Below are 98028 nucleotides of genomic sequence, written 5' to 3' on the forward strand. Positions count from 1 at the left end.
TAAAGATAAAAATAAGTTAACGCCTAAACACTCGATAACTCATCAACAAGTCATTTGTTAACGCTATGAATTTTAATTAAATTTAGTTAACATGACTTATGATATTCTGGCTTGCCTTTTTTAAACTAAATAAAAGTTGGCCAAGTAAAACATCTTTACTACTCAATGTTACGATTACCATAGGATGCTTATCGGCTGGTACTGAAGTTAGAATTGCTTTTCCATTTTCAGCATCCAAAGTGATGCTCTGACAGCCTGTCAGCTGAATTTCTTTAAGAAAGGCACCGACCATTGCCAAAATAGAACTGCTAACTGCAGCTAATTTACTGGCATTATAATGATTTTTTTTTGTAATCGTTGCTAGCTCAAAACCATCCGTTGAACAAAGCATAATAAAATCTATTCCACGAACATTATTAATAATATCCTGAACTTCATTCTTTGCGTGTTGAATAAGCTCAGGAGATGCAATTCTTCGCTGTTCTTTTAAAGCAAACATGGCGGCTACCTCAAAATTAATTTTAGGATGTCAGGTTGTAATTTACTTCCAATGCTGTAATAAGTGATTCAATCATAAGTAAGATATGGTCAGGTTGACGCGCATCAATAAAAAATAACGGATATGAATATTGATTTTCCTTTAGCCAGTCCCGATAGATCGAAAGGGATTTTTCTTTATTTTGATCAATGTGAGTGATTCCTATCGCTATATTATGACTGTGTGCCTTAAATGTTTTTAAATAAGTATCCAGTTCTTGCAGGGGTGTCTCGATAGAGTGATCAATCAGTAAAATAATTCCTATAGCACCCTCACAAATAACTGACCAGATAAAATCAAAGCGAGTTTGTCCAGGAGTACCATATAATCCGATCTTTACGCCATCTTCTAGCGTAATTTCACCATAATCAATCCCTACAGTTGTCTGAAGCTTTTCATGGGCTTCTTGGTCTGTATTAAACGCTTCCGTAGCTAGCACAGGGATTTCGGACAGTGATTTTATTGCTTCAGTTTTACCAGCTCCCATGCTTCCAGCAAACACAATTTTATATTGTTGTAGAATCATATGCTTATCCTATAATCCAAAACGGCGACGTAGCTTACCGAAAAATTTATTTAAAAAGCCTTGGTTTTCATCATTTTGAATATCTGAGTTGTGTGAAAATTTACTTTGAGCAGCCAGAATTTCCTCACCATTACCAGCTGCAATACAGGCCGCTATAAATTGTTTAACTATCTGTGTTGGTAGATTTAGTTGTTTCGCTATTTGGCTAAGTTGGGCGCCTTGTATAAAGCATGCGCTCAGTTGCAAGACGGTTTTACGATTTTGAGTACTAAATGGTTGTGGCCAATATTTGGTTTGATAAAACTGGATATCATCTGCAAGGGTATTTAGTTCAGGAGAATTCCAAACAAGATTCCAAAGCCAGTCTTGAAGTTGATATTCGGCTTTACGCGAGACTTTGACAAAATCAGCAGTCATTGCAAAATCATATTGAAAACTATGGTTTGTTCGGGTCTTGATTCGAGTAGGTTCTAACCATGCAATTTTACTGCGTGTATCAATGATCGCTAGAGTTCCATGATCATCAAACAAATGTAAACGTGCATTTTCAGGATTAAGCATTTTCCTAAAAATGGTAGGATCTAATGGAGACGGTGCTTGATTATTTAAATTTGTTTTATATTCTTCATAATGGGATAAATAGTTTAGTAATTTTAAATTTACCCATTGTTTTAAAGGTTCAATTTTATTATTAAAAGGTAAGTATAGGGTATTATTATTTATACTTCCTGATAAATCATGATCTTTCACTATTTTTAAAAATGGGAAATTTTTATTTTCTAAAATCTTTTGAATGCTTTGGGTTTCAAAAAAAGACTCATTGATTATAAGTAAATCAATATTGGGGTCAGCAACATTTATCCAGTTAATACCATATTGGTCTGGAATAGCATTTCTTAACTCCATTTTTAATTCATCTGAACTTTTTAATCCTAAGCCAGAAATTGCAATATTAATGCAGTGCCCATTCATATTATCTTTTGTATCTCAACAGTGGACAGTACAAGAGAAACAGCCCTTTATAAATTTAGTTCATAAAGGGCAATTTTGGCTTAAGCAAAATCAAGTTCTTTTTCAAAAGTCTTAAGCTCATGACGTGCCATCGCTAAATTAGATTTTGCGCGGTCAAGAACCAAGTACAAAAAGATATTGCTATTGCTCTCTAATGGGCGAATAAGGTGGTATTGCTTGCCCAATGTGATCAGGATATCTTCAATTTCATCATTGAGCTTGAGTGAGTTGGCAACGCGACGTTTAGCACGTATAACTTCTGTATTTCCTGCTGCTGCAAGTTCTAAATCAATATTTCCCCCACCTTGAGTGGCAAGCGCTAATCCGCTTTCTGAGTCGACTAGAGCCGCTGCATTGAAACCATCAATACCCGTTAATCCATCAAGTGATAATTTAGCCATGTGTATACCTATTTATTAAGCCATGATTATTTATACTTTCTACTATTCTTTGATTTATATCTGGAATGAAATAGTAGGTGTTTTTTTATTATTAGAAAATGGCTGAATTAAAGCAATAGTTTATAAAATATAAAAAATGAATATGAATTATTGATTTGATTATACTGGTCATATTAAATTCAAAAAAATGTATTTTTTAATGCATATCGATAATTCTAATGTGATATTAATCTCATTAAAATTGATCAAAAAAGTCAGAATTACAAATGTAACAAAATATTTTTCAATAATTTTATTGTTAAATTTAAATATAATAAACGTTATTATGTGACATTATTTGTTAGTTTTTATTTTGTAAATAAAATAAGAGAGCAAGTCCTCTCTTATTTTAAATAATGTTTTTAATTTAACTTAATGAGTTAAGCCGGTATATTGGCAATAAAGAAAAATTAAAATTACGAACGCGATCACTGGCGCAATGATTTTAGACCAACCGGGAATATGGGGTTCGGGTACTTCAATAGACGAGTGATGATCTGTATCAATGTGAGGGTGGGCTGTATTTACCATTAGATTAAACTCCTTCATTGTTTCATCTAATGATATCTCTTCTGTTCGCTGAGGTTTAGACCCTACCAGCTCAGTAAGCTGATTTGTTGACCAAACCCAATCATCCGCTTGCCCTGATAAATGCTCTACTTGCCCAGTCAATAGTTCTCTAAGCCCATTTTGACCAAAATTTCCCGTGTCATCGAGTTGTTTAATCTCGGTAAATTGAAGTGCCAAAATTTCCATTAAAGCAGTTTCTAGTTCTTTGGCTGGTAATTCTGATTGATTATTTGAAGAGGTAACCAGATGGCGGGCAATACCTTGTAAATATAAGGGATCAATTTTATGAATTTCTTGGTAAAGTTTACTTTCATCTTCACGCCAGAGCTGAATAATTTTTCCCAAAGCTAATACATTAAGTTCAAAAATATAATGGTTACGCTTTTCACGGGGATGGGATGAAAATAGCTGAGGCTTTTGAATTGCAGTCTGCTCAGCAAAATAATGTACTAAATCAAAAGCCATCGGATACTCCGTAAATCTAATCTAATAATCGTAAACTTGGTTTTTTCTTAGGTGTTTCTGATTCAACTTTGTCTTGAGTATTTGATTTTAAAGTATCTTCTGTAGTTTGCGCATTGGCATATTCGTCAGGATCGAAGAATAATCCTTGTCCATTTTCACGAGCATAAATACCCATTAAGGCTGAAATAGGGACATAAATATCACGAGCCAGGCCACCAAAGCGAGCTGAAAAACTAATCGCATCGTTGCTCATTTGAAATTGATGAACCGCATGAGGCGCAATATTTAGAACAATTTGTCCATCTTTCACGAACTGTTCTGGAACAGAAGTATAAGGTTGTGTGGCATCAACCATTAAATAAGGCGTAAGCTGGTTATCACAGATCCATTCATAAATTGCACGTGCCATATAGGGGCGGGTAGGACTTACATCTATTTCATGATTTGACATGATGGACTCACTTAACGATTTACTAAAGTACTATAACGCGTTTTTTCCTGTTGTGTCATGGATTTAACAAAAGCAGGACGACTAAATACACGATTACAATAGAGTAACAAAGGGCGGGATTGTTGGGTTGATAGTTCAATTCCCATAGTTTGTAATCTGAGAAACATGGGGGCAATCATACAATCAAGAATCCCAAAATTTTCTGCCATAAAATAGGGAAAATGTTGAAATAAGGGAGTAAGGGAAATTAAAGTATCTCGGAATTGTTTTTGTGTTCTAATTTTTTGTTCGACATTCAGTGTATCTGCATGTTTTAGCATGATATCCGCTTGTTTAAACCAGTCTTGTTCAAATCGCCAGATATATTGGCGTTGTTCAGCACGTGTACTAGGTGCATCCGCATATAGCTTATTTTGTCGATATCGATCATCGATATACTCTGAAATAATCGCGGTTGAAAATAGTTTTAAATCATTTTCCAGTAACATGGGAAGCTGATTATAGGGATTTAAACTGGCAAGGTCTTCGTCTTCATGATCCACTAGAATCAAATGATATTTTATTTGTTTTTCCGCCAGCAAAAATCGAATCCAGTGTGAGCGAAAATCATCTGCATGACTATAAAGCGTAATTCCTTGAAGCGATGCATTTTCGACAGACATATCTCAAAAAACTAAAAAACTGAATGTAGTAGGATACTAAAATTACATCTAAAAAGATAATACCCTGTTTAATAAGTTTGGGGTGCTTTGCATTTATAAATTTTAAGTATAGGGGCCGTCTCTTTATTCAAAAAAAGCTTAAAGCTATATCTGTATTATGAAATATAAAATAAATTTTTTAAAAGAAAACCCCGGAAAATCCGGGGTTTTGTCCAATCCGAAAACGTATTAACGTTTAGAGAACTGAGGACGTTTACGTGCTTTACGTAAACCAAGTTTTTTACGTTCAACTTCACGAGCATCACGAGTTACGAAGCCAGCTTGACGAAGAACTGGTTTTAAAGTCTCGTCAGATGCGATCAAGGCACGAGTAATACCGTGACGGATAGCACCAGCTTGACCACCAATACCACCACCTTTAACAGTGATGTAAAGGTCGTATTTTCCAGTTGCTTCTAACAACTCAAGCGGTTGACGAACAACCATTTGAGCAGTTTCACGTCCGAAATATTGCTCTAAAGTACGGTTGTTGATAACGAGTTTACCAGTACCTGCTGATAAGAAAACACGTGCAGTTGCGGTCTTACGGCGACCTGTACCATAATTAGTTGCCATGTGCTTTATCCCTTAGATGTCCAAAACTTGTGGCTGTTGAGCAGTATGAGGATGCTCGCTACCAGCATACACTTTCATCTTCTTGATCATTGCATAACCAAGAGGACCTTTTGGCAACATGCCTTTAACAGCGCGTTGGAAGATTTCTTCAGGTTTGTGAGCAACTAATTTTTCGAAATTAGTTTCTTTTAAACCGCCTGGGTATTCAGTGTGGCGATAGTATTTTTTATCAAGCGCTTTGTTACCAGTCACTTGAACTTGTTCAGCATTGATCACAACGATGTAGTCACCAGTGTCAACGTGAGGAGTATAAGAAGTCTTGTGCTTACCGCGTAAACGACGAGCGATTTCAGTCGCGAGACGACCTAAAGTTTTGCCAGAAGCATCAACAACGTACCAGTCGTGTTGTACTTCAGCAGGCTTAGCGCTGAGAGTTTTCATTACTACTACCTATTATAGTTGGTTTGAACGGTGGAATCTGTCCAAACAAAAGGAGACGAGATTCTAAACGAATCTATCCAGTTTCACAAGAAATAATCACTTCTAATCAGGATTATTTTAACCGCTCCAGTCTTAAAATTGCATATACTGCATAAGATGGAAACTAATACGAGTGGGATTCGATGGCACTTCCTTTATATATCACCAGCGGTGAGCCTGCGGGAATTGGCCCGGACATTTGTTTAACTTTAGCTGCGCGTGTGGATGAACGTCCAGTTGTTGTTCTGGTTGATAAAGATTTATTGCTGCAACGTGCCCGACAATTGGGAATAGACGTTGAATTGATCGAATATAAGGGACAGCCTGTTTCCAGTGAAAAAGGTCAGCTTTATATCGAACATGTTCCTTTACATGTAGAGGTGATTGCAGGTGAATTAAATCCCAAAAATTCAGCGTATGTCATCGAACAGCTTAGGCGTTCTGCTGAATATGCCATGACTGCTAAAAGTGTGGGTGTAGCAACTGCCCCAGTACAAAAGTCTGTGATTAATGATGCAGGGATTGTTTTTAGTGGACATACAGAGTTTTATCAGGACTTCGCAGGTGTTGCTCGTGTGGTCATGATGTTAGCAACGAAAACGTTACGGGTGGCTTTGGTCACTACACATTTGCCATTACGCGCTGTTGCTGATGCGATTACACCTGAGCGGCTACGTCAAGTGATTGATATTTTACTGCATGATTTACAAACCAAATTTAAAATTGAACAGCCACGGGTTTTAGTTTGTGGATTGAACCCTCATGCTGGGGAAGATGGTTATTTAGGTCGTGAAGAAATCGAGGTCATTAATCCTGTCCTTGAAAGTTACCGTCAACACGGTGTAAAAATGAGTTTAAGTCTACCTGCAGATACTTTATTTACCCCTGAACATTTAAAAGATGCTGATGCGGTTTTGGCGATGTATCACGATCAGGGTTTACCTGTGTTAAAATCACAGGGCTTTGGTGAAGCCATTAATATTACGCTGGGTTTACCTTTTATTCGTACCTCGGTCGATCATGGTACTGCACTATCGTTAGCAGGTACTGGTATGGCTAAAAGTTCAAGTTTGCATGTTGCGGTTGATCTGGCGCTGGATCTGGCGCGTCAATAATTGATTTATGTTGGAACGTTTTTATGTATCAAATTAATGCCCTAAACCCTAAAGAAGAAGGGCATAAAGCTCGTAAACGTTTTGGTCAAAACTTTTTGCATGATCAGCGCGTGATTGCCAAAATTGTACGATCAGTTAATCCGCGTCCCGGTGAAAATATTGTGGAAATTGGGCCGGGTCTAGCGGCATTAACTTCACCACTGATTGGTGAGTGTGATGCACTTACTGTCGTAGAGCTGGATCGTGATTTGGCAGCGGGTTTGCCTGAGCGTGTGCCTTATCCAGAACGATTAACCATTGTAGAAGCAGATGCATTAAAATACGATTTTAGCCAATTAACACAAGAAGGGCGTCCACTACGTGTTGTGGGTAATTTACCTTATAATATTTCGACTCCCTTACTTTTTCATCTTTTGGAATTTGGCGATAAAGTCAAAGACATGCACTTTATGCTACAAAAAGAAGTAGTAGAACGGATTACGGCAGCCCCTAATACCAAAGAGTATGGGCGTTTGTCGGTGATGATTCAGTATTATTGTCAGCCTACTTTTTTATTTGAAGTCCCTGCAGGTGCATTTAATCCGCCGCCAAAAGTCACGAGTGCTGTATTCCGTTTAGTCCCGTATATCGAGAAACCGATTGTGGCTAAAGATGAAAAAGCGTTATCTCGTCTGGTTTCCCATGTGTTTACTCAACGTCGAAAAACCTTGAGAAATAGTTTAAAGGGTATGCTCGGTGAAGATGGTTTTGTAAAGGCGGGCGTAGATCCAATGGCTCGTCCTGAAACCTTAACATTGACACAATTTGTCGCGTTGTCTGATTATATGGTCGGGTAGATGCTATGGCGAAACGTTATAATTATGTGATTGGGGATGTACAAGGCTGTTTTGAAGCTTTAAAAGCATTACTCAAGGAAATTCGTTTTGATCCAGATCAGGACGTAATCTGGTTTGCAGGCGATTTAGTGGCCCGAGGTGAAAACTCTGTAGGAACATTACGTTTTGTCAAAAAACTAGCAGAGCGCGGTGCGGCCCATACCGTTTTGGGCAATCATGACCTGACTTTAATTGCGGGTGCGCGTGGGTTGAAAAAAATTAAACCCAAAGACAATACTCAGCAAGTCATTGATGCCATTGATGGTGATGAATTAATCGATTGGTTGCGTCGTCAGCCTTTGTCGCTATTTCCAAATGAAGTTACAGTGTTGACTCATGCTGGCATTCCTTGCATCTGGAGTGCTGAAAAAACGGATCAATTGGCAAAAGAAGTTCAGGCTCAGATTGGAAGCGAAGATTTAAATCAATTGGATGCATTTTTGGCAGTTATGTACGGTGAAGAACCAAGCTTATGGTCAGATGAATTAACTGGAATGGAGCGTTTACGCAGCATTACCAATTATTTAACACGTATGCGCCTGACCAATGCAGAGGGGCGTCTTGAGTTCAGTTTTAAAGATGAACTGACGGCTCCTATGCCTGAAGGCTTTCGTCCATGGTTTGAATTTGAGAGTTTAACCGCACAGACACATCAAATCGTGTTTGGTCATTGGGCTGCTTTACAAGGTCGGACGATTAGCCCACATATTCAAAATGTCGATGGGGGAGCGGTGTGGGGCAATCAGCTCATTGCTTATCGCTTGGAAGATCAACAACTTTTTCAGGTTGATAATCCATTAATTTAAAAATGCAAAAAGTCACCGTTTGGTGACTTTTTATGATTGTGAATACGTTATTGTTATTCCTGACGGATCCAGATTTGGGTACGACCTAACGCTGAAACGCCAACATACCCCCGTAGTTGTAGACGTTTGCCATTTGGACTTAACTTGGCTTTCATGCTGTAAATCTTGCCACTTAAAGGATCAATAATTCTGCCGCCTTTGTAGTCAAAATTTTCATCATGCTGTAGCCCTGTTAAAACATCCATTCCTAAGATAGGTTTGTTGGTGTAAGGAGCGGGGCAATTTACGCACGTTTCTTTAGGCGTATAGCCTGGACGTGGCGTAACTTTAATAATTTTACCTGTATATGAACCGTTTGATTCTTTACGAATCTCAATAATTGCTTTGGATGAACCTGTTTTATCATCAATATTTTGCCAGATACCTGAAATGTCTTGTGCAAAAATCAGACTACTAAATCCAGACAATAATACCGCTGCTGCTAATTTTAGCTTTCGCATTGTTTAAATTCCTTTTTCTGCGTAACCAGATAGCTTTTTATGCCATAAAATGACAACTACTCCAATCTTAGGTGTAATTCTATCTGTATTCAATGCCTATTTTTGATTAATAAGTCACGGATTATTGGAGTGAAAGTATAAAAGTTGGCAGCCAGATTGCAGTGAATACGCCATTAATGGCCATGCCAAAGGCGGCATAACGACCAGCAACGGCACCTCGTTGCCATGCCTGAGCGGTGCCAATCGCATGTGCTGCTAGACCCAAAGCCAGACCAGATGCACGTTCATCATTAATATGTCGCAATATTAATGGAGAGAATGCAGCTCCAATCACGCCAGATAATATGACGATTAAAGTCACTAAGGTTAATGGTGCATGTAATAAAGTTGCGATATTTAATGCAATTGGTGTGGTAACAGCGCGTGTGGCAAAAGCCAGAATCGTGGGTTCTGACATATGTAATAAATAAGCAAGTCCCATAGGTAGTGCAACCGCACTGGTACTGGCAAAAACAAGAATTCCAATCATCGATTTGAGGGGCAAATCGTCATAACGCATAGCCGCTAAAGGAATAGCAAGTGCGACCGTGACATAACCGAGTAAATGACTGAATAAATTATTTACAGCAGCCATATATTGTTCATATGGCATACCGACTATGGCCAAGATAGCCACCACGATGCACATACCAAATACCAATAAAGGTACTTGCGGTAGACGTTTATTCAAAGGTTTAGCACAAAGATAGGCTACGAGAGTGATCAAAAAACCATAAAGAACTGTTAACATTTTTTGGTCATCCTAAAGCCAGTGTTTTGCCATTTTTGCGTAAATCCAGAGTGGAATCAGGGTGCTGATCACCAATACCAATAAAAATAAGGGAATTTCCTTCCCCATATGTACCAGCATCATCAGTGAACCCGCACAGATGGGTAAAAATGCAAACCCACTTTCTTTCATGATTTTATTATTGGTGTCGACGAGACGATTTGGAACTTTTTTAAATTTACGCCAGACAAATAGTACAATCAGAAGACTAATTAATCCTACCAAATTACCCAATTCAGGATGGTTAAATGCTCCCATAATCAGCACAGAACCTTCTCGAAATACAATAATCAGCGCAATGGTTGCGACCCATGCCAACCAGTCAATCTGTTTTAACCTGTCCATGCTGCTCATCTATTTATCATTTGAATAATCACGTTTTAACCGATCTAGGACTTGATTTCAAATTCTTCGAGTGGTCGTTTAAATTGGCTAGCGCGTTCACCCAGAATTTCGTCAAGCGGTAAATGCGCTTGACGAATCAGTTGTTCAAGTTTCTGTGGTGCGATGCAAATATTTAAATGGAGATGGCCTTCGTCATCATAATGTTCACTTTGAATGACATTCAATGCATAAAGTTGGGTACGTAATTTGCCATAAGCAGGTTTCAGACGAAGATCAAACTCTTGTAATTGACCCATTAAACATTCTTGTACTGCTTGTTTAAGTAATTCAAGTCCTTGTCCAGAATGCGCAGATACATAAACCCGATCGGGTAAATGCGGTTCAGCATAAATAATTTTTGGCTCATCACCACTTAGATCAATTTTGTTATATACCCTTAAAACGGGTGCATCTGCTCCAATTTCTTTTAGTACGCCTTCGACAGCTTCGATTTGTTCATGCATGTCGGGACTATGACCATCAATGACATGAAGTAAAAGCGTAGCTTCAAGGGTTTCTTCCAAGGTCGCTTTAAATGATTCGACCAAGTCATGTTGCAAGTCACGAACAAAACCTACCGTATCTGCGAGCACAACCGCACCAATTCCATCCCAGTCTAGACGACGTAATGTAGGATCCAGTGTCGCAAACAATTGGTCAGCAGCGTAAACATCACTATTGGCCAAGATATTAAACAAAGTGGATTTGCCGGCATTGGTATATCCGACCAAAGAAACTGTTGGAATCGCAGCCTTTTGCCGTGCTGCCCGGCCTTGTATACGAGTTTGTTGTACTTTGATCAGTTTATCTTTCAACTGAGTAATACGTACTTTAATTAAACGTCGATCGGTTTCAAGCTGAGTTTCACCTGGTCCTTTGAGTCCAATGCCACCTTTTTGTTGCTCAAAACCCGCTGCCCAACCGCGAATTAGGCGTGTAGATAAGTATTTGAGCTGTGCCAATTCAACTTGTAATTTGCCTTCATGAGTACGAGCCCGTTGCGCAAAAATATCCAGAATCAATCCTGTGCGATCAATAACGCGACATTTCATGATTTTTTCGAGATTGCGTTCTTGCGCAGGTGATAATGAGTGATCAAAAATTACGAGTTCAGCATCTAAATCTTGGACGTGCTGCGCAATTTCTTCGGCTTTACCTGAGCCAATAAAAAACTTGGGATCAGGTTTATTGCGTTGAACCGTTAAGTGTTCGAGTAAAGTTGCTCCTGCAGATTGGGCAAGTAGGCGAAACTCTTCAACATCCAGATCATCGAGCATGTTGACTGCTACACTGACCAAAATGACACGTTCCCTTTGTTGTACTTGACCCGAATGTTCCACAGATGACCAAACTCGTTTAACTAAAATATCATGCTAAGATAACCCGAGCAGTCATTTGAATCTAGTTTTTATAGCCAAAATGACTAGATTAAACTGCTAAATGCCTGAGCAGTCAGAATCATGGCGCCCGTATATAAAATTGACCAGCCGATGATTTGACGTAAAATTGTTGCAATCGAACTGTTGGAATATTGATGATGTTTCACTGGAGTGGCGTTCATGACATGGCTCCTTTGATCTTTAATTTCGATAATTAAATAATAATCAATCGTAATAATAAATAGAAATTGAATTTTTAAATGTTCTTGTTCGGTTTTTATCATCAATGCAAGCAAATCCAGTTCAGTATAAAATGGGACGAAATTGCTATTTTAACAACAATGATATTTTTATGACTCAATCTAATTCTGTATCTCAAACGCCCTTAAGTCCTGTAGAAAAAGTTTTTCTATATAGTAAGAAACTGGCGACTGGTCTGGGCGTGATTGGGGAGGGCTTTTATCTGGTCTATCGCCATGGTCTCTATAAAAATCCTAATAATCCACGCAATACCCGTTATGTGCAATATTTTTGTCGCCAATTATGCAAAGTTTTTAATATTGATGTTGAGGTACACGGTACTATTCCGCGCAACCCTGCATTATGGGTAAGTAATCATATTTCATGGCTTGATGTCGCAGTGTTAGGTTCTGGTGCGCGAGTTTTCTTTTTGGCTAAAGCTGAAATTGAAAATTGGCCTGTGTTGGGTAAATTGGCGAAAGGCGGTGGTACGTTATTTATTAAACGCGGTTCAGGCGATTCAGTGCGGATTCGTGAGCAAATTGCAGATTTTTTAAGAAAGGATATCCCGGTTTTATTTTTTCCCGAGGCCACAACGACGGATGGAAAAACCATTAAAAGGGTGCATGGACGTATTTTAGGGGCTGCGATAGAAGCACAACGTCCTGTACAAGTTTGTTTGATTTGCTATGTCAATCAACAGGGTGAATTAGATACTATTGCGCCATTTATTGGTGAAACTACTTTTGCAGAACATGTGCAGCAGGTATTGGAAATGCCTAAAGTTACAGCACATTTGCTGACTTTACCTGAAATTGAGGTACAGGGACATACGGTGACGAGTTTAACGGCCGAAGTTCAACAGAAAATGGAGCAAGGTTTAAAAGAGTTGCATGCGAGAGTACTGACTCTTAAATCATAAATAAATTGCTTACTTATTGAAGGATTTACAGGATTCTTTGAATTACATAAATCCTTCGATTGGTAACCATGACAGCATTTTGACTCCAGCACGTTGCCACCATTTCATGCGTGGTTCTTTTTTATAAATTTTAGTGCTGTTGGGAGTCTGGCGATACCAATTGATATTATGGTTAGCATCTAGCACGAGCTTATAGGCGTAATGAGTGAGTTGTTGATCCATTGTTTGGTGAATGTTTTTTGCTAAAGTCGGGCTGTTTAAAATAACTCCAATCTCAGTGTTCAAATAGGCTGAGCGCGGATCAAAATTAAAAGAACCAATAAATACCTGCTTTTGATCTAGGGTCATCATTTTTGCATGTAGGCTTGAATTACTTAGACCTTTAAGACTAATTTTAGCTTCTTTTGCTAATTCTCGGGTATTTTTAGTTAGATCCTCTTCATCAAGAGAAGGGAGAAACTCATAAAGCTGTACGCCATTTTCCAATAATTCTTTGCGATATTTACCATAAAAGGCATGAACAATCGACACATCATTGGCTTTAAACGAGTTGGTTAAAACCCGAACTTGTACACCATTTTGTGCTAATTCACTTAAGTGCTTAGCACCTTGTTTTTCAGGTACGAAATAAGCAGAGATCAGGTCAATATTCTCCTCAGGTTTCTGCAAATTTTTAATCAGCTGGAAATTAAGATGTTGTTCTTTTTTTGCTTTTGCGCGAATTTTATCAGGTGAGTCCTTGACCACTTTCGCTTCTACCCAATCGAATTGAATATTATTATTGAACCATTGGTCAAAAGCATGTGAACGTGCCGCTAAGTTAAGATAGTTTTGTACATTCGCCAATTCGTAATGTGCGTCTAGCTGACGTTTTAGCTCTGGATAACGTAAATAATGGGTTTTGGCATTAACGATATTAATCACAGAGTAGGCATATTTATCATTCCAGTAATCGTCAAAGGAATGCACAATGTCATCGACAGCTGAACCAACAAGCATCACATCGACATCTGAAAATTGATAATTATCACTGCTGTTATAATATTGATTGGTCATGTTACGACCACCAATTAAGGCAATCTGATCATCAGCAATAAAGCTTTTATTATGCATGCGGCGATTGATACGCTTTAAATCCAGTACCATATCAATTCCACGAAATTTGCGAAAACGATAAGGATTAAACAGCTTTACTTCAATATTTTGATGTTGTGACAATGCCAATAAAACGCCTTCCATTTGTTTGGCATTGTTGTCATCAATCAACAAACGAACTTTTACTCCACGATCCGCTGCACGAATAATAGCATGCAAAGCTAAAGCACCTACTCGGTCGTTGTCCCAGATATAATATTGCAGATCCAGACTTTTTTCGGCTTTATCAATCAGTTTAAGTCGTGCGGTAAGAGCTTCAAGTGGATCATAGAGCAAATGATAGCCCGTAAGTCCTGGATTCTGCTGACGCAGAGGCTTTACGACTTTGGCAAGCGTAGTTTGTGAGGTATCTACTTGGCTTGCTAGCTGAATAACTTCAGGTCCAGGTTTTGGTAGCGTATTGCATCCGCTTAAATTCAAGACCACCATACAACTGATGCCAAGCAAAAAGTGCCTGCTCATTTGCTTTTTTGCAGTAAAATTAGGGTATTGTGTAGATAAGCGGAATGTTTTTGCCATAATGCATGCATACAATAATGTGGCCTAGAGTATAATTCTTGACTAGCCAAAGATAAATAACTGAAACAAAATCACCATCCTGATGATTCTTTCAGTGTTTAAGATGCTATTTAGGATCATTTGAGAATAGCTATGTGGGATTTTAATTCGATTATTTTTTATTTCTATCTGATTTTTGTTGTTCTTGCAATCTGGGCCATTTCTCAAGCTTGGCGTAGTCAGTCACGTACGGAAACGATTCATCCTTTTAAGGCTTTCGTACATCTCTTGGCCTTTTATTTATCTTATTTACTTTTTCCTTTAATTATTTTTAGTCTTTATGCGGGATGGTCTGGTTATTTTTCTTTGCATCAATCGATTTTTGTTTTTCTATTGAGCGTATTCTTAATTTATGCTCGATTTATCGAACCGCATCTAGTTCATGTACGTCAGCATCAATATCGTTTAAATCCCGATCAGCCGTTTGTTAAACCCATTAAAGTGGCTTTGATTGCCGATTTACATATTGGTTTGTTTTCAGGACATGAGCGTCAATTACGTATTATTGTCGAAAAGCTTAATCAGGCCCAGCCCGATATTGTAGTTGTCGCAGGCGACTGGACCTATGAACCTGAAAATAAATTGGCTGAAGAACTAGACGTTTTGCGTCAGATAGAGGCGCCTGTCTACTCTGTGCCAGGGAATCATGATGAACAATATCCTGGCCCGCCAATTCAGGAATTGCTGAAACATGCATTAAATGTAAATGATGTGATCGATATAGAAGGAAAAATCGTTGAGTTTGATGAATTTCGTCTCATTGGAATTGGGGATTTATGGGCAGGCAAGACGGATATGCGTTTTATGCCTGAGTTACCTCAGGATAAGCCTTGGCTAATTTTATCGCACAATCCTGATACTGTAGATATGGTGCCTAAGCTTCCTTTACGTCCTTTAATGCTTTCTGGACATACACATGGTGGGCAAGTTGAATTGCCATGGATTACTAATTACATTATGAAAAAAGTTTCAATTTTGGGTCATAAAAAAGGCTTTTATGAACATGAGCATGCGGATGTATTTGTAACTGTTGGAACGGGAATGGTGGGAATTCCATTTCGTTTTCGAGTGCCACCTACGATTGATATTATTGAACTGATTTAAACTTTTAGGGTGTTTAAATTAAATGAGCCAATAAAAAACCAGCCTATGCTGGTTTTTTATTTTCTTAGCTTTAAATTTGATTATTTACATCTTCATTTTTAGTTTCACGGATCAGTAGGAATGCAATCAATGATAAAATTGAAGCTGCTGTTAAATAATATCCTACAGCTTGTAAGCCGTAAGTTTCAGCTAACTTAGTGGCGATCAGCGGCGCAAAAGAGGCCCCTAAAATACCCGCAAGGTTGAATGTTAAAGCTGAACCGGTGTAGCGGACGGATGTTGGAAATAGTTCTGAAAGTACGGTTCCAATTGGGCCATAAGTAAGTCCCATAATAGACAAACCAATACACAGGAACAGGAACACTACCAACGTATTGCCAGATGCCAGAAGATCAGAGAAAAACAAACCAAAAATTGCAGCAGCAATACAAACCCCAATAGAGGTCGCTTTACGGCCAAATTTTTCAGCAAAAATAGCTGAAAGGGGAATAAAAGCAGCAAAACATAAAGTTGCAAATAATTGCATCTCAAGGAACTGTCCACGAGCATAGCCCAAATGAGTGGTCCCCCAATTTAAGGCAAAAACAGTCGTCAAATAAAACACGACAAAGGTACATACAGCGCCAATCGTTCCAAGTACCAATTGTTTAGTGTGTTTTGTCACCACTTCGGTAAATGGAATGTTAACTTCTTTTTGCTTATCCAGTACTTTCTGGAAAGCTGGTGTTTCGTGGAGTTTTAAGCGGATATATAAACCCACCAGTACCAAAATTGCACTCGCAATAAATGGAATACGCCATCCCCATTGCATAAATGCCTCATCTGACATAAATGCGCCAAGCGTTAAAAATGAACCTGCGGCTAAAATAAATCCAATCGGTGCGCCAAGTTGGGGAAACATGCCATACCATGCACGTTTACCTTCTGGTGCATTTTCAGTTGCGAGCAGTACAGCGCCACTCCATTCACCACCTAATCCCAAGCCTTGGCCTAAACGACATAGCGCTAACAATAATGGCGCGACAATTCCAATTTGAGCATAAGTAGGCAATAGGCCGATACAAACTGTAGAAATTCCCATAGTGAGCAAGGCTGCGACTAAGGTTGCTTTACGTCCAATACGATCCCCTAAATGCCCAAATAATGCAGCACCAATCGGGCGCGCGATAAAGGCAATCGCGAAAGTTGCAAGGGACTGTAGCATGGCAGCACTGCCACTGCTTGCTGGGAAAAATAGATGTGGAAAAATAAGTACTGCAGCGGTGGCATAAATATAAAAATCAAAAAACTCGATCGTTGTTCCAACGAGACTCGCAGTTAAGACACGGAATTTTGAGTTACTGGCAACAGCAGGTGCTGTGGTTGCAGAGGTAGAGGATGACGCCATAAAGGAACCTTACACTTCGTAAAAATAAAAAAATTTGTTTTTAAAAGCGTAATCTTTTTAAAAAAGGCGTAATTTCTTAAAAAAATAACGAGAGTAGTCCTGATATTCAATACTGATCAGGGTCGCTGACAATAGTATTAAAAATAGACTAGATCACGTACCAATAGATCGCGAGGAATTGTAATCCTGCGCCCATCAATACAAAAACATGCCAGATTGCATGGGTATATCTTACCTTTTTTAGCGCATAAAACAATGCTCCAATCGTATAAGCTAATCCGCCACCCACTAAAAAAATGAGAGCATCTTTGCTCAAATACCTTTGCATATCATCAATAAGCAACACAGCAGTCCACCCCATCAGCAAATAGGCAATGAGTGAGATTTTTTGAAATCGATGAATGAAAATTAATTTGAAAAGTGTACCAATAAAAGCAATCACCCAAAGTGCAATCAATAAATAATGGGCTTTGGTTGTCGGAATGGCGATACTTAAAAAAGGCGTGTATGTTCCTGCAATAAGATAATAAATCGCCGTATGATCCAGTTTTTTATACCAGTGGCGTTTTTCTTTGGTTTTTGCAAAATGGTAGAGCGCGGAGCTACTAAATACTAAAATCAGACTTAAGCAATAAGCCCATAAACCAATCCATTGACCACCTGATAAATCATGGCCTTTTATCAATAAAAAAATAGCAGCAATGACCGCAAGAACCGCACCAGCTGCATGACTCCAAGCATTCAGTTGTTCTTCAACAGGATCATAATCAAGGACAGGTAGATGTGACATTATTAGGTCATTTTATTAAAAGTACAAGTGTATAGTAATTCAATTTTATTTTTAAAGTAAGACGTTTTAAACTATAGCTGCAAATAAATAAGGTTTTTACTATGTCCGCTTTGGCAATCGATTCTTCTCAGGAACATCAATTTATTGAATTGATTCAACAAACCATTCAAACTCAGCAGTTTGAACGGCTGATCCTGAGCCAATATAAAGGTACTGAAGCGGAACTTGAAAAAATCACGTTTCGATTGGTTGAGTTACAGCAGCAAACAAAATTAAGTGTTTTGTACCATTATAAAACCAAAGATGTGACTAAAAATTATGATTTAAATGAATCATTTGAAATTATTGAAGAATTTGTACTTTTATGCAAACAAGCCAATCTATTTGCGTTAAATGTTGAAGCTCAGCTCAAAAAGAATAAGAAAAAAGCTGTGTTGAATATTCAACCATTAAATAAACTGGAATCGAATCATTTAAAGCCTGCCCATCAGCAACATGATCGCGAAAAAGAGCGTTATATTGATCAGGGAAGTCCATTTTTACACTATCTAGGTATTACCGAAAGCGGTGGTAATATTATTCCTGCTATGGCGAGAAAATGGAAACAAATCAATAAATTTATTGAAATTTTTTCACATGCCTATGAACAAATTGAGATAAAAAAAGATCAGATCAATATCGTTGATTTTGGTTCAGGTAAAGGTTATCTCACTTTTGCACTTTACGATTATTTGCAGCAGCAAACCATGACTCAACCTGTCATCACAGGGGTTGAGCTGCGTTCCAATCTGGTTGAGTTTTGTGAGGATGTCGCTAAACGGTCTGGTTTTGATCATCTCAATTTTTTTGAAGGAGATGTCAGAACTTATCATACGGATCAGCTAGATGTGATGATCGCTTTACATGCCTGTGATATTGCTACGGACTTTGCAATTCATACAGGAATTCGCCTAAATGCCTCAATGATTATGTGCGCACCATGTTGTCATAAAGAATTACGACCACAGTTACAAAGTCCAGCGGTACTAAAACCGATGTTGCAATTTGGCGTTCATGCGGGGCAACAAGCTGAAATGCTCACGGATTCGTTACGCGCTTTATTTCTTAAAGCGTATGGTTATGAAGTCAAAGTATTTGAATTTGTATCACTCGAACACACCAGTAAAAATAAAATGATTCTGGCCACTAAACGTAAAAATATGCAACAGCCAGATGCCCAAATTTTGCAACAGATTCAAGCATTAAAACAGATGTATGGGATTGAAAAACAAACACTTGAGTTACTATTAAGCGATCAATTGATGATCGATAATGTTGGATGTAAATGTTAAATGATGAAGAATCCGATCATTGATATTCAAAAAGGGGCATGGAAGACTCTGCAACAAGATGCCATGTTTGTCCGTAAACGTGTGTTTATTGAGGAACAACAAATTCCAGAAGCAGAAGAGTGGGATGCTCAGGATGAGCGCTCTATTCATTTTGTTATGTATCATGATACTCAACCGATTGCCACGGCACGATTATTAGAAAATCGTAGTGTGGGTCGAGTTGCGGTTTTAAAGCCTTATCGGGGATTAAACATTGGAAATAAACTCATGCAAGCCATTGTTGATTATGCCAAACAACAAAATCTACCCGATTTAAAACTGTCTGCTCAGGTGTATGCAACGGGTTTTTATGAGCGTTTAGGCTTCCGTCAACACGGTGAAATTTATGATGATTGTGGAATTCCGCATATAGAAATGTTTTTAAACTTCGACTAATTTAAGCTCTACTAAAAAAAGATATGGAAGCAAATACCATGAATCAAAACCAAAATATTATTCCAGTCTTGCGTATTTTTGATGTGGAAAAAGCCAAAGCTTTTTATCTAGATTTTTTGGGTTTTCAGTTGGATTGGACGCATCAATTTGAAGAAAACTTTCCGTTATATCTGCAGGTTTCAAAAGATCAGTATTGCTTGCACTTAACTGAACATCATGGTGATTGTAGTCCTGGTGCATTAGTGCGTTTGCATTTGGCAGATTTAGAACAATTTGCTCAACACCTTGCGGATAAGAATGCCCGATTTGCCAAGCCTCAGATTGAAACAGTGCCGTGGGGAAATCTCGAACTGTCAATAAGCGATCCATTTTCTAATCGTTTGGTGTTTTGGAAAGATCAGGTACACATTACCTGATCGTTTACCTGCTTAGGGCAAGGTTTTCCATTGTTCAATAGCAGCAAATCCTGTTTCCAAGCCGACTTGATAGGTGTATTGCAATTTATTGCGGTCTTTACACAAACGGTTTGCAAGTCCTTTTTTATCTGGTACACAAACTTCCAGAATGTGCTGGTGATTAGGTTGGCGTAAAAAACTGACTGAATCATTATAACGATTACAGCGTTCTTTTAGACTCAACGCGAAGCCTCGATTATTGCTCACGATATATTTCGCCAAAAATTGATCACCTTTACTGCTGGCTTTAAAGTAGTGTTGAGGGCGCGTGCGAATGACCATAAGTTTGGTCACATCTGCTTGTTGAGCTGCCCATTGTACAGGCAATGCATCTGCAACACCGCCGTCAAAATATGGTTCACCCATAATCTGAACAGGGTGACGAGTCAATACAGGAATAGTGCTGGATGCGCGTAGAGCATCCAGCAGATTATCAGGACCTGCTCGTAAATACTCAGCCCGCCCGCTTTGTGCATGGGTCAGCACCATATAAAAATCAGGATTTTCTGAGAATAATTTTCCTTGATCGAGTGGATGTTCTGTTTCGCCCACTTGCCACATCCACTCTAAATCAAGTAAATCACCACCCTTAAAAAAGCGTTTATAGCTAATAAATTCTGGGCGTAAGGAATGATCGATATAAAAATTTAGAGTACGACCCTTTTGAGCTGCTAGATAATTAGCAAGATTGGTTGAGCCAGAAGATACTCCAACATATAAATCAAAAGGGTTAAATTGCTGATCCAAAAAAGCATCGAGTACACCGGCAGTAAAAGCACCACGCATACCACCGCCTTCAACGATAAGCGCCTGACGTTGCATTGCTGACATGATATTTTCCAGAATTATGGTTTAGCTTGATGTTGCGAATCTTGATCCGCATGTTCTGAGTGCTGAAGCATTGCTTCATGATCTTGCTGAGTTTCAGGAGCTTGTTTTGGTGTCGCTTTGAGCTGGTAGTGACCTTTTTTAGCGTCCTGATTAGGCATATAGTCAGGTTCACTGGACATGGCTAAATATAAAAAAGTAAAAAAAATCGTAGTGATGCCAGCCACAATGATAATAAATTTCCAGCCCAAGGCTGTTGATTCAGAATCATTGCCAGAAGATGATTTACTCATAAATGAGTCCAACCGTCAAAATAAAATAAAAAAAATAAGCGCTTGTTATAGCATAAAATTGAAAAAGAAAGAGGTTTTTAGTTTAAAATTCAATAAATACAATTGGATAAAAGCACACCCTATTTCTAAGTATAGGATGTGCCAGAGAAATGCAGCGACTGCTTAGTGAATGCTTTCACGCTTTTGCGCTTTGTCTTTCAGTAACTGCGGCGGATTAAAACGTTCACCATATTTTGCAGCTAATTGTTCAGCACGTTGTAGCGATTTCTCAATGCCGTTTTGATTGAGGAATTGAATTGCACCCCCTGTCCACGGGGCAAAACCGATTCCAAAAATTGAACCCACATTGGCATCAATCACGGACTCTAAAACACCTTCTTCATAGCAGCGTAAAGTATCTAATGCTTGAACGAATAGGAAGCGATCAATCATGTCTTGTTCAGAAATATCATTGTCTTTTGCCCAACGGCTGAGACCATCCCATAAATGTTTTTTACCGTTTTCGGGATATTCATAAAAACCTGCGCCCGCAGCTTTACCTTTACGATGAAGCTCGTGAATCATGGTGTGTACCACTTCATCCACTGGGGTTTTGGCAAGGTCTTTACCTTCGGCTTGTAGTGCTTTACGAGTTTCACTTGCGACGTGTTCAGTTAAGCTTAGAGACACTTCATCCTGAATCGCTAATGGGCCAACGGGCATGCCTGCTTTCAGTGCTGCCATTTCAATTTTGGCTGGATGTACTCCTTCAGCCAGCAAACTCATACCTTCTTGAATGAATGTGCCAAACACACGGCTTGTAAAAAAGCCACGACTGTCATTGACCACAATAGGGGTTTTCGCAATTTGCTGAACAAAATCGTAAGCTTTTGCCAATGTTTCAGCAGAGGTTTGTTTGCCTTTGATGATTTCGACCAATTGCATTTTATCTACTGGGCTAAAGAAGTGCAGGCCAATGAAGTTTTTAGCATCTTTACTTGCCGTTGCTAAGCCAGTGATGGGTAAGGTCGAAGTATTTGATGCAAAGATTCCACCTTCAGCCAAATACTGTTCAGCTTCTTGTGTGACTTTGGCTTTGAGTTCCTGATTTTCAAATACAGCTTCAATAATTAGGTCACAACCTTTTAAATCTGCAGCATCTGCTGTTGCCGTAATCAGCGCTAAAACCTGATTCCGCTTCTCTGCGGTCATACGACCTTGTGAAACACGTTTATCGAGTAACTTTTGCGAATAGGCTTTACCTTTTTCAGCATTTTCAGCAGACACGTCCTTAAGCACAACGGGGATGCCTTTGATTGCGGTTGAATAGGCAATACCAGCGCCCATCATCCCTGCACCTAGAACTCCTACTTTGCTCGCTTGCCATTTTGCAATATTTGCAGGACGGCTTGCACCTGATTTAATTGCATTCAGACCATGCCAAAATGTGCCGATCATATTTTTGGAAATCTGACCAACTGTCAGTTGAGCGAAATAGCGTGATTCGATACGCAAAGCAGTATCTACATCTACTTGTGCGCCTTCAACAGCCGCAGCCATGATTGCCTCAGGAGCAGGGTAGCAACCTTTAGTCTTGTCACGCAGCATTGCAGGGGCTATTGCTAACACTTGAGCCACTGCAGGAGTTTTGGGATCGCCTCCCGGAATTTTGTAGCCTTTAACATCAAAAGGTTGCTGGCTTTTTGGATTAGCTTTCACCCATGTAATGGCTTTGTCTAAAAGTTCTTGCTCATTTTCGGCGGTATCATGTACTAAACCTAGCGATCTTGCTTTATCGACACCAAACTGTTTGCCTTCCATCAGAAATGGAAATGCATTTTGTAAGCCCAGCAGACGAACCATGCGCACGATACCGCCACCACCAGGGAGTAGGCCTAACGTGACTTCTGGCAGACCAAACTTGGTTTTTGGATCATTGATTGCAATACGGTAATGACAACCTAAAGCAATTTCCCAGCCACCGCCTAATGCCGTACCATTCAAAGCTGCCACAACAGGGACACCTAATGTTTCGATAGTGCGTAAATCACCTTTGAGCTTTTCAATCATTTTGAAAAATTCTGTGGCATTTTCAGGCTGAACTTGAATGAGTTCATCCAAGTCACCGCCTGCAAAAAAGGTTTTCTTGGCTGAACGGAAAATAACCCCTTTAAGATCAGTTTCAGTTTTCAACTTTTGGCTAACTTCATCCAGAGAATCACGGAATTCTGCATTCATGGTATTGGCAGATTGACCCGATGAATCAAGGGTAAGAATTACAATATTGTCAGCGTTTTTTTCGTAGTTAATAGCGCTCATACATCATCGTCCAATATTTTATGAGCTTAATCATCAGTGATCTGCATAAGTAAAAATAAGCATTGCACAGTCTTGTTAAGCTCTCATCTAATTTTAGGATAAACCTTCGGTTCGACCTACCTTGCAAAATAGTATTTCTGATTTCACAAAAGTAGGTAAAATTATTGCCATTCGCAAAACTGAGGTACCCGCAAAGATTAATACGCTTTGCCTTACTGCAAGGCGAAAGCTATGTCTGGGCATGAACCAAGCACTTTATTTGTCTTGTGTTGTTCCTATGCTTTGGCTTGCTCAAGTTACAAATGACATTTCCGAATCTCATATTTCAGGGAAGTGTCGTGTGTTTTACACCAACTCGATAATCGTCGCGATGCCCATACCACCACCGACACATAGTGTTGCTAAACCACGTTTTTTGCCCTGACGCTCTAACTCATCAAGTAACGTACTTAAAATCATGGCGCCTGTTGCACCCAATGGATGTCCCATTGCAATCGCGCCACCATTAACATTGACTTTATCGCTTGGGACTTTAAGTTCATTGATAAAACGCATCACTACGGCAGCAAATGCTTCATTGACTTCAAACAAGTCGATGTCATCAATGGTTAACCCCGCTTTTTCCAATGCTTTACGTGCAGCAGGAGCAGGGCCTGTCAGCATGATGGTGGGATCTGTTCCGACCAATGCCGTTGCCAATACTTTGGCACGAGGTTTTAAACCTTGTTCTTTAACTGCTTTTTCAGAAGCCAATAACACTACAGCAGCGCCATCAACGATGCCTGATGAGTTTCCTGCATGATGTACATGGTTAATTTTTTGGGCTTCGGGATATTTTTGTAAAGCCACCGCATCGAAACCCATTTGTCCCATCATTTCAAAGCTTGCGTTGAGTTTTGCCAAGCCTTCAACTGTGGTTGAACCTCTAATGAATTCATCTTTTTCTAAAATCATCACACCTGAATGATCTTTTACAGGAACGACTGATTTGTCAAAATAGCCATTTGCCTGAGCTGCTGCCGCTTTTTGTTGTGAGCCAACAGCAAAGGTATCGACATCTGCACGCGTATAGCCATCTAGAGTCGCAATCAGATCAGCCCCCACGCCTTGTGGGACAAAAGAGGATTTTAAATTGGTTTCAGGATCAAGTGCCCAAGGACCTCCGTCAGATCCCATTGGGATACGTGACATGGATTCAACGCCACCAGCAACGACTAAATCCTCCCAACCTGAACGCACTTTTTGAGCTGCCAAGTTTACAGCTTCTAGCCCAGATGCACAGAAACGATTAATCTGAACCCCAGCAACATCATCATTCCAACCCGCCGCAATGGCAGCAGTTTTAGCAATATCACCGCCTTGATCGCCAATAGGTGTGACACAGCCTAGAACAATATCATCGACTTTCGAGGTGTCGAATTGGTGACGTTGTTGTAGCTCATTGAGTAATGTGGTGACTAATGTAATTGGTTTGACTTCATAAAGTGAACCATCCTTTTTCCCTTTCCCGCGTGGAGTACGGATGGCATCGATGATATAAGCCTCGCTCATCATTATTCCTTTTATGACCTTAAAATATTTTTATGGATTGAGTGTAATGGATTTTAGACCCAACACAATGACGATAAGGTCATCTGGTAAATGATAATTTTTGCCAATGCAGTGTCCCCAATAGAAACTTGATCAATATTTGCTTCATTAGTAGAATATTCGGCCATAAAAAATAATCTATTTCTATGAAATTCATCAATATTGTTGGAAACATGGCTTCTGGTAAAACGACATTTTCTCGTCAACTCGCACAAACATTAAAATTAACACGTATTGAAATGGATGATTTATTTTGGCTGGATAATTGGCAGGAAACACCAGATGATGAATTTGTCCTGAAACTACAGCATAAGATGGATACCGCCAAAGAAGGTTGGGTATTAGATGGAAATTATTCGAGGACATTAGATCTGAAGTTAGCCAAATTAGATACGATGATTTGGCTAGATTATTCATTTAGCCTGAATTTTTATCGATCTGTTAAGCGGGCAATAAGTCGAGCGATCAGCCAAGAAGCATTATGGAAAAGCTCAAATAATCGAGAAAGTTTTCGTAGAAGTTTCTTATCCCAAGAATCTATTATTTTATGGATGATCAAGCATCATTCTAAAAATAGGAAAAAATATTTAAATATGATGCAAAACCCTGCGTATCAACATATTCAATTTATTCGACTGACTTCGCCTAAGCAGACAGTAGATTTTTTAAAGAAGGTAGGGGGTATGTAATGAATTCTATTAAAGCAAAAGCCTTTTGTATTTTTCGATCTGAGAATAAATTTTTGTTATCTCATGGATATGATTCGAGCAAAAATGAGCATTATCTAAGACCGATTAGAGGGAGTATTGAATTTGGAGAAACCTCCTTACAAGCAATAGAAAGAGAAGTGTTTGAGGAAATTAATCAACAAATTATTCATACAAAATTTCTAGGTGTACTGGAAAATTTATTTAGTTTTAACCGTCAGCAAGGACATGAAATTGTATTTTTGTATGAAGCCGATTTTTTGGATCAAAAAATATACAATCAGGGCGAAATAAAGGGTCATGAAACGGATGGGTCAACTTATATTGCTCAATGGATAACTTTAGAGCAGCTTGCTTCAGGATACCCTGTTTATCCAAAGGGGATAGAGCATTGGCTTGCAGCTGATAGACAGCCTGCTTTTTAGACTGTCTATTTATTCGAAAATTAAACTTTAATGATATCCATGTAACTGACGATATAACCCTGGTGTGACGCCAGTCCATTTTTTAAATGCGCGGTGGAACGTACTGGTTTCACTAAAGCCGACTTGTTGCGCGACGTCTTCAAGTGTCAAATCAGGATTAAGTAGCAAGTGAATTGCAGCATCGCGACGTAATGCATCTTTCACACCTTGATAACTTTTACCTTCTGCTGCAAGACGACGACGCAGGGTTTGCGGTGAAAGATAAAGCATAGAGGCAACATCATTCAGGGTTGGCATTTCTTCACCAATTTGACTTTTGAGCACATCACGAATACGTGAAGTCAGTGAATTGGTATTTTTAAATTTCACTAAAAGCTGCGCTGGTGCTGCTTTTAAGAACTCCTCCAGAGTGTTTTCGTTTTGACGAATAGGTAAATCGAGATAATCCGCAGCAAAAGTGATTTCAGTCCGTGGCATATCAAATTGCATGACAGGTGCAAAAAATAAAGCATCGTATTCGTCAGCATGTGCAGGTCGAGGATAACCAAAATGAACACGTTCAAGCGGCAGACGACGTTCGATTAACCATGAAGCCAAACCATGCCAAATCATGAGCATACTTTCGGTAATAAAATGATCGGGATCCAGACTTTTAGGAATCATGGGAACCAAACGCGCTTCATGTTTATCACGCTCTAAAGTCACTGACCACTCATCACCAAAAAGCTTATAAAATTGAGAAGATAAATCTAGAGCTTCGCCCAGTGTCTTTGCATGAATAATCAACTGACACATAATGGCAAAAGTGCCTAAACGGCGCGGTTGAACATCAAATCCTACATGTTCATCCTGAGTAACCATCCAGAGCATTTTAATGAAACGTGTATATTGTTCTGGTGAAATTCGCGCCTTGGGTTGACGTAACAATTCTGCTTCAATCCCAACGTGCGAAAGCAGGGTTTCGACATCCATGCCTAGGCGTTTAACACCAGTCAAAGCCGCATTCACGAAATGGATACTAATGGTATCGCGACTCATGTTAAATCCTTCAGTCTCTTTTATGTTCACTTTTGATTGACCTAAATGACCTTAAAAAACGTTCAATTGGCGATTTACAACAATCATAAATCACTTTTTACATGTTAAATTGCCGAAATGATCAAGGTAAATGGCTGAACATGACATTGTTTTGATTCTTTTATATCCCTAAGATTGCTAAAAATACAATAGTTTTAGGATGAAAATAAGTATGACAACGGCATTAAACGGACTGAAAATACTGGATTTTTCAACATTATTACCTGGGCCATTTGCTACGATGTATCTGGCAGATATGGGCGCAGAAGTCGTTCATATTGAATCACCAACCCGTCCTGATCTGGTTCGGATTATGCCCCCTTATGCCAATGGCCAAGCTACATCGCATAGCTATCTTAATCGTAATAAACAGTCTATTGCATTGGATTTAAAAGATCCTGCCAATATTGAGCTGATTAAATCGCGCATTTCAGAGTTTGATATTGTGGTTGAACAGTTTCGTCCTGGTGTGATGCAACGTCTTGGTCTGGATTATGCCACTCTGTCTGCAATTAATCCCCGCCTAATCTATTGCTCCATTACAGGTTATGGACAAACGGGCAGTTATAAAGATCGGGCTGGCCATGACATTAACTATTTAGCCTTGTCAGGCATTATGGGACATAGTGGGCGTGAGCAGAGTGGACCACCGCCGTTAGGCATTCAGATTGCAGATGTTGCAGGTGGCTCATTACATGCTGTAATTGGTATTTTGGCTGCCGTGGTGGAGCGAAATCAAAGTGGCGAAGGGCAGTATATTGATATCTCCATGACCGATTGTGTGGTGGGACTCAATAGTATGGCCGCTTCGGCAAGTCTGGCAGCAGATGTTGCACAATATCCTGAACAGAGCACATTAAATGGCGGCAGTTTTTATGACTATTATCAAACCAAAGATGGCCGCTATATTTCGGTAGGCAGTCTTGAACCACAATTTATGACAGGCTTAGCCACCGCGCTGGAGTTACCAATTTTATTAGAAAAAGGGGCTTCTTTTCACCCAGAGGATCGACAGCTTGTAAAGCAGGCATTGACCGATCAATTTAAGACTCAAGATTATACATACTGGCATCATGTATTTGCGGCGCTAGACGTATGCGTCGAACCTGTCTTAAGTTTGGAGGAGGCATTACATACCCCACTTGCTGGTGAGCGTGGGTGGGTCGTCGATGTACCATTGTCCGAGCGGGCTGAACAAACTGAACCTCAACTGGGCTGTCCAATTAAATTTTCAAGATCAAAACTTCGTTATGATTTTATCGGACAGGGTCTCGGCCAAGGAATATGGTGAGGAAATAACCAGCAATATTCTTTATAAATGTGATTTTAATCAATAAATTAACATTTTGAATAAATTCTTCTGATTTAATTTAGCGTAACCTTTCAAGTACAAATATATAAAAAGGTTACGTAAACATGACAATTAATTCATCTTTAGTTGTTTCTTGTTTATCTGTCTTAACATTGAGTCTTTTCCAAACCTCTCATGCCGCTTCCGCATTTGATTCTTCAAGTCCGTGGATGTTTGGTGATTGGAATGGAAAACGTACTGAGTTACAGCAACAAGGATATGACTTTAGTTTTGGTTATACGGGCGAACTTGCAAATGTATTAGATTCAAAGAAAACCTCGAATCATGGTACAGAATATGCCGATCAATTTGCACTGGGTGCACATCTGGATCTGAGTAAAATTGCAGGTTGGGATGATACCGAAGCACAAATCACAATTACTCAACGTAATGGACATTCACTTTCTCAAACCTCACCTGCTTTAGATGGTCATCTGAGTTCTGCACAAGAGGTTTGGGGGCGTGGACAAACTTGGCGTCTCACTGATCTATGGATTAAGAAAAAATTTTTAGATCAAGCGCTTGATATTAAAGTGGGCCGTTTTGGCGAAGGTGAAGACTTTAATAGCTTTGATTGTGATTTTCAAAACTTGGCTTTATGTGGTTCGCAAGTGGGTAACTGGGTTGGCGATCAATGGTATAACTGGCCCGTAAGTCAGTGGGCATTACGTGTTAAATATAACTGGCAGCCCGATTTATATACCCAGATCGGGGTATATGAATATAATCCTGAAAATCTGGAACGTGGTAAAGGTTTTAACCTGAGTACCGATGGTTCAAAAGGTGCGATAATTCCTGCAGAAGTCGTTTGGTCTCCTAAATTAGGCGGACAAGCACTCAATGGAGAATACCGTCTAGGTTATTATTACAGCACCGCAGATGCCGCAGAAATTAAAAATCCTCAACAAACTTCGCACAAGCAAGGTGGCTGGCTGGTGGTTAAACAGCAGCTTACTCGAGTGAATGATCAATCAGATCGCGGCCTTAGCGGCTTTATTAACCTAACGCTGCATGATTCGGATACCAATACAGTTAAAAATATGCAAAATATCGGCCTCGTTTATAAAGGGCCATTTGACCAGCGTCCCCAAGACGATGTGGCTATTGGTTTTGCACGTATTGAAGTAAATGGTGATTTAGAGACCAATCAGGATGAAGAATACAATACTGAGCTGTACTACGGTATTCATGCCAATAATTGGTTAACGATTCGTCCAAATATTCAGTACGTACGCCATGTGGGCGCCTATAAAAATGGCGATAACACATGGGTGGGTGGCATTAAATTGCAAACAGCTTTCTAATTTCTATATAAAAACACAAATGAATAGAGGTGGTACTATGACTCAACCATCTTCACACTCAGGGCTAAGAACATTTACCGTTATTATTGCAATGGTATTTGGGCTTGTCCTGCTCGCTGGAGGTTTATGGCTTACCTTTTTAGGTGGGTCTTTCTATTATGTGGTGACAGGACTATTGTTCATTGCCTTTGCGATTTTGCTTGGCAAACGTTCTGTCTCGGCAATCTGGTTATATGCAGCGCTCATGCTGGGTACAACCATCTGGGGTGTTTGGGAGGCCGGAACAGATTTCTGGGCACTCGCACCACGTCTGGATATTTTAGGGCTATTTGGTCTATGGTTGCTTATTCCTGCCATTACTCGCGGTATGGTAAATGTTGCGCCTAGCAAAATTGTATTGTCCTCAACATTGGTGATTGCTATTGCCGTGATGGTGTATTCGATTTTTAATGATCCTCAGGAAATTAATGGTGTCATTCAAAATCAACAACCTGCAACCGCGCAAAAAGTTGATGGTGTGGCTGAACAAGACTGGCCAGCTTATGGACGCACTCAAGCAGGTGTACGTTATTCACCACTCACTCAAATTAATGAGCAAAATGTCAAAGACCTAAAAGTTGCTTGGACATTCCGTACAGGTGATTTGAAAAGTGGAAATGACTCTGGTGAAACTACCAATCAGGTTACTCCAATCAAAATCGGCAACGACATGTATATGTGTACTACGCATCAATGGTTGATTGCGTTGGATCCTGCGACAGGTAAAGAAAAATGGCGATTTGATCCGAAACTTAAAGCGGATAAAACCTATCAGCATTTAACTTGCCGTGGCGTTTCTTATTTTGATGCGGCGAATACAGACGGTTTTGCGACCAGTTTGCAAAATAAAACTTCGAGTTCAACGGAATGTCCACGCAAGATCATTTTACCCGTCAATGACGGACGTTTAGTTGCGGTCAATGCAGACACAGGTAAAGCTTGCTCTGACTTTGGTCATAATGGTCAGGTCGATCTACAAAAAGATATGCCTTATGCCTATCCAGGTGGTTATAACCCAACTTCACCACCAGTGGTTACTGGAACGACGATTGTCATTGCCGGTTCTGTGACTGATAACTATTCATCCAAAGAGCCGTCGGGTGTTATTCGCGGTTATGACGTTAATACAGGCAAATTGCTTTGGGTATTTGACACAGGTGCAGAAGATCCAAATGCCATTCCAGCACCGGGTCAAACTTTTGTACATAACTCACCGAATGCATGGGCTCCGCTTGCTTATGATGCCAAAGCGGATGTGGTATTTGTACCTACTGGTGTCGGTACTCCAGATATCTGGGGCGGTGACCGTACTCCGCTGAAAGAGCGTTATGCCAATTCTGTACTGGCGATTAACGCTTCGACAGGGAAATTAATCTGGCATTTCCAAACGACCCATCACGATTTGTGGGATATGGATGTACCATCACAACCGACATTGGCAGATGTGAAAGACAAATCGGGACAAATGGTACCTGCTGTATATGTGACTACGAAAACGGGTAATGTTTTTGTACTGGATAGACGTGATGGTAAAGCAATTGTACCAATCACTGAACGTCCTGTACCACAAACGGTGAAACGTGGTCCTCAAACCAAAGGTGAACATTATTCAGCTACCCAGCCGTTCTCTGATCTGGATCTGGCACCACAAAACAAACTCACAGATAAAGATATGTGGGGTGGTACGATGTTTGATCAACTGGTGTGCCGTATTCAATTTAAACGTTTGAATTATGATGGTATTTATACGCCACCATCTGAGAATGGTACGTTAGTATTTCCGGGTAACCTAGGTGTGTTTGAATGGGGCGGTATTTCAGTAAATCCTGATCGTCAGGTCGCCGTAATGAATCCAATTGGCTTGCCTTTTGTAAGTCGTTTGATTCCAGAAAACCCAAACCGTGCGGAAACAGCAAAAGGAGCGGGAACTGAGCAAGGTGTTCAGCCGATGTATGGAGTTCCATATGGCGTTGAAATCAGTGCATTCCTTTCTCCAATTGGTTTGCCATGTAAACAACCTGCATGGGGCTATGTGGCGGGTGTGGATTTAAACACTCATCAAGTGGTATGGAAAAAACGTATCGGAACGATTCGTGATAGCCTACCAAATCTATTCCAGTTGCCACCCGTGAAAATCGGTGTGCCGGGTCTAGGTGGCTCTATTTCCACAGCAGGAAATGTCATGTTCGTAGGTGCAACTCAGGATAACTATTTACGCGCATTTAATGTGAGTAATGGTAAACAACTTTGGGAAGCACGTTTGCCAGCAGGTGGACAGGCGACCCCAATGACTTATGAGATCAATGGCAAGCAATATGTGGTGATTATGGCAGGTGGTCATGGTTCATTTGGCACTAAGATGGGGGACTATCTGGTGGCTTATGCATTACCCGATTCCAAATAAACATCAAGACAGTTAAATAAATGGAAAAGCTCAGATTAATTCTGGGCTTTTTTCTAAAAATCGACTTATAAAATGTCTTATCAATAAAATCGTTATTAAATATCCAAAAAAAGCATTTTGTTGATGAATCAAAGCTCGTTATGCTATCCGCCTTTACAATGAATCTACTAGCCATACGCCATGTATTTATATACTGATTTCGATCAACAACTGGTCAATGAACGTGTTGCTCAGTTCCGCGATCAAACAGAACGCTATCTTGCTGGAAAGCTTACCGAAGATGAATATCGTCCATTGCGTCTGCAAAACGGTCTTTATGTACAACGTTACGCACCAATGCTTCGTATTGCCGTGCCGTATGGCTTAATGAACTCTACGCAACTGCGTAAAATTGCAGAAATTTCTACAGAATATGACCGTGGCTATGCACACGTATCTACACGTCAGAATATTCAGTTGAACTGGCCTGCATTGGAAGATGTACCCGATATTCTCGCTGAATTGGCAACGGTACAAATGCATGCCATTCAAACTAGTGGTAACTGTATCCGTAATACCACCACTGACCAATATGCAGGTGTAGTGGCGGGTGAAATTGCAGATCCGCGTCCGACTTGCGAATTGATTCGTCAATGGAGTACCTTCCATCCTGAGTTTGCATTTTTACCACGTAAATTCAAGATTGCAGTGTCAGCTCTTGAGGAAAAGGATCGTGCTGCGACCTCTTTTCATGATATTGGCGTATATATCGTCAAAAATGATGTGGGTGAAATCGGCTATAAAATCAAAGTCGGTGGTGGTTTAGGTCGTACTCCAGTTATCGGTAGCTTTATTCGTGAGTTCTTGCCACGTGAAGATTTAATTGCATATTTGGAAGCGGTATTACGTGTATATAATTTGCATGGTCGTCGTGATAACAAATATAAAGCGCGAATCAAAATTTTGGTGAAAGCCTTAACACCTCAAGTATTTGCTGAAAAAGTAGAAGCAGAATTTGCTCATACGCGTGAAACCTTAAAAATCCAGCCTGAAATTCTGGAAAAACTGGATCACGTATTCACGCCTTTTGATTATCAAACCCTAGAGGATCAGGATTTAAGTACATTATTTGCTGAACATCCGAAATTTAAGCAATGGTTCAACGTTAATACATATGCACATAAGGTGAAAGGCTATCGTATTGTTACCATTAGCTTGAAACGTGCTGGTGTTGCACCAGGCGATATGACGACTGAAGAGATGAATTTGATTGCTGATTTGGCAGACAAATATACATTTGGTGAACTGCGTACCACGCATGAACAAAATATTTCTTTGGCAGATGTACCACAAAAAGATTTGTTTGAATTGTGGCAAACGCTTGAACAGCACAATATGTCACGTGCACATATTGGCTTTCTAACCGATATTATCTGTTGTCCAGGCGGGGATTTCTGTTCATTGGCCAATGCGAAATCGATTCCGATTTCAGAAGCGATTACTCGCCGTTTTGAAGATTTGGATACTATTTATAATTTGGGACAACTAGATTTAAATATCTCTGGTTGTATGAATGCCTGTGGTCATCACCATGTGGGTAATATCGGGATCTTGGGCGTCGATAAAAAAGGTGCTGAGTTTTATCAAATCACACTCGGTGGTAACTCAGATCATGATGCCTCGATTGGAGATATTTTAGGGCCATCATTTGCTGCTGAAGCAGTACCTGATGTGATTGAAGAAATTCTAAATACCTATCTTGATTTACGTACGGATAACGAACGCTTTATTGATACGTATCGTCGTGTTGGTATTCAACCATTTAAGGAGCGTGCATATGCTTAATCCAGCCTTACAGGTGCTGTTTAAAGATGGCACGATCGCAGATAATACTTACCAATTGATCGCTGAGGATGAAGTGTTTCCTCAGGGTGATGTTGTTTTGAACACTGCACAACTTGATCAATTAGCGAATATTCAGGGTAAAAAAGCGCTTTATATCACCGTTGATGATTCTCCTGAAACCCATGAATTTCCACTTCATGATTTAGATGCAATTTTTATTGAATTTGCAGGATTCAATGATGGTCGTGGTTATTCATTTGCTGCACTTTTACGCCGTCAAGGTTATCAGGGCGAGTTACGTGCGGTTGGAGATATTTTTAAAGATGTCCTGAACTATTTAAAACGCTCTGGTTTTGATAGTTTTGTGGTAAAAGAAGGCAAGGATATTCATGAGGCTGCGGCAGGTTTAAATGATTTTAAACATCCGTATCAGGCTTCAACTGCGGTGGTACAAGCGGAATATCAGACAGGATCGTAATTAGATTTTTAATGATATGGTAAAAGCTGAACTTAGGTTTGGCTTTTTTATTCTCATTTTAGAAAATTAAAAACCGTATTCTTAAAAGAATACGGTTTATTTTTTTAATGAAGATTAAGCTTTTAATTTTGCTAGTAATTCTTCTTTAGTTAAGTTAACGGATTCAGCATCAGTACGACCTTTATATTCAAAAGTACCTGCATCCAGCCCTTTTTCACCGATAACAATACGATGTGGAATACCTGTCAATTCAAGATCCGAAAATTTAACTCCAGGACGTTCATTGCGATCATCAAGCAGTACATCATAGCCTTGAGCTTGTAACTCCGTATAAAGTGCTTCTGCTGCTTCGAGCGTTTTTGGTGATTTATGCGCATTCATTGGTACGATTGCGATTTCAAACGGTGCGATAGCAGAAGGCCAGATAATGCCTTTATCATCGTAGTTTTGTTCTATTGCCGAGGCTACAACACGTGTTACGCCAATTCCATAACACCCCATCGTCACAGTGAGTGGCTTACCGTCATCACCCAAAACGGTACAGTTAAGTGCTTCAGAATATTTTTGACCTAACTGGAAAATATGACCAACTTCGATGCCTCGTTTGATTTGGAGCACACCTTTTCCATCTGGAGATGGATCGCCATCAACCACATTCCGTAAGTCATAGACTTCGCTAAATTGTGCATCACGTTGCCAGTTTACACCTGTAGCATGTTTGTCAGCTTCATTTGCACCCGCAATAAAATCAGATAACACTGAAGCAGCACGATCAACAATAACAGTTACACCTTTTTCAACTAAGCCTTGTGGGCCCACATAGCCAGCAGTTAAACTGAGTTCTTGCAATTGAACTTCAGTGGCAAAAGTTAAAGGTGCTGCAATGCGTGGATGATGTTCCGCTTTAATTTCATTTAACTCATGATCGCCACGCAAAAATAGCGCAATCACAGGCACTTTGCCATTTTCATCGGTATTGCCTTGTACTAACAAGGCTTTTACCGAATGCTTAGGATCTGCTTTTAAAAACCCACAAACATCTGCAATAGTTTTTTGATTCGGTGTGTACACAATTGTCAATGCTTGTGTTGGAGCAGCACGTTCTCCAACGAGCACAGCTTCGGCTTTTTCTACATTTGCTGCGTAATCCGATTCAGTTGAAAATACGATATCATCTTCGCCACTATCGGCCAGTACATGAAACTCATGCGAACCTGAGCCACCAATTGAACCTGTATCGGCTTGTACAGGACGGAAATTTAGCCCTAATCGTGTGAAAATACGGCAATAAGTGTCATACATATTGTCATAGGTTTCTTGCAAAGAAGTCTGATCAACATGAAACGAATAAGCATCTTTCATGATGAATTCACGCGAACGCATCACGCCGAAACGTGGACGAATTTCATCACGGAACTTGGTTTGGATCTGATAGAAATTAACAGGTAACTGCTTATAACTTTTAAGTTCATTACGCGCGAGATCAGTAATTACTTCTTCATGTGTTGGGCCAAGCACAAAAGGATTGTCATGACGATCTTTAAAGCGTAAAAGTTCGGGACCATATTGGACATAACGACCTGATTCTTCCCATAGACTCGCAGGTTGAGTCACGGGCATAAACACTTCAAGTGCGCCTGAACGGTTCATTTCTTCACGTACAATCGCTTCAACTTTATTTAACACACGTACACCCATCGGCAGCCAAGTGTATAAACCTGAAGCCAATTTACGAATCATCCCGGCTCGAAGCATGAGCTGATGCGAGATTACTTCTGCATCATTTGGGGTTTCTCTTAACGTTGCAAATAAAAAGCGGCTTGCGCGCATGGAAACTGTCCTAAAAATGGGCTCTTTAACAGAGCACGATAAAAATACAAGATTATACGATAAAAAATGAGATGAATATTTCACCTCATTGAACAAAGATCAGATTATGACATTAATTTGCGGGTTTGGCGCAACAAGAAATTTTTCAAATCATCTAAATAAGTAAAAATTACAGGCACGACTACAAGAGTAAGTAGCGTAGAGGTAATCACTCCACCAATTACCGCATGTGCCATTGGGGCACTTTGCTCTCCGCCTTCACCCAGTCCCAACGCCAGAGGAATCATCCCCATGACCATGGCGCTGGTCGTCATTAAGATAGGGCGCAAACGGGTTTTACCTGCCTGGATAATGGCATCATAACGGCTTTCACCGCGCTCCATTGCTTTTTTAATAAAGTCAATCAAGAGAATGGCATTTTTAGTGACCAGTCCCATTAACATGATTATTCCAATAATGGAAAACAGATTCATAGTGCTTTGAAATAAAAACAATGCCAGAAATACCCCAATCAACGATAAAGGCAAAGATGCCATAATCGCGGCAGGGTGGATAAAGCTGTTAAATTGTGAACCTAGAACAATATAGATGAACACAATTGATAGTGTAATCGCGGTCAATGCATAACCGGCTGATTCAGCCATGTCTGCATTGGCTCCTTGGGTATCAAAACTATATCCAGCTGGAAGCTTAAAGTTTTTTTGTAACTGATCAATGTCTTTACCAATATCACCTGCTGGACGACCAGAAGTATTGGCTTGAACCAGCACTTCACGTGCAAGATCTCGTCGATTGATTTGTGATGCACCCAAAGTTTGCTCAAATTTCGCGACGCTGGCAAAAGGCACTAAAATTGGTTGTCCATTCGCATCCGTTTTTGAGGACGTCAGATAGAGATTTTCCAGATCGCTGGGTAAGGCACGATTATGTTCGGCCAGTCGTAAATTGACATCATAAGTTTCACCGCGTTCATCTTGCCATGTCGTTACATCATCACCCGCGATCAACGGACGAATAATATTGGCGATTTGATTGACAGAAAGGCCGAGGTCACTTGCTAAAACACGATTAATTTGAATCGACAAGGTCGGTTTAGGTTCTTTCAATGAGCTTTCAAGATCAACCACGCCTTTGATTTTTTCCATTTCTGCCATAAAACGATCAGAAATATGTTGGAGTTCATCCAAATCTGGGCCTTTTATGGAAATCATAATCGGCTTTTGTCCCCCAGATACTGTTTCATCAGCTGAGGAAACAGAAGTAACACTGATACCAGCCACTCGTTTTAAGCGTTCACGAAATTCATTATTTAATTCGGTTAGACTTTGAGTACGTTCATTTCTAGGCGTAACGGTTACCCTTAAACTGGCATGATTTTTACCGCGGTCAGTAATGCCATTGACGACACCATAGGTAGATTTAACCTGCGGGTGCTGACGAATAATATGATTAACCTGATCCAGTTTAGCTTGAGTATAGGGTAAGGAAGCATCAACAGCTGTTTCAAACTTAATGCGGATTTCACCTTTATCTGGTGTAGGCACAAATTCAGTACCGATTAGCTTTGATAATCCTAGGGCTCCGATTAAAGAGGCAATCGCAATTAAAAGCGTAAGAAAACGAAATCTTAAAGCAAGTTTGAGCAAGTGTTCATAGACATGACTTAAGTTGTCTAACTTTTGAGAAATCCAATTAAAAAAGCGTTTGATCCGACTCGGTGGTTTGTTGGTTTTTTTCTCCTGCCAATGCGCTGATAGCATTGGATCTAGAGTAAAACTGACAAACATGGAAATGAGCACTGCGGTACTTACCGTTACCCCAAACTGATAGAAAAAGCGGCCAATAATTCCACCCATAAAGGCGACAGGTAAAAACACGGCAACAATAGTTAGTGTGGTTGCCAAAACCGCCAATCCAATTTCTTTGGTTCCGTCTAAAGCAGCGGTTACATGGTCTTTGCCCATTTCACTATGACGAACAATATTCTCCCGTACTACAATCGCATCATCAATGAGTAAACCAATACAAAGCGATAATGCCAACAGTGTCATCATGTTGATGCTAAAACCAAAAGCCCAGATAAAAGTAAGGGTTCCGAGTAAAGCAATAGGTAAGGTCAACCCTGTAATGACAGTTGAACGGAAAGAGCCTAAAAATAGTAAAACAATTAAAACAGCCAGTAACGCGCCTTCAATAATGGTACGCGCTACATCTTTAATCGAAGCGCGAATCCCTTTTGAACTATCGACCACCACATTTAAACTTGCGCCCTGAGGGAGCTGGGACTTAATTTTATCTAACACTTTATATGTGTTATCTACCACCTGAATGACGTTAGCATCAGAGCTTCGCAAAATATCAACAGCCACGGCTGGCTTTCCATTCAGATAAGCACCTGTTTCTAACTCGGCCTGACTGTCTTCTACTTTTGCAATCTGTTTAAGATAAATCGGCGATCCATTTTTATTGGCCACCACTAAATCACCAAATCCGTGTGGATAAATCACTTTGGATTGAATTTCGATAACCAGTTCAGAGTCAGGTTGTTTAAGTGATCCGCCGGGAATTTCCACATTTTCATTTTTTAAGGTATTAATCACCTGATCAATACCAATACCATAGCTTTGTAATTGTTGCGGATTAATTTCAATACGAATTTGACGTTTGGCATCACCCAGTAAATTAACGGTTCCAACGCCCGGCACCGTTCTGAGTTGAGGTAAAATCCGTTGATCCAGATAAGAGCTAAAATCACGCAATGACATAGAACCTGATTCAAATACCACTGACATAATCGCATTACTGGCAGGGTCATAGCGTTCCACAACGGGATCTTCTATTTCATCACGAAAATCTGACTTGACTACTGCAATTTTATCGCGAACATCCTGTGCTGCTACGCTAGAGGGAACATCCAAATTAAATTCAGCAATAATCATCGACAATCCTTCACTGGATTGCGAAGTAATTTGTTTTAGTCCAGATATCGTATTGATCTGATCTTCGAGTTTTTTTGTAATTTCAGATTCGACTGCTTCAGGCGACGCGCCAGGATAATTGGTGTACACCACAACAAAAGGAAAATCGACATCAGGAAATTCTTCTACCCCCATACGTTGCCATGATGCCAAACCCAAAACCATCAGACAAATCATCATCATGATGGTAAAGACGGGGTATTTGACACTAATTCGGGTAAACCACATATCTATTTAATCCTGAAAATCATTCTTTTATTTATCTTTGGCAAATGCGTTTTGATCTGAATTTGAAAAGATCACGGATTTATTTTCATCGGCATTATCAAATTTAATCCGACTAATTGCATCATTATTTTGTAGACCTGAAACGATTGCTTTATTCTCAGCAAAGCGTTTTTCTAATACTTGAATATTGATTTTACGGAGTTTTTGCTGGCGAACCACCCAGACATAAGGGGCATGGTCGATACTTTGAACGCTATCCAATGGAATGATTTGTCCCTGAATCTGATCTTGATTCAAGATAAAACCTTCTATAAAAGCACCGATACTGAGTGAATTAATAGCTTCACTCGGTTTGGCAAAAAATTCTATTTGCCGACTGACTTGATCCGCTACGGGTGAAACACGAGTTAAAACCGCATTGTGAGGAGTTTGATTCCCCTGAATGGTGTATTGAATCTTTTGGCCGATTCGTAATGCAGATTGTTGCTCTAGAGGCAGTTTGGCCTGAATTTCTAATTGTTCAGGATTGACGATTTCAAATAATGTTTGGCCTGCTGAAACTGTTTGACCAGGTTCTACCTCACGTTTAGTAATGATTCCATCAAGAGGGCTACGAATAATGCCATCCTGATCGGCTTTCTGGGCAATATTTAAATTTGCCTTTTGTGCATTTACTGTTTCGAGCTGGGCTTTGTAATCCACCTGACTTTGTTCATATTCAACACGTGAAATAAACCCCTGATCTAAAAGTCTTTTTTTACGTTGCATCAGATTACGTGATAGTTCAGCTTGAGCCTGAGCAGATGCCAGATTGGCTTGTGCTTGTGCTAAACGCGCAGCATTATCCTGATTGTTTAAGCGCACTAAAACTTGGTTTTTTTTGACCCGCTGTCCTACATCGGCATTGACTTGAGTTGCTGTGGCGGAAACCTGTGCCTGAATCGAGCTTTGCTGGGTAGCACGAATAGTGCCTGTAAATGCTGTTTTACGTTCAAGCATGCCAGTCGAGACTTCAACTAGATCTTGTTGAATAACATCAATCGTCTCAGGGGAGTGGGGCTGTGCGGTTTCTGAGGTAGATGTAGAGCGATTACAAGCTGTTAAAACAAAGCTAAAGCTAATTAAACATAGTACAGGAATATAAAACGTAGTGCGTGACACTTTGCGCATGCCTACCCATCCTTAAATTAATGACATTCGTTGTTTTATTTGGTGTCAGGATTATAACGATTATTCCAGTGCTTTTAAGCGCTCAATAATGTTGGAATAATGTTCCTGTGTTGTACGATAGCTAGTTTGCAGACTTGAGATATTCTTTTTGATATTACTCATATTCTGTTCATTCTGATCAAGCTGATCTTTTAGACGCTGTGGAAGACTACTCTCACCTTTGCGTAAATATTCCATTTCTTGACGTTTAAACATAATCCGGTCACTTTGCAATTGTTTCAACTGATCTTGCTGTGACATGATTTGTTTTTTTATGGCTAACAATGCCTGATTTTGCTTTTCAGTTGCGATTGCTACATTTCCATAGGCACGTTTGAGTTTTAAATCTTGCTCTCTTTGACGAGCTTGGGCTTCTCGTTGGCTCGACTGGCGTAAATCTGCTTCGGCATTGTAGGGCTTATTTCTGCGAATTACCTGCATATTACTGTCTAAAGCTTCATAGCCATAACGGATATGGGCAGGTGTTACAGAACTGCTGATATTGGCGATACCTTTTTGATCGTAGTAGCGATACCAAACGGCGCGAGGTTGTGCATTGGCCGCGTAAACAAAAGACATCCACAGAAGTAGTCCGAATGCAATAATGGAACGACGAGTCATCTGTTTGGATCGTTCCAGCAGCTTTCGAGATCTCATTCGACTGTTCATGCCCTTCCCCAAATTAAAGTCGACTAAATTACTTATTTTTAAATAATAATATCGTTATATTAGTTGTAAATTATCCAATTAAAAATAGGAATAACTCAAAAAAAAATCATAAGTCGTTTTAAAGTGTGATTGGTTTGGAGATATTCGTGGAAAGTGTGTTTGAACATCAAAAAACCTTCATTGAAAACGCAAGTAATTATATGTTAAAAAAGGTCATAATCTGTAAAAACAATGAAAGCCCCTATGATCGGCTATAATCATTTTCAGTTATTGTCTGCATTGAATAAATGGGGAAAGGGTCACTAAATGGAAGAAAAATTTCAAAACCTTAAAGTCATGGTAATTGATGATTCAAAAACCATTCGTCGCACGGCCGAAACTTTACTGCAACGTGAAGGATGTGAGGTCATTACTGCGGTTGATGGCTTTGAAGCATTATCAAAAATTGCTGAGGCAAATCCTGATATTGTCTTTGTCGATATCATGATGCCGCGCCTAGATGGTTATCAAACCTGTGCCTTAATTAAGAATTCACAGAACTATCAGAATATCCCTGTAATTATGCTGTCGAGTAAGGATGGTTTATTCGATCAAGCTAAAGGTCGTATTGTGGGTTCCGATGAATATTTAACCAAACCTTTTAGTAAAGATGAATTATTAAACGCTATTCGAAATCACGTAAACACATAAATTAAAGAAAACGTTGGGGAATAAAATGGCACGTATTTTAATTGTAGATGACTCGCCAACTGAAACATTTCGATTTAGAGAAATATTAACAAAACACGGTTTTGAGGTTATTGAAGCATCCAACGGTGCAGATGGTGTGACCATGGCACAGGCAGAGCAGCCTGATCTGGTTCTTATGGATGTCGTAATGCCTGGGGTAAATGGTTTTCAAGCGACTCGCGAAATTAGCCGTGGTGATAATACCAAACATATTCCAGTGGTGATTGTAAGTACTAAAGATCAGGCAACCGATCGTGTATGGGGAAAACGTCAGGGTGCTAGAGACTATCTGACCAAGCCGATTGATGAAAGTAAATTGATAGAAGTGATTCAGCAAAATCTCAATCTAGGATAGTCACTATGGCAGCAAATGGATTTATCGAATTGCTTCGATTGGCAAAACGTGGCAATCGAAGCTACGCCTCCAATCAAAACGAAGTAAACCGATGGTCAGGTATTGCCTTTGAGATGATGGGACAATATTTTGTTGCGCCTTTGGGAGAAGTCACAGAAGTGATTTATCCCCCTAAATATACACCAGTACCCAACGCACAAGTCTGGGTGAGGGGGTTGGCTAATATTCGGGGGAGACTGCTCTCAGTTTCTGATTTAACACATTTTGTGTCTGGACAACGTTCTCAGTTTTCGCCTACTCAAAAAGTGTTATGTATCAGTCACAATGACCATTATGTCGGTTTGGTTGTGGATCAGGTTCTTGGGATTCAGCACTTTAACAAGCGCAGTTTTTTTTCTAAAAGTGATGAGCTGGATCAAAAATTAAAAGATTACTGTCAAGGTTATTTTTATCAGCATAACCAGCGTTGGCATGTCTTTTTGTTTAGTCAGCTGCTGAAAAATCCACAGTATATGAATGCTTCAGCAAGATTTATAAATTAAATTCCTACGCAATCAAGTCAAAACGCGTATTCAGGAGAGAAGCTGCATGGGCTTTAAACTAAAAAAGAAAAACACAGCTGAAAGTGCGGTTAAGAAAAACGGTTCTGCATTTTTTGCGAAAATACAGGCTCAGATTGATCAATTTTCACGACTATTTGGGGAAAGTGAAAAATCTAAACCAATCATTTATGCTGCCATTATCTTTTTATTTCTGGCAATCCTTACGCTGATTTACTTGTTTTATAGCGTACCGCGTAACAATGAATTGACACGTAGTCTGGGGCAATTACGTTTATTGTCACAAACTATTCCACGTCAGGCAACAGATGCAACTGCTTCTGGCTCACCTGATATGATTGCTAATCTGAAAAAATCGCAAGAACAATTCGCGCAAAATCTGGAAAATGTCCAAGATATTTACGGAACATCTTCAGAGGAATATAAAAAGGTTGATCAACTCTGGAAAAATGTATCCACCAATGTAGAGTTGATTACCTCGCAACAAAAACTTATCAATCAACTATACGACACCAATATTGCAATTGGTGAGTCAATTCCAGGGATTCAGGCTGAATACAACCTGATGGTTGACCAAATGGCACGTCTAAATATGCCAAGTAGTCAGGTAGTAATTGCTAAAAACCAAGTATTCATTGCAGAACGTATTCTTCGTTCGATTGGTTCTGTATTGGTTGGCACTGAAAATGCCCGTGCATCAGCCGACGATTTCAGTGCGGATATTGAAACCTTTGGTGCTTATCTTAACGCGCAGTTAAATGGCAGCACAGATTTAGGTGTAGAGCGTATTGGTGATGCAACCTTACGTGAATCAGTCGAAAGCATTAAATCTGAATATGATGAAGTATTAAAAACTGCTGCATCTACAGTATTTAAAAATGCCAACCAGATTGTTAAAGTCCGTCAAGCCTCTTCACAAATTTTCTCTCAATCAGATGAGATGCTAAAATCCTTGAATAACCTTTCAGACAAGGCAGATTCTGGCTGGTCAAGTATTATTCCAGCAGTTTTATTACTGTTATTCCTAGGCGGTTTTACTTATACCATTCTGAAACTCTTGTCTTTGCGTAGTGCAATGGATAAAACCCGTGTAACGCGTTTACAGGATGAGTATGACCGTAACCAGAATGCGATTTTACGTTTATTGGATGAAATTGCAGATTTGGCGGATGGTGACTTACGTTCGTATGCAACAGTATCTGAAGACTTTACTGGAGCAATTGCTGACTCGATCAACTTTGCGATTGATCAGTTACGCGATCTGGTTTCGCGTATTACCGATACTTCTCAGGAAGTGGCACGCTATACACAGGATACTCAAACCATTACCAATCAGTTGGCTGAGGCATCTGAACATCAGGCACAGGAAATTGCAGGTGCTTCTGCCGCGATTAACGAAATGGCGGTGTCGATCGATCAGGTATCTGCCAACGCGGCTGAGTCTGCTGAGGTTGCTGAGCGTTCGGTACAAATTGCATCCAATGGTGCCGATGTTGTAAACCGTTCTATTGTCGGGATGGATACCATTCGTGAACAGATTCAGGAAACGTCTAAACGGATTAAACGTTTGGGTGAGTCGTCTCAGGAAATTGGAAATATTGTCTCACTAATTAACGATATTGCCGACCAAACTAACATTCTGGCATTGAATGCTGCGATTCAAGCATCGATGGCGGGCGAAGCTGGTCGTGGTTTTGCCGTGGTCGCCGATGAAGTACAGCGTCTAGCAGAACGTTCGGCTTCTGCAACCAAGCAGATTGAAGGTCTGGTTAAAACCATTCAGACAGATACCAATGAAGCAGTTATTTCAATGGAGCAAACGACATCTGAGGTTGTGCGTGGAGCTAACTTGGCGAAAGATGCGGGCGTGGCGCTGGACGAGATTCAAAGCGTATCCAGCAACTTGGCAAAACTGATTGCAAACATTTCCAATGCTGCAAAACTTCAGTCTGCATCTGCGAGCCATATTGCTAATACCATGAATGTTGTACAGGAAATTACTTCGCAAACAACGACAGCAACCTTTGATACAGCGCGTTCAGTTTCTGAACTAGCCAATATGGCAGAGTCATTACGTGAGTCTGTATCAGACTTTAAACTGCCGGACTAAGCTTTAAATAACATTTTAGGGCAGACTTTGGACTGCCCTAAATTAAAAAATGCATCGTCAAGATGGCTTCTTGAGAAGGAAGTCACTTGCGTGATGGTGGTAGATCAAGTTTCACCATCAAGGGTGGATAAACGAAAGAAGCCTTCGTTATGAAAGAAATATTAAAACATTTTGTTGAAACAATAAGCTTGCCTGAAGATAGTTATCTTGATCAGGATGCCGAAATTCTTGAAATTTTTATTGAAGAACTAGAAGAAATTTTTCAAGAATTGGACCAACTTATTCCACAGTGGCTGGTTCAGCCCAATGAACACAAACTTTTAGTAGAAGTTCGCCGTCATTTTCATACCCTTAAAGGGTCTGGACGTATGGTGGGAGCAAAGTCATCTAGTGAGTTGGCGTGGACAGTAGAAGAAACGCTGAATCGAATTATTGCGACAACATTACTATTAAACTCAGATTTACAGCGCTATGTTCAAACAGCGTTTAATCTCTATCGCTTTAAATTTTATGATGATTTTAAAAATGTACAGGCGCATGCACTAGATATTCGTCCTTTGATTCTATTGGGGCAGCAGTTACAACAGCAACAGGGTGTTGAACCTGCTTTGGAAGAATTGCTCATTTTAGCTGAACAGTTGAATACTTCAACTGTTACGACAGGACTGGAAATTCAGGAAGAACAGGCGACAGACGCTGAGAGTTCAGTTGAGTTCGTGCCTGCGATTGATGCAGATCAAAATACTGAAATTGTTGCTACTGATGACGGTTTGATTAAAGAAACCTTGGCGATTTTCCTTGAAGAAGCAGAAGAACATTTACAAACAGTGGATGCTTTTTTGCAGCAGGATGCGCCAACTGATCAAAGCTATAATCAGTTGATTCGCGCCTTGCATACTTTGCGAGGCAGTTCATCAATGGCCCATATTCAGCAAGTATTTGACGCGAGTAGTAAAGTTGAAACCCTGTTTAAAACACTTATGCAGGATGAGCTCGAATCTACTTCTAATGAAACGGCCTTACTTACGCATTATGCTGAGTTCGTTCGTGATTATTTACATACGTTACATCAGCAAGGTTCTCAGCAACAGCTTGATAAAATTGATCAGAAATTTAATCAGGCGTGGGAGAATTATGGCTTTAATATCGAAGAAATTGCCCATGAAGCACAGCATCCGCAAGGTGTAGTGACCTCGTTATTGCAACTAGAGATTGAGAATTTACTCAATGCAGATTATGAGTTTGAAAAACGTGCCAAACATGAATTCCCAGCTTATATTCAACAATTGCTTCATGAAGCAGTGTCTTTAATTGAACATACTCCTAATCGTGCTTCGCAGGGTGTACATGACTATTTATTGCAATTGAGACCCGCGTATGAGGCGCTATTGCAAAAACCAGCTTTACTGCATATTGATTTCGCCTTTGATATTTTTGGACAAGCACATCAGCAGGTCATTCATTTATTTGATATCTTGGCAGCAGGGCAACGTGTCAGTCTGGGACAAGAGCAACAAAGCATTCTTAATGAATTGCAGGATTTTGTTCAACAAGACATAGAAACTACTCTTGCTGAAATTGAAGAAGAGGCTGTTTCAAATCCTGAACAGCAAATTGAACCAGTTGAGCAAATACCAGCCTCAGAGCCAGCTACTTCACCATTTGATTTGTCTCAAATTTCTGCGCGTATTCGACAGGATCATCAGTACATCGATGCCGAACAGGCCAATCGTAATTTTGATGCAGACCTTCTGGATATCTTTCTTGAAGAAGCAGATGAATTGTTAGTAGGTATTGATGCGGACTTAAATACTTGGTCTCAGCAACAAAGTAATACTTCGGCGCTAAATAATCTGATGCGTTATTTGCATACCTTAAAAGGTGGGGCAAATATGGTTCAGGCGACGCATATGGGTTTAATTGCGCATGAATTAGAAACGATTTATGAGCGATTGATTAATGGGCAAATACATTCATCTGCCAATTTAATCCAGATTATCCGTCTGGTACAGGACGATATCGCCGATCGTATTCAAACTTTACGTGATCAAGCTGTCGATTACCCTGCAACTGAAGTGCTTGGGTTACTTCAGAACATTGAACAAGTTTTACAAGGTGTGCCACAGCAATCGGAGCCTGCTGCAATCACTGAGATTGAAACAGATGAAATTGCGTTTGAAGATCAAATTTTAGAGACACAAAATAAAGTTTTTGTTGAGGAATCAGCCACTGATGTAATTGAGTCCACATTTATTGCGGAATCTGCGCTGGTGGATGAGTCTGAATCTGTAGTGCTTGATGAACAAGTATTGGATTCTGTTTCAATTGTATCGAACGATGAAAATAATGAGCAGCAACATAGTTCAAATTCTGATGCAGATGTAGAAGAGATTGTTGCATACCCTCAAGATTCTGATCTGGATGATGTTCAGTCTTTGGTCGAAGCGACATTCTATGAAGAAGCCGAAGAATTACTTGAAACTGCGCATCAATTACTGCAACGCTGGTTTGATGACCGTGCTAATCGTAGCGTTTTGCTCCAGTTACAGCGTACCGTACATAGCCTGAAGGGCGGTGCACGTATGGCAGAATTAGAACCAGTGGCTGTCATTGCTTCGCATCTGGAAAATGCATTTGAGCAATTTGGTGTTAAAAACTTTAGTTCAAATGCTTATGACCATTTGTTATTGACTGCATTTACCTGGTTGAAACAAGCCATTTTTGAACGTTCTTACAATAATTACGATGGTTTAAAACATACGCTGGAACGCCTTGAGTTCGTTGATACCAATGCGCAAATTCCAAGCAAGCTGGCTCGAGCGGATTTATTCTCGCAAGAACAGGTTATGGAATTTGTACAGGGTGATGGCACAGAACCGCCATCCATGCTAGGTGAGTGGGACAATACTGTTCAGGTTGATGACTCAAATGAAATGATCCGTGTTTCTGCGGATCTGATTGAAAAAATGATTAACCTCTCTGGTGAAAATGCCATTAACCGTTCCCGTATTGAAATGGATCTGGGGCAGTTGGGCAATACATTGGTGGAAATGGAACTTGCTATTCAGCGTCTAGCAGATCAGCTACGTCGAATGGAAGGTGAGTTGGAAAGTCAGATCATTGCCAAGCATGGTACAGAAAACTCGCGTTATACCGACTTTGATCCTTTAGAAATGGATCAATATTCATCTCTGAATCAATTGTCGAAGTCGCTTGCCGAATCTGCATCGGATCTGGTGGATTTTAAAACCACGTTATCCGACAAAATTCGTGATACCGAAGGCCTGTTGTTACAACAGTCACGTATTCAGGCTGAAATTCAGGAAAGCCTAATGCGTACCCGACTGGTACCTTTCTCTCGGTTATTACCGCGATTACAGCGTATTGTCCGTCAGACTGCAACGACTCTAAATCGTCCTGCTGAATTAGTTGTGCAAAATACGGAAGGCGAATTGGATCGCACTATTTTAGAGCGTTTGGTGACACCACTTGAGCATATGCTGCGTAACGCAGTCGATCATGGTCTGGAAGATCGTGACGAACGTTTGAAGCTGGGTAAACCAGAAACTGGTCGAATTGAACTAAATATTAGCCGTCAAGGAACCGACGTTCTGGTTAGTTTTAGCGATGATGGTAAAGGAATTGAAGTTGAGAAAATCAAAGCCAAAGCTTTACAAAATGGCTTGATGACCGCAGATCAAAAACTCGATGCACAGGAAATTTTGCAATATATTTTCCACCCAGGTTTTAGTACAGCCACTGCAGTCACTCAGATTTCAGGTCGTGGTGTTGGGCTAGATGTGGTGCAAAGTGGGATTAAAGCCTTAGGTGGCCATGTCAGTGTTGAGTCAAAACTTGGTTCAGGAACTACCTTTACCATTCGCGTTCCAACCACTGTAGCGGTGAGTGATGCCTTAATGGTGAAAGTCGGCGATCAACAATTTGCCTTGCCTTTGGCTCAGATTGATCGAATTGTCAGGATTGCACCTTCAACTTTAGAGCAGTATTTTAATGGACAGGATGACTATTTTAATATTGATAACACACCATATCGCTTACGCTATCTGGCTGAGTTCGTAGCTAACCAACCTGTTCCAAAGCTTTCAGGTGTTGCACATTCACTACCCGTATTATTGGTCAAAGGTGCGCATGGGCAGACCATCGCTTTACTGGTCGATCAATTAGTTGGTTCACGGGCGCAAATTGTGGTGAAACCGATAGGTCAGCAATTTGCAAGTATTGGAACTGTGGCAGGCGCGACGATTCTAGGTGACGGTCATGTCTGTCTGATTCTAGATGGGCAAAATATTGCGCGGCAGATTCAGGCGACACAGCGTAATAAACAGCTTATTGATGGTAGAGAAAAATCACGGCATACCGATGAGCGTCGTCTAGTCATGATAGTTGATGACTCTGTAACGGTACGTAAAGTTACCTCGCGCTTATTGGAACGTCAGGGCTTTGATGTGGTCACTGCTAAAGATGGTGTTGATGCCATGGAGCAGCTTGAAAATGTCAAACCAGATTTGATGTTGCTGGATATTGAAATGCCGCGTATGGATGGTTTTGAGGTCACAAATCTTGTACGTCATCATGAATTACATCAAGACATGCCAATTATCATGATTACATCTCGTACAGGTGAAAAACATCGTGAGCGCGCCTTGTCATTGGGAGTGAGTCATTACATGGGTAAACCTTTTCAGGAAGCTGAGTTACTGGCCAATATTGAAGATTTACTCGAAACACGTTCAGGGAGTTACTGATGAGCTCAGATAAAACTGTAGTGACACAGATTGATCAACAGGAACTTCAGCATTTAATTACAGTTTCAACTGGATTTATTGATGCGTATATTATTGAGTGTCATGATCGGGTGCCAATGCTATTACCGCAAAATATTGTACTCTCTGCTCTGGATACCAAAGCAGATGCGCAGTCAATTGAATGGCATGATTTAAAACTACCTGTTTATGCTGTTACTCATCCGACAGCAACAGAGGGTGTGGCATTGGTAATTGAAGGTGATGATGTGGCGCAACGGTTTGCCTTGATGTGTAATAACATGCCGCAATCCATTCGCTTGCGTATCTCAGAAGTGGTCGATGAGGAAAATGTTGAATCCAATCCAATGGTATTTAAGCAGGTAAAAATTGCAGATCAACACTTTCATGTGCCTAATTTGGAAAATATTCAAAAAAGTTTAGGGATTTTATAATCTAACTTGCTCTAAAGAACAAACCCCAGTTCAAATAACTGGGGTTTGTTTTATGTGTGAGGATTAAGGCCAAATAATGAGATCTGATGATGGTTTTTTTCATGATGTGCTCCTAAGAATCAATTGATATAAATTTATTTATCCCAAGTTGTCGACTTTAATATCTGCTTGGTTTGTTGCCGTTCACGTCGATGTTGTGCTTTCGGTTTTTCCGTTTCGTGCATCCCACCTTTATGCATTAATGGTGATAAAGCAACCTGATTTCTGATTTTTACGTTAGGTAACTTAGCGAGTTTCATTTATGACCTCTGGGTTAAATTATCCTTTAATACAAAGGACTTGTTTAAGCGTATGTACCACTTCAACCAAATCAGTCTGATTAGCCATGACTTGGTCAATGTTCTTATACGCTGCTGGAATTTCATCAATAACGCCTGCGTCTTTACGGCATTCAATCCCTTGAGTTTGTTCAATCAGGTCTTGTTGATTAAACAAATGTTTGGCTTTATTACGGCTCATTTTACGTCCAGCGCCATGTGAGCAGGAGCAAAAGGATTCCGGATTTCCTTTGCCGCGAACGATATAAGAGCAAGCCCCCATAGAACCTGGAATGATTCCAAGTTCACCTTCACCCGCACGAATAGCACCTTTGCGGGTAATGAATAAGTTTTCGCCATCATGTTGTTCATAACTAACATAATTATGGTGGCAATTAATGGCTTCTTTGGTCAGTTGAAATGGTGGTAATAAGGGGCGAATTGCTTCTAAAATTAAACGCATCATCTCGCGACGGTTTTCATAAGCATAAGCCTGTGCCCATTCCACGGCTTCCACATAATCATCAAAGCTGGTCGACCCTTCTGCAAAGTAACTTAAGTCTTTATCTGGAACATGGCCAAAACGATGTTGTGCTTCTTTTTTGGCTAGCTCAATAAAATAAGTCCCAATAACATTCCCCAGACCACGACTGCCTGAATGCAACATGATCCAGATATCCTGATTTTCATCCAGACAGAGTTCAATAAAGTGGTTACCACCGCCCAAAGTTCCTAATTGCTTTTGCCAAGTCATATCAAACTTTCGTAACATTCGAACTAAACCAGAATGTTTGGTAATAATAGGTTTTAGCCCTTTGTCGAGAGGCGTTAGGGTAGACGCTTTGGCTTTCACCTGCTTATGTACATCAAAGCCCACAGGTACTTTGCGTTCAATAGCATTGCGTAAAGCTGAAAGGTTGTCCGGAAGTTGACTACTTTTTAGATTTAAGCGAATTGCGTTCATCCCGCAACCGATATCTACGCCTACAGCAGCAGGAATAATCGCATTTTTGGTTGGAATGACACTACCAACGGTTGCCCCTTTCCCAACATGCACATCTGGCATGACTGCGATGTGGGAATGAATAAACTGCAATTGCGCCATTTTATGAAGTTGTTCAATACTGTCATTATCTATATCTTGGGTAAAGATTTTGACTGGCACCCCATAAGCTGCATCTGCATTTAAAATTTTTTGTATGCTCATACAATCTGTCCGTTTCATTGTTTAAATCTGTCCGAACAGGCATAAAAAAACCTAGCGAATGCTAGGTTTATGTGCATTCGGACAAGTCATCATTGATACTTGTCCGTGAGCTGACAACGTGCCAATGATTAGTAGTAGTTATCCTGTAAAGCTGGCATGTTGTTACTCCTATAAAATGGCAGTTTCAATTAAAACTGCGTCAATGGTTGAATCTTGATCATCATCATAATCCTTTCTTTTTAAAAGTCAAGCTACTCAAAATCAAGGAATTGAATAATGGCCTACACAGTGAAAAAATTAATCCTGATCTGGTTTGAGATTCATTTCATGATAGGGCACCAGTTTGGTTTTATGTTTCCATTTATAGCTTAGCCAAATCACCACAAAAAGAGGAATACTGATATAAGTGGAAAGTAAACCCACCCAGTCAATTTTACCACCTAAAACAGCTTGGTAGTTTTGTCCCAAAATAATGATCGAACATAAAATAAAAGCAAACCATGGCGCAAAAGGAAAGAATTTGGCTCGATATGCCAGATCTTCAAGTCTATGACCTTGAGCCAGATAACCTTTGCGGAAACGATAGTGCGAAATGGCAATGCCAAGCCAGACAATAAACCCACACATGCCCGACATATTTAACAGCCAGTTAAATACTGCCTGCTCTCCAATAAATGTGGTCAGGAAGCATAACGCCGCAATGGCTGTTGTGGCATAAAGCGCATTCATAGGTACACCGCGTGGATCCAGTTTTGAGAACCATTTTGGTGCGCGACCTTCACGAGCCATGTCAAACAGCATTCGGGTTGAAGAATACATGCCTGAATTACCTGCCGATAAAATAGCAGTTAAAATCACGGCATTCATCAGACTTGCGGCAAAGGCAAAACCCACCTTTTCATAGAGCAAGGTAAAAGGAGAAAGGGCAATATCACTACTAGACGCTGCTTGTAACAGACGTGGATCATCATAGGTAATTAATGTACCAATGATAAAAATACATACGATATAAAACAGTAAAATCCGCCAGAAAATCTGTTTAATGGCAAGTGGAATAGTGCGTTTCGGGTCTTTAGATTCACCTGCTGCAACGCCAACCATTTCAGTGCCTTGAAAAGAGAATCCTGCAATCATGGCAACGCCAATCATGGCCTGTAATCCGCCAACAAAAGGTGCATCTTTATATGTCCAATTACCAAAAGTAGCCATGCCAGGCGTCATCATAATTTTGATGATCATGGAAAAACCAATAATGATAAAGGCAATGATGGCAACGACTTTGACCATGGAAAACCAGAACTCACTTTCTCCAAAGCCCTTCACCGTCATAGCATTGATTGCAAAAATCACAACCAGAAAAATGGCACTCCAATAAAAACCCGGTAAGTCTGGAAACCAGAATTTCATAATGAGCTGGACCGCAACCAATTCAAAGGCAACAGTAATAGCCCAGTTGTACCAATAGTTCCAGCCTAATGCAAAACCAAAACCATCTTCGACGTAACGGCTACCGTAGGTAAAAAATGCACCCGAAGTTGGATTATGGGTTGCCAACTCGCCCAAGCTGGTCATTAGGAAGTAAATCATTACGCCAATCAGTGCATAGGCAAGCAGAGCTCCGCCTGGCCCAGCATTGGCAATAGTTGAACCTGAAGCAAGAAATAAGCCGGTACCGATGGAACCGCCAATAGCGATCATATTTAAATGACGAGCACCCAGCTTTCGCTGAAGCTTTTCAGGTTGAATCGTTTCACTCATGAAAATTCCTTAGTCATTGGGATGCTTGGGCATAGAGCACTTTGAATCCTTGTTGATCTGCAAGGATGTTGCAGCGACCAAATTGTTGTTCTATCAAAAGGGCATAATTTAAAAAACGGTTTGCCACAATCCACAATTCACCATTTATGGTCAAATGCTGTTTGGCTTGCTTGCATAGACCTTCACTGGCGGCATAGTCAGTATGAATTCCCTGATGAAAAGGAGGGTTGCTGACGATTGCATCTAGTTGAGGGGGTGCATCATGAATCCCCGTGACTGCCTGAATATGAAGCTGTTCTAAATTAAGTCCATTTCGATGAAATGTCATTTCAGTGGAGCATAGTGCAAAGGCATCAACATCTAGCGCATAAATTTCATTTTTGCTATTTAATTTTGCCAAATACGCGCTAATTACACCTGCACCGCAACCAAAGTCGGCAAGTTTACCCGATTTTATATTATTTAGATAAGGTAAAAGAATGGCGGTTCCAACATCTAAATGATTTTGACTGAACACGCCGGGTAGAGAGCAGATCTGAAGTTCAGTCTGGTTTACTTGTACGGTATAGGTTTTTACCCAGTTTTGCAGTGGCTTCAGCGTTTCAGTTTTTTGCAAAATACATTGCCATAGCTGACAGTGTCGAGCGCTATCAAGTTTTAGGGTTTTACCTAAAGCTTGTAGCTGTTTAGCTGCACGTTCCACACCACCTTTTTTCTCACCGACTAAAAAAATGGATTGTCCTTTATTTAGGTGGCTCGTCACAACATGCAAAATATAGCTTAGTAATTCTTTCGATTTCGGCACAAAAATAACGACTTGATCGATTGAAGTCTTTGGAAACTCTACTGAGAAATGCGTATCAAATTGCTGCTGTTGAAAATATTGATGATCAGCAAAGTTCCATGTCCAGATAGAAACATCTAATTCTTTAGTGAGTTCCTGACTCAGACGATCAGCAGGCGCATTAATCAGTAATACCCGACCAGATAAAAATTGTTGTTGGCGTAACACCACTTCACTACGTGGGTCCATGTTCATCTCTCATGAATAAGAAAGCCCAGTCAAACTGGGCAAATTCATTTTAATTGCCCAATTTAATGTTTATGTTCAGGCAAAACAATATTTAAAATTAAGGCCGCAATACCACCCGTTGCCACACCAGAACTAAAGATATTTTTAAATAGTTCAGGTAAATGTTCAAGAATTTGTGGTACCTGAGCAACGCCCAACCCTAGAGCCAGAGAAATGGCAATAATTAATAATGCACGACGATCCAGATGAATACCGGATAAAATGTTAATTCCTGAGGCAGCAACAGCTCCAAACATAACCATGACTGCACCACCTAATACTGCTTGGGGTACGGCTTGAATCACGCCAGAAACCATAGGGAATAGACCAAGTACGATCAATAAAATTGCAATCCAAATGCCGACATAACGACTTGCAACACCTGTCAATTGGATAACGCCGTTATTTTGTGCAAAAACCGAGCTAGGAAAAGTGTTAAATAAACCCGCGAGTAGAGAATTTGCACCATTGACCAATACGCCGCCTTTAATACGCGCCATCCATTTTGAACCATTTACGGGTTCATTGGATAGTTTACTGGTCGCTGTAATATCGCCAATCGCTTCTAAAGATGTCACTAGATAAATGAATGCCATTGGAATAAATAAGCTCCATGAAAAGCTTAAACCAAAGTGCATTGGTGTTGGAATTTGTACGAATGGAGTTTCATGTAATCCTGAAAAATCCAGATGCCCCATGAAGCCTGCTAGCACGTAACCTACAATGAGTGCAATTAAAATTGCGGAACTTTTAACCCAGATAATCCGAATACGATTGAGTAGAATAATAATCGCAAGTACTGTACATGACATAATCAGGTTATCTGTACTGGCAAAGGTTTGGTTTTGCATCGCCTGATAACCGCCGCCCATACTGATCAAACCTTCTTTAATTAAGGTCAAACCAATCATTAGTACCACGATACCTGTGACCAACGGCGTGATCAGTTTTTTCACCCACGGTAGAATTCGGGATACACCCATTTCAATAAATGAGCCCGCAATCACTACACCAAAAATAGCCGCCATAACCTGATTCACTGGCGTTCCTGCGGCTACCATCGCGCTACCGATTCCGATAATCGGACCAATAAAGTTAAAACTGGTGCCTTGTACAATGAGTAAGCCTGCGCCAAATGGCCCAACTTTTTTACATTGTAAAAATGTTGCGATGCCGGAAATAACCAAAGACATGGATAAAATCATGTTGGTTTCTTCGCGAGAAACACCGAGCGCCAGACAAATTAGCAGTCCTGGTGTAACAATAGGGACAATAATTGCTAAAAGATGTTGCAGGGCAGCAAGAAAAGAGACAAAAGGAGCAGGACGGTCATTCAGGCCATAAATCAAATCAAGTTTTTCACCTGACTTTGGCGCAGAGTCTTGTAAATCAGACATGGGAGGAAAAAATCACTAACTGCAAGTTGGCGCTATTCTAATCGAGATCCTGACCTTTACCAAAGAAAAAACGACAAACACATGAAAAAAACAAGTGCATGTCAATAAACTGTCACTACTTTTATGTAGGATTTTTCTGTATAATTTGCCCTCAAGTTTTAGGCTTATCGAATTTTCATGTCAGATATCAAAAATCTCCGCAATATTGCAATTATTGCACACGTCGACCATGGTAAAACCACGCTTGTCGATAAACTTCTTCAACAATCAGGTGCTTTGGGTGATCGTGCAGGCGAGATTGAGCGTGTCATGGACTCGAATGCGCTTGAAAGCGAACGTGGTATTACCATTTTGGCAAAAAACACTGCCATTACTTGGTTAGACAAGCGTACTGATACGACTTACCGTATTAATATCGTCGACACCCCGGGACACGCCGACTTTGGTGGTGAAGTAGAACGTGTACTGTCGATGGTTGACTGTGTACTTCTTCTGGTTGATGCTCAAGAAGGCCCAATGCCACAAACACGTTTTGTGACACAAAAAGCCTTTGCACGTGGTTTGAAGCCTATCGTGATCATTAACAAAGTAGATAAACCAAGTGCACGTCCAGACTGGGTTATCGATCAAGTATTTGACTTGTTTGATAACTTGGGTGCAACTGACGAACAGTTAGACTTCCCAATCGTTTATGCGTCAGGTTTACGTGGTGTGGCAGGTCCTTCGCCAGAAGAATTGGCTGATGATATGACACCATTGTTTGAAACGGTTGTAGATATTGTTGAACCACCTGCAGTAGATGCGGAGGGTCCGTTCCAAATGCAAATTTCATCACTTGACTATAATAGTTTTGTGGGCGTAATTGGTGTTGGTCGTATTCAACGTGGTTCTGTGAAGTTAAATACTCCAGTAACTGTTATTGATAAAGAAGGTAAGACTCGTAACGGTCGTATCTTAAAAATCATGGGTTATCACGGTTTAGAGCGTATCGATGTAGAAGAAGCTTCTGCAGGTGATATCGTATGTATTACTGGTATTGATGCACTCAACATTTCAGATACAGTATGTGATCCGAAAAATGTTGAAGCATTACCGCCATTGTCTGTAGATGAACCTACAGTATCGATGACATTCCAGGTGAACAACTCACCGTTTGCAGGTAAAGAAGGCAAATTCGTGACTTCACGTAATATTCGTGAACGTCTAGATCGTGAATTGATTCATAATGTTGCACTTCGTGTCGAAGACACAGATAGTCCAGACCGTTTTAAAGTATCTGGTCGTGGTGAACTTCATCTTTCTGTATTGATCGAAAACATGCGCCGTGAAGGCTTTGAGATGGGTGTATCTCGTCCGCAAGTGATCATCAAAGAAGTTGATGGTGAAAAACAAGAGCCATATGAAAACGTGACGTTTGATGTTGAAGAACAACATCAAGGTGCGGTGATGGAGCAAATGGGCCACCGTAAAGGTGAAATGACCAATATGGAAGTAGACGGGAAAGGCCGTATCCGTATTGAAGCGACTGTTCCGTCACGTGGCTTGATTGGTTTCCGTTCAGAATTCTTAACCATGACATCTGGTACAGGGATTATGACATCAAGCTTCTCGCATTATGGACCTGTTAAACAAGGTACTGTTGCGAAACGTCAAAACGGCGTATTGATTTCAATGGTTCAAGGCACTTGCTTGGGTTATGCATTGTTCAGTTTGCAAGACCGTGGTCGTTTGTTTGCCAAACCACAGTTAGAAGTTTACGAAGGTATGATCGTCGGCATTAACTCGCGCTCTGATGATATGGTAGTAAACCCAACTAAAGCAAAACAGCTGACTAACGTTCGTGCATCAGGTACTGATGATGCCTTAACTTTAACACCTGCAATTGAATACACCCTTGAACAAGCGCTTGAATTCATTGAAGATGATGAATTAGTTGAAGTAACCCCTAAATCAATTCGTATTCGTAAGCGTTATTTGACTGAAAACGAACGTAAACGTAATCGTGATAAATAATTTATTTTTGATTTAAGTCCAAAAACCGCTAAATTCGTTTAGCGGTTTTTTATTGGCAATCAAATATTTTGTTGACTATGCTTAAGTTCATATTTTCATTCAAATAAAAATGTTGTTAAAGTGTGAAATAACTTTCTTTTTTTTGGAAAAATATTAAATTAACAAGCATTAGCACATAATCCATTAACACTAATGTTAAGCCGTGATTAGAACAAAAAACAAGGGAATAGCGGTTCCCGACTGGAGAAAATAGAGATGAGTATTATTCAAGAATTCAAAGAATTCGCTGTTAAGGGCAATATGATTGATCTGGCTGTCGGTGTCATCATCGGTGGTGCATTTGGTAAAATCGTCGACTCATTGGTAAAAGATATTATTATGCCGTTAATCACTGTAATTACAGGTGGCGGTGTGGATTTCACCCAGAAGTTCGTTGTTTTGGGTGCCAATCCCAATAACTTACAATCCTTGGATGCTCTGCAAAAAGCAGGGGTTAATGTATTGACTTATGGTAATTTCCTTACCATTTTAATTAACTTCCTGATCTTGGCTTGGGTAGTGTTTCTTATGGTTAAGTTGATTAATCGTATGCGCCGTAATCAGGCAGAACCTGCACCTGCGGCAACCCCAGAAGATATTGAACTTCTTCGTGAAATTCGTGATGAATTGAAAAATCGTCCAAACGTTTAATTTGGATGAAGTTTAAAACGGCATAATTTATGCCGTTTTTTTATGCATTAAAATATCTTTTAGTTGCGTTGGCTACTTGAGGTTTTTGTCGAAGGCCTTAAAATATGGCCACTGAAATATCAGCCAACGACAGGAAATGCTCAGAGATGAATCGACTTTTTGCTTATGGAACTTTATGTCCAGATCGTGAAAATGCACATATTCTGGGAAATATTGGCGGGCAATGGCAGAAGGCTTTTGTCACTGGCGTGGTTCATACTTTAGACTGGGGACCAGACCAAGGTCTACCTGCCTTAGTCCTAGATGAAAATGCACCTAAAGTATCGGGGTTGGTATTTAGCACCCATAAACTGGCTGAACATTGGCCAATGTTGGATGAGTTTGAGGGCTTTCAATATCAGCGTGTCAAAGTCATGGTTGAACTAGAAACTGGTGAAATGATTGAAAGCTGGACCTATCAGATGAACCCTCAAGCAAAGAGTTTGCAGCCATAACAGGATTTAAATTTTAATTCCCTTTAGAAATAGGCTAAGCAAATTCAGTTCTAAATTTAACTTCAAGTAAATGAAAACCAAATTGGCTTTTGATGGGACCCTGCAAGATTCGTTCTGCGGCAGTAAACACGATCTTGTCAATTACAGGAACCAGTTGTCCCTTTTTTACTTCTCCTAGTTCTCCACCGCGTTTGGCAGAGTTACAGGTAGAATACTGTTTGGCGATTTTGGCAAAATCGGCACCAGATAAAATTTTCTTTTTTAGCTGTTCTGCAAGATCTTTGTCTTTAACCAGAATATGTCGAACAATTGCAGTTTGCATGGGCATGTCTCCTAAGTCTGTTGAGGACAAATTTTAAACTTTAACGCGTTTTAGGGGCTGGCATTGTGGACAAAATACACTAGCACGTTGCCCAAGTTTTAGGTTTTCCAAGGGTGTTTCACAGTTTACGCACATTTCACCAGCTCGACCATATGCCAATAACGTCTGCTGAAAATAGCCATTTTCACCCACTGCATTGGTAAAGTCACGCAAGGTTGAACCTCCTAGCTCAATAGCAGATTTTAAGATGCGCTTGATTTCCACCACCAATTGAAAGACCTGCTTTTTTGTCAAACTATGGGCAGGTTGCGCTGGATGAATACCTAAATTAAACAGGCTTTCAGTGGCATAAATATTTCCAACACCCACCACCACGTGATTATCCATAATTGCAATTTTTATGCCGACTTGCTTGCTTTTGAGCTTTTGATAAAGATAATCCGCATTAAACTCATCACTTAAAGGCTCAGGGCCAAGTGGATTGAGTAGTTTAGTTTGGGATTCATCGTTCAGCCATAAAATACAGCCAAACCGACGCGGATCGTGGTAGCGTAACTGTGTACCGTCTTCAAAACTGATAATCAAATGATCATGTTTGCGTAATTCATCTTGTGCGGTGGCAAGCCGAAAACTACCAGACATACCCAAATGCCACAACATGTGATCCTGTTCGAACTCAGCCAGAATATATTTAGAACGTCTTTTTAAACCTGATAAACGTTGCCCTTGTAAGCGGATAATATTGTCTGGAATAGGCCAGCGTAAACGAGATTCACGGACTTGAACGATTTGCACACGTTGTTCTAACAAGGGCAATAAGCTAGTTTTTGTGGTTTCAACTTCAGGTAATTCTGGCATTTACGGCTCGATGAAATAATTCGGTGTTAATATGGGGGTGATTACATCAATTGCAAAATTGAGCTGTAAGTTGATGATTAGAGAGATCATCATTTTCCCACTCACTCATGGTAGCGTGATGTCAGAAATTTTACCATTAACATGGTTTCAGCGTGATACTTCAACTGTGGCAGAGCAATTGATCGGCTGTCAGCTTTGTGTACGTCAGAACAATGGTGAAATTCTACGGTGTACCATTAGCGAAACAGAAGCATATTTGGGCGTTCGCGATAAAGCTAGTCATAACTATGGCGGACGACGTACTCCACGAACCGAAATAATGTATAGCTCTGGTGGGCATATTTATGTCTATCTCATCTATGGGATGTATCACATGCTCAATCTGATTACGCAGACTGAACAAGAACCAGAAGGTGTGATGCTCAGAGCCGCTTTTTTTGCAGACTCTGTTTCTAAAACAGATTTTAAACGTTTATCTGGGCCAGGAAAACTTACTAAACAGTTGGATATTAGTGAAAAGTTTAAAGCCAAGACATTAGGTGTTGAAACTGGTTTATGGGTGGAAAATAAGATTGTCCAGCCAGATGTGGTTCGCGAAAAACGAGTTGGAATCGACTATGCAGAAGAAGCGAAAGACTGGCTAGAACGTTATTGTTGGAAAGATCATCCAAGTTTAAGCCGTTAAAATTTTGAACTATTAATCAAAATAACCAAACTGATATATTGAAAGTTGGCATGATTCGTTAAAATCGTTTTTTGTCGATATGTTAAACTTCATATACAAAATTATATAACAAATTCTTTTTGGGCTAATCGTTGATATTAAAGGATGACTGAATGCGCTTTATGCAATTCAATACATTATATTCTTCCATGTTTTTATTTACTGGGCTTAGTAGTTGCGCTGTATGGGCAGAAGTGCCAGAAGCTGTTGCATTACCGACTATTAAGGTAGAAGCAACGCGTACCGACACGACTTATTTGCAAACTCCAGCATCCGTTTTTCGAATTGATGCACCCAAGCAGGATGAAAGCTCTCAAGTTAATTTGACTGAAGTGGTTAAGGGCATTCCAAGTTTACAACTGCATAACCGTGAAAACTATGCACAAGATTTACAACTTTCCATGCGTGGTTTTGGTGCACGTTCAACCTTTGGAGTGCGTGGGATTCGATTATATGTCGATGGCATTCCTGCGACTATGCCAGATGGTCAGGGACAAACTTCTAATATTGATTTGAGCAGTCTGGATCATATTGAAGTATTAACAGGACCTTTTTCGTCACTCTATGGTAATTCATCAGGTGGTACTCTGCTGACCACAACCAAAGAAGGTGAGGGCAAAGACTCAGTTGAATTGAGTTATTCGGGTGGCAGTCATGATAAAAACCGCGTAGGAATGGTGTTGCAGGGAGGCGCAAGCCAAGCCAACCAACCCAGTTATGTGATTAGTTCATCTTATTTCGATACTGATGGTTATCGAGATCATAGCGCTGCCAATAAAGTCCTGAATAATGCCAAATTGACCTGGAATCTTGAAGATGGTTCCAAAATTAACTGGATTACCAATTATTTAAAGATTAATGCCGATGATCCACAAGGATTGACGCGTGATCAATGGAACGCTAATCCAAAACAAGTGAATGATGCCCATAACAACTATGATGTTCGCAAAGAAATTGAACAGACACAAACTGGATTGACATGGTTAAAGCCATTAAATGATAAAAATGAACTATATGCGATGGCTTACTTTGGCCAGCGACAGGTCACTCAATATCAGTCCATTCCTCAATCTGCTCAGACTAATCCTCGTCATGCAGGTGGTGTAATTGAGTTTGATCGTAATTATTATGGAGCCGATCTACGTTGGACTGGCAAAGAGCTTCTTCCGAATGTAACCGTGAGTGCAGGTGTCGCACTGGATGCAATGGATGAAGATCGTCAAGGTTATGAAAATTTTACTTTAATGAACAATCAGCCGAGTTATGGGGTTAAAGGTAATTTACGCCGTGATGAAAACAATACGTTGTGGAATATTGATCCCTATTTACAGGCTTCATGGCAGTTTTTACCCACATGGCGTTTAGATACAGGCGTACGTTATAGCAACGTCCATTATAAATCGGATGACGATTATATTAGCGCCACCAATCCAGATGATAGTGGTAAGACGGATTATTCTAAAGTCTTGCCTTCAGCGGCTTTAAGCTGGCAAATTATTCCTGAGCTTTTGGCGTATGTAAGCTATGCCAAAGGTTTTGAGACACCCACCTTCACTGAAATGGCTTACAACACAGACGCGAGTATTTCAGGGTTTAATTTTAATCTAAAGCCCTCCAACAGTGATACCTACGAAGCGGGTTTGAAGTCACAAAATCCGCTAGGTGATTTTACTTTGGCAATTTTTCAAACTAAAACCAAAGATGATATTGTTTCAGCGGGAAGTGTGGATGGGCGGTCAACTTTCCGTAATGCAGATCAAACCTTGCGTGAAGGTGTAGAACTCTCATGGAATAAACAACTTTGGCGCGATCTGATCGCTACGGCAAGTTATGCTTATCTGGATGCAAAATTTGATAGCAATACCGCAGCAATTTATGACCAGAATGGCAAAGTCGTTGCCAAAGCCATTGATAAAGATGCTTATATTCCCGGAATTGCCAAAAATCAGGCGTATCTTGCATTGTCATGGAAACCACAAACAGGTTTTTATGGTGGGGTCGATGCTCAATATAACGATAAAATTTACGTCGATGATCAAAATACAGACGCAGCACCAAGTTATACCGTTGTAGCCGCTTATGCAGGCTATGCATGGCAGTTACAAGACTGGAAAGTGAATGTTTTTAGCCGTGTGGATAACTTATTAGATAAAGACTATGTCGGATCAATTATCGTCAATGATGGTAATTCACGTTTTTTTGAACCTGCTGATGGACGTAACTGGAGTGCGGGTTTGAGAGTAAGTAAACAATTTTAATGAAAATTAATGTGCAGAGGTGACAGGTGGCAAAATTATTTGAAAGTATACAATTTGGTTCATTGGGCCTTAGCAATAAAATCGTGATTGCACCGATGTGTCAATATTCTGCAACAGATGACGGTGAAATCACGTATTGGCATGAACAGCAATGGGCCAATTATGCCCTTTCAGGAGCAGGTTTATGCATTATTGAGGCGTCTGCGGTACAACCACAAGGACGGATTAGTTATGCCGATGTGGGGCTTTGGAATGATACTCAACGAGACAAAATCAAAGTATTATTGGAGAAAATTCAACAACTTTCCCCAATTCCATTTGGTATACAACTAGCACATGCAGGCCGTAAAGCTTCTACAGATAAACCATGGCTAGGCAAGGGGCAAATTGCGCCAGATCAACCCCATGGCTGGCAAACTTTGGCACCCAGTGAAATCGCTTTTGGTTCTCATGACTTGGCACCACATGCGCTTACTATTGATGAGATAAAACAAATTCAGGCAGATTTTGCGGCTGCGGCAGTTCGAGCCATGGAAGCTGGTTTTAAGCTTATCGAAATTCATGCGGCACATGGCTATTTATTGCATCAGTTTTTATCCCCTTTGTCGAATCAGCGTACCGACGAATATGGCGGGTCATTTGAGAATCGTATTCGCATGACGCTTGAAGTTCTTCAGGCAATTAAAACGGCTTTACCAAAGGATTTCCCGGTCGGTATTCGTATTTCTGCGACAGACTGGATGGAGCCTGCACATGGTTGGGATATTGAATCCAGTATTGGTTTATCTTTGGCATTGCAACAGTTGGGTGCTGTCTACATCCATGTTTCCAGTGGCGGTTTACACGAACTTCAAGACATTAAAATTGGTGCGAATTATCAGGTACCTTTTGCTGAACAGATTAAATCCAAAGTTTCTGTTCCTGTCATTGCCGTAGGTTTAATTACAGAGCCCGAACAAGCTGAAGCTATTTTACAGAATGATCAAGCGGATGCGATTGCATTGGCCAGAGCGATTCAATACGATCCACGCTGGCCTTGGCATGCTGCTGCTGCTCTGGGGGCGGAAATTGAAATCTCACCACAATATCTGCGTTGTCAACCTCATGGTTTGAAACAGCTTTTTAAACCCTTTAGTGGTTAATCAAAACCAAGAAAGACTCAATCGAATTTGAGTCTTTCTTTTATTGAAAAAGGATGTCGATGTGGTTGTACAGGTGATCGTGCCGATTTTTTTGTTACTATTTGCAGGCTTTTTAAGTGTCTCTATTCGATTAATTTCACCCGACCAAATCAAGGCACTGAGCGCCTTCATTATTAAAATTGCTTTACCTGCTTTTTTGCTTTATGCCTTGTCCAATAAAAGCCTGAATGATATTTGGCATCCCTCTTATTTTGTCGCTTATGGTGGCGGTTCACTGATTATTTTTGCACTGGCATTTTATTGTTATCGTTACTGCTTTGATCATGCTCTTACCCCAACTGCCGTACTGGCGATGGGTGCATCGATGTCAAATACAGGCTTTATTGGAACGGCTGTATTGAGTCTGTTAATGGGATCACATGCTGCGATCTATATTTCACTGACGCTCATTTTGGAAAACTTATTGATATTGGCTTTAGTTTTAGCATTGGCAGAAGCAGGGCAACAAGAACAACAACGTATCTGGCCTCTACTGCAAAAAACCGCCCAGAATTTGCTAAAGAATCCAGTTATTATTGCCATTATTTTGGGAATGGGCTGTATCCTTTTAGACCTTCAACTTCCTGCTTTAGTGGATCAATCTTTAGCACTATTGGGCAAAACGGCATCACCATTGGCCTTATTTGTTATTGGGGGGAGTCTGGTTGGAATGGGAATGACCGCTGTGAATCTGCAAAGTGGTTTGTTGGTGGCTTTCAAAGTGATATTGATGCCTTTGCTGATTTATAGTCTACTTCGTGTCTTGCCAGATGTCAGTCAGGAAATGTTATACGCAGGAACCATTTTGGCTGCGTTACCAATGCCAATCGCCTTTGGAATTTTTGGTCAGGCTTATGGTTTAAATGAACGAGCTTTAACCCCGCTTATGCTCAGCACTATTCTGGGCTTTGTAGGGGTGAGTGGATTGATTGTGTTATGGTGGTAAGTGATTTTGCCTCGATCATTGAGGCAAAATCATATGTTGTTTCATTTAGCTTTTTGCTTTTGGAGCAGGTGCTTTTGCTTTTTCAGCAATAAGTTTATCGACCGCAGCCAGTGATTCTTTAGCCTGAGGTACATTATCCTGAGCTAAAGCAGCAAAAATTTTTCGGGCTTCTGGTAAATTTTGTGGAACAATATTCCCATTAGTCATCATATTTCCGACTGCCATCAGGGCAGGAATATAGCCTTTTTTAGCCAGACTTTCGATACTGGCTAAACCAACCTTAATCGCGGCTTCATTCTTGGTTTTAAAGCCATTACTAATGTCATAAATCGCTTTTAGGTGCATTGCACGATAATTATTTTTGTTAATTAAAGGTTGTAGCTTTTGTAGAGCTAATTTATTCGATGCATCTTTATTTTCAGCAAATAACAAAACTGCCAGTTCTATGGTTGCTTCATCCAGACCTGCACTCGACGCTTTTTCCAGATAGTCACGTCCTTTTTTTACATCTTTAGTAACACCTAGTTCGCCTGCCATATAAATTTGCGCAAGCCGATAAGTTGCAACAGGATAACCTTTATTGGATGCTTCTTCGTAAGCAGCGAATGCTTTTTTGGAATCCTGAGCCGTACCTTGTCCTAACTCACTCATAAATCCCTGATTATAAATCGCTTGAGCATTACCTGTTTTCGCTAAACGATCCATTTCCTGATATGCAGCATTATAGTTTTTATCTTTATACAGTTGTTCAGCTTTAGCAAACGGATTATTTGCTGCGCCTGTTTGAGATGCTGTTTCCGCAGCAAATGTGGTTGAAGATAAAGCAATAAGACCCGCGAGAAGAAGTTTTTTCATTTTAAAATCCTGGTGTCATACTTACATCATTCCATTGATGCACAATATGGGGGTTACATCGTGAATCATCATCATAAAAGCTTTATAGGGAATGTAAATATAAAAATTGCGATTGAATGTGTAATTTTTTTACAGGTGATTGCTTAATAATTGATTAAATGTGGGAAGTTCAAACGTTTCTAAACTTCCCCGAAATTTACTTGGTTTCATCTAAAAGCTGATTTAATTCATCTGCTTCCATTGCACCGGTAATTCGGTTGCCATTTTTGAGGAACATAGTCGGCGTTCCGCTAATTTTTAAATGTTTGCCCAATTCAAGATTCTTCTGAATAGGCGTCTGACAGCTAGCAGATTTTGCGGGTTGTTTTTTATTTAGCAGATAATTTTCCCATGCAGTGTATTGGTCTTTGGCACACCAAATCTGGGTGGCTATATTTTCAGCATTAGGATGTAACCCTTTGAGTGGATATAAAAATAAATAAATCGTGACATTATCGACCGATGCCATCTGCTTTTCTAGGCGCTGACAATAAGGACAGTCAGGGTCACTAAAGAGATAAAGTGTACGTTGTCCATTTCCTTTGACATGTTTAATCGCCTGATTTAATGGCAAAGTGGAAACATCAATTTTCTCAAGTTTCTGCAAACTGTCTTCAGTTAAGTTTTTCTGATTTTTGTTGTCGATCAAATTGCCTATAAAAAAGTAATTGGCATCATCATTCGTATAGACAATTTGCCCGCCCATGTATACTTCATAAATATCTTTTAATGGGGTGTTCTGTACAGATTGTACAGGAATATCTGGAAAATTCTTTTTTAGATTTTGCTGAACAGTTGCAATATTGGCATGGGTCAGAGAGATACTAAATAAACTTAGCGTAAATGCGCTCAATAAAAATTTCATGATGTATTCCACAATAAAAAGCCGTTTGATCATGCCAAAAAACGATGAAAAACAATAGTAAAGAAATGTGTTTGACTATTTGTGGAATGGCATGTTCTGTCTGTTTATTTGTCCAAACAGAACGTCTATTTATATGATTTACGACTAGACGTTCTGCTCTTAGACGACGTTATGTTTTTTTACTACAGATAGAGCATTTATCAGCACTATTGCGGTCTTGCGACATCACCGCTCAAATATTCGGGTAAATCCAAGACAGTTAGGCTTAACTCTTCAATTGCCGCGGGTTTCCCTACGACTAGTGCTTTATAGCCGCCTTCAACTGCAATACTATTGACCACTTCAACATCATTACTTAATTTTGTCGCAGGAGCAGGGACTTCACCATTTCCCAAGACTAAATGCAGCCAATGTTTAGGTTTTGCCTTAAACCAGAGACGTGCAATGATTTCCTGTCCTAAGTAGCAACCCTTGTCATAATGTACACCTTCACGCTGGTGTAAACGCAACTCTTGAGGTTGAAACTCATGTTCAGTTACCTGAGAAATCCATGCCTGACCAGATTCGATGCTTTGTAATTGCCAAGCGTTAACGTCTGTTTCGGCTGTTGAAAATTCGCTGCTTTTTTCTATTATTGTCGGAAACACCGTGCCTGTTTCCTCAAGTTTCATCTTGGAAAAAGCACCGTATTTGCGGATATGTTTAGCAAACTCTTCACTTTGATCCTGAGTGGTTACAATTTGAAAGCTTTCGGAAGATTGTTTTGTTAACCATAACCCAAAATGGATACGACCCTTTAAATCACAAATAGCGGTATAACGAGTACTATTTTCAGATAAAGCGTCTACATTGACCGTGACTTGGCCTTGTAAAAATTTTTGTGCATCAACACCATTGAGTGAAAATGAAGCGAAAGCTAAATTGCTCATAAGATAATTTTGAACCCATCATTTATTCCCAAGAATAGACTCTATTCTGCGCCATTTCTCTAAAAAAATCAGCTTTATTCCCTCAGGTTTTAAGTACTAAATGAAAACTAATCTCAACGAAGGTTGTGGTTGATCCAGACGTAATGGGAAACTTAATAGGTTCACTATAACCTTAAAGATACAGTCTAAGAATATTGAAAATTTTCGAGATTGGAAGAAAATGAGATGAAATAAATTGAGAAAAGAAGGGATGTGGGGAAAATTTTTCTTAGATTTTAAGTTTTTTGAGATAAATTTCCAATAGTGTTAGATAAAATGCTTAATTCGGAAAACAATCTCTCACGATTCTATCTAAACTATTTTACAAGGTCAGGAACAAAAGTTCCGCAGGGGATCGAAAAGAGCAGCATGCACCGAAACGTATAACGTAAGTGTGTACTCACCCAAAAGGTCTCGATTCGGCTTAGGACGCTATAAATCAAAAGTTTATAGGCAAAGGTTATGACTTACAAAGTCATGAGTGTTGAAGCAAACCCACAGTGTTTTCCCTTGACCCAAAAATTTATTTCAGTATCTGACAGAACCCTTAATTGTATAAAAATCTAAAGAACTTCACTTTACAATCAATAAAATATTTAAAGTTTGTGCCAAGTCTTACCTTCCTGATCTAAAGCGATAGTGAACGAAAAACCATCATCATCTGATACCAATAAAGAGTTGGGTGTTGGCATCATGACTTTAAGCACAGTGCCTTTTTCAAAAATCTTAGGTGCAAAGTTTTCTTTATGTAAAGTAATAGTTTCAAGAAGTTCGATTGCTTTTAAATCCATAAGAGTTTATTCCTGTTTTTCTAATGTATACATTCCATTCATTGTATATCACATTCCAGCAATTTTTGATTAATATCTGACAAATAAAATCATTTATAGCGATCAATTTTTTTAAAGTTAAATTTATATTTTTTAGAGAGATATGAGATTTTTTAGATATATTAAAACGATAAAACCGCTGTTTTTATTTTAAAAAAAATAACTAAAATCTGTTATAAAATATTGCCTATTTACCGAATTGAAGCATGCAAATAACACCATTTTTTATTCTTTTAAGTTCTGATAAATAATGCTTTAAAAAAAGAATCTTGTAGTCATGAAAATTAAGAAGTCTTAGCTCTAAAGTTTCTAGAAAATATAATTCAATATAAAAAATAGAAATCAAACTCATCAGTATAGATGTGTGCTTGTGTAATTCACCTAAAAAGAGCTATATAGAGCTTTACATAAATAACAAAGAACAGACAGTTATTTAGGCGGAATTTAAGATTTCGATCTTAATTTCTATCCCAACGATAGTGCGTAAAAAAGGAATATCGCAACTTCATGTTCAAGTCATTTTTTCCGAAACCGAAATGGTTTTTTTTGTCGTTGATTTTCTGGTTTGTAATCAATATCGTGCTTTGGTATGCAGGTGGCAAAGAATGGGGGGAGTTTTTAGGCTTTAGCAAAGGCTATGCAGAAGCTGAACTTCCAATAGGTGTGAGTCGGTTCTGGTCACCTGCTTTTTTATGGTTTTACCTCTGGTTTTTTGTCGCGACCACCTTGTTTGCATTGTTCTGGAAAACGCTTTCAGATAATCCGTGGCAGAAATGGTCAGTTTGGGGTTCAGCCTTTATTTTGTTTAATATTTGGTTTGGGGTACAGGTTAGTGTTGCAGTGAATGCATGGTATGTACCGTTTTGGGATTTGATTCAAAATATGCTGACCCATGGTGGTGGAAATATCATAGATTTGTATAAAGAAACCATGGTTTTCCTTTATATCGCTATGGTGGGTGTGACCCTTGCAGTGGTAAATGCCTTTTTCACCAGTCACTACGTCTTTCGCTGGCGTACGGCAATGAATGATTATTACACGGCCAATTGGGAAAAACTAAGACATGTTGAAGGCGCTTCACAACGTGTGCAAGAGGACACCATGCGTTTTGCCACGATTCTGGAGGATTTGGGGGTAGAGCTGGTAAAAGCCATGATGACTTTAATCGCATTTCTACCTTTACTTTTTCAATTGTCAAAATATGTTCCCGTCATTCCTGTTGTGGGAGAATTGAATCATTCCTTGGTTTGGGCCGCAATTGTTTGGGCTGTTTTTGGTACGGTGTTATTAATGGTCGTTGGCATCAAATTGCCTGGATTACAATTTAATAATCAAAAGGTTGAAGCAGCATATCGTAAGGAGCTGGTCTATGGTGAAGATCATGCTGATCGTGCGCAACCTGCCACTTTAAAAGAGCTATTTAGTCGAGTGCGTAAAAACTATTTTCGTCTTTATTTCCATTACGCTTATTTCAATTTAGTAGCAACTTGGTACAGCCAACTGGATATTTTATATAGTCTGGTTGTGTTGTTTCCTTCCATTGCTGGAGGAAAAATGACATTGGGCTTAATTAATCAAATTGGGAATGTCTTTGATAAAGTTCGTCAATCATTTCAGTATTTGATTAGTTCATGGAAAACCATTATTGAATTACTTTCTATTCATAAACGTTTAAAAGCCTTTGAATCCATTCTAGATAAATAAATCACGACCCGCGAAAGCGGGTTTCTTATCAGGGTTTGAAATTAGAGGAGAACAATACCCAAAGTTGCACCAAGTAACATGACCCAAAGAGGATGGATTTTTTTAAATAAACCCAAAAGCGCAGTCAAAATAACAATCAAGACCAATACCGTATTTTGTGCAGATGCCTGAGCAATCATCCATGCGCTGACCAGAACCAAACCTACCGTGATAGGTTTCAGTGCTTTTTCAAAACGGCGTCTAAAAGGATGATCTTTAAAACGTTGCCAGAATTTTAGTGCATAGACCGTAATCATCGATGAAGGACCAAATTTCGCCAACGATGTCACCAATAAACCAGCAGGACCCGCAACATGCCAGCCAATAAGAGGGACGATCATCATATTTGGTCCTGGTGCGGCCTGTGCCATCGCAAACAATGAACTAAACTGTTCAGCACTCATCCAGTGATGAATATTCACCACCTGATGTTGCATTTCAGGGAGAATGGCATTGCCGCCTCCAAATGCTAAAACAGAAAGCTGAGTGAATACTACGGCTAGAGTCATCAGTACCAAGATCATGATCTTTTCACTCCCAGAATCAAAACGTTAATGGTGAGTAAAATAAGTAAGGTCAAAGCCAGTGGTAGCTTAAACAACAGCATAAAGATGAATGTCAGTGTAATCGTCAACAGTGTTAGTTTGCTTTTTAAAATAGGACGAAGCATTTTGAAACCAGTGGCAAATAAAAGTCCTGCAGCTGCAGCCGCTAATCCTTGAATAAGATGTCGTACTACCGTTAAGTACTGAAAATGTTCATACACTTGGTAGATGATTAATACGATCACAGTCGGCGCAAAAATAAGTCCAAGTACAGAACTGATGGCGCCTTTAATACCTTGAAATTGCATGCCAATAGCCACTGACATATTAATGATATTGCCGCCGGGCAATAACTGACAAATGCCTAGGAGGTTGGTAAATTGACTTTCATCCAGCCATTTTTGTTGTTCCACAATCATGCGATGCGCTAGCGGTAACACTCCGCCAAAACCCATCAAACCTAAGGTCATAAATCCGGTAAATAAAGCCTTGCAATCAGGAGTTATCGATTGTTCACTCGCTATTGGCATGGCTTGAATTTTCACTACGTCACCTTTCATTGTCTCCGCTGATAGGGATAGCATGAGCGGATTGTGGTATATTTACCAATGCTATTTTTGGCATAAAACATACTAAAAAAGTATAGCTATGATTGATATACATAAACTGAATGCTTTTGTTGCTGTGGTTGAAGAAAGTAATATATCTAAAGCTGCGGTTAGGCTTCATATGCAGCAGCCTCCTTTGACCAGATTGATGCAAAGTCTTGAGCAGGAACTCGATAGCCAGCTCCTAAAACGATTGCCGCGTGGAGTAGAAGCGACCGAAGCAGGTAAAGTGCTTTATCAAGAGGCGCTTACAATTTTAGCTCATGCCCAGTCAATTCCTAGACGGGTTCAAAATATAGCGCAGGGCAAAGAAGGACAGCTGAATGTGGGGTTTACTCATTCGGTTGGATTGCATCCCTTTTTGCCCACAGTATTAAGAGCATTTCGTGATCAATTTCCACAGGTATCTATTCATCTGGAAGAAGAAAGTAGCAGCGCCTTAATTGATGCCGTTATCAATGAAAAGCTGGATATCGTATTTTTGCGTAAACCTGCTGCTATGCAGAAGAAATTGCATAGTCAACATATATTAAACGAACCATTAATGGTGGCTTTACCAAATAATCATACATTAGCTCAAACTGATGGAGCTATTCATTTATCAGATTTGGAGCCTTACGAATTTGTTCTCTATCGGCGTTTAGGTGGACAGGATTTATTTGATAATATTATGGCAAGTTGTTATCAAGCTGGTTTTAGTCCTCACGTTGTGCAGGAAGCGCCTCGTTTGACCTCCAGTCTAAACTTGATTGCGGCAGGCATTGGTTTGTCTATTGTGCCTGCATCTATTCAAGATTTCTGGAACAAGCAGATTATTTATAAAGTACTTGAAGCCAAAAAACCGTGTATTGCACCGATCTATGCTATTTACCGTGCAGACCAAATGAATATTCGAGTTCAGCATATTTTATCCTTGCTGCAAGTATCTGAGGATAAGGAGTGAGATAAAGAAAGAGATAACCATGAATCTTGCAACATTTAAGTAAGCACAACTTCTGCATAGACTTCAAGCTTCTGATCATTAGAAATTGCACCAAAGTGAATAAACTCACCTGATTCTATATTTGTATGAAAAACTTAACATATAGCTAATTGATCGATATTTCATTCATTATGAGTGAATAGAAAAAAGTTGGCATTTTATTACTTGTTTTGAATACACCATCAAATTTGATTTATTTATTTTTCAATAAAAATCAGATCATTATGTTTATTTTGGGGTGAGTTTTGCTATATTTTAGCGATAAAAAAGAACTGAGAAAAAGTAACGTGAAATCTAAATTAGGGATATGGCTGGGGTTGAGTGTCTTATTGTTACAGGGATGTGCTTCTACACCTAAAAACACTCGTATCGAAACAATGCAAAATTTTACTTCAGCTCAGGATTTAATTGTTCAAAAACAATTAAACGGGACCACAGGAACATCCAGAGCGTATATTTACGATTGGGGGCAACAACAGACTGGAGCGGAACCAGAATCCCTTTATCCACGTAAATATTTAAGTCAGTATTGTCATGCGAATGGCGGTAAATTTTCTTTATTGCATCGTAGCAATTTGAACTTGGTAAAAGACAATAATTCCAGAAAAATATTAGCCGCCAATAGCAGTGTTAAGCAGGGGATTGGTGCATATCAATGTGATCAAGGCGTTGGAAAAAGCTGGATTGTGTCAATTGAACCTGTTGCAGAAAGTAAAAGTAGTGAGATGGATAAAGCTGCAATTCGTTCAGTGAATTTGCAAACCAAAATAATGTCATTAGAGGAAAGTAAGAATTTTTACAGTAAAAATAATATAGCTTTAAACGCTGTATCTAAAAGAGTAGTTACTAATCAGACCTCGACCAAGAACAATAAACATCTGATTGAAAAAGATATGGACGCTAAAAAAGAAGTTGATCTTAAAAGAGAGGCAGATGCCAAAAAAGAGTTAGAGGCTAAAAAAGAGACTAAAACCAGTAATGAACCACAGCTAAAAAGTTCTGAAAAAGTGGCGGAAACACCGCAATCACAGCAGTTAAAATATTATGTGGCAGCACGTAAGGATTTGACCAAAGGTCAAAATCAGATCGTTGCCTGTAATAATGCTGAAAAAGCTTACAGTTATGGCAAGTTGTACAATACAAATGGAAGTAATGTATATGCTGAGTCGGGCGTATTGGTTGCAAAATGCCTAACCCATGTATCTGCTTATAAAAGCCGATTTAGCAATCCCAAAGCACGAGCTGTTGGGATTTTACAAAATCTTGCCACGAATCAGAACCATACGGGTGCCAAAAATATGCTTAAGCAAATTCAATAAGCCTCGAGTTACTTATTCCTTCGTTAAGTTTGGCCGTAAATGCGAAGTTTTAACGAAGGAGGATTTAATGAAGCTGATGATTTGGCTTAAAGTATGATCTTAGCTCCTAAAACTTTAACAAACTGTGACAGCCAGGCAGGATGAGCGGGCCAAGCAGGAGCGGTTACTAAATGTCCATCTGTGACTGCTTCTGTAACAGCAATATCTGCATATTGCCCCCCTGCTAATTTTACTTCAACTGCGCAAGCAGGATAGGCTGAGCATAAGCGTCCACGAATAATATCTGCTGCGGCCAATAATTGAGCGCCATGACAGACGGCGGCAATCGGCTTTTGTGCGTTGTCAAACTCACGGACAATTGCCACTACACGTTCATTCATTCGTAAATATTCAGGCGCACGTCCACCTGGAATGACTAACCCGACATAATCCTGTGTGTTGACTGCATCAAAATCATAATTAATGGCAAAATTATGGCCGCGTTTTTCGCTATAGGTTTGATCACCTTCAAAATCATGAATCGCCGTTGCAATATGATCACCTGCTTTTTTTTCAGGGCAAACGGCATGCACGATATAACCCAAGCCTGTTAAAAACTGAAAAGGAACCATCGTTTCATAATCTTCTGCATAGTCGCCAACGAGCATTAAAATTTGTTTGGACATGCGTTATCCTCTTTTGTTGTGTTTATGGTCAAGAAGTACAAAGGAAACATTGATATAAAGTTTTTATTAACCATAACATAAGCATCGATATGATTTAAGAGCTTCGCACAGTCACTTTAGTCGAATAAAATTAAACCATTTAGTCTTTACCAATCCATGAATGATTATTGATGTATAGGCTCTAGGTCTGGTTAAAACATCTGAGTAAATACAAGATGTAAAGTAAAAGATAGAACATAAAAGACGGATTAGAATATGAAGTACGATAAAAAAATTTCTGCACGATTGATCTTAGCCATATTGGGCAGTTGCATGGTGGTTAAAGTTTATGCATCACCACTCAAGATTCTTGATTTTAATCAAAAGCAGCTAAATGCAGTTGAGCAGCGGCAAATCTGTCAACAGGCAAAACAACTTTGTGAGCAGCCTGAAAAATGGCGAAGTCTTAAAACACCAGATCAAAGATTATGGTTACTTGTGAAAGATCATATTGCTGTGTTTACATCCTCGCAGATAGGTTTAAAGCTGGATCGACAATGGAAAATTTCTCTTGTTGAAAAAAATAAGGATGTTGATGAACAACCATTTATTTTTCCTAAACTTTTTCCAATGACTCAGACTCGTTATGCCATCGCTATGATTTCACCTTTTTCAGAAATGTATTCAGGTGGAGGGGCCAATATCGAACGTGCCAGTTTTTATGAATTGCTCGACAATGGTAAAACTAATCGCTTTATAACAGATTATCCCTTTAGTTTTAGTCGCATGATTCGTGCCTGTTTTTCCGAGCAAGACTATGAACAGTCTAAAGGCAAATGCCATGATGAAGATGGTCTAAGTCTGGATATTCGTCCAGTCAAACCGATGCTTTGGCAATTCCATTATTTTTATCGCTTGGAGGTGTCACCTGCATCAGACTCAGACGAGAAATCATATAAAGGCAGTCGCAATCTGAATATTAATTTAAATCAAGCACCACGCCAGCCCAACATTCCAGAACAGTGGAATTATACAGGGCAAGGCTAAGCGGTTTATTTACAGCCTACTAACAGATATAACGACTATATTTGTGATAGAAATAGGAAATTGTTGATTGGAGTTAAACTGATGTCACGCCTGTATTCTATGGTGCGCCGTAAATTTTCTTATTTTGGACATTCGCTTTTAATGGTTAGCGCTTTAGGCGGTACGGCACAAATGGCGAATGCTGGCCCTACGGTTGATCAACTCAGTGATTGTTTAGTTAAATCAACCACCGTGGCAGATAAAACGACTGTATTGCAATGGACATATGCGGCTTTGTCAGTACATCCAGATTTAAAAGCATTTAGTAATATTACGCCTGCACAAAAAGATCAACTTGATCAAAAACTAGCGCAAGTGTTACAGCGAATTATCGTCGAGCAATGCTCTGCACAGACCAAAGCGGTGATTCAGACTGAAGGTCTACAGGCGGTTGGACAGAGTTTTCAGCAGCTCGGGCGTGATGCTGGTGAAAGCATTATAAAAGATCCTGCGGTAAGTCAGCAGTTACAAGGTACGTTGCGTTATATTGATTTAAATAAGATTGCTATGACGTTTTTGACACCAGGTTTATTAAATAAAATTGGGTTGTAAAAATACAAAAACTTTAGCGTTGAATTTTGGCCTAAAACTGTTTTTAAATATTTTTTGAAAACTTTAAGAACAACCCGCTTAAAGCGGGTTGTTCTTTTGAAGTTTGACCAGTTTAACCAATCAATTTCTTCATTAATTCATTCACTTGAGCAGGGTTGGCTTTACCTTTCGATGCTTTCATCACTTGACCGACAAGACCGTTAAAGGCTTTTTCCTTGCCAGATTTATATTCTTCAACCATTTTTTCATTGGCTGCTAAAACGTCTTTGATGATAGCTTCAATTGCACCCGTATCAGTTTCTTGCTTCAGGCCTTTTTCGCTAATAATGTCATCAGCAGATTTGCCTTCATCCCACATAAATCCAAAGACTTGCTTGGCAATTTTACCACTGATGGTGTTATCGACAATACGAGCAATCATCCCACCAAGTAATTCGGCAGACACTGGTGAGTCCGCTAATTCTAGACCTGCTTTGTTTAAAGCGCCTGAGAATTCACCCATCACCCAGTTTGCGGCAATCTTCCCTTGGGTTGCACCACCAGAAGCAGCCACAACTGCTTCATAGAAATCGGCCATTTCACGAGAGAGCGTCAATACATGCGCGTCATATTCAGTCACAGCGAAGTTGGCGATGAAACGTTCACGGCGTGCAGCAGGAAGTTCTGGCATGGTGGCTTTAATGGCTTCAATTTGCTCATTCGCAATGATCACAGGTAACAAATCTGGGTCTGGGAAGTAGCGATAGTCGTTCGCTTCTTCTTTAGATCGCATTGAACGGGTTTCCATTTTGTTTGGATCAAACAAACGGGTTTCTTGGTCAATGGTGCCACCATATTCCAAAATTTCCATTTGACGTTCAATTTCAACATTGATCGCTTGTTCAATGAAACGGAATGAGTTGAGGTTTTTTAACTCACAACGTGTACCAAAAGGCCCACCTGGACGACGTAATGACACGTTACAGTCAGCGCGGAACGAACCTTCTGCCATATTGCCGTCAGAAATACCCAACCAACGTACAAGTGTGTGAATCGATTTGATATACGCCACAGCTTCTTCAACCGAGCGCATATCAGGTTCAGATACGATTTCAAGTAATGGTGTACCAGCACGGTTTAAGTCAATACCTGACTGACCTTCAAACTGATCATGGATCGATTTACCCGCATCTTCTTCAAGATGCGCCCGAGTAACACCAATACGCTTTACTGTGCCATCTTCAAGCTGAATATCAATATGACCCAAACCGACAATTGGATTGTCCATTTGGCTGATCTGATAGCCTTTAGGAGAGTCTGGATAAAAATAATTTTTACGTGCAAATACAGAAGCTTGATCGATGTAGGCATCAATTCCCAAACCAAAACGAATGGCAAGATTCACCACTTCTGCATTGAGTACTGGAAGCACTCCCGGCATAGCCAGATCAACCAAACTGGCTTGTGTATTGGGATCCTGACCAAATTCAGTTGATGAACCTGAGAAGATTTTAGATTGAGTTGCAAGTTGCGTGTGAATCTCAATCCCGATCACCACTTCCCAGCCATCAATAAGATTTGATTTTGGCTTTTTCTGTGCTGTTTTTGAGGTATTGGTCATTTATGCATTCTCCTCAGCAATTGCCGCACGTTGGGTGTGGAAGTTTGTGTCTTGTTGATATTGATGCACAATTGATAGCAATTGTGATTCTGACCAATAATTGCCAATGAGTTGCAAACCAACAGGAAGGCTGTTGCTATCAACTCCCACAGGTGCATTAATTGCAGGTAAACCTGCCAAGTTCACTGCAAGGGTATAAATATCACCCAAATACATTTCCACAGGAGTTAAATCTGCGCCAATTTTATAAGCAGTCGTAGGGGCGGAGGGTGCTGCAATTACATCAACACTTTCAAATGCTTTTAAGAAATCCTGTTGGATCAAACGGCGTACTTTTTGTGCTTTGACATAATAAGCATCGTAATACCCCGCAGAAAGGGCATAAGTACCGATCAAGATTCGACGTTGCACTTCAGCGCCAAAACCTTCAGAACGTGAACGCTTATACAAGTCCATCAAATCCACTGGATTTTCACAACGATAGCCATAACGAACGCCATCATAACGTGATAGGTTAGATGATGCTTCGGCAGGTGCGATCAAGTAGTAGGTTGGTACATAGCTTTCAGTCATTGTGAGATCAATCTCAACCAGAATTGCCCCCATGTCTTCGAGTTTTTTTAATGATTCTTCAACACGCGCTTTTACTTCAGGGTCTAAACCAGCCACATTGAAGTATTGCTTTGGAATCCCAATGCGTAAACCTTTTAACGATGTTGACTTCAAGTTTGCTACATAGTCATCTACTTCTTTATCAACAGAAGTTGAATCTTTGGCATCATGACCTGCAATGACATTCATCAAGTACGCACAGTCTTCAGCAGAACGAGCCATTGGTCCGCCTTGATCAAGCGACGATGCATAAGCAATCATACCGAAACGAGATACACGGCCATAGGTTGGTTTTAGACCTGTCAAACCGCAGAATGATGCAGGCTGACGAATTGAACCGCCTGTATCTGTACCCGTCGCGAAAGGTGCAAGATCAGCCGCGACAGCTGCCGCAGAACCACCTGATGATCCCCCAGGTACACGATCCAGTGCCCATGGATTTTTGGTCGCACCAAAATATGAACTTTCTGAGGTTGAACCCATGGCGAATTCATCCATATTCACTTTACCTAAAGTGACTAAACCTGCAGCTTTTGCTTTGGCAACCACAGTAGCATCATAAGGTGAAATGAAGTTGTCTAGCATTTTTGAACCCGCAGTGGTTTTAATCCCTTGAGTACAAAAAATATCTTTATGCGCTAGAGGAATGCCTGTTAGCACAGTAGCGTGACCTGTTTTTAACGCTGCATCTGCTGCATCAGCCTCAAGCAATGCCTGTTCAGGCGTCACAGTCACATAGCTTTTAATTTGCGTATCCAGTTTGGAAATACGATTAAGATAATGTTGAGTCAATTCGCGTGAAGAAAACTTGGCTTGACTCAGGCCTTCGGAAAGCTCGCGAATAGATAAGCGATGTAAATCTGTCATAAGTGAAAATTCTTTATCTTCAAATTCTAAAATATAAGGAGATGAATTAAAAATGATTCATCTGTTTTTAACTATTCAATGACGCGTGGAACCAGATATAACCCGTCTTGCGTTTCAGGTGCAACTGCCTGATATTCATCACGATGATTTGTTTCAGTCACCAGATCAGCACGTAAAGGTTGGGGATGATCAAACGGACTTTTCAGGGGTTCAACACCATCAGTATCAATGCTTTTTAGGCTTTCCATCATGTCTAAAATTTTATTTAGACTTTGAGCATAGTCGCTAGATTGCGTATCATTGAGCGACAATCTAGCAAGATTGGCAATTTGAGATACGGTTTGTGCATTTAAATCTGAATGCTGAGCATCCGATGTAGACATAACATCACCTAAGTCTGTATTAAAAATTTGCAAATAATGTGGCTTATAATAAGCGATTGACTTGTTCAAAGCATCACATTTAGTTAAAGTTGCCAACTTGCGTCCATATAAAGTTTAACTGAGAACGACCCGTGATTCTAAAACGACTAATTGGCTTGTTTTCGCCAGATCTAGCCATTGATTTAGGTACAGCAAATACACTTATTTATGCACCAGGCCGAGGCATTATATTAAATGAACCGACCGTTGTGGCGATTCGTCACAGTGGTTCGCAGAAAATTGTTGCTGCTGTAGGTCTCGATGCTAAACAAATGTTAGGTCGTACGCCAGCCAATATTTCTGCGATTCGTCCGATGAAAGACGGCGTTATTGCCGATTTTGAAGTGACCGAAACCATGTTGAACCAATTTATTGGTAAAGTACATGAAAAGCGCCTATTTCCACCAGCACCACGTGTTGTGGTATGTGTACCATGCAAATCAACTTTAGTTGAACGTCGTGCCATTCGTGAAGCTGTATTCAATGCAGGTGCACGTGATGTTCGTTTAATCGAAGAACCTATGGCTGCTGCCATTGGTGCAGGTATGCCAGTTGAACAAGCGTGTGGTTCTATGGTGGTTGATGTAGGTGGCGGTACGACTGAAATTGCCATTATCTCACTTCAAGGTTGTGTTTATGCAGATTCATTGCGCATAGGTGGTGATGTATTTGATGAACAGATTATCCATTATGTGCGTAAGGCACATGGCTGTGTGATTGGTGAAACTACGGCTGAAATCATTAAGAAAGAAGTCGGTATGGCTGTTTCTGATGGTCAGACTTTGGAAATTGAAGTTCGTGGCCGTAATCTGGCTGAAGGTGTGCCTCGTGCAATCACGGTCACTTCTGATGAGGTCATGCAGGCCATTTCTGATCCGCTACAAAGTATCGTCAGTGCAGTGAAGTCAGCACTTGAGCAGACTCCTCCAGAATTATCTTCTGATATTGCTGAACGCGGTATCGTGTTAACAGGTGGTGGTGCATTATTGCGTAACTTGGATAAATTATTGGCTCAAGAAACAGGTTTACCTGTTGTCGTTGCTGAAGATCCACTGACTTGTGTCACCCGTGGGGGTGGGAAAGTGCTTGAGTTCTTCGATAATCCGAACCATGACATGCTCTTTGTTGGTTAATACTATTTAAGGACGAGGCGGTGCAACCGAATCTTTTTTCAAGACAACCGCCATCTTTTCGCTCGTTTGTTATCGCGGTCATTACATGTCTGGTGGTGCTGTTTATTAACTGGCGCATACCTCATGTAATCAAGCCGGCGAGGGATGTCATCTATGCAGCATATAATCCCATATATGCGCTAGCCAGTTATCCTGTATTGTCGCGAGAATGGCTCAATCAACAAACCAAGTCTGAAACACAGTTACGTCGTGAAAATACTGCGATGCAAGCTGAATTGCTTCAGGCTCAGGTACGTCTACAGAAATTATCTGAACTTTCTGCGGAAAATACCCGTTTACGTGGTCTTTTGGATACGCCATTGATTATTGATGGACGTATGGAAATTGCTGAAGTCATTGGAACGGATGCAGACCCATTACGTCATATCATTATTATTAACCGTGGTGCGACCAATCAGATTAAAGTGGGCCAAACTGTTCTTGATGATAAAGGAATTATGGGACAGATTATTAATGTCTATCCGCATAGTTCACGAGTCATGTTGTTATCTGATAAAGAACATTCGCTTTCTGTGCGTCTGGAACGTACAGGCATGCGTGCGATTGTGTCAGGTACAGGTGATCTTGGACGTTTAAAAATGGAATATGTTCCAACCAGTGCCAATGTGAAAATAGGCGATAAAGTCTATAGTTCTGGATTGGGTGAGCATTTTCCTGCTGGTTATTTGGTCGGAACGGTATCGCAGGTACGTCGACATAATTCGGGCGAATTTTCCGAAATTGATGTGACTCCTGCAGCTCAATTAGCCAGTGGTCATCATGTTGTGGTTTTATTTTCTGAATCATTAGCGATGGAGCAACCCTATGCCGATCGCTAAATTAAAATTTGAAAAGCGTAAAGATCCACTGTTCATTATTATTATTTCAATTGTGATCAGTTCAGTTCTAATGGTCTATCCTTTGTCCTATGACGTTTCAGGCTGGCGACCATTAATTATGTTTCTGGTGATGATGTTCTGGGTCTTATGTCAGCCAACGTGGTGTGGTATCTGGTTCGCATTTGCTATTGGTTTATTTACCGATTTATTAATTGATTCACCCTTAGGCCTCAATGCGCTTAGTTTTGTTTTGATCACTTTTATTGTGCGTTATTTTACCCGTGAGCGACGGATTTTAACGTTTATGAATTTGTGGACGATTATTATTTTGGCGCTGATTGCTCATTTGTTTTTTATGTGGATGGCGCAAATTATGGGAGGGTTCCACTTTTCCATTGCGCGACATTGGCAGCCTTTAGTTACCAGTATTTTATGCTGGCCCATTATCTATTATTGTCTACATAAATGGCGTATTTAATTTTGGCCTCAAGCTCGCCCAGACGACAAGAGCTCCTCCAACAACTGGGTTTGCACTTTGATCTAGTTTGTCCTGATATTGATGAATCACAGCAGGAAAATGAGTCAGTCGCTACATATGTTGAACGTCTGGCGCGAGAAAAAGCCCAAGTGATCCTCAAAAAATTTCCAGATGCAGTTATACTGGCCGCTGATACAAGTTTGGGACTTGATGGTAAGATTATTGGTAAGCCAGAATCCAAAGCACATGCTTTTAAAATTTGGAAAGCGCTGTCAGGCCGTCAGCATGATGTTTTTTCAGGGATTTGTGTAGCAACAGCGACGGATATTTTTAGTGACGTCGTGCAGACTAGAGTTGAATTTCAACATTTAACTCACACAGATATGGATGATTATTGGGCAACAGGGGAGCCTGTTGGTAAAGCTGGGGCATATGCCATACAGGGAATAGCTGCTCAATTTATTCCTCGAATTGAAGGAAGTTATACCAATGTGGTGGGCTTGCCTTTATACGAGACAGTACAGTTATTAAAAAGAGTTAAGGTCATTGGGAGAAAGAGCGGCTTTGAGCAATCTATTTGATTGTACGCTTGATTTCCTTTAACTCTGGAACAAGAATTTTTATAACATTTTGAGTTTTAGTATGTCGGAAGAACTACTTATTAATGTCACGCCTATGGAGTGTCGGGTGGCATTAATCCAAAACGGAACGGTCAATGAGTTATTTGTTGAGCGTACAGTTAAACGTGGCTTGGTGGGCAATATCTATACAGGAAAAGTGGTTCGTGTATTGCCGGGAATGCAGGCAGCTTTTGTTGATATAGGATTATCCCGAACTGCATTTTTACATATCAACGATATGGTTTGGTCACGTTCCCAACCGACTCCAAATGTCTTTGAACTTTTGCATCCTGGACAAATTCTTACGGTTCAAGTGATGAAAGATATGTTGGGGACGAAAGGTGCTCGACTAAGTACAGATCTTTCTATTCCTTCACGTTATTTGGTTCTCATGCCTTATGGTAATCATATCGGGGTCTCGCAGAGAATTGAATCTGAAGAAGAACGTGATCGCTTGCGCAGTATGATTGAACGTATTCAGAAAGAACACCATTTGCCAGGGAGTGTGATTGTTCGCACAGCCGCAGAAGGAATTGATGAAGCTTCGATTACACAAGATATGTGTTATCTGGCAAAGCTGTGGGAGTTTATTCAGCGTAAACAAAAAGGTGGCGTTGTTCCCAACCTTATTTTTGAAGAACTACCTTTGCCACAGCGGGTGATTCGTGATTTGGCCAATGAAGAAACGTCTAAAGTGTATGTCGATTCACGTGAAATTCATGCAAAACTAGTTGAGTTTATTGATGAATTTGTTCCTGATATTAAGAATCGTTTGATTCACTATCCGGGTGAACGTCCCTTATTTGATCTGTACAATGTTGAAGAGGATATTCAAAAGGCCTTACAGACCCGTGTGGCACTAAAATCTGGCGGCTACCTGATGATTGATCAGACTGAGGCCATGACTACGATTGATGTCAACACAGGTTCCTATGTAGGTGGGCGTAGTTTAGAAGACACAGTATTTAAAACTAATATGGAAGCGACACAAGTCATTGCGCGTCAGTTAAGACTTCGTAATCTAGGTGGCATTATCATTATTGATTTTATTGATATGCAGGAAGCTACGCATCGCGAAGAAGTCATGCGCCAGCTAGAAAAAATGCTAGAACGTGATCATGCTAAAACCAAAATTACTCAGGTTTCTGAGCTGGGGTTAGTGGAAATGACTCGTAAACGTACACGTGAGTCGTTAGAACATTTACTTTGTGAGTCGTGCCCGACCTGTCAAGGACGAGGTTATGTGAAGACAGCGGAAACAGTGTGTTACGAGATATTTCGAGAAATTTTAAGATATACCCGGGCTTTTGAATCCAAGAGTGGCTTTACTGTCGTTGCTCATCCAGCGGTGATTGATCGATTATTAACTGCAGAAGCTACGGCTGTCGCAGATTTGGAGCATTTTGTGAATCGTGTCATAAAATTTCAAGTCGAAAATTTATACACGCAAGAGCAATATGACATCATTTTAAGTTGAAATTGTAACAGGATTTCGCTTAATCCTTGTTACAACTGAAATTTTACTTTCGCCTGCGAATTTTAAATACTAGACACATCCAGTAGCCAAAGACAAATTCTCCCTTTTTAGACGTCTTAGCAAGTAGAGGTTCTCTAGCATGAATGTAAGTGAAAGATTACTTGGTCAAGGTTTGAAGCATGTGATGGACAGCAGCCATGTTGTAAACACGTGTTATATGGTGGACGATCAAGGTAAAGAAGTACAAATTACCACCGCGATGATTCGCTCAGTGTGTCATCAATTACTCAAACAATGTCGTACAATTAAAAAATAAGGGGCATATTCAAGCCCCTTTTTTTAGCTTAATAAAAACTTAACTGGCTGCAATTACTTCATTTTCCCGCTTTTGCATACTTTCTTTTTCAGCAATCAATTGTTCAAAACGAAGAATTTCATCTTCTAGATGCGTCAATAAGTTTTGCATGCGTGGTAATGCATTACGACAAGCCGTTAAGCCGACTTCAAGTTTATCTAGATAACTGGTCATCGTAATGTTAAGCGCCTGCCCATCTAACACAATTGACGCAGGGTAGAGTGCATCCAGTTTTGCTCCATTCCAATAAAGCGGCTCACGTGGGCCAGGAACATTGGAAATGACCAGATTAAATGCTTGATGTTTTGGCATCATACCAGAAAGAATATTAAGTCCAGCCGCACCGTATACCACAGCACTATAATTTAAAATCTGATCACTGGTCATGCGTTTAAAGCGTTGTTTAGCATTCTGTACGCTGCGACGAATAATCTCAAGACGTTCTACAGGATCATCTTTGTGTGTCGCCAGATTGGCTAGAATCATGGTGATTCGATTGCTTACGTCAGAGTCGTCACTGCGTAATGACGCTGGTACCATCGCAATTAATGGTTTATTCGGTAAACTTTGATGGCTAATCAGATATTCACGTAAAGCGCCAGAACAAACCGCCAAAACAATATCATTAATCGTGACATCAAGAGATTTGGCAATTTGGCGAAAGCGATCCAGCTCAAACGATTGCGCTGCAAATCGACGCGAAGAACTAACCCGCTGATTTAGTATTGAACTAGGTGCCTGAAAACTCGATACATAATCTGGATTACGCCCAAAGTCTTTCAGCAAGGTTTGAGAAAGTTCTTGTATGACACGCGGTGCCGCTTCAAATTGACCTTTTAAACCTGTCAGGATTTTTTTGACTCGACCTGTTTTAGGTTCTTTCAAACGCTTTGCCCGTTTCCCTTCAACACACCAAGGCGGAACGATACTTTTTTCTGTAGGATCATGCGACAATGATTTCTCAATCAAGCGCATACCTGCTACGCCATCCACCATTGCATGATGGATTTTGAAGTACATAGCAAAACGGTTGCCTTCAATTCCTTCAATGATATTGCATGTCCAGAGCGGCTTTGCCCGATCAATAAGGGTACTATGTTCCTGAGAAATATAGATTAATAACTCACGAATACGTCCCGGATGCGGCAGAGAAACATGACGAAAATGATGATCGAGATCAAACTCTTCATCTTCATCCCAAAACAGACCATTCAGGCGATTGTTAAAGGGTGGAACAGGAATTGACTTGGATTTGCGAATATCATCCACCAGATCCTGCATAAATGTATCTGGAGCATTTTCTGGAATTTCAAATAAAAACAGACCCCCTACGTGCATAGGTTGTTGTCTTTTTTCAAGTGATAAGAAAATGAAGTCAATGGGATGTAATGGGCGCATAGCTTGGATTGCCTCACTGCAATTATATCAATAACCTTTGATGAGCTAAGTTTTTAGAATTATAGAACACGTATCAGGTATAAGTGTATGACTAGTATATAAGCAACAATGTACATAAAGCCAATAAATTGTGAAGAATGGCGGGGTTATAAAAAATTCTAGATATTTTTATAAATTTAAATTTATTGAGCAAATGCTTTATTAGTTTAAAAGAAAGAAATTAATAGGAATGTTAGGTATTAAGTCATTCAAAGACAGTCGCCTAAATGACTGTCTTTACCATATAGATTGATATTTCCAACCGATTAATGACTAAGGTGTAAACCGCATTCACGGTGTTCTTCACCTTTAGTTGGGTCAAAATAGTCTTCATTATCAGGCAGATTATGTTTTTGCATATATTCCCAAAGATCTTTAGATGTCCATTTGAGTAAAGGAGCAACCTTAATCAGTCCATCTGGGTTAATACTGACCGCATCCATTTCTGCACGAACAGCAGTATCTGTTGCACGTAATGCAGTGAACCAGACTTTAGGTGCCGTTTCACGTAGTGCGCGCTCAAAAGGTTCTAACTTTACTTCTGCGGTGAATGCTTCATGTTTAGGATCGTCCAGAGCGGGTACTGATCCCTCCAATGCCTCTCGGTGAGCACGGGAACGTTTTGGTAGATAAGTAAGTAGATTTAGATGAAGTAATTTACTAATTTCATCAACATATTTATAGGTGGTTTCGGTGTTGTAACCATTATCCATCCATACCACCTGAATGTCGGGTTTAACACGCGTAAGCATATGCAAAATCACCGCTTCAAACGGACGAAAATTGGTAGTGACAATTGCTTTTTCATTTAGGCTAAGTGCCCATTCAATCAGCTTTTCGGCATCATCGCCTAATTCTGCATTGATACGATCTAAATCTAAACTCATTCCAGTGTTGCCTTATCAGATGTCAACTCATTTTGCAGATTATTATAATCTATTTCGGAGCGTCAACCTGAATAATCAGTCAATTTGAATCTAAAAGATCATGTTTACAAGAAAATCTACATGCTAAACTAATGCAATTTTTAAATCCGCTGGAGTAAGCATGGAAATCGTTTGTTTAGACTTGGAAGGGGTTTTGGTTCCTGAAATCTGGATTAATTTCGCAAAAAAAACGGGAATCAAAGAGCTTGAAGCCACCACACGCGATATTCCAGATTATGATGTGTTAATGACACAGCGCTTAAATATTTTAAAACAACATGGTTTAGGCTTAAACGATATTCAGGCTGTAATTGCGGAAATGGGACCGTTACCGGGCGCAAAAGAGTTTGTGGAATGGGTACGTACCCATTTCCAATTGATCATTCTTTCAGATACATTTTATGAGTTTGCTCATCCCTTAATGCAACAATTAGGTTGGCCAACAATTTTCTGTCACAAGTTAGAGATAGATGATAACGGTATGATTACTGCTTACAAACTTCGCCAGCCAGATCAAAAACGAGAAGCGGTTAAAGCGTTACATGGCTTGAATTTTCGTGTGATCGCAGCGGGTGATTCTTATAATGACACTACAATGCTGGGTGAAGCAGATCATGGTTTCTTATTTGATGCGCCAGACAATGTCATTGCTGAATTTCCTCAATTCCCAGCCATTCATGGCTATGAGGCATTGAAAGAAGCCATCCGTTCAGTTTCTCAGCGTAATATCCCTGCTTAATCGTTTTGTTTGATAAAGCAAAACTAAAGGTGCTCAAAGCGCCTTTAGTTTTAGGTATTATTTTTTAGGTTTATGATTTAGAAGCGATAACCGATTTTTAAACCATAAGCGATTGCATCATTGTCTTTAAAATCTGCAACATATTCACCGCCACCTGCTTGGGCACCTGTTTGTGCTTTAGCATCGCCCAACCAGAAATATTTTACCCCACCCGCGATGAAATAATTTGGAGCTGGACTGAATTGGACACCTAAGCCCACATTCCAATAACCTTCTGTTGGTCCAAGTGTTGTAACAGGATTACCTGAACCAGAATCCCAACCGACAGAGACATTCCCAGCCCATTGTTCATTTAACTTGCGACCAACACCGACATTTGCAGACCATTGATCATCTGAATATTGTACCAAATTGAAACCATTTGGTCGGTTTACTAATGGTCCAATCGCTTCTGAAATTAGACCAAACTTATAAGGTTGAATTGAGAAGTTTTTCCAGTTCACCCAACGTACATTGGCAAAGGCAACTGTATCAGCCATAATTCCTGTCTGGAAATCAAGATTGACGGATTGAGGAGTTGTAATTTTTGTTTTACCAGAAGCTGCTGCAATCGCCTGAGCCGCCGCCGCCCCATTGCTGCCTAGTAACGCAAGCGCTGGTAGAGTTGGAATATTTTCATTAATATTTACATCATGATCAATTTCAGAACGATAAGTTAATGATGCTTTTAATGCAATTTCTGGGATTTGAAATGCCAAACCTGCTAACCATCCCACACCGCTTGTTTCTTTGATATTTGCGTCATAACCATTGTAAAGACTATAAGCTTGACCACGTAAGCTTACATTTCCTTTAACAGTTTGATAGACAGGTCCACCATAAATATTCCAGTTCTGATTTGGTTGAAAACCCAATACCATAGATAGATTTTGAGTATCAACTTCAACTTTGGTATTGCCTTTACCTAAAGTGCTGTTTACTGCATTAATGCCAGCATCGACTTGATTAGTGATGCCTTGTTTTACACCAGTATCGATTGTATTTTTAACAGTTTCGTTATTGTTATAACCGTTCAAAGTTTGCTGATATATAGCCTGACCTTGTGTAGTTGAAAGATCAATACCTTGTGATTGTAAAGCTAAACCTACCCGCTGCTCTGCAGTTAAAGCATTAAAGGTTGAGTTAATTGTACTATCACGGATTGCATTTAAACGTTCAGCTGGCAAAATTGTATCTGTTGCTGGATTTGATACAAATACGTTATTACCTGAATACTCGGCTTTTGCTCCAAATGGCTGATCGTAAAGTAAGCCGAATGAAAAATTATTAGTGAGTTGAAGTTTTATGGCTGCATTTGGGAAATAATAGTCTTCAGCCATATCGCCTATATTGCGTCTTGTTTCACTAGTACCAGCTTCTTGTCCTGATACATTCGGGTCTAAAAATGAAATGCCAGCTTCAAAATAGTTGCCTGGCTGTAAAAAAGCAGACATTGATTGTCCAGAGCGGTCCATAGCAGCTGCAAAAACCCCTGTTGCAGGTAGTGATGCCAAGATCATAGCGGTTGTTAAATGTTTTAATTTCATTCAAATCTTTCCTTGAACAACAAAATAATTTATTGCTTATTTCCAAGCATTTACATTTTTAATTTTGGAGAAATGAGTTTAATGTATCTGTATTCATCCTTACTCCATGCAACAAAAATAACACAATTAAAATAAGAGTAAATGCTCTATAAGGCTACATAAGTTAAAAAAATAATACTTGCAATAGTTTGATACTATTTTCTTAACAGTATTAAAAAATAAAACAATAATTAAGTTTTTATAAATCAATAGTTTGAAATTATTTTTTAAATATACGATTGTCTTTTTTTACTGAAAAAGTGGACGCTATAGTCAAAGATTTTTATTTTTAATTAAGATCTAAATTTTCATTTGTCTGTTATTTGTCCATTTCTGTGAGGGTGATTTGTTTTTTTGCGTATTTTATTTAAGTTTAATTTAAGATTTTTATTTTTTTGCTATAAGCGAAAATCTTCAGAAATACTTAATAAAAAGAATAGACCACCTAGTCGATATTTTTAAAAGTCCATTTATTAATTTCACCTCTATTAAAAGAAAGGTTTTATTCCATTCCTAATTGACAATTCACCATCCATTTTATACCAAATTGATCAGTAAACGCGCCATACAATGCACCCCAAAAGGTTTTTTGTAGTGGCATTTCGACTAATCCTGCCATCGATAAAAGATTAAATAATCGACGAGTTTCTGTTTCATCATTTTCTAAATTAATTGAAATATAGTGGTTATTTCCTTTATTTAAAATCGCATTTGCTGGACTGCAAAACTGTTCATTGACATCTGAACCCATAAGAACTGTAAATTCATTAATAGTCAAAGAAACATGCAATATCAAGTTTCTTTGGGACTCTGATAAGACCACGCCATCTTGTGCGGGTAGGTCTGCGTATCGAGTCATCATGGCAAATTCGCCACCAAAAACAGATTGGTAAAAATTAAAAGCGGCTTCGGCTTCACCATTAAAGTTGAGGTAATGATTGAGTTGCATAGGGAATTGTCCTGATTATTTTTATTGTTACCTCATTAATGTAATTTAGAGTTAGATAAAAAACAGTCTAATTTTGTATCTACACCACAAAAAATCCCGCCGAAGCGGGATTAAAAATTATGAAGACTTAAAGTAATTCTATGGCAATAGCCGTTGCTTCCCCTCCGCCGATACACAATGCAGCAATCCCTTTTTTCCCACCGGTGCGTTTTAGTGCATGTATTAATGTCAAAATAATACGCGAACCAGTCGAACCTACAGGATGTCCTAAAGCACAGGCACCGCCATTAATATTGACTTTTTCAGCATCAAGTTTGAAATCATCGATGGCACACATTGTCACCATGGCAAATGCTTCATTGATTTCCCAAAGATCGACATCTTGAGCATCCCAACCCGCTTTTTTAAGGACTTTGTCAATTGCGCCAACAGGGGCAATAGTAAATTCAGATGGGTGTTGAGAGTTGGATGCAGTTGCTACAATTTTGGCTAAAGGTTGTAAACCGCGTTGATTAGCAATTTCACTAGAAGTTAGTACCAGTGCTGAAGCACCATCTGAAATTGAACTAGCATTGGCTGCAGTAATTGTTCCATCTTTGGCAAAAGCCGGTTTTAAAGATGGGATTTTATCAATTTTAGCATTTAAAGGTTGTTCATCCTGATCAATTGTAATGTCACCTTTACGTGATGAAACAGTGACAGGAACAATCTCATCCTTAAAATAGCCTTCGGTGATCGCTGTTTGAGCTCGCTTAAGTGAACGAATGGCAAATTCATCCATTTGTTCTCGAGTATAGCTGCGAGTATTGGCCATATCCTGAGCAAAGGAACCCATTAAACGACCTGTTTCAGCATCTTCAAGACCATCAAAAAACATATGATCTTTAATTTCACCATGACCCATACGATATCCTGCCCGAGCTTTAGGCAAAATATAGGGTGCATTTGTCATTGATTCCATACCGCCAGCAACGACAATTCCAGCACTTCCTGCTTTGATCATATCTGTAGCTTGCATAACAGCTTTCATGCCAGAACCACACAGTTTATTAATGGTTACAGCACCAGTAGAATCAGGTAGCCCCGCTTTACGCATGGCTTGACGGGCAGGACCCTGTTTTAGACCCGCGGGTAACACGCATCCCATAATCACTTCTTCAATATCTGCTGGTACTAAGCCAGCACGTTGAACAGCTTCACGTATAGTAACGGCACCCAGTTCAGGTGCTGTCGAAGATGCTAAAACGCCTTGAAAGCCGCCCATTGCTGTACGTGCGCCATTTATAATTACAATATCTGTCACAATCATTTCTCCCAAAATCACTTAATAATTACGTTTTCAAAGCAGTATAGTAAAAAAGTAGATTGATAAAAGTGACCTAAAAGACCACAACCTCGACTGCCCAGTTTTCTTAACAGCTGGTCAGAGATTCATTGCGAGCATGTCCCATTCGACTGAGTGTTAGCTTGAGGTAATGAGGATAATGATGTGAGCAATAACGAAAAGAACCATTTGAAGCCAGAGGAAGACCTGAATTCCCTTCAAAAATAATTCTTTTATTGCCAAATCCCTGCCAAGATAATGTGCCATATTTTAATTGCAAACTTTCTATAGCTAACACCGTTTCATCCAAATCGTAGTTACGGTTTTTATTCTGATCGATAAATAAAATATAACCGTTCGTCCAATTATTATCACATTCATGAAAGGTACTGGTTGCGCATAAAATTATATTCTTTCTATAAAGCAATGATTCATGCTTAGCCTTTTGTATATGGCGTGTGAGCATTTGGGGTACTTTTTTTGCCTCTTGTGATGCCATGTATTGGTGATAAGAGGGGATTGCAAAGGAAGCAATTACAGCAATGATTGTTAATACAACACTTATTTCGATTAACGAAAAACCATCATTTATCTTTTTCATGTTAAAGATACGTCCATCTTGTGTAACTTTTTTTGTTTTTTAACAGTAGATTAAGCAAAAAAGATTGAAAAAAAGTTTGAGTTGAAATATTTATTACTTTAAGCGTTTGAATGCTGCTAAAATAAAGAAAGCGTGAAGATAAGCTATTCACAACAATAAATTGAGTAGAAAGTTACCGAATTACAACGGAAATTGTAAGTAATTTTGTCAATAATTTACTTGATTAAAGTTATCAAGCACTTGGAAATCAGTTTAAGTGTTTGTATGATTCAACGTGAGTAGCTTAAAAATAATACTGGGGTATATAAAAAGTTATCTCAGGGCCATAAAAATTTTAGGCTGAGCTTGAACAACAAACAATTTGTTTATCTCTGGAGGATATCCATGAAATTGAGTCGTATTGCACTTGCTACTATGCTGGTTGCTGCTCCATTCGCTGCTGCAAACGCTGGCGTAACCGTTACTCCTTTATTGTTAGGTTATACTTGGTATGATACTGACCACAACAATGACAAACTTACAGCTGGTCCTGAGTTACAAGACGATTTATTCGTTGGTGCTGGATTAGGTGTTGAGTTAACTCCTTGGTTAGGTTTTGAAGCTGAATACTCTCAAGTAAAAGGTGATCTTGACGGTGTTCCTGGAAATCCTGGTGCAGAATACAAACAACAAAACATTGTTGGTAACTTCTACGCTACTTCTGACCTCATTACTAAAAACTATGACAGCAAAATTAAGCCTTACGTATTGTTAGGTGCTGGTCAAGCTAAATATGAGTTTGACGGTGGCTATGCTGATAAGAAAGATACGATTGGTAATGCGGGTGTTGGTGCTTTCTGGCGTCTAAATGATGCATTGTCTCTTCGTACTGAAGCTCGTGGTACGTATGACTTTGATGAAAAATTCTGGAGCTATACTGCTCTTGCAGGTTTAAACGTAGTTCTTGGTGGTCACTTGAAACCAGCTGCGCCAGTAGTTGAAGTTGCTCCAGTTGAGCCAACTCCAGTTCAACCTCAACCACAAGAGTTGACTGAAGATCTTAACATGGAACTTCGTGTATTCTTTGATACCAACAAATCAAACATCAAAGATCAATACAAACCTGAAATCGCAAAAGTTGCTGAGAAGTTAGTTGAATACCCTAACGCAACTGCTCGTATCGATGGTCACACAGATAACACTGGTCCTCGTAAGTTAAACGAACGTTTATCTTTAGCTCGTGCTAACTCTGTTAAATCAGCTCTTGTAAACGAATACAACATTGATGCTTCTCGTTTATCTACTCAAGGTTTTGCGTGGGATCAACCGATTGCTGACAACAGCACTAAAGAAGGTCGTGCAATGAACCGTCGTGTATTCGCTACAATTACTGGTAGCCGTACTGTAGTCGTTCAACCTGGTCAACAAGCTCAATAATCTGAGTTTTTGATTGAAAAAGAGCAGCTTTAAAGCTGCTCTTTTTATATGTGTTGATTTAGGTAAGAAGCTGTTTCAGCATTTCTTCATAAATTTCTGCCAAAGGTTCTAGATCCGCAACATTTACATGTTCATTAACTTGATGAATTGAGGCATTTAGTACACCTAACTCTAAGACTTGTGCGCCAGTAGGTGCGATAAAACGTCCATCAGACGTACCGCCAGTGGTAGATAACTGAGTTTCTGTTCCGGTAATTTTTTTAATTGCATGTTTTGCTGCATTAACCAATTCGCCGACGGGCGTTAAAAATGGTAAACCTGATAGTGTCCAGACAATGTCATATTCAAGTCCGTGTCGATCTAGAAGGTCTATAACGCGCTGTTTTAAAATTTCTGCGGTGACTTCAGTGGAGTATCTAAAATTGAAGGTCACTTCAAGTGTGCCAGGTACAACATTGGTTGCACCTGTCCCTGAATGGATATTAGAGATTTGGAACGTTGTTGCTGGGAAATATTCATTACCTTCATCCCAAATAGTTTCACACAGCTCATGAATGGCAGCAGCGGCTAAATGAATAGGGTTGCGAGCTAAATGGGGATAGGCTACGTGCCCTTGTTTACCTTGAACCGTTAAAACAGCATTGAGTGAACCGCGACGTCCATTTTTGATAATGTCGCCTAACTGATGTGTGCTTGAAGGTTCACCTACGAGACACCACGTTATTTTCTCATTACGGGCCTCAAGGGTTTCAATTACTTTAACTGTACCATTGATAGAAGGTCCTTCTTCATCTGAGGTAATAAGATAAGCAATTGAGCCTTTATGATCTGGATACTTTTTAACAAAACGTTCAGTGGCAATCACCATCGCTGCTAACGCAGTTTTCATATCTGCTGCACCACGTCCATACAGTATTCCATTACGAATTTCGGGCTGAAATGGATCGGTTTCCCAAGCGTGTAAGCTACCTGTCGGTACGACGTCAGTATGACCTGCAAAACAAAACACAGGTGACTGCGTGCCACGACGCGCCCATAAATTATCAACATCTTCAAAACGCATATGCTCGATTTGAAAACCAGCCTGAGTAAGACGGTCAGCCATAATATTTTGACAATTATGATCGACTGGCGTGACAGAAGGTTGGCGTAGAAGCTCTAAACTGAGGTCTAAGGTATCTGATAAAGTCATAGGGAAGAATTTGGCAGTGAAAAACTGACAGTTATAATAGGCTAAACTGCTGAATCTGGGTACGTATAAATGAAAAAACCTTATCATTCGATAAGGTTTTTAAAATGTAATTAGATGACTTACATTTTGTCTTGAGTTTTTTGCGCTGTATTCGTTACTGCATCTCCAGCTTTAGATACATCTTTTCCCACGCCTTTGAAAGTATTACAACCCGTTAATACAAAAGCAACCATCATTGATGCAACTAAGATTTTTTTCATCATCTATCTCCACTTTAGATTTAATTCTGATGTACTTCAAAGATTAAAAACTAATCATGAAAATAAACATGAGTGTTTGATAGTAAATGTGTTAAAAAGTGTTTCAGAAGAGAATTGTTCTTGTAAATAAGTTATTTATAGGTCATTAAGTGTTGCCGATACATGTAATATTGAGCAAAGTGATGAGGCCCTTTGTATAAGCCATTTGTCCACCATTTTGCTTGTGATGAGGAAGGAACGTGATTAGGGCATAACCATTCATGACGCGTTAAACGATAATAATCTGGCCTTATTTGACTTCCCCATTGCCCTAGTTGTCTTTGTGGTTCAATCCAGTCTAAATTCATAGTAGTTTCTAGGAAGGATTCAGGTAAATAAAGTTGACCTTTTAGTACAGCATAACGTTTTTGGATCACATGATGATCGACTTGTTTAAACTGAAATTGGCGTTGAGTAAAATGATTTAGTTTTTTAGACAAAGTGTCATCACGATTTAGTCCAAACCAAAACGGTAGAGTAAAATCAGCTTCGCCTAAATAATATTTTAAAGCGACTTCCCAGTGTTCAATTTCGTTTGTATTGGTATTTAAAAGAAGAAAATCAAGTTCTCCCAACGTCTTGGCGTGATCTGTTTTTTGGATGCTATGACCTAAAAGTTGGTAAGGATGATACTCATAATCTTGTAGCCAGAACCAGAGTAGATACTCAAAACGCAAACCTAAACGGGTGCTTTTTAGTTGATTAAGAAAATCAAATAATGGTTCTGGATGCTGGTCAAGCCTAAGCAAGCGCTGTTGATAGGCGATAAATTGTGTTTGCCAGAAATGTGGCATGTGTAAATCGAAATTGTAGCTAATGCTTAGTTCATCGGGAATACTTTTTATAATATTCGGACTGGCTAGACAAAACGCCAGTTGACGTACACTGGGTTGTTTGAACTTTAACCATGGTTCAAAATATTCATTCATGAAAAGAGAAATGGGCATAACAACCTAATGCAATAATTTAAATTAGAAATAAGCAAATAACATATAAAACTTTTATACTAGGCGGCGCGTAAGCAATTTTAGGATTCAATATGAAAACGTTGTTTTGGCGAAGCCTTGTAGTGATATTTATCACACTTGGTATTATTGGTGCAATTTTGCCTGGTATGCCAACAACGGTATTCTTAATTTTGGCGGCTTGGGCGGCGTCAAAAGGCTGGCCCCAAATGGATGCATGGTTACTTAATCATCCTAAATATGGGCCAACCTTACGCAATTGGCGTGAACATGGCACAGTCCCTCGTAGAGCTAAATGGATCGCCAGTATCATGATGCTTATCAGTGGCATTATTATGCTATTTACTAATGCACCATTTTGGGTAAAAGTTTTTACTGATAGCATTATGTTTATTGTTGCAGTGTGGTTATGGCTCCGTCCTGAACACCGTTAAAAAAGCAATACTTTTAGCGGCACAAGACCTTGCATAATATATTCCTCCTGTCCGCATATTTAAAATCGAGAAATAAAATGTCTTATACGCTAGAACAGGCAGATATTTTGATTGATTTAGAACAGCAGCTTCTATATCTACCCAAACACAATAAATTATATTTGATTTCTTCAGGTAAAAATGGAATTGGCGAGCAAGAAAACTCAGGTAAGACACCACGCGGTTGGCATCAAATTGCTGAAAAATTTGGTGAAAACCTGCCTGTTAATACCGTTTTTATCGCACGTCAACCTACAGGCGAAATATATTCTCCAGCGTTGTCGCTTGAAAACCCACAACGTGATTGGATTTTATCCCGAATTCTTTGGTTAGATGGGCTTGAACAGGGCTTTAATCAAGGACAGGGGTGTGATAGTAAACAAAGGTATATCTACATTCATGGAACACCTGATAGTGAGCCGATGGGAATCCCTGTTTCACATGGCTGTATTCGCATGCGTAATCAAGATGTCATAGAGATATTTGATTTGATGGAAAGAGGGGCTCTGGTTTATTTATCTGAATCAAAAATTGAGCCATTCATTCCTGTACACAAAGATTCGTAATCTTTTAAAAAAGGATATTGAATCTGTAATCTAATGAGGTGATGATTTCTAAAGATCATAAATAAGCATTTGATGTTTAAATAAAACACAGAATTTTCAGGTTTTTCTATCGAATCACCTATTTTTTAATCATTCACGCCAGATTTTGAGAAAAGAAAGGGAAAAGCGTTTGACACGCTGATTAGATTCTCTATAATGCACCTCACAAACGATGAAGACGTTAAGGGCGCTTAGCTCAGTTGGTAGAGCGTCTGCCTTACAAGCAGAATGTCGG

At 39.8% G+C, this 98028-nt stretch carries 95 protein-coding genes; 43 read left to right on the forward strand and 52 right to left on the reverse strand.

The window, feature by feature from the left end; genetic code table 11:
- Positions 1–82: 82 nt before the first annotated feature.
- From IAE20_RS12770 to rplM, 9 genes are all read right to left on the reverse strand, one after another.
- Positions 83–499 (reverse strand): roadblock/LC7 domain-containing protein, encoded by a 417-nt coding sequence (locus IAE20_RS12770; protein WP_200461344.1) that lies wholly within the window; start codon positions 497–499, stop codon positions 83–85.
- Positions 500–521: 22 nt separating this feature from the next.
- Positions 522–1064, reverse strand: a complete 543-nt coding sequence (locus IAE20_RS12775) for a GTP-binding protein (protein ID WP_200482504.1) — start codon at positions 1062–1064, stop codon at positions 522–524.
- Positions 1065–1073: 9 nt separating this feature from the next.
- Complete coding sequence (locus IAE20_RS12780; protein WP_200482503.1) at positions 1074–2036, reverse strand: hypothetical protein; 963 nt, start codon at positions 2034–2036, stop codon at positions 1074–1076.
- Positions 2037–2116: 80 nt separating this feature from the next.
- Entirely contained in the window at positions 2117–2476 is a 360-nt protein-coding gene (locus IAE20_RS12785; protein ID WP_200461341.1) for a roadblock/LC7 domain-containing protein, read from the reverse strand.
- Between the two features lie 411 nt (positions 2477–2887).
- On the reverse strand, positions 2888–3550 hold the full coding sequence (locus IAE20_RS12790) for a hypothetical protein (protein WP_200461340.1): 663 nt from the start codon (positions 3548–3550) through the stop codon (positions 2888–2890).
- A gap of 16 nt (positions 3551–3566) precedes the next feature.
- A complete protein-coding gene (locus IAE20_RS12795; protein ID WP_200482502.1) occupies positions 3567–4001 on the reverse strand; it encodes a ClpXP protease specificity-enhancing factor in 435 nt (144 codons plus the stop codon).
- An 11-nt stretch (positions 4002–4012) separates the two neighbouring features.
- Entirely contained in the window at positions 4013–4663 is a 651-nt protein-coding gene (locus IAE20_RS12800) for a glutathione S-transferase N-terminal domain-containing protein (protein ID WP_200482501.1), read from the reverse strand.
- 228 nt (positions 4664–4891) lie between these two features.
- Positions 4892–5278, reverse strand: a complete 387-nt coding sequence (rpsI, locus tag IAE20_RS12805) for a 30S ribosomal protein S9 (RefSeq protein ID WP_120368518.1) — start codon at positions 5276–5278, stop codon at positions 4892–4894.
- A gap of 12 nt (positions 5279–5290) precedes the next feature.
- Positions 5291–5719, reverse strand: a complete 429-nt coding sequence (gene rplM / locus IAE20_RS12810) for a 50S ribosomal protein L13 (protein ID WP_200461337.1) — start codon at positions 5717–5719, stop codon at positions 5291–5293.
- 182 nt (positions 5720–5901) lie between these two features.
- Between rplM and pdxA the strand changes: the two genes are divergently transcribed.
- From pdxA to IAE20_RS12825, 3 genes are read left to right on the forward strand one after another with little or no spacing between them, the layout of a single operon-like run.
- Positions 5902–6873 (forward strand): 4-hydroxythreonine-4-phosphate dehydrogenase PdxA, encoded by a 972-nt coding sequence (gene pdxA / locus IAE20_RS12815; RefSeq protein WP_200482500.1) that lies wholly within the window; start codon positions 5902–5904, stop codon positions 6871–6873.
- Positions 6874–6896: 23 nt separating this feature from the next.
- Positions 6897–7709, forward strand: a complete 813-nt coding sequence (gene rsmA / locus IAE20_RS12820) for a 16S rRNA (adenine(1518)-N(6)/adenine(1519)-N(6))-dimethyltransferase RsmA (protein WP_200482499.1) — start codon at positions 6897–6899, stop codon at positions 7707–7709.
- A 5-nt stretch (positions 7710–7714) separates the two neighbouring features.
- Positions 7715–8554 carry a symmetrical bis(5'-nucleosyl)-tetraphosphatase gene (locus tag IAE20_RS12825; RefSeq protein ID WP_200482498.1) on the forward strand — a complete coding sequence of 280 codons (840 nt, stop codon included), beginning with the start codon at positions 7715–7717 and terminating at the stop codon, positions 8552–8554.
- A 53-nt stretch (positions 8555–8607) separates the two neighbouring features.
- Here the strand turns inward: IAE20_RS12825 and IAE20_RS12830 are convergent, their stop codons facing one another.
- The 5 genes from IAE20_RS12830 to IAE20_RS16795 all read right to left on the reverse strand — a co-directional run bounded on the left by IAE20_RS12830 (position 8608) and on the right by IAE20_RS16795 (position 11828).
- Positions 8608–9054: a DUF2147 domain-containing protein gene (locus IAE20_RS12830; protein ID WP_200461333.1), complete on the reverse strand. Its 447-nt coding sequence runs from the start codon at positions 9052–9054 to the stop codon at positions 8608–8610.
- A gap of 121 nt (positions 9055–9175) precedes the next feature.
- The gene (locus tag IAE20_RS12835; RefSeq protein ID WP_200461332.1) at positions 9176–9844 is read right to left on the reverse strand and encodes an LrgB family protein; all 669 of its coding nucleotides are present in this window, start codon (positions 9842–9844) and stop codon (positions 9176–9178) included.
- 12 nt (positions 9845–9856) lie between these two features.
- On the reverse strand, positions 9857–10228 hold the full coding sequence (locus tag IAE20_RS12840; RefSeq protein ID WP_200461331.1) for a hypothetical protein: 372 nt from the start codon (positions 10226–10228) through the stop codon (positions 9857–9859).
- A 44-nt stretch (positions 10229–10272) separates the two neighbouring features.
- Positions 10273–11607: a ribosome rescue GTPase HflX gene (gene hflX, locus IAE20_RS12845; protein WP_200482497.1), complete on the reverse strand. Its 1335-nt coding sequence runs from the start codon at positions 11605–11607 to the stop codon at positions 10273–10275.
- Positions 11608–11690: 83 nt separating this feature from the next.
- Entirely contained in the window at positions 11691–11828 is a 138-nt protein-coding gene (locus IAE20_RS16795; protein WP_227611029.1) for a hypothetical protein, read from the reverse strand.
- A 170-nt stretch (positions 11829–11998) separates the two neighbouring features.
- On the opposite strand from IAE20_RS16795, the gene IAE20_RS12855 reads away from it, so the two are divergent.
- Positions 11999–12808, forward strand: a complete 810-nt coding sequence (locus IAE20_RS12855; protein WP_200482496.1) for a lysophospholipid acyltransferase family protein — start codon at positions 11999–12001, stop codon at positions 12806–12808.
- Positions 12809–12850: 42 nt separating this feature from the next.
- Here the strand turns inward: IAE20_RS12855 and IAE20_RS12860 are convergent, their stop codons facing one another.
- Positions 12851–14425, reverse strand: a complete 1575-nt coding sequence (locus IAE20_RS12860; RefSeq protein WP_227611034.1) for a phospholipase D family protein — start codon at positions 14423–14425, stop codon at positions 12851–12853.
- 189 nt (positions 14426–14614) lie between these two features.
- Between IAE20_RS12860 and IAE20_RS12865 the strand changes: the two genes are divergently transcribed.
- Positions 14615–15625, forward strand: coding sequence for a metallophosphoesterase (locus tag IAE20_RS12865; RefSeq protein ID WP_200482495.1), 1011 nt, complete (start codon positions 14615–14617; stop codon positions 15623–15625).
- A gap of 70 nt (positions 15626–15695) precedes the next feature.
- Here IAE20_RS12865 and IAE20_RS12870 read toward each other — a convergent pair whose 3' ends face one another.
- Together IAE20_RS12870 and trhA are read right to left on the reverse strand one after the other, a co-directional pair.
- Positions 15696–17012, reverse strand: coding sequence for an MFS transporter (locus tag IAE20_RS12870; protein ID WP_200482494.1), 1317 nt, complete (start codon positions 17010–17012; stop codon positions 15696–15698).
- A 148-nt stretch (positions 17013–17160) separates the two neighbouring features.
- Positions 17161–17802 (reverse strand): PAQR family membrane homeostasis protein TrhA, encoded by a 642-nt coding sequence (gene trhA, locus IAE20_RS12875; RefSeq protein ID WP_200482493.1) that lies wholly within the window; start codon positions 17800–17802, stop codon positions 17161–17163.
- Between the two features lie 101 nt (positions 17803–17903).
- Here trhA and IAE20_RS12880 point away from each other — a divergent pair, with 101 nt between their 5' ends.
- Genes IAE20_RS12880 through IAE20_RS12890 form a run of 3 tightly spaced genes read left to right on the forward strand, consistent with a single transcriptional unit; the run spans position 17904 to position 19984 of the window.
- Positions 17904–19133 (forward strand): class I SAM-dependent methyltransferase, encoded by a 1230-nt coding sequence (locus tag IAE20_RS12880; protein ID WP_200482492.1) that lies wholly within the window; start codon positions 17904–17906, stop codon positions 19131–19133.
- The gene (locus IAE20_RS12885) at positions 19134–19568 is read left to right on the forward strand and encodes a GNAT family N-acetyltransferase (RefSeq protein WP_200482491.1); all 435 of its coding nucleotides are present in this window, start codon (positions 19134–19136) and stop codon (positions 19566–19568) included.
- A gap of 38 nt (positions 19569–19606) precedes the next feature.
- Positions 19607–19984: a glyoxalase superfamily protein gene (locus tag IAE20_RS12890; protein WP_200461322.1), complete on the forward strand. Its 378-nt coding sequence runs from the start codon at positions 19607–19609 to the stop codon at positions 19982–19984.
- Positions 19985–19996: 12 nt separating this feature from the next.
- On the opposite strand, the gene IAE20_RS12895 is transcribed toward IAE20_RS12890, so the two are convergent.
- The 4 genes from IAE20_RS12895 to IAE20_RS12910 all read right to left on the reverse strand — a co-directional run bounded on the left by IAE20_RS12895 (position 19997) and on the right by IAE20_RS12910 (position 24993).
- The gene (locus IAE20_RS12895; RefSeq protein ID WP_200482490.1) at positions 19997–20854 is read right to left on the reverse strand and encodes a patatin family protein; all 858 of its coding nucleotides are present in this window, start codon (positions 20852–20854) and stop codon (positions 19997–19999) included.
- 14 nt (positions 20855–20868) lie between these two features.
- The gene (locus IAE20_RS12900) at positions 20869–21144 is read right to left on the reverse strand and encodes a hypothetical protein (protein WP_200482489.1); all 276 of its coding nucleotides are present in this window, start codon (positions 21142–21144) and stop codon (positions 20869–20871) included.
- 162 nt (positions 21145–21306) lie between these two features.
- Positions 21307–23442, reverse strand: coding sequence for a 3-hydroxyacyl-CoA dehydrogenase NAD-binding domain-containing protein (locus IAE20_RS12905; protein ID WP_200482488.1), 2136 nt, complete (start codon positions 23440–23442; stop codon positions 21307–21309).
- A 345-nt stretch (positions 23443–23787) separates the two neighbouring features.
- Complete coding sequence (locus IAE20_RS12910; protein ID WP_200461318.1) at positions 23788–24993, reverse strand: acetyl-CoA C-acetyltransferase; 1206 nt, start codon at positions 24991–24993, stop codon at positions 23788–23790.
- Positions 24994–25178: 185 nt separating this feature from the next.
- On the opposite strand from IAE20_RS12910, the gene IAE20_RS12915 reads away from it, so the two are divergent.
- Entirely contained in the window at positions 25179–25721 is a 543-nt protein-coding gene (locus tag IAE20_RS12915; protein WP_200482487.1) for an adenylate kinase, read from the forward strand.
- The gene (locus IAE20_RS12920) at positions 25721–26164 is read left to right on the forward strand and encodes an NUDIX hydrolase (RefSeq protein WP_200482486.1); all 444 of its coding nucleotides are present in this window, start codon (positions 25721–25723) and stop codon (positions 26162–26164) included. Before IAE20_RS12915 ends, IAE20_RS12920 begins: the two co-directional genes overlap by 1 nt.
- Positions 26165–26191: 27 nt before the next feature.
- Here IAE20_RS12920 and IAE20_RS12925 read toward each other — a convergent pair whose 3' ends face one another.
- Positions 26192–27202: an AraC family transcriptional regulator gene (locus IAE20_RS12925; protein WP_120370915.1), complete on the reverse strand. Its 1011-nt coding sequence runs from the start codon at positions 27200–27202 to the stop codon at positions 26192–26194.
- 211 nt (positions 27203–27413) lie between these two features.
- Between IAE20_RS12925 and IAE20_RS12930 the strand changes: the two genes are divergently transcribed.
- The 5 genes from IAE20_RS12930 (at position 27414) to IAE20_RS12950 (ending at position 34641) form a co-directional block, all read left to right on the forward strand.
- Complete coding sequence (locus IAE20_RS12930; RefSeq protein ID WP_200482485.1) at positions 27414–28532, forward strand: CaiB/BaiF CoA transferase family protein; 1119 nt, start codon at positions 27414–27416, stop codon at positions 28530–28532.
- Between the two features lie 125 nt (positions 28533–28657).
- Positions 28658–29896, forward strand: coding sequence for a carbohydrate porin (locus tag IAE20_RS12935; protein ID WP_200482484.1), 1239 nt, complete (start codon positions 28658–28660; stop codon positions 29894–29896).
- Between the two features lie 37 nt (positions 29897–29933).
- Positions 29934–32339 (forward strand): glucose/quinate/shikimate family membrane-bound PQQ-dependent dehydrogenase, encoded by a 2406-nt coding sequence (locus tag IAE20_RS12940; protein ID WP_200461313.1) that lies wholly within the window; start codon positions 29934–29936, stop codon positions 32337–32339.
- Between the two features lie 180 nt (positions 32340–32519).
- On the forward strand, positions 32520–34163 hold the full coding sequence (locus IAE20_RS12945) for a nitrite/sulfite reductase (RefSeq protein ID WP_200461312.1): 1644 nt from the start codon (positions 32520–32522) through the stop codon (positions 34161–34163).
- Positions 34156–34641, forward strand: a complete 486-nt coding sequence (locus IAE20_RS12950) for a DUF934 domain-containing protein (RefSeq protein WP_200482483.1) — start codon at positions 34156–34158, stop codon at positions 34639–34641. The genes IAE20_RS12945 and IAE20_RS12950 overlap by 8 nt, the downstream gene beginning before the upstream one ends.
- Positions 34642–34755: 114 nt before the next feature.
- Here the strand turns inward: IAE20_RS12950 and IAE20_RS12955 are convergent, their stop codons facing one another.
- From IAE20_RS12955 to IAE20_RS12970, 4 genes are all read right to left on the reverse strand, one after another.
- Positions 34756–36471 carry a proline--tRNA ligase gene (locus IAE20_RS12955; RefSeq protein ID WP_200482482.1) on the reverse strand — a complete coding sequence of 572 codons (1716 nt, stop codon included), beginning with the start codon at positions 36469–36471 and terminating at the stop codon, positions 34756–34758.
- 104 nt (positions 36472–36575) lie between these two features.
- A complete protein-coding gene (locus IAE20_RS12960) occupies positions 36576–39677 on the reverse strand; it encodes an efflux RND transporter permease subunit (RefSeq protein WP_200461309.1) in 3102 nt (1033 codons plus the stop codon).
- A 27-nt stretch (positions 39678–39704) separates the two neighbouring features.
- Positions 39705–40847 (reverse strand): efflux RND transporter periplasmic adaptor subunit, encoded by a 1143-nt coding sequence (locus IAE20_RS12965; protein ID WP_200482481.1) that lies wholly within the window; start codon positions 40845–40847, stop codon positions 39705–39707.
- 60 nt (positions 40848–40907) lie between these two features.
- Complete coding sequence (locus IAE20_RS12970) at positions 40908–41507, reverse strand: hypothetical protein (RefSeq protein WP_200461347.1); 600 nt, start codon at positions 41505–41507, stop codon at positions 40908–40910.
- 354 nt (positions 41508–41861) lie between these two features.
- Here IAE20_RS12970 and pilG point away from each other — a divergent pair, with 354 nt between their 5' ends.
- The 6 genes from pilG (at position 41862) to IAE20_RS13000 (ending at position 50527) form a co-directional block, all read left to right on the forward strand.
- Entirely contained in the window at positions 41862–42245 is a 384-nt protein-coding gene (gene pilG, locus IAE20_RS12975) for a twitching motility response regulator PilG (protein WP_200461307.1), read from the forward strand.
- Between the two features lie 25 nt (positions 42246–42270).
- Positions 42271–42639 carry a response regulator gene (locus IAE20_RS12980; RefSeq protein WP_200461306.1) on the forward strand — a complete coding sequence of 123 codons (369 nt, stop codon included), beginning with the start codon at positions 42271–42273 and terminating at the stop codon, positions 42637–42639.
- 5 nt (positions 42640–42644) lie between these two features.
- Positions 42645–43181: a chemotaxis protein CheW gene (locus IAE20_RS12985; RefSeq protein WP_120370903.1), complete on the forward strand. Its 537-nt coding sequence runs from the start codon at positions 42645–42647 to the stop codon at positions 43179–43181.
- Between the two features lie 46 nt (positions 43182–43227).
- Positions 43228–45309: a methyl-accepting chemotaxis protein gene (locus IAE20_RS12990; protein WP_200461305.1), complete on the forward strand. Its 2082-nt coding sequence runs from the start codon at positions 43228–43230 to the stop codon at positions 45307–45309.
- Positions 45310–45458: 149 nt separating this feature from the next.
- Positions 45459–50075: an Hpt domain-containing protein gene (locus IAE20_RS12995; protein ID WP_200482480.1), complete on the forward strand. Its 4617-nt coding sequence runs from the start codon at positions 45459–45461 to the stop codon at positions 50073–50075.
- A complete protein-coding gene (locus IAE20_RS13000; protein WP_200482479.1) occupies positions 50075–50527 on the forward strand; it encodes a hypothetical protein in 453 nt (150 codons plus the stop codon). The genes IAE20_RS12995 and IAE20_RS13000 overlap by 1 nt, the downstream gene beginning before the upstream one ends.
- A 134-nt stretch (positions 50528–50661) precedes the next feature.
- On the opposite strand, the gene IAE20_RS13005 is transcribed toward IAE20_RS13000, so the two are convergent.
- From IAE20_RS13005 to IAE20_RS13025, 5 genes are all read right to left on the reverse strand, one after another.
- On the reverse strand, positions 50662–50826 hold the full coding sequence (locus tag IAE20_RS13005) for a hypothetical protein (protein ID WP_200482478.1): 165 nt from the start codon (positions 50824–50826) through the stop codon (positions 50662–50664).
- Positions 50827–50845: 19 nt separating this feature from the next.
- Entirely contained in the window at positions 50846–52051 is a 1206-nt protein-coding gene (locus IAE20_RS13010) for an RtcB family protein (protein ID WP_200482477.1), read from the reverse strand.
- Positions 52052–52348: 297 nt separating this feature from the next.
- On the reverse strand, positions 52349–53809 hold the full coding sequence (locus IAE20_RS13015) for an amino acid permease (protein ID WP_200482476.1): 1461 nt from the start codon (positions 53807–53809) through the stop codon (positions 52349–52351).
- Positions 53810–53822: 13 nt separating this feature from the next.
- A complete protein-coding gene (locus IAE20_RS13020) occupies positions 53823–54842 on the reverse strand; it encodes a class I SAM-dependent methyltransferase (RefSeq protein WP_200482475.1) in 1020 nt (339 codons plus the stop codon).
- Positions 54843–54904: 62 nt separating this feature from the next.
- Entirely contained in the window at positions 54905–56278 is a 1374-nt protein-coding gene (locus IAE20_RS13025) for a uracil-xanthine permease family protein (RefSeq protein ID WP_200461298.1), read from the reverse strand.
- Between the two features lie 177 nt (positions 56279–56455).
- Here IAE20_RS13025 and typA point away from each other — a divergent pair, with 177 nt between their 5' ends.
- The 3 genes from typA (at position 56456) to IAE20_RS13040 (ending at position 59475) form a co-directional block, all read left to right on the forward strand.
- On the forward strand, positions 56456–58291 hold the full coding sequence (typA, locus tag IAE20_RS13030) for a translational GTPase TypA (protein ID WP_200461297.1): 1836 nt from the start codon (positions 56456–56458) through the stop codon (positions 58289–58291).
- Between the two features lie 255 nt (positions 58292–58546).
- Positions 58547–58981, forward strand: a complete 435-nt coding sequence (gene mscL, locus IAE20_RS13035; protein ID WP_200482474.1) for a large conductance mechanosensitive channel protein MscL — start codon at positions 58547–58549, stop codon at positions 58979–58981.
- Positions 58982–59127: 146 nt separating this feature from the next.
- Positions 59128–59475 (forward strand): gamma-glutamylcyclotransferase family protein, encoded by a 348-nt coding sequence (locus tag IAE20_RS13040; RefSeq protein WP_200482473.1) that lies wholly within the window; start codon positions 59128–59130, stop codon positions 59473–59475.
- 34 nt (positions 59476–59509) lie between these two features.
- Here the strand turns inward: IAE20_RS13040 and IAE20_RS13045 are convergent, their stop codons facing one another.
- Together IAE20_RS13045 and mutM are read right to left on the reverse strand one after the other, a co-directional pair.
- A complete protein-coding gene (locus tag IAE20_RS13045; RefSeq protein ID WP_200461294.1) occupies positions 59510–59797 on the reverse strand; it encodes a peptidylprolyl isomerase in 288 nt (95 codons plus the stop codon).
- A 33-nt stretch (positions 59798–59830) separates the two neighbouring features.
- Positions 59831–60655 (reverse strand): bifunctional DNA-formamidopyrimidine glycosylase/DNA-(apurinic or apyrimidinic site) lyase, encoded by an 825-nt coding sequence (mutM, locus tag IAE20_RS13050; protein WP_200461293.1) that lies wholly within the window; start codon positions 60653–60655, stop codon positions 59831–59833.
- A gap of 118 nt (positions 60656–60773) precedes the next feature.
- Here mutM and IAE20_RS13055 point away from each other — a divergent pair, with 118 nt between their 5' ends.
- The 4 genes from IAE20_RS13055 to IAE20_RS13070 all read left to right on the forward strand — a co-directional run bounded on the left by IAE20_RS13055 (position 60774) and on the right by IAE20_RS13070 (position 65764).
- Complete coding sequence (locus tag IAE20_RS13055) at positions 60774–61340, forward strand: DNA-3-methyladenine glycosylase (protein WP_200482472.1); 567 nt, start codon at positions 60774–60776, stop codon at positions 61338–61340.
- A gap of 152 nt (positions 61341–61492) precedes the next feature.
- Positions 61493–63637, forward strand: a complete 2145-nt coding sequence (locus tag IAE20_RS13060; protein WP_200482471.1) for a TonB-dependent receptor family protein — start codon at positions 61493–61495, stop codon at positions 63635–63637.
- 26 nt (positions 63638–63663) lie between these two features.
- The gene (locus IAE20_RS13065) at positions 63664–64779 is read left to right on the forward strand and encodes an NADH:flavin oxidoreductase/NADH oxidase (protein WP_200482470.1); all 1116 of its coding nucleotides are present in this window, start codon (positions 63664–63666) and stop codon (positions 64777–64779) included.
- Between the two features lie 61 nt (positions 64780–64840).
- Positions 64841–65764 (forward strand): AEC family transporter, encoded by a 924-nt coding sequence (locus tag IAE20_RS13070; protein WP_200461289.1) that lies wholly within the window; start codon positions 64841–64843, stop codon positions 65762–65764.
- 45 nt (positions 65765–65809) lie between these two features.
- Here the strand turns inward: IAE20_RS13070 and IAE20_RS13075 are convergent, their stop codons facing one another.
- The 4 genes from IAE20_RS13075 to IAE20_RS13090 all read right to left on the reverse strand — a co-directional run bounded on the left by IAE20_RS13075 (position 65810) and on the right by IAE20_RS13090 (position 69282).
- Positions 65810–66619, reverse strand: coding sequence for a tetratricopeptide repeat protein (locus IAE20_RS13075; protein WP_200461288.1), 810 nt, complete (start codon positions 66617–66619; stop codon positions 65810–65812).
- Between the two features lie 196 nt (positions 66620–66815).
- Complete coding sequence (locus IAE20_RS13080) at positions 66816–67523, reverse strand: DsbC family protein (RefSeq protein WP_200482469.1); 708 nt, start codon at positions 67521–67523, stop codon at positions 66816–66818.
- A gap of 206 nt (positions 67524–67729) precedes the next feature.
- The gene (locus IAE20_RS13085) at positions 67730–68452 is read right to left on the reverse strand and encodes a YgfZ/GcvT domain-containing protein (protein ID WP_200482468.1); all 723 of its coding nucleotides are present in this window, start codon (positions 68450–68452) and stop codon (positions 67730–67732) included.
- Positions 68453–69087: 635 nt separating this feature from the next.
- A complete protein-coding gene (locus IAE20_RS13090) occupies positions 69088–69282 on the reverse strand; it encodes a hypothetical protein (RefSeq protein ID WP_200461285.1) in 195 nt (64 codons plus the stop codon).
- A 546-nt stretch (positions 69283–69828) separates the two neighbouring features.
- Between IAE20_RS13090 and sbmA the strand changes: the two genes are divergently transcribed.
- Positions 69829–71025, forward strand: a complete 1197-nt coding sequence (gene sbmA, locus IAE20_RS13095) for a peptide antibiotic transporter SbmA (RefSeq protein ID WP_200482467.1) — start codon at positions 69829–69831, stop codon at positions 71023–71025.
- A 41-nt stretch (positions 71026–71066) separates the two neighbouring features.
- Here the strand turns inward: sbmA and IAE20_RS13100 are convergent, their stop codons facing one another.
- Both IAE20_RS13100 and IAE20_RS13105 read right to left on the reverse strand, forming a co-directional pair.
- Complete coding sequence (locus IAE20_RS13100; protein ID WP_200482506.1) at positions 71067–71582, reverse strand: chromate transporter; 516 nt, start codon at positions 71580–71582, stop codon at positions 71067–71069.
- A 2-nt stretch (positions 71583–71584) separates the two neighbouring features.
- Positions 71585–72154 carry a chromate transporter gene (locus IAE20_RS13105; protein WP_413784500.1) on the reverse strand — a complete coding sequence of 190 codons (570 nt, stop codon included), beginning with the start codon at positions 72152–72154 and terminating at the stop codon, positions 71585–71587.
- A gap of 103 nt (positions 72155–72257) precedes the next feature.
- Between IAE20_RS13105 and IAE20_RS13110 the strand changes: the two genes are divergently transcribed.
- Both IAE20_RS13110 and IAE20_RS13115 read left to right on the forward strand, forming a co-directional pair.
- Entirely contained in the window at positions 72258–73160 is a 903-nt protein-coding gene (locus tag IAE20_RS13110; RefSeq protein WP_200482466.1) for a LysR family transcriptional regulator, read from the forward strand.
- A gap of 326 nt (positions 73161–73486) precedes the next feature.
- Positions 73487–74518, forward strand: coding sequence for a hypothetical protein (locus tag IAE20_RS13115; RefSeq protein ID WP_200482465.1), 1032 nt, complete (start codon positions 73487–73489; stop codon positions 74516–74518).
- A gap of 86 nt (positions 74519–74604) precedes the next feature.
- Here the strand turns inward: IAE20_RS13115 and IAE20_RS13120 are convergent, their stop codons facing one another.
- Positions 74605–75183, reverse strand: coding sequence for a DJ-1/PfpI family protein (locus tag IAE20_RS13120; RefSeq protein ID WP_200482464.1), 579 nt, complete (start codon positions 75181–75183; stop codon positions 74605–74607).
- Positions 75184–75438: 255 nt separating this feature from the next.
- Between IAE20_RS13120 and IAE20_RS13125 the strand changes: the two genes are divergently transcribed.
- Positions 75439–76209 carry a hypothetical protein gene (locus IAE20_RS13125; protein ID WP_200482463.1) on the forward strand — a complete coding sequence of 257 codons (771 nt, stop codon included), beginning with the start codon at positions 75439–75441 and terminating at the stop codon, positions 76207–76209.
- An 81-nt stretch (positions 76210–76290) separates the two neighbouring features.
- The gene (locus IAE20_RS13130; protein WP_200482462.1) at positions 76291–76800 is read left to right on the forward strand and encodes a hypothetical protein; all 510 of its coding nucleotides are present in this window, start codon (positions 76291–76293) and stop codon (positions 76798–76800) included.
- A gap of 112 nt (positions 76801–76912) precedes the next feature.
- Here IAE20_RS13130 and gatB read toward each other — a convergent pair whose 3' ends face one another.
- The 3 genes from gatB to gatC form a co-directional block, all read right to left on the reverse strand.
- The gene (gatB, locus tag IAE20_RS13135; protein ID WP_200482461.1) at positions 76913–78400 is read right to left on the reverse strand and encodes an Asp-tRNA(Asn)/Glu-tRNA(Gln) amidotransferase subunit GatB; all 1488 of its coding nucleotides are present in this window, start codon (positions 78398–78400) and stop codon (positions 76913–76915) included.
- A complete protein-coding gene (gene gatA / locus IAE20_RS13140) occupies positions 78401–79879 on the reverse strand; it encodes an Asp-tRNA(Asn)/Glu-tRNA(Gln) amidotransferase subunit GatA (RefSeq protein ID WP_200482460.1) in 1479 nt (492 codons plus the stop codon). It abuts the gene before it with no gap.
- Positions 79880–79950: 71 nt separating this feature from the next.
- Entirely contained in the window at positions 79951–80262 is a 312-nt protein-coding gene (gene gatC / locus IAE20_RS13145) for an Asp-tRNA(Asn)/Glu-tRNA(Gln) amidotransferase subunit GatC (protein ID WP_200461276.1), read from the reverse strand.
- A gap of 131 nt (positions 80263–80393) precedes the next feature.
- Between gatC and IAE20_RS13150 the strand changes: the two genes are divergently transcribed.
- From IAE20_RS13150 to IAE20_RS13175, 6 genes are all read left to right on the forward strand, one after another.
- Positions 80394–81434, forward strand: a complete 1041-nt coding sequence (locus IAE20_RS13150) for a rod shape-determining protein (protein WP_200461275.1) — start codon at positions 80394–80396, stop codon at positions 81432–81434.
- A 20-nt stretch (positions 81435–81454) separates the two neighbouring features.
- Positions 81455–82312 carry a rod shape-determining protein MreC gene (gene mreC / locus IAE20_RS13155; RefSeq protein WP_200461274.1) on the forward strand — a complete coding sequence of 286 codons (858 nt, stop codon included), beginning with the start codon at positions 81455–81457 and terminating at the stop codon, positions 82310–82312.
- Positions 82299–82790, forward strand: coding sequence for a rod shape-determining protein MreD (mreD, locus tag IAE20_RS13160; protein ID WP_200461273.1), 492 nt, complete (start codon positions 82299–82301; stop codon positions 82788–82790). Before mreC ends, mreD begins: the two co-directional genes overlap by 14 nt.
- Positions 82778–83371: a Maf-like protein gene (locus tag IAE20_RS13165; protein ID WP_200482459.1), complete on the forward strand. Its 594-nt coding sequence runs from the start codon at positions 82778–82780 to the stop codon at positions 83369–83371. The genes mreD and IAE20_RS13165 overlap by 13 nt, the downstream gene beginning before the upstream one ends.
- A gap of 61 nt (positions 83372–83432) precedes the next feature.
- Positions 83433–84887, forward strand: coding sequence for a ribonuclease G (gene rng / locus IAE20_RS13170; protein WP_200461271.1), 1455 nt, complete (start codon positions 83433–83435; stop codon positions 84885–84887).
- 139 nt (positions 84888–85026) lie between these two features.
- Positions 85027–85203: a PA1571 family protein gene (locus IAE20_RS13175; protein ID WP_200461270.1), complete on the forward strand. Its 177-nt coding sequence runs from the start codon at positions 85027–85029 to the stop codon at positions 85201–85203.
- Positions 85204–85242: 39 nt separating this feature from the next.
- On the opposite strand, the gene IAE20_RS13180 is transcribed toward IAE20_RS13175, so the two are convergent.
- The gene (locus tag IAE20_RS13180; RefSeq protein ID WP_200482458.1) at positions 85243–86640 is read right to left on the reverse strand and encodes a WS/DGAT/MGAT family O-acyltransferase; all 1398 of its coding nucleotides are present in this window, start codon (positions 86638–86640) and stop codon (positions 85243–85245) included.
- Positions 86641–86945: 305 nt separating this feature from the next.
- Positions 86946–87566 (reverse strand): phosphoadenosine phosphosulfate reductase family protein, encoded by a 621-nt coding sequence (locus tag IAE20_RS13185; protein WP_200482457.1) that lies wholly within the window; start codon positions 87564–87566, stop codon positions 86946–86948.
- A 160-nt stretch (positions 87567–87726) separates the two neighbouring features.
- Between IAE20_RS13185 and thrH the strand changes: the two genes are divergently transcribed.
- Complete coding sequence (gene thrH / locus IAE20_RS13190) at positions 87727–88344, forward strand: bifunctional phosphoserine phosphatase/homoserine phosphotransferase ThrH (protein WP_200482456.1); 618 nt, start codon at positions 87727–87729, stop codon at positions 88342–88344.
- 77 nt (positions 88345–88421) lie between these two features.
- On the opposite strand, the gene IAE20_RS13195 is transcribed toward thrH, so the two are convergent.
- From IAE20_RS13195 to IAE20_RS13210, 4 genes are all read right to left on the reverse strand, one after another.
- On the reverse strand, positions 88422–89930 hold the full coding sequence (locus tag IAE20_RS13195; RefSeq protein ID WP_200482455.1) for an outer membrane protein transport protein: 1509 nt from the start codon (positions 89928–89930) through the stop codon (positions 88422–88424).
- A 541-nt stretch (positions 89931–90471) separates the two neighbouring features.
- Positions 90472–90918: a VOC family protein gene (locus tag IAE20_RS13200; protein ID WP_200482454.1), complete on the reverse strand. Its 447-nt coding sequence runs from the start codon at positions 90916–90918 to the stop codon at positions 90472–90474.
- Positions 90919–91045: 127 nt separating this feature from the next.
- Positions 91046–92221, reverse strand: coding sequence for a thiolase family protein (locus IAE20_RS13205; protein WP_200482453.1), 1176 nt, complete (start codon positions 92219–92221; stop codon positions 91046–91048).
- 109 nt (positions 92222–92330) lie between these two features.
- Positions 92331–92843, reverse strand: coding sequence for a GspH/FimT family pseudopilin (locus tag IAE20_RS13210; RefSeq protein ID WP_200461263.1), 513 nt, complete (start codon positions 92841–92843; stop codon positions 92331–92333).
- A 384-nt stretch (positions 92844–93227) separates the two neighbouring features.
- Here IAE20_RS13210 and omp38 point away from each other — a divergent pair, with 384 nt between their 5' ends.
- Positions 93228–94259, forward strand: a complete 1032-nt coding sequence (gene omp38, locus IAE20_RS13215) for an outer membrane protein Omp38 (RefSeq protein WP_104794942.1) — start codon at positions 93228–93230, stop codon at positions 94257–94259.
- A 58-nt stretch (positions 94260–94317) separates the two neighbouring features.
- Here omp38 and dapE read toward each other — a convergent pair whose 3' ends face one another.
- The 3 genes from dapE to IAE20_RS13230 all read right to left on the reverse strand — a co-directional run bounded on the left by dapE (position 94318) and on the right by IAE20_RS13230 (position 96697).
- Positions 94318–95451 (reverse strand): succinyl-diaminopimelate desuccinylase, encoded by a 1134-nt coding sequence (gene dapE, locus IAE20_RS13220; RefSeq protein ID WP_200482452.1) that lies wholly within the window; start codon positions 95449–95451, stop codon positions 94318–94320.
- A gap of 119 nt (positions 95452–95570) precedes the next feature.
- Positions 95571–95714, reverse strand: coding sequence for an entericidin A/B family lipoprotein (locus IAE20_RS13225; RefSeq protein WP_200461260.1), 144 nt, complete (start codon positions 95712–95714; stop codon positions 95571–95573).
- A gap of 128 nt (positions 95715–95842) precedes the next feature.
- Positions 95843–96697 (reverse strand): DUF1853 family protein, encoded by an 855-nt coding sequence (locus IAE20_RS13230; protein ID WP_200482451.1) that lies wholly within the window; start codon positions 96695–96697, stop codon positions 95843–95845.
- A 92-nt stretch (positions 96698–96789) separates the two neighbouring features.
- Between IAE20_RS13230 and IAE20_RS13235 the strand changes: the two genes are divergently transcribed.
- Both IAE20_RS13235 and elsL read left to right on the forward strand, forming a co-directional pair.
- A complete protein-coding gene (locus tag IAE20_RS13235; protein WP_200482450.1) occupies positions 96790–97149 on the forward strand; it encodes a YbaN family protein in 360 nt (119 codons plus the stop codon).
- A 77-nt stretch (positions 97150–97226) separates the two neighbouring features.
- Entirely contained in the window at positions 97227–97754 is a 528-nt protein-coding gene (gene elsL / locus IAE20_RS13240) for a cell wall-recycling L,D-carboxypeptidase ElsL (protein WP_200482449.1), read from the forward strand.
- Positions 97755–98028 lie beyond the last annotated feature (274 nt).

The organism is Acinetobacter sp. S54 (assembly GCF_016624945.1).
Classification (GTDB): Bacteria; Pseudomonadota; Gammaproteobacteria; order Pseudomonadales; family Moraxellaceae; genus Acinetobacter.

Coding starts and splice junctions, on each gene's coding strand:
- IAE20_RS12770 (WP_200461344.1), bottom strand. CDS start 499: ATGTTTGCTTTAAAAGAACAGCGAAGAATTGCATCTCCTGAGCTTATT.
- IAE20_RS12775 (WP_200482504.1), bottom strand. CDS start 1,064: ATGATTCTACAACAATATAAAATTGTGTTTGCTGGAAGCATGGGAGCT.
- IAE20_RS12780 (WP_200482503.1), bottom strand. CDS start 2,036: ATGAATGGGCACTGCATTAATATTGCAATTTCTGGCTTAGGATTAAAA.
- IAE20_RS12785 (WP_200461341.1), bottom strand. CDS start 2,476: ATGGCTAAATTATCACTTGATGGATTAACGGGTATTGATGGTTTCAAT.
- IAE20_RS12790 (WP_200461340.1), bottom strand. CDS start 3,550: ATGGCTTTTGATTTAGTACATTATTTTGCTGAGCAGACTGCAATTCAA.
- IAE20_RS12795 (WP_200482502.1), bottom strand. CDS start 4,001: ATGTCAAATCATGAAATAGATGTAAGTCCTACCCGCCCCTATATGGCA.
- IAE20_RS12800 (WP_200482501.1), bottom strand. CDS start 4,663: ATGTCTGTCGAAAATGCATCGCTTCAAGGAATTACGCTTTATAGTCAT.
- rpsI (WP_120368518.1), bottom strand. CDS start 5,278: ATGGCAACTAATTATGGTACAGGTCGCCGTAAGACCGCAACTGCACGT.
- rplM (WP_200461337.1), bottom strand. CDS start 5,719: ATGAAAACTCTCAGCGCTAAGCCTGCTGAAGTACAACACGACTGGTAC.
- pdxA (WP_200482500.1), top strand. CDS start 5,902: ATGGCACTTCCTTTATATATCACCAGCGGTGAGCCTGCGGGAATTGGC.
- rsmA (WP_200482499.1), top strand. CDS start 6,897: ATGTATCAAATTAATGCCCTAAACCCTAAAGAAGAAGGGCATAAAGCT.
- IAE20_RS12825 (WP_200482498.1), top strand. CDS start 7,715: ATGGCGAAACGTTATAATTATGTGATTGGGGATGTACAAGGCTGTTTT.
- IAE20_RS12830 (WP_200461333.1), bottom strand. CDS start 9,054: ATGCGAAAGCTAAAATTAGCAGCAGCGGTATTATTGTCTGGATTTAGT.
- IAE20_RS12835 (WP_200461332.1), bottom strand. CDS start 9,844: ATGTTAACAGTTCTTTATGGTTTTTTGATCACTCTCGTAGCCTATCTT.
- IAE20_RS12840 (WP_200461331.1), bottom strand. CDS start 10,228: ATGGACAGGTTAAAACAGATTGACTGGTTGGCATGGGTCGCAACCATT.
- IAE20_RS16795 (WP_227611029.1), bottom strand. CDS start 11,828: ATGAACGCCACTCCAGTGAAACATCATCAATATTCCAACAGTTCGATT.
- IAE20_RS12855 (WP_200482496.1), top strand. CDS start 11,999: ATGACTCAATCTAATTCTGTATCTCAAACGCCCTTAAGTCCTGTAGAA.
- IAE20_RS12860 (WP_227611034.1), bottom strand. CDS start 14,425: ATGAGCAGGCACTTTTTGCTTGGCATCAGTTGTATGGTGGTCTTGAAT.
- IAE20_RS12865 (WP_200482495.1), top strand. CDS start 14,615: ATGTGGGATTTTAATTCGATTATTTTTTATTTCTATCTGATTTTTGTT.
- IAE20_RS12870 (WP_200482494.1), bottom strand. CDS start 17,012: ATGGCGTCATCCTCTACCTCTGCAACCACAGCACCTGCTGTTGCCAGT.
- trhA (WP_200482493.1), bottom strand. CDS start 17,802: ATGTCACATCTACCTGTCCTTGATTATGATCCTGTTGAAGAACAACTG.
- IAE20_RS12880 (WP_200482492.1), top strand. CDS start 17,904: ATGTCCGCTTTGGCAATCGATTCTTCTCAGGAACATCAATTTATTGAA.
- IAE20_RS12885 (WP_200482491.1), top strand. CDS start 19,134: ATGATGAAGAATCCGATCATTGATATTCAAAAAGGGGCATGGAAGACT.
- IAE20_RS12890 (WP_200461322.1), top strand. CDS start 19,607: ATGAATCAAAACCAAAATATTATTCCAGTCTTGCGTATTTTTGATGTG.
- IAE20_RS12895 (WP_200482490.1), bottom strand. CDS start 20,854: ATGTCAGCAATGCAACGTCAGGCGCTTATCGTTGAAGGCGGTGGTATG.
- IAE20_RS12900 (WP_200482489.1), bottom strand. CDS start 21,144: ATGAGTAAATCATCTTCTGGCAATGATTCTGAATCAACAGCCTTGGGC.
- IAE20_RS12905 (WP_200482488.1), bottom strand. CDS start 23,442: ATGAGCGCTATTAACTACGAAAAAAACGCTGACAATATTGTAATTCTT.
- IAE20_RS12910 (WP_200461318.1), bottom strand. CDS start 24,993: ATGAGCGAGGCTTATATCATCGATGCCATCCGTACTCCACGCGGGAAA.
- IAE20_RS12915 (WP_200482487.1), top strand. CDS start 25,179: ATGAAATTCATCAATATTGTTGGAAACATGGCTTCTGGTAAAACGACA.
- IAE20_RS12920 (WP_200482486.1), top strand. CDS start 25,721: ATGAATTCTATTAAAGCAAAAGCCTTTTGTATTTTTCGATCTGAGAAT.
- IAE20_RS12925 (WP_120370915.1), bottom strand. CDS start 27,202: ATGAGTCGCGATACCATTAGTATCCATTTCGTGAATGCGGCTTTGACT.
- IAE20_RS12930 (WP_200482485.1), top strand. CDS start 27,414: ATGACAACGGCATTAAACGGACTGAAAATACTGGATTTTTCAACATTA.
- IAE20_RS12935 (WP_200482484.1), top strand. CDS start 28,658: ATGACAATTAATTCATCTTTAGTTGTTTCTTGTTTATCTGTCTTAACA.
- IAE20_RS12940 (WP_200461313.1), top strand. CDS start 29,934: ATGACTCAACCATCTTCACACTCAGGGCTAAGAACATTTACCGTTATT.
- IAE20_RS12945 (WP_200461312.1), top strand. CDS start 32,520: ATGTATTTATATACTGATTTCGATCAACAACTGGTCAATGAACGTGTT.
- IAE20_RS12950 (WP_200482483.1), top strand. CDS start 34,156: ATGCTTAATCCAGCCTTACAGGTGCTGTTTAAAGATGGCACGATCGCA.
- IAE20_RS12955 (WP_200482482.1), bottom strand. CDS start 36,471: ATGCGCGCAAGCCGCTTTTTATTTGCAACGTTAAGAGAAACCCCAAAT.
- IAE20_RS12960 (WP_200461309.1), bottom strand. CDS start 39,677: ATGTGGTTTACCCGAATTAGTGTCAAATACCCCGTCTTTACCATCATG.
- IAE20_RS12965 (WP_200482481.1), bottom strand. CDS start 40,847: ATGCGCAAAGTGTCACGCACTACGTTTTATATTCCTGTACTATGTTTA.
- IAE20_RS12970 (WP_200461347.1), bottom strand. CDS start 41,507: ATGACTCGTCGTTCCATTATTGCATTCGGACTACTTCTGTGGATGTCT.
- pilG (WP_200461307.1), top strand. CDS start 41,862: ATGGAAGAAAAATTTCAAAACCTTAAAGTCATGGTAATTGATGATTCA.
- IAE20_RS12980 (WP_200461306.1), top strand. CDS start 42,271: ATGGCACGTATTTTAATTGTAGATGACTCGCCAACTGAAACATTTCGA.
- IAE20_RS12985 (WP_120370903.1), top strand. CDS start 42,645: ATGGCAGCAAATGGATTTATCGAATTGCTTCGATTGGCAAAACGTGGC.
- IAE20_RS12990 (WP_200461305.1), top strand. CDS start 43,228: ATGGGCTTTAAACTAAAAAAGAAAAACACAGCTGAAAGTGCGGTTAAG.
- IAE20_RS12995 (WP_200482480.1), top strand. CDS start 45,459: ATGAAAGAAATATTAAAACATTTTGTTGAAACAATAAGCTTGCCTGAA.
- IAE20_RS13000 (WP_200482479.1), top strand. CDS start 50,075: ATGAGCTCAGATAAAACTGTAGTGACACAGATTGATCAACAGGAACTT.
- IAE20_RS13005 (WP_200482478.1), bottom strand. CDS start 50,826: ATGAAACTCGCTAAGTTACCTAACGTAAAAATCAGAAATCAGGTTGCT.
- IAE20_RS13010 (WP_200482477.1), bottom strand. CDS start 52,051: ATGAGCATACAAAAAATTTTAAATGCAGATGCAGCTTATGGGGTGCCA.
- IAE20_RS13015 (WP_200482476.1), bottom strand. CDS start 53,809: ATGAGTGAAACGATTCAACCTGAAAAGCTTCAGCGAAAGCTGGGTGCT.
- IAE20_RS13020 (WP_200482475.1), bottom strand. CDS start 54,842: ATGGACCCACGTAGTGAAGTGGTGTTACGCCAACAACAATTTTTATCT.
- IAE20_RS13025 (WP_200461298.1), bottom strand. CDS start 56,278: ATGTCTGATTTACAAGACTCTGCGCCAAAGTCAGGTGAAAAACTTGAT.
- typA (WP_200461297.1), top strand. CDS start 56,456: ATGTCAGATATCAAAAATCTCCGCAATATTGCAATTATTGCACACGTC.
- mscL (WP_200482474.1), top strand. CDS start 58,547: ATGAGTATTATTCAAGAATTCAAAGAATTCGCTGTTAAGGGCAATATG.
- IAE20_RS13040 (WP_200482473.1), top strand. CDS start 59,128: ATGAATCGACTTTTTGCTTATGGAACTTTATGTCCAGATCGTGAAAAT.
- IAE20_RS13045 (WP_200461294.1), bottom strand. CDS start 59,797: ATGCAAACTGCAATTGTTCGACATATTCTGGTTAAAGACAAAGATCTT.
- mutM (WP_200461293.1), bottom strand. CDS start 60,655: ATGCCAGAATTACCTGAAGTTGAAACCACAAAAACTAGCTTATTGCCC.
- IAE20_RS13055 (WP_200482472.1), top strand. CDS start 60,774: ATGTCAGAAATTTTACCATTAACATGGTTTCAGCGTGATACTTCAACT.
- IAE20_RS13060 (WP_200482471.1), top strand. CDS start 61,493: ATGCGCTTTATGCAATTCAATACATTATATTCTTCCATGTTTTTATTT.
- IAE20_RS13075 (WP_200461288.1), bottom strand. CDS start 66,619: ATGAAAAAACTTCTTCTCGCGGGTCTTATTGCTTTATCTTCAACCACA.
- IAE20_RS13080 (WP_200482469.1), bottom strand. CDS start 67,523: ATGAAATTTTTATTGAGCGCATTTACGCTAAGTTTATTTAGTATCTCT.
- IAE20_RS13085 (WP_200482468.1), bottom strand. CDS start 68,452: ATGAGCAATTTAGCTTTCGCTTCATTTTCACTCAATGGTGTTGATGCA.
- IAE20_RS13090 (WP_200461285.1), bottom strand. CDS start 69,282: ATGGATTTAAAAGCAATCGAACTTCTTGAAACTATTACTTTACATAAA.
- sbmA (WP_200482467.1), top strand. CDS start 69,829: ATGTTCAAGTCATTTTTTCCGAAACCGAAATGGTTTTTTTTGTCGTTG.
- IAE20_RS13110 (WP_200482466.1), top strand. CDS start 72,258: ATGATTGATATACATAAACTGAATGCTTTTGTTGCTGTGGTTGAAGAA.
- IAE20_RS13120 (WP_200482464.1), bottom strand. CDS start 75,183: ATGTCCAAACAAATTTTAATGCTCGTTGGCGACTATGCAGAAGATTAT.
- IAE20_RS13125 (WP_200482463.1), top strand. CDS start 75,439: ATGAAGTACGATAAAAAAATTTCTGCACGATTGATCTTAGCCATATTG.
- IAE20_RS13130 (WP_200482462.1), top strand. CDS start 76,291: ATGTCACGCCTGTATTCTATGGTGCGCCGTAAATTTTCTTATTTTGGA.
- gatB (WP_200482461.1), bottom strand. CDS start 78,400: ATGACCAATACCTCAAAAACAGCACAGAAAAAGCCAAAATCAAATCTT.
- gatA (WP_200482460.1), bottom strand. CDS start 79,879: ATGACAGATTTACATCGCTTATCTATTCGCGAGCTTTCCGAAGGCCTG.
- gatC (WP_200461276.1), bottom strand. CDS start 80,262: ATGTCTACATCGGATGCTCAGCATTCAGATTTAAATGCACAAACCGTA.
- mreD (WP_200461273.1), top strand. CDS start 82,299: ATGCCGATCGCTAAATTAAAATTTGAAAAGCGTAAAGATCCACTGTTC.
- IAE20_RS13165 (WP_200482459.1), top strand. CDS start 82,778: ATGGCGTATTTAATTTTGGCCTCAAGCTCGCCCAGACGACAAGAGCTC.
- rng (WP_200461271.1), top strand. CDS start 83,433: ATGTCGGAAGAACTACTTATTAATGTCACGCCTATGGAGTGTCGGGTG.
- IAE20_RS13175 (WP_200461270.1), top strand. CDS start 85,027: ATGAATGTAAGTGAAAGATTACTTGGTCAAGGTTTGAAGCATGTGATG.
- IAE20_RS13180 (WP_200482458.1), bottom strand. CDS start 86,640: ATGCGCCCATTACATCCCATTGACTTCATTTTCTTATCACTTGAAAAA.
- IAE20_RS13185 (WP_200482457.1), bottom strand. CDS start 87,566: ATGAGTTTAGATTTAGATCGTATCAATGCAGAATTAGGCGATGATGCC.
- thrH (WP_200482456.1), top strand. CDS start 87,727: ATGGAAATCGTTTGTTTAGACTTGGAAGGGGTTTTGGTTCCTGAAATC.
- IAE20_RS13195 (WP_200482455.1), bottom strand. CDS start 89,930: ATGAAATTAAAACATTTAACAACCGCTATGATCTTGGCATCACTACCT.
- IAE20_RS13200 (WP_200482454.1), bottom strand. CDS start 90,918: ATGCAACTCAATCATTACCTCAACTTTAATGGTGAAGCCGAAGCCGCT.
- IAE20_RS13210 (WP_200461263.1), bottom strand. CDS start 92,843: ATGAAAAAGATAAATGATGGTTTTTCGTTAATCGAAATAAGTGTTGTA.
- omp38 (WP_104794942.1), top strand. CDS start 93,228: ATGAAATTGAGTCGTATTGCACTTGCTACTATGCTGGTTGCTGCTCCA.
- dapE (WP_200482452.1), bottom strand. CDS start 95,451: ATGACTTTATCAGATACCTTAGACCTCAGTTTAGAGCTTCTACGCCAA.
- IAE20_RS13225 (WP_200461260.1), bottom strand. CDS start 95,714: ATGATGAAAAAAATCTTAGTTGCATCAATGATGGTTGCTTTTGTATTA.
- IAE20_RS13230 (WP_200482451.1), bottom strand. CDS start 96,697: ATGCCCATTTCTCTTTTCATGAATGAATATTTTGAACCATGGTTAAAG.
- IAE20_RS13235 (WP_200482450.1), top strand. CDS start 96,790: ATGAAAACGTTGTTTTGGCGAAGCCTTGTAGTGATATTTATCACACTT.
- elsL (WP_200482449.1), top strand. CDS start 97,227: ATGTCTTATACGCTAGAACAGGCAGATATTTTGATTGATTTAGAACAG.